General features: G+C 40.9%; 82 protein-coding genes (1 of these 82 only partly in view). 35 read left to right on the top strand and 47 right to left on the bottom strand.

What is annotated here, in order from left to right; all coding sequences use genetic code 11:
* Positions 1-54 precede the first annotated feature (54 nt).
* The gene (locus Q0779_RS08115; protein WP_298771443.1) at positions 55-1,083 is read right to left on the bottom strand and encodes a Gfo/Idh/MocA family oxidoreductase; all 1,029 of its coding nucleotides are present in this window, start codon (positions 1,081-1,083) and stop codon (positions 55-57) included.
* A gap of 151 nt (positions 1,084-1,234) precedes the next feature.
* Here Q0779_RS08115 and Q0779_RS08110 point away from each other — a divergent pair, with 151 nt between their 5' ends.
* The gene (locus Q0779_RS08110; protein WP_298771451.1) at positions 1,235-2,125 is read left to right on the top strand and encodes a radical SAM protein; all 891 of its coding nucleotides are present in this window, start codon (positions 1,235-1,237) and stop codon (positions 2,123-2,125) included.
* Between the two features lie 310 nt (positions 2,126-2,435).
* Entirely contained in the window at positions 2,436-3,194 is a 759-nt protein-coding gene (gene udp, locus Q0779_RS08105; RefSeq protein ID WP_298771440.1) for a uridine phosphorylase, read from the top strand.
* Positions 3,195-3,256: 62 nt separating this feature from the next.
* Here the strand turns inward: udp and Q0779_RS08100 are convergent, their stop codons facing one another.
* Positions 3,257-4,009, bottom strand: coding sequence for an ion channel protein Tsx (locus tag Q0779_RS08100; RefSeq protein WP_298771438.1), 753 nt, complete (start codon positions 4,007-4,009; stop codon positions 3,257-3,259).
* 355 nt (positions 4,010-4,364) lie between these two features.
* Between Q0779_RS08100 and Q0779_RS08095 the strand changes: the two genes are divergently transcribed.
* From Q0779_RS08095 to Q0779_RS08085, 3 genes are read left to right on the top strand one after another with little or no spacing between them, the layout of a single operon-like run.
* A complete protein-coding gene (locus tag Q0779_RS08095) occupies positions 4,365-4,844 on the top strand; it encodes an NfeD family protein (protein ID WP_298771435.1) in 480 nt (159 codons plus the stop codon).
* A 13-nt stretch (positions 4,845-4,857) separates the two neighbouring features.
* On the top strand, positions 4,858-5,790 hold the full coding sequence (locus Q0779_RS08090; RefSeq protein WP_298771433.1) for a slipin family protein: 933 nt from the start codon (positions 4,858-4,860) through the stop codon (positions 5,788-5,790).
* Positions 5,790-6,731 carry a stomatin-like protein gene (locus tag Q0779_RS08085; RefSeq protein ID WP_298771449.1) on the top strand — a complete coding sequence of 314 codons (942 nt, stop codon included), beginning with the start codon at positions 5,790-5,792 and terminating at the stop codon, positions 6,729-6,731. Before Q0779_RS08090 ends, Q0779_RS08085 begins: the two co-directional genes overlap by 1 nt.
* A 63-nt stretch (positions 6,732-6,794) precedes the next feature.
* Here the strand turns inward: Q0779_RS08085 and Q0779_RS08080 are convergent, their stop codons facing one another.
* The 3 genes from Q0779_RS08080 to Q0779_RS08070 form a co-directional block, all read right to left on the bottom strand.
* Entirely contained in the window at positions 6,795-9,254 is a 2,460-nt protein-coding gene (locus Q0779_RS08080) for a hypothetical protein (RefSeq protein ID WP_298771431.1), read from the bottom strand.
* A gap of 86 nt (positions 9,255-9,340) precedes the next feature.
* On the bottom strand, positions 9,341-10,579 hold the full coding sequence (locus Q0779_RS08075) for a hypothetical protein (protein ID WP_298771429.1): 1,239 nt from the start codon (positions 10,577-10,579) through the stop codon (positions 9,341-9,343).
* Positions 10,580-11,439: 860 nt separating this feature from the next.
* Positions 11,440-11,910: an SRPBCC family protein gene (locus Q0779_RS08070; protein ID WP_298771427.1), complete on the bottom strand. Its 471-nt coding sequence runs from the start codon at positions 11,908-11,910 to the stop codon at positions 11,440-11,442.
* Between the two features lie 166 nt (positions 11,911-12,076).
* Between Q0779_RS08070 and Q0779_RS08065 the strand changes: the two genes are divergently transcribed.
* The 4 genes from Q0779_RS08065 (at position 12,077) to Q0779_RS08050 (ending at position 15,189) form a co-directional block, all read left to right on the top strand.
* Positions 12,077-12,658, top strand: coding sequence for a TetR/AcrR family transcriptional regulator (locus tag Q0779_RS08065; RefSeq protein WP_298771425.1), 582 nt, complete (start codon positions 12,077-12,079; stop codon positions 12,656-12,658).
* Between the two features lie 75 nt (positions 12,659-12,733).
* The gene (locus Q0779_RS08060) at positions 12,734-14,002 is read left to right on the top strand and encodes an MFS transporter (RefSeq protein WP_298771423.1); all 1,269 of its coding nucleotides are present in this window, start codon (positions 12,734-12,736) and stop codon (positions 14,000-14,002) included.
* 288 nt (positions 14,003-14,290) lie between these two features.
* A complete protein-coding gene (locus tag Q0779_RS08055) occupies positions 14,291-14,806 on the top strand; it encodes a hypothetical protein (protein WP_298771421.1) in 516 nt (171 codons plus the stop codon).
* Between the two features lie 20 nt (positions 14,807-14,826).
* Positions 14,827-15,189: a hypothetical protein gene (locus Q0779_RS08050; RefSeq protein ID WP_298771417.1), complete on the top strand. Its 363-nt coding sequence runs from the start codon at positions 14,827-14,829 to the stop codon at positions 15,187-15,189.
* Between the two features lie 308 nt (positions 15,190-15,497).
* Here the strand turns inward: Q0779_RS08050 and Q0779_RS08045 are convergent, their stop codons facing one another.
* The 26 genes from Q0779_RS08045 to Q0779_RS07920 all read right to left on the bottom strand — a co-directional run bounded on the left by Q0779_RS08045 (position 15,498) and on the right by Q0779_RS07920 (position 43,089).
* A complete protein-coding gene (locus Q0779_RS08045; RefSeq protein ID WP_298771415.1) occupies positions 15,498-16,445 on the bottom strand; it encodes a hypothetical protein in 948 nt (315 codons plus the stop codon).
* 27 nt (positions 16,446-16,472) lie between these two features.
* Positions 16,473-17,222, bottom strand: a complete 750-nt coding sequence (locus Q0779_RS08040; protein ID WP_298771413.1) for a hypothetical protein — start codon at positions 17,220-17,222, stop codon at positions 16,473-16,475.
* A 15-nt stretch (positions 17,223-17,237) separates the two neighbouring features.
* Complete coding sequence (locus tag Q0779_RS08035) at positions 17,238-18,410, bottom strand: 3-oxoacyl-[acyl-carrier-protein] synthase III C-terminal domain-containing protein (protein WP_298771411.1); 1,173 nt, start codon at positions 18,408-18,410, stop codon at positions 17,238-17,240.
* Positions 18,411-18,927: 517 nt separating this feature from the next.
* Positions 18,928-20,241, bottom strand: coding sequence for a beta-ketoacyl-ACP synthase (locus Q0779_RS08030; protein WP_298771409.1), 1,314 nt, complete (start codon positions 20,239-20,241; stop codon positions 18,928-18,930).
* A gap of 1 nt (position 20,242) precedes the next feature.
* Positions 20,243-20,968 carry a 3-ketoacyl-ACP reductase FabG2 gene (locus Q0779_RS08025; RefSeq protein WP_298771407.1) on the bottom strand — a complete coding sequence of 242 codons (726 nt, stop codon included), beginning with the start codon at positions 20,966-20,968 and terminating at the stop codon, positions 20,243-20,245.
* Positions 20,965-21,474 carry a hotdog family protein gene (locus Q0779_RS08020; protein ID WP_298771405.1) on the bottom strand — a complete coding sequence of 170 codons (510 nt, stop codon included), beginning with the start codon at positions 21,472-21,474 and terminating at the stop codon, positions 20,965-20,967. The genes Q0779_RS08025 and Q0779_RS08020 overlap by 4 nt, the downstream gene beginning before the upstream one ends.
* Complete coding sequence (locus tag Q0779_RS08015; RefSeq protein ID WP_298771403.1) at positions 21,467-22,702, bottom strand: beta-ketoacyl-[acyl-carrier-protein] synthase family protein; 1,236 nt, start codon at positions 22,700-22,702, stop codon at positions 21,467-21,469. Before Q0779_RS08015 ends, Q0779_RS08020 begins: the two co-directional genes overlap by 8 nt.
* 78 nt (positions 22,703-22,780) lie before the next feature.
* Positions 22,781-23,491, bottom strand: a complete 711-nt coding sequence (locus Q0779_RS08010) for a DUF3261 domain-containing protein (protein ID WP_298771401.1) — start codon at positions 23,489-23,491, stop codon at positions 22,781-22,783.
* A gap of 45 nt (positions 23,492-23,536) precedes the next feature.
* The gene (locus Q0779_RS08005) at positions 23,537-24,850 is read right to left on the bottom strand and encodes an NAD(P)/FAD-dependent oxidoreductase (RefSeq protein ID WP_298771399.1); all 1,314 of its coding nucleotides are present in this window, start codon (positions 24,848-24,850) and stop codon (positions 23,537-23,539) included.
* Positions 24,850-27,261 (bottom strand): MMPL family transporter, encoded by a 2,412-nt coding sequence (locus Q0779_RS08000; RefSeq protein ID WP_298771397.1) that lies wholly within the window; start codon positions 27,259-27,261, stop codon positions 24,850-24,852. Before Q0779_RS08000 ends, Q0779_RS08005 begins: the two co-directional genes overlap by 1 nt.
* Before the next feature lie 2 nt (positions 27,262-27,263).
* Positions 27,264-27,965: an outer membrane lipoprotein carrier protein LolA gene (locus Q0779_RS07995; RefSeq protein WP_298771395.1), complete on the bottom strand. Its 702-nt coding sequence runs from the start codon at positions 27,963-27,965 to the stop codon at positions 27,264-27,266.
* A gap of 63 nt (positions 27,966-28,028) precedes the next feature.
* Positions 28,029-28,448 (bottom strand): thioesterase family protein, encoded by a 420-nt coding sequence (locus Q0779_RS07990; RefSeq protein WP_298771393.1) that lies wholly within the window; start codon positions 28,446-28,448, stop codon positions 28,029-28,031.
* A gap of 77 nt (positions 28,449-28,525) precedes the next feature.
* Positions 28,526-30,100: a histidine ammonia-lyase gene (hutH, locus tag Q0779_RS07985; RefSeq protein ID WP_298771391.1), complete on the bottom strand. Its 1,575-nt coding sequence runs from the start codon at positions 30,098-30,100 to the stop codon at positions 28,526-28,528.
* On the bottom strand, positions 30,097-31,845 hold the full coding sequence (locus Q0779_RS07980) for a glycosyltransferase (RefSeq protein WP_298771389.1): 1,749 nt from the start codon (positions 31,843-31,845) through the stop codon (positions 30,097-30,099). The genes hutH and Q0779_RS07980 overlap by 4 nt, the downstream gene beginning before the upstream one ends.
* A gap of 5 nt (positions 31,846-31,850) precedes the next feature.
* Positions 31,851-32,222: a thioester dehydrase gene (locus Q0779_RS07975; RefSeq protein ID WP_298771387.1), complete on the bottom strand. Its 372-nt coding sequence runs from the start codon at positions 32,220-32,222 to the stop codon at positions 31,851-31,853.
* Positions 32,215-33,579, bottom strand: coding sequence for an AMP-binding protein (locus Q0779_RS07970; RefSeq protein ID WP_298771385.1), 1,365 nt, complete (start codon positions 33,577-33,579; stop codon positions 32,215-32,217). The genes Q0779_RS07975 and Q0779_RS07970 overlap by 8 nt, the downstream gene beginning before the upstream one ends.
* The gene (locus Q0779_RS07965; RefSeq protein WP_298771384.1) at positions 33,576-34,124 is read right to left on the bottom strand and encodes a hypothetical protein; all 549 of its coding nucleotides are present in this window, start codon (positions 34,122-34,124) and stop codon (positions 33,576-33,578) included. Before Q0779_RS07965 ends, Q0779_RS07970 begins: the two co-directional genes overlap by 4 nt.
* Positions 34,124-34,372 carry an acyl carrier protein gene (locus tag Q0779_RS07960; protein ID WP_298771382.1) on the bottom strand — a complete coding sequence of 83 codons (249 nt, stop codon included), beginning with the start codon at positions 34,370-34,372 and terminating at the stop codon, positions 34,124-34,126. Before Q0779_RS07960 ends, Q0779_RS07965 begins: the two co-directional genes overlap by 1 nt.
* Before the next feature lie 14 nt (positions 34,373-34,386).
* Positions 34,387-34,635 carry a phosphopantetheine-binding protein gene (locus Q0779_RS07955; protein ID WP_298771380.1) on the bottom strand — a complete coding sequence of 83 codons (249 nt, stop codon included), beginning with the start codon at positions 34,633-34,635 and terminating at the stop codon, positions 34,387-34,389.
* Positions 34,622-35,446, bottom strand: coding sequence for a 1-acyl-sn-glycerol-3-phosphate acyltransferase (locus tag Q0779_RS07950; RefSeq protein ID WP_298771378.1), 825 nt, complete (start codon positions 35,444-35,446; stop codon positions 34,622-34,624). Before Q0779_RS07950 ends, Q0779_RS07955 begins: the two co-directional genes overlap by 14 nt.
* Complete coding sequence (locus Q0779_RS07945; protein ID WP_298771377.1) at positions 35,439-36,161, bottom strand: beta-ketoacyl synthase chain length factor; 723 nt, start codon at positions 36,159-36,161, stop codon at positions 35,439-35,441. The genes Q0779_RS07950 and Q0779_RS07945 overlap by 8 nt, the downstream gene beginning before the upstream one ends.
* Before the next feature lie 191 nt (positions 36,162-36,352).
* Complete coding sequence (locus Q0779_RS07940; protein ID WP_298771371.1) at positions 36,353-37,234, bottom strand: DUF3014 domain-containing protein; 882 nt, start codon at positions 37,232-37,234, stop codon at positions 36,353-36,355.
* 187 nt (positions 37,235-37,421) lie between these two features.
* A complete protein-coding gene (gene recG, locus Q0779_RS07935; protein ID WP_298771370.1) occupies positions 37,422-39,497 on the bottom strand; it encodes an ATP-dependent DNA helicase RecG in 2,076 nt (691 codons plus the stop codon).
* Positions 39,498-39,602: 105 nt separating this feature from the next.
* Positions 39,603-40,541 (bottom strand): calcium/sodium antiporter, encoded by a 939-nt coding sequence (locus tag Q0779_RS07930; protein WP_298771368.1) that lies wholly within the window; start codon positions 40,539-40,541, stop codon positions 39,603-39,605.
* Positions 40,542-40,737: 196 nt separating this feature from the next.
* Positions 40,738-42,381 carry an AMP-binding protein gene (locus Q0779_RS07925; protein WP_298771366.1) on the bottom strand — a complete coding sequence of 548 codons (1,644 nt, stop codon included), beginning with the start codon at positions 42,379-42,381 and terminating at the stop codon, positions 40,738-40,740.
* A gap of 114 nt (positions 42,382-42,495) precedes the next feature.
* Positions 42,496-43,089 (bottom strand): LysE family translocator, encoded by a 594-nt coding sequence (locus Q0779_RS07920; protein ID WP_298771364.1) that lies wholly within the window; start codon positions 43,087-43,089, stop codon positions 42,496-42,498.
* A gap of 101 nt (positions 43,090-43,190) precedes the next feature.
* Here Q0779_RS07920 and Q0779_RS07915 point away from each other — a divergent pair, with 101 nt between their 5' ends.
* Both Q0779_RS07915 and Q0779_RS07910 read left to right on the top strand, forming a co-directional pair.
* A complete protein-coding gene (locus tag Q0779_RS07915; RefSeq protein ID WP_298771362.1) occupies positions 43,191-43,643 on the top strand; it encodes an Lrp/AsnC family transcriptional regulator in 453 nt (150 codons plus the stop codon).
* Between the two features lie 174 nt (positions 43,644-43,817).
* A complete protein-coding gene (locus Q0779_RS07910; protein WP_298771360.1) occupies positions 43,818-44,222 on the top strand; it encodes a DUF4150 domain-containing protein in 405 nt (134 codons plus the stop codon).
* A gap of 56 nt (positions 44,223-44,278) precedes the next feature.
* Here Q0779_RS07910 and Q0779_RS07905 read toward each other — a convergent pair whose 3' ends face one another.
* Both Q0779_RS07905 and Q0779_RS07900 read right to left on the bottom strand, forming a co-directional pair.
* Positions 44,279-46,480, bottom strand: coding sequence for a multicopper oxidase domain-containing protein (locus tag Q0779_RS07905; RefSeq protein ID WP_298771358.1), 2,202 nt, complete (start codon positions 46,478-46,480; stop codon positions 44,279-44,281).
* Between the two features lie 423 nt (positions 46,481-46,903).
* Positions 46,904-47,758: a DUF4396 domain-containing protein gene (locus tag Q0779_RS07900; protein ID WP_298771356.1), complete on the bottom strand. Its 855-nt coding sequence runs from the start codon at positions 47,756-47,758 to the stop codon at positions 46,904-46,906.
* A gap of 322 nt (positions 47,759-48,080) precedes the next feature.
* On the opposite strand from Q0779_RS07900, the gene Q0779_RS07895 reads away from it, so the two are divergent.
* The 3 genes from Q0779_RS07895 to Q0779_RS07885 all read left to right on the top strand — a co-directional run bounded on the left by Q0779_RS07895 (position 48,081) and on the right by Q0779_RS07885 (position 51,970).
* Positions 48,081-49,643 (top strand): hypothetical protein, encoded by a 1,563-nt coding sequence (locus Q0779_RS07895; protein WP_298771355.1) that lies wholly within the window; start codon positions 48,081-48,083, stop codon positions 49,641-49,643.
* A 181-nt stretch (positions 49,644-49,824) separates the two neighbouring features.
* The gene (locus Q0779_RS07890; protein WP_298771353.1) at positions 49,825-51,459 is read left to right on the top strand and encodes a hypothetical protein; all 1,635 of its coding nucleotides are present in this window, start codon (positions 49,825-49,827) and stop codon (positions 51,457-51,459) included.
* Between the two features lie 91 nt (positions 51,460-51,550).
* A complete protein-coding gene (locus tag Q0779_RS07885) occupies positions 51,551-51,970 on the top strand; it encodes a secondary thiamine-phosphate synthase enzyme YjbQ (protein WP_298771351.1) in 420 nt (139 codons plus the stop codon).
* A gap of 6 nt (positions 51,971-51,976) precedes the next feature.
* On the opposite strand, the gene Q0779_RS07880 is transcribed toward Q0779_RS07885, so the two are convergent.
* From Q0779_RS07880 to Q0779_RS07865, 4 genes are read right to left on the bottom strand one after another with little or no spacing between them, the layout of a single operon-like run.
* On the bottom strand, positions 51,977-52,282 hold the full coding sequence (locus tag Q0779_RS07880; protein ID WP_298771349.1) for a metalloregulator ArsR/SmtB family transcription factor: 306 nt from the start codon (positions 52,280-52,282) through the stop codon (positions 51,977-51,979).
* On the bottom strand, positions 52,279-52,719 hold the full coding sequence (locus Q0779_RS07875) for a YeeE/YedE family protein (protein WP_298771347.1): 441 nt from the start codon (positions 52,717-52,719) through the stop codon (positions 52,279-52,281). The genes Q0779_RS07880 and Q0779_RS07875 overlap by 4 nt, the downstream gene beginning before the upstream one ends.
* A gap of 3 nt (positions 52,720-52,722) precedes the next feature.
* Positions 52,723-53,139 (bottom strand): YeeE/YedE thiosulfate transporter family protein, encoded by a 417-nt coding sequence (locus tag Q0779_RS07870; protein WP_298771346.1) that lies wholly within the window; start codon positions 53,137-53,139, stop codon positions 52,723-52,725.
* A gap of 2 nt (positions 53,140-53,141) precedes the next feature.
* A complete protein-coding gene (locus Q0779_RS07865; protein WP_298771344.1) occupies positions 53,142-54,008 on the bottom strand; it encodes an MBL fold metallo-hydrolase in 867 nt (288 codons plus the stop codon).
* A 175-nt stretch (positions 54,009-54,183) separates the two neighbouring features.
* On the opposite strand from Q0779_RS07865, the gene Q0779_RS07860 reads away from it, so the two are divergent.
* Genes Q0779_RS07860 through Q0779_RS07850 form a run of 3 tightly spaced genes read left to right on the top strand, consistent with a single transcriptional unit; the run spans position 54,184 to position 57,171 of the window.
* Positions 54,184-54,960, top strand: coding sequence for an alpha/beta hydrolase (locus Q0779_RS07860; RefSeq protein WP_298771342.1), 777 nt, complete (start codon positions 54,184-54,186; stop codon positions 54,958-54,960).
* A gap of 56 nt (positions 54,961-55,016) precedes the next feature.
* Entirely contained in the window at positions 55,017-56,129 is a 1,113-nt protein-coding gene (locus Q0779_RS07855) for a hypothetical protein (protein ID WP_298771340.1), read from the top strand.
* On the top strand, positions 56,122-57,171 hold the full coding sequence (locus tag Q0779_RS07850; RefSeq protein ID WP_298771338.1) for an FUSC family protein: 1,050 nt from the start codon (positions 56,122-56,124) through the stop codon (positions 57,169-57,171). Before Q0779_RS07855 ends, Q0779_RS07850 begins: the two co-directional genes overlap by 8 nt.
* Before the next feature lie 102 nt (positions 57,172-57,273).
* On the opposite strand, the gene uvrA is transcribed toward Q0779_RS07850, so the two are convergent.
* Positions 57,274-60,111 (bottom strand): excinuclease ABC subunit UvrA, encoded by a 2,838-nt coding sequence (uvrA, locus tag Q0779_RS07845; RefSeq protein WP_298771336.1) that lies wholly within the window; start codon positions 60,109-60,111, stop codon positions 57,274-57,276.
* Between the two features lie 380 nt (positions 60,112-60,491).
* On the opposite strand from uvrA, the gene Q0779_RS07840 reads away from it, so the two are divergent.
* From Q0779_RS07840 to Q0779_RS07830, 3 genes are all read left to right on the top strand, one after another.
* Complete coding sequence (locus Q0779_RS07840; protein WP_298771334.1) at positions 60,492-60,953, top strand: hemerythrin domain-containing protein; 462 nt, start codon at positions 60,492-60,494, stop codon at positions 60,951-60,953.
* Positions 60,954-61,275: 322 nt separating this feature from the next.
* Positions 61,276-63,642: a phosphoketolase family protein gene (locus Q0779_RS07835; protein WP_298771332.1), complete on the top strand. Its 2,367-nt coding sequence runs from the start codon at positions 61,276-61,278 to the stop codon at positions 63,640-63,642.
* 72 nt (positions 63,643-63,714) lie between these two features.
* Positions 63,715-64,179, top strand: a complete 465-nt coding sequence (locus Q0779_RS07830; protein WP_298771330.1) for a hemerythrin domain-containing protein — start codon at positions 63,715-63,717, stop codon at positions 64,177-64,179.
* A 36-nt stretch (positions 64,180-64,215) separates the two neighbouring features.
* On the opposite strand, the gene Q0779_RS07825 is transcribed toward Q0779_RS07830, so the two are convergent.
* Positions 64,216-64,566, bottom strand: a complete 351-nt coding sequence (locus Q0779_RS07825) for a hypothetical protein (protein ID WP_298771328.1) — start codon at positions 64,564-64,566, stop codon at positions 64,216-64,218.
* A gap of 263 nt (positions 64,567-64,829) precedes the next feature.
* On the opposite strand from Q0779_RS07825, the gene Q0779_RS07820 reads away from it, so the two are divergent.
* The gene (locus Q0779_RS07820; RefSeq protein ID WP_298771326.1) at positions 64,830-65,174 is read left to right on the top strand and encodes a hypothetical protein; all 345 of its coding nucleotides are present in this window, start codon (positions 64,830-64,832) and stop codon (positions 65,172-65,174) included.
* A gap of 90 nt (positions 65,175-65,264) precedes the next feature.
* Here the strand turns inward: Q0779_RS07820 and trmH are convergent, their stop codons facing one another.
* The 5 genes from trmH to gmk all read right to left on the bottom strand — a co-directional run bounded on the left by trmH (position 65,265) and on the right by gmk (position 69,546).
* Entirely contained in the window at positions 65,265-65,957 is a 693-nt protein-coding gene (gene trmH, locus Q0779_RS07815) for a tRNA (guanosine(18)-2'-O)-methyltransferase TrmH (protein WP_298771323.1), read from the bottom strand.
* A 95-nt stretch (positions 65,958-66,052) separates the two neighbouring features.
* Positions 66,053-66,436, bottom strand: coding sequence for a RidA family protein (locus tag Q0779_RS07810; protein ID WP_298771321.1), 384 nt, complete (start codon positions 66,434-66,436; stop codon positions 66,053-66,055).
* Positions 66,437-66,457: 21 nt separating this feature from the next.
* Complete coding sequence (spoT, locus tag Q0779_RS07805) at positions 66,458-68,563, bottom strand: bifunctional GTP diphosphokinase/guanosine-3',5'-bis pyrophosphate 3'-pyrophosphohydrolase (protein ID WP_298771319.1); 2,106 nt, start codon at positions 68,561-68,563, stop codon at positions 66,458-66,460.
* Between the two features lie 13 nt (positions 68,564-68,576).
* The gene (gene rpoZ / locus Q0779_RS07800) at positions 68,577-68,861 is read right to left on the bottom strand and encodes a DNA-directed RNA polymerase subunit omega (protein ID WP_248939912.1); all 285 of its coding nucleotides are present in this window, start codon (positions 68,859-68,861) and stop codon (positions 68,577-68,579) included.
* 61 nt (positions 68,862-68,922) lie between these two features.
* Complete coding sequence (gmk, locus tag Q0779_RS07795; protein ID WP_298771314.1) at positions 68,923-69,546, bottom strand: guanylate kinase; 624 nt, start codon at positions 69,544-69,546, stop codon at positions 68,923-68,925.
* A 623-nt stretch (positions 69,547-70,169) separates the two neighbouring features.
* Between gmk and Q0779_RS07790 the strand changes: the two genes are divergently transcribed.
* From Q0779_RS07790 to Q0779_RS07750, 9 genes are all read left to right on the top strand, one after another.
* A complete protein-coding gene (locus Q0779_RS07790) occupies positions 70,170-71,405 on the top strand; it encodes a hypothetical protein (protein WP_298771312.1) in 1,236 nt (411 codons plus the stop codon).
* Between the two features lie 9 nt (positions 71,406-71,414).
* Positions 71,415-72,527, top strand: a complete 1,113-nt coding sequence (locus Q0779_RS07785; RefSeq protein WP_298771310.1) for an aminoglycoside phosphotransferase family protein — start codon at positions 71,415-71,417, stop codon at positions 72,525-72,527.
* A gap of 41 nt (positions 72,528-72,568) precedes the next feature.
* A complete protein-coding gene (locus Q0779_RS07780) occupies positions 72,569-73,411 on the top strand; it encodes a methyltransferase domain-containing protein (protein ID WP_298771308.1) in 843 nt (280 codons plus the stop codon).
* Between the two features lie 21 nt (positions 73,412-73,432).
* Positions 73,433-73,756 carry a hypothetical protein gene (locus tag Q0779_RS07775; protein ID WP_298771306.1) on the top strand — a complete coding sequence of 108 codons (324 nt, stop codon included), beginning with the start codon at positions 73,433-73,435 and terminating at the stop codon, positions 73,754-73,756.
* Positions 73,757-73,945: 189 nt separating this feature from the next.
* A complete protein-coding gene (locus tag Q0779_RS07770; RefSeq protein WP_298771304.1) occupies positions 73,946-74,377 on the top strand; it encodes a CesT family type III secretion system chaperone in 432 nt (143 codons plus the stop codon).
* Positions 74,378-74,389: 12 nt separating this feature from the next.
* Positions 74,390-75,199, top strand: a complete 810-nt coding sequence (locus Q0779_RS07765) for a hypothetical protein (protein ID WP_298771302.1) — start codon at positions 74,390-74,392, stop codon at positions 75,197-75,199.
* Between the two features lie 243 nt (positions 75,200-75,442).
* Positions 75,443-75,910, top strand: a complete 468-nt coding sequence (locus Q0779_RS07760; RefSeq protein ID WP_298771300.1) for a hypothetical protein — start codon at positions 75,443-75,445, stop codon at positions 75,908-75,910.
* A 14-nt stretch (positions 75,911-75,924) separates the two neighbouring features.
* The gene (locus Q0779_RS07755; protein ID WP_298771297.1) at positions 75,925-76,320 is read left to right on the top strand and encodes a hypothetical protein; all 396 of its coding nucleotides are present in this window, start codon (positions 75,925-75,927) and stop codon (positions 76,318-76,320) included.
* A gap of 82 nt (positions 76,321-76,402) precedes the next feature.
* A complete protein-coding gene (locus tag Q0779_RS07750; RefSeq protein WP_298771295.1) occupies positions 76,403-76,957 on the top strand; it encodes a class I SAM-dependent methyltransferase in 555 nt (184 codons plus the stop codon).
* 25 nt (positions 76,958-76,982) lie between these two features.
* On the opposite strand, the gene Q0779_RS07745 is transcribed toward Q0779_RS07750, so the two are convergent.
* Entirely contained in the window at positions 76,983-77,594 is a 612-nt protein-coding gene (locus Q0779_RS07745; RefSeq protein WP_298771293.1) for a TetR/AcrR family transcriptional regulator, read from the bottom strand.
* Between the two features lie 257 nt (positions 77,595-77,851).
* Here Q0779_RS07745 and Q0779_RS07740 point away from each other — a divergent pair, with 257 nt between their 5' ends.
* The 3 genes from Q0779_RS07740 to Q0779_RS07730 all read left to right on the top strand — a co-directional run bounded on the left by Q0779_RS07740 (position 77,852) and on the right by Q0779_RS07730 (position 82,803).
* Complete coding sequence (locus Q0779_RS07740) at positions 77,852-79,099, top strand: efflux RND transporter periplasmic adaptor subunit (RefSeq protein WP_298771291.1); 1,248 nt, start codon at positions 77,852-77,854, stop codon at positions 79,097-79,099.
* Positions 79,100-79,112: 13 nt separating this feature from the next.
* Positions 79,113-82,271: an efflux RND transporter permease subunit gene (locus Q0779_RS07735; RefSeq protein WP_298771289.1), complete on the top strand. Its 3,159-nt coding sequence runs from the start codon at positions 79,113-79,115 to the stop codon at positions 82,269-82,271.
* Positions 82,272-82,485: 214 nt separating this feature from the next.
* Entirely contained in the window at positions 82,486-82,803 is a 318-nt protein-coding gene (locus Q0779_RS07730) for a hypothetical protein (RefSeq protein WP_298771287.1), read from the top strand.
* Between the two features lie 47 nt (positions 82,804-82,850).
* On the opposite strand, the gene Q0779_RS07725 is transcribed toward Q0779_RS07730, so the two are convergent.
* The gene (locus Q0779_RS07725; RefSeq protein ID WP_298771285.1) at positions 82,851-83,891 is read right to left on the bottom strand and encodes an HNH endonuclease signature motif containing protein; all 1,041 of its coding nucleotides are present in this window, start codon (positions 83,889-83,891) and stop codon (positions 82,851-82,853) included.
* A 291-nt stretch (positions 83,892-84,182) separates the two neighbouring features.
* Complete coding sequence (locus Q0779_RS07720) at positions 84,183-85,145, bottom strand: hypothetical protein (RefSeq protein WP_298771283.1); 963 nt, start codon at positions 85,143-85,145, stop codon at positions 84,183-84,185.
* 482 nt (positions 85,146-85,627) lie between these two features.
* Here Q0779_RS07720 and Q0779_RS07715 point away from each other — a divergent pair, with 482 nt between their 5' ends.
* Both Q0779_RS07715 and Q0779_RS07710 read left to right on the top strand, forming a co-directional pair.
* Entirely contained in the window at positions 85,628-85,933 is a 306-nt protein-coding gene (locus tag Q0779_RS07715; RefSeq protein ID WP_298771282.1) for a transcriptional regulator, read from the top strand.
* Positions 85,930-87,032, top strand: partial view of a type II toxin-antitoxin system HipA family toxin gene (locus tag Q0779_RS07710; protein ID WP_298771280.1) — the 5' portion only. 148 nt of this gene lie beyond the right edge of the window; 1,103 of the gene's 1,251 nt are visible here — the first part of the coding sequence; its start codon is at positions 85,930-85,932; its stop codon lies beyond the right edge, outside the window. The genes Q0779_RS07715 and Q0779_RS07710 overlap by 4 nt, the downstream gene beginning before the upstream one ends.

Raw genomic sequence — 87,032 nt, 5'->3', positions numbered from 1 at the left:
TTCAATAATGCGCCTTGAATTAAGCCTTTTTACGGGCTCTGAAAACATGCACTTTCAAGTGGTTTGGGTATATATCACTTTTTCCCAAATAGCATCAAGATAAGATTGAGTGGTTAATGCATCATGTTGGTATTTTTTCATGTCAGTCATATTATGGGTCTGTATGAGTGTTGAAAATCGTTCAATCATCAAGGTTTGAGCGGGTTTATCAGCATTGTTAATTTGGATATTTGAGTGTTCAGGAGTGGTAAAGGTCGCTTTGTGAATATACCGAGTATCGGTTTGTGATTGAAAAGGAAAACTATTACGCCAGTCGAAGGCAAAGTCATCCATAGAAAGGCTGCCGTCAAGCCCTATCAAATGAAAGTCCATAGCACCTGAGCGACAAGTAAAACCGGTATCGAATGAGGATGTTTCGCCACTGGTGAAACTCATAAAGCCTGATAATCGAATAATGGTATTTGTCGCTTTGTCCCGCTCAGTATGTACACATAGCTGAGCCATTTTTCCTTGAGGCTTGAGGTATTGTGTAATGGCTCGCATTGAATACCAAGTGAGATCGCCTAATGTGCCGGTTGGCTCTAATTGATGGTTAAAGCGAATATTATTTTTATCTGTATTGGGGAAGTAACAAGAAGTATATAGAGATTGAGGTTTTCCAACTAATTGATCTAGATGCTCATTGATATGAAGGGTTCTCGGGTGATGAACAAAGTGAGTGGCGTCCATAATCATCACTTGATATTTGTCCGCTTCCTTGAGCATTTTTTGTAAAGAAGCTGCATTGAGTAGGGGTTTATCAATTAAAATATGTTTGCCTGCTTGAATACCTTTGAGGGCAATGGCTTCTTTTGCGGTTGTTGGGGTAGCAATGTAAAGTACGTCGATAGTCTCATTGCATAATATCGGTGTAAGACCGACTACAGGAGTGACATTTGAAAATTGGTCTGCAAACTGTTGTGCTTTTTCTAAAGTACGGCTGGATACAGCCATGAGGTTAGCATTATCGGCAATACTTAGGGCTTTTGCTATGATGTTTGCAATGAACCCTGTTCCTATAATGGCAAAATGACATTGAAGCATTGCTTGCTCTGTATTTCAGTGAATGACTCCGTAAACTATAGATAATTTTTGATGCTTTTAATGGAATAATGAATGTGTTGAATTATATTGAACCTGTATTAAGTTTAAGCGCCTTTTCTGAGTGGCTGTTTTTAACGGTTTTAATGGAATAATGAATGTGTTGAATTATATTGAACCTGTATTTAGGCCGCCTTCTGAGTGGCAATCCCTTATCTTACAAGTGACCAATGGTTGTAGTTGGAATCAATGTCGTTTTTGCGATATGTATACTGCGCCGCAGAAAAAATTTCGTGCACAAAAAATAGATAATATTGAGCAAGATATTATCAAAGCGGCTAAAAGTGGTCATGAATTTCGCCGTATATTTTTAGCTGATGGTGATGCCATGACATTACCTTTTAAACGGTTAGAAGCTATTTGCTTATTGATTAAAAAGCATTTACCACAAGTCACGCGGATCAGCAGCTATTGTTTACCCCGTAACATCAATAATAAAACCATTGAAGAACTGACCCGCTTAAAGTCGTTGGGTTTATCACTCTTTTATGTGGGGTGCGAAAGTGGTGATGATGAGGTGCTAAGCTTGGTTGATAAAGGCGAGACTTTTGACAGTTCTTTAGCGGCGTTAAATAAGATGAAGGCGGCTGGTATGAAGTCTTCTGTGATGATTTTAAATGGGTTAGGTGGCGTAACCTTATCACAGCAGCATGCGATGGGTTCGGCAAAGTTAATGAATGCGGCCCAGCCTGATTATTTGTCGACATTGGTTGTCTCCTTTCCCCTTGGGCAAAAGCGTATGGATGATAGCTTTGAAGGAGGGTTTCAATTGCCTGATCAACAAGGGTTGTTTGAAGAGATGTTGACTCTAGTGGAGCACCTTGAATTGGAAAAAACCATTTTCCGCTCTGATCATGCATCAAACTATTTAGTCCTTAAAGGGGTGTTAGGCAAAGATAAGTCGACTTTTATTGGGCAAATTAATGCTGCTTTATCTCGACCTGAAACAATTGAACTACGCCAAGAGTGGCAACGTGGCTTATAGTGAAAGTGTGGTTTAATGTGTATTGGTTCTAACAAGGGCAGCTTTTCCATTAAATGAAGCTTTATTTAAAGGGGGTTTATTCATCATAAATAACCAAGCGCTTTTTCCGTTAAAAGGTGGCTTTACTTGTTGATTATTATTTAAAAGTAACCTGAAGCTATCTTTTTAACACACTAGTGTTGTTTGTTTATTACATTTACTTTTCATTTTTAGTCAAATAATGTGATATATTCGATGTTTTTTGCTTTGAAGCTGGATTAAAGTCAAGGCGATGATAGATTTTTAATCAAAATTGAAAGAGGGTTTCACAATGGCTGATGTATTTCATTTAGGCTTAACCAAAGAGATGCTGGATGGCGCGAGTTTAGCGATTGTGCCGGGCGATCCTGAAAGGGTTAAACGTATTGCCGAACTTATGGATAACGCCACATTTTTAGCAAGTCATCGAGAATATACCAGTTATCTTGCTTATATTGATGGTTTAGCTGTTGTTATTTGCTCAACGGGGATCGGCGGCCCTTCTACTTCTATTGCAGTTGAAGAACTGGCGCAATTAGGCGTGAATACTTTTTTACGCATCGGTACCACTGGAGCTATTCAGCCTCACGTTAACGTGGGCGATGTGATTGTTACGCAAGCATCCGTGCGCTTAGACGGTGCAAGCTTGCATTTTGCCCCCATGGAATACCCTGCGGTTGCAAATTTTGAGTGTACAACTGCCATGGTCGCCGCAACACGTGAAGCAGGTTTAGAACCTCATATTGGTATCACAGCGTCTTCAGATACCTTCTATCCAGGTCAAGAGCGTTATGATACGGTATCAGGTCGAGTAAGACGTCATTTTGTGGGATCGATGCAAGAGTGGCAAGAGTTAGGTGTGCTTAACTATGAAATGGAATCGGCGACTTTATTTACCATGTGTGCCTCTCAAGGTTGGCGTGCAGCTTGTGTGGCGGGTGTTATCGTTAACCGTACCCAGCAAGAAATTCCAGATGAAGCTGTGATGAAAAAGACAGAATCAAATGCCATTTCCATTGTTGTGGATGCTGCTAGAAAACTATTGAAATAACCTTTTTATTTAAAAGCACTGCTAATGAATGATTGGCAGTGCTTTTTAATGTCAGCTAGAAATTAAAAATGGTATTTAGCGATCACTGAATAGGTATTTTGATCTATACCATCAACGCCATATTTGTTTTTCCAATAATCGTATTCAATGCCGACTAAGAATTTATTTTTAGGCTGGCTGGCGAATAGCACTCGTCCTAAATCATATTTAAGTTGTGGATTAAAATGGAAATTCTCTTCATAGCCATCATTATCTGTTTGAAAAACCCAATCAATAAAGCCATCAAAAACAATCGCGGAGTCGCCGACAGGAAAATCCATTCTAAAAACGGGAGTGAGCTGCCAACCATCACTGTTATTGTCATTGTTTAATGCTTGTCTACGGTAACTATTTAGGCTGAAATAGGTAAAATAGGGCAGTTTGAAGTCCATGCCGATACCATAAAGAAAGCTGTCTACAGGCCCGTCACCTTCTTCAAGTGTTAAGGCAAGAGAAAAGTCGGTTATAGCACCGACACTGAAATCTTGTCCGAAAATTTTACTAGCGCTAAAACGAGGGGATATTTCTCCATAGTTGGTGCTATTGATGTTACTTGGTGCGCCAGTGAAATAGGTAAAGTCTTGAAAGGTAAACCAGTCGCCGTATTTCCATTCCCCTGCCGTCTCGATAGTGAGGGTGGCTTGTTCTTCTGATGTGGCAAGATCGTAGTTTTTTCCATAAAGGCCAGTGGCACTAATATCCCACCATTTAATTAAGTCATCGGCTGCCACCGTTGGTGAGGATAATAAGGCCAAATAAAGCCATTTATTTTTCATATCAAACCCTTTTTATAAGCAGTATGTTACTGCAGAACGTCATATCATGCCCATCGGTATTGATGGTAAATAATGGAAGTGGAATATAGGATGATGAGCGTTAGATTTCAAAGGCTTTGTTGTTTTTTTTATGTAAATTGAGACATTAATGATATGTTTATGTATTCAAAATGCTTACCTTTTTGATTTTGTGACTATTTATTTACAATATCGATTTTCGATTAAAGTCAGACTTGTACTGGGTTAAATGGAAGAGGCTGACATAAAAACGCATACTCTAATGACATAATATGTCGCAAATTATAGACTAAACTGATATAGTCAATAGTGTAATATTTATTCGGCGGGAGGGAGTATGTCGTTTTCAAATCCGATTGTTATCTGGGCGTGTATTGGTCTTATATTAATGTTGGCAGAGATCATTATTCCAGGCGGAATTGTTATTTTACTCGGTGCAGCTTGTTTGATTGTTGTAGGAGCATTAGCGCTAGGTGTTGTCGAAGGCCTAGTTCAAAGCATAACACTTTGGTTTATCGCATCTATGGTATTACTTTTAGGGTTTCGGCAAGTAACTCAAAGGCTTATCGGTGGATATTCACATGTTGACAATACCGATGAAGAACTTGATATTTATAATAAAGTGGCGATTGTGATCCAAACGATTGGCCCTGGGCAACAAGGCGGTAGAATAGCGTTTCAAGGATCACAGTGGTCAGCCTTAGGAGACGGCACAGAAATCGCGGTTGGAACAAAAGTTAGAATTATTTGCCGGGATAATATTGGGTTAGTTGTTGAACCCTTAATCGACTCCCAAGATAGTGAGTTATCAGATTAATAAGGGAAGCATTATGTTTATTTTCACGCTCGTTGTACTCGTTATTTTCTTTATTTTATATAAATTATTGTTAATTGTTCCTATGCGAGAAGTCAATGTGATTGAACGTCTAGGGAAGTTTAGAACCGTATTACAGCCCGGATTTCATTTTCTCATTCCTTTTTTTGATCGCGTGGCGTACAGGCACGAAATTCGCGAACAAGTATTGGATGTTCCCCCTCAAAGTTGCATTTCTAAAGATAATACCCAACTTGAAGTCGATGGCTTAGTGTATTTAAAAGTCATGGATGGCAAATTAGCCAGCTATGGGATTGAGAATTATCGGCGCGCGGCGGTGAATCTAGCACAAACCACCATGCGCTCCGAGATTGGTAAATTGACTCTGAGTCAAACGTTTTCCGAGCGAGACAGTTTAAATGAATCAATTGTGAGAGAAATTGATAAAGCCTCCGATCCATGGGGTATTAAGGTGTTACGTTATGAGATCCGAAACATCACCCCATCACGAAAAGTTATTCATACACTCGAAAAACAAATGGAAGCAGAAAGGCGCAAGCGGGCTGAAATTACCTTAGCCAATGCAGAAAAAGCAGCAATGATAAATGTGTCTGAAGGAGAGCGACAAGAAGCGATTAACTTATCTCAAGGCGAAAAGCAAAAACGGATAAATGAAGCAAAAGGCACGGCGCAAGAAATAGCGATCATTGCCAAAGCGAAATCTGAAGGTATGGCATTAGTTTCGGCGGCATTAGCGTTAGAAGGGGGCCATGATGCAATGAATATGCAACTAAAAGAGCAATTCATTGGTCAAGTAGGTGACATTCTTGAAAATGCAGATATATCGGTAGTACCAGCAGAAATGGCCAAACTGGAAGGTTTTTTTGAAGGAATGGAACAAGTGACTCATGGCGTAAAAGCCAATGCAATGAAAGGAGAGCGCTCATGATGATAGCCGGTTTTAATACAGATATTATTGTGATGGCCATTTGGGGCATCATTTTTATTGTTTTCCTGATTAAGTTATTCCAATCTATTCGTTTGGTGCCGACTAAGTCCGCTTATATTGTTGAACGTTTAGGCAAATATCATGCGACCTTAGATGCTGGATTTCATGCATTAGTGCCTTTTATTGATAAAGTGGCTTATATTCATGATTTAAAAGAAGAGACCATTGATGTACCACCCCAAGAGTGCTTTTCCAGTGATGAAGTCAATGTGGAGGTCGATGGAGTGATGTATATTTCTGTGGTGGATCCGGTCAAATCTAGCTACGGTGTTACCGATTATCGTTATGCGGCGATCCAGCTTGCGCAAACAACCACACGTTCTGTGATTGGTACCTTAGATTTGGATAGAACGTTTGAAGAAAGGGATGTGATCAGTGCGAAAGTGGTAGAAGTGCTCGATCAAGCTGGAGCAATGTGGGGGATCAGAGTGCACCGTTATGAAATTAAAAACATTTCGCCACCAGAAACGGTTAAAAATGCCATGGAAATGCAAGTGAATGCAGAGCGTGAACGTCGTGCATTATTGGCAAAAAGTGAAGGGGATAAACAAAGTAAAATTAATCGTTCTGAAGGGATTAAAACCGAGATCATTAATCACTCTGAAGGTGAAATGCAGCGCCGGATAAATGAAGCGGAAGGTAAAGCCGAAGAAATTATTACCATAGCGCGTGCAACAGCAGAATCCATTGAGCGGATCGCGACAGTGATCGCAGCTCCTGGCGGTAAGAATGTGGTAAGAATGCAGTTAGGATCGCAATATTTAAAACAATTTAAAGGGTTAAATGGCAGTACGAGTAGGGTTATTTTACCGGGTAATTTAATGGATTTTGAGCATTGGATGAACAGTGTTGGCTTGGAAGATTCTTCTAAAAAGAACTAGTTAAAAGCAATTTACCTGCTGCTAGTATTATGTTGCTGACAGCAGGTATGATGAGATCGCTTTTTAATTAAAGGCGTTCTTGAGTTGTTTGGTCACGTTATTGTTACCCGTTACGGATTTATCGTGGATAAATTCATTACGAATTTCTACCGAGAAACTGCCTCCAGCCTCCCATCTTGTTTTTGGCTGATAACCGAAAAGTTGCACAAAACTGGTAATAGAATCCGTAAATAATCCTCCCACTTTAATTCGATTAGAGAAGATTGCACCACCGCCAATGGAGGCTTTAGCGACAGGTGAGAACAACCAAGCATAATTGACTAATGCTAAGGCTTCACCGACTTGACTACCCGCGACACAGCCATCGATTTGCTCTCCATAGTAAGATCCCAGTAAGCCACCTGCACCGCAACCCACTGAGGCACCAATGACGCTCATGCCAAGACCGACATAAATATCGTCGGTATTTTGTATTGACCAGCTGGCACTGGGACCGGCATAACCAGTAATGAGGATATTGTTAAATGCACCTACACCATAAGGGATGATTTTAGGCACTTCATCGCCAAACATATTGAGGTAATTAAATGAATATAAAGTTTGATCGAAAGTGTATTTTGCCTTGTGTTTCATTTTTTTTGTGTCGTAGGTATTAAAGGTTATTTTTTTACCTGCAATGGTATCGGTGGTCGTGCCATTTTTGATCATTGGAAAGATGAGTGAATGTCCTCTAGCCAGTCCTATTTCGCCGTATAATGTGGCATTTTTTTCTGCATTTGAGTCACCATTTCCAGCACCGACATAGACTTCATCGGCCAAACGTATTTGTAGGAAACCCACGCTACTGACACATTTTTCGCTTTGGCAATTGGAGTAGTAAGTTTTGTCATCCATATAACGAGGGGGCGTATAACGGATTTCTAAAATAGCCGTTGAATCGGCTCCAACTTGCTTGCTTTTAAAGCCGACTTGCATTCTAAAACGCCAACGAAACTTCCAATCTTTTTTGTACATTTGAGTTTGTAAGTCAACCATACTGGGAAAGGTTTCATAATGTAGGTTGCCGCCATCATTGGCTAATGTGAGCGACGTAGATAGATCAGAATCTTGTGGATTAAGGTTTGGAATATCAGCCGTCAAATTATCACTATCGAGCAACACAGCATCAGCAAAGCGGGCTCCAGCTTCTCCTGTGACTTCACAGTTGACTAAAGGCTCATTGGTCATTTTACAGCGCATAAAATTTAAATAGTGGCCTAACTCTTCAGTGTAAACATAGGTTAATTGATCGATATCATCCTGCTCAAGATCCGGCATATTAAAGGAGGTTTGGTTAAGGACAATCATGCCATCATTTTCAGTGGAGAGGAAAACGGCATTACCGTCGTCAAGTTTGTCTGAACTTAAAAAATAGGGAATGCGTCTGTCGATTCCATCTCCTAACACATCAGGTTGAAATAGAGCCTGATTGAGCGCATTTAGCATGTCATCTTGCGCCATAGTCGAAGAGGCTGCATAAAACTTGATGCCAAAGGCATGTTGAACCAGAGCGAGGAAGTTTGCTTTTCTGGTGGCTATTTCTTCACTCGATAAAGAGGGGTCTTGGAAATTAAAGCGTTCAAAGAGCGAGTCGGCAGCGCTATTTGTGCAAATGAGAGGTAAGTCTACTGTACTACAGGCTGTTTCAGGCGCAGCATTATAGCTAATGTCATTAAAGGTATTGAAATCAGTATCTGCGCGCATTTCATCAATTGAGGAGAATTGGCCAAAAAAAGCCTGTTTATTGGCATCATTTTCATTGCTATTTGATTTTTTAAAGCCGATGTGTAATTTTCTAGCAAATTGAATGGCGTTTAAACCTGAGCGGGTATCGAGTAAACCTAGAAAAGCAAAAATATCATCATTATGTTTACCATTGAACATTTGTTTAGTATATCGAATAATTTTTCGAATGGATTTGATGCTATCAATTAAGGCTTGGATCATAGTGACTGCTTGAGTAAAGCACTGACCACTTTGAGCGACTGCGCCAAGTTCATCTCCGTTGGTTCCTGTTTTAACGGCTGTGGTCATGCATTGAGTAAATCCATCTATGATGTTATATGCCATGCCACCAAAGCTTTGGGCTGCTATGACGGTGAGAGAGCCTAAAGTTTGTGGGATTTTAAGGTTATACACATCATTACTAAATTGAGTGATTTTATTGCCCAAGCTTTTAATGGGAACATCGTTTGCTATGGAGACTATGCCATTTGTGAGCGTATTAACACTATTGCTCACACTGCCATTAACCGCTGTTTGTCCCATATCTTTGATGAAATTGAAAGAATCACTAATATAGGGGACTTGAGTTATGGTATTGAGTTTTAGATATTTTGTTATGGGATTATAGGTTTTTGGATTAGCAAAGCTTTTTAAATCTTTTATTAATTTATTGAAAAAACTGGCTTGAGAGTATATTGGAAATATAGCTAAACTCATTATGAGTAAGCTGGTGATTATTTTTTTATATATTACGGGCATGACTTACCCCTTGTCAGAAACAATGATTAAATGTTGAATACAAATTTTTATATATTGTTTTTAATTTAAAGTGGATCTTTTTATTGTTAAGGTTCAGATAAACATGCAGATATAGATTGGTTATTACTGTTTCCGTAATGACATAATGATGTGGTATTGAACGCTAATACAGAAACATTCATTTTATTTTTAATATTTGATAAGGCATCATCGATAAGTTGTTTGTCACTTGGAATTTTCTTATTTAAACAATAGCCATAGCTTTGCGACAAGCATTCTTTTTCTCCGGAATAAGGATTCGTACTGATGAGCCACCCTTCTCCTGTCTCTCCAGCGACACTTTGCCAATCCCTTGCTAAGTTGTTGAGTTGATTGCACCAGCTGCCTTGCGTATAACCATCACTACCCGATATTTCTGCAAAGGAGACATATCCTGCTGTGGGTGTAAATTCAGATGAAGTACCGCATTGCAACATGACTAGACTGCTAATATTTGCTTCTTCTTTCGAAATAGAATTTGGGAACTCACCTTCATTATCAGTGCTTTGTGCTGGAATACATTGATAACTGCCGTTGCTTGATTGTGCTAAGCAAGCGACTCTATTATCAACTAATGAGTATACGGCTGGGGAACCTATCACACCCGGATATTGCCAGTTATTAGGGATTTCGGCAATGGTGTCTAACCCTGAGATAGGAATGGCGCTAGACACATTAGTCAGTTCTTTAAACTTACCATTATTACGTCTGACTAATTTGGCGTAAATATCGATTTCAAGGTCGAGATTCGTTTCTGTGGTATTAAGTGTTTTACCTTTTAACAGCGTATTTCCTGCAGGAATGTTGAGTGTCATGACACCGTCATAACCCGTCCCTTTGGCATTATCGCGCCATGTATCGAGTTTATTCCATTGAAAAATCTTGATACCGTCAACTGCTACGGCACCAGAGTTATCTTTACTGACTTTGTCATGGCATAAGGACTTAAAATCATCATCACTGCCATAGGTGTTATTTGACCAGAGAATATTGTCTGCAGTTTCTGAATTTGAAGTGACTTCACTGTCATCATCACTTGTCCAGTCAACATTAGCGTAGTCATATCCCCAGTCAATATTTTTATAAATCAGTTTGACTTGATATAGCGCAATACAGACTTTTTGTTTACTACCTGTATTGTCTGAATTAATAAAAAAAGTGATGTTAATGCCTCCATTACCATCGGAAATAGCTTTATCTACACCTAATTCTATTGGAGTTGCATTTGCTTTTAATATAAAACCATAGAGAAAGAGTAGTATTATTATTTTGCTTTTTTTGTTCATTTTTTTATCTCCACTTATTATGTTTATTTTTAGCTTGCTCCTTTATGATGCAAATATGTTTTTAATCTTGGGTAATCTAGTTGTTCTCCCATTTGCATTATTCATATTTATTTACAATATAATTAATCTCTCGTTTATTGACTTTTAGTTCAAGTAATGAGCAATGAAACAGACTGTTCTGCTCTTTTATTTACAATAAATAAATCAAATGATTAATTTAATGAAACTTGGGTGGTTGATATTTGATCATAATTTACATTTGTAGTAATGATAGTATCTATTTGTATCTTGTATTTAGGAAGTGGTCATATAGGGAGTCGGTATTTAAATTATAATTAATCTAAAAGGCCCTATTCTGGATTGATGGTCAGATAGGGGATATTAAGGCATTGATTGGATGGCGTAACACAGTTGAATTTGTCTTAGACCTTAGTTGGCGGGTTGAATGATTGTTTTTTAGAATTTGATTATGAACACGTGATAATGGCGTAAAATGGACTATAAAAGTTATTTACGGGTTCTATTAAACATGAAGATGAATCACCGGTTAAGTGATAAAGTTATTGGAGTAGACTGAAATAACTACGGAAAATAACCGCAATGGGTGAGTAATAAAGGGGGGGAGTGGATTAAATAGGAGTGAGTTAAATAAAGATGTCTCGATGCTCTGTCTGAATGGTTTGAAATCGATGGGTGGCCGACTTAAGAGCGGCTCTATATTTGCTTCACTGAGATCTCAAACCAGTCTCCTAGCTGAGATCTGTCTTTAGTCCACTTCTTGTACTATGACCAGTGGTCGTCAAGGTTGTTGTACTCGTTATCACAGGTATAGAGCGATAAAGAGAGCAAGTAAATAGCAGTTAAGGCGCTTCAGAAAATGTTTTTAATTGCTTAAGAATGTCGCCAAATGATTTGCCTAATCCCAATTTCAGTAATGGTGATAGTAAGATAGCAATGGGCTTAATCTCAGGCGTTGAAATCCAAGTGACTTCGGCTGAAGATGAATTAATTGCTTTAACAGCTATTTTCACCGTATTTTTCTTAACTGGCAATAGTTTAGGTGCATTAAGCGGAGTAAGCTCAAAGGTATAGGATTTGTTTGCTTCATTATAATGAGTAATAACCTCTGATGCTTGAAATCCATTAGGTTTGTTAGTGAACTCACAAATACGTCCTTCAACAGGAGCGTCAGATGACGGTTGATCGGCTGAAATGGCATACGAATGACGAACGGGCCCCATCCATTGATAAACACTATCAAAGTCATGGGCTAAAATTTTCCAAACGTGATCAGCAGATTTGTTTATAACAATGTTTTTTGTAATGATCATGTCGTTATTTCCAATAATGTGACTAAGGTAAGAGGAAGTACATAACGATGGTATTTAAATATCATGTACCAATTGGTTTTCAATCTTGTACCAATTGGTTTATATTGTCAAGATGTACCAATCAGTTTAGTATGGCATGATATTATGTTGTATTTAAGGGGGAAGGATGAGTGGACGTAAGCAATTTGATGAAGATGTCATTCTGGATTGCGCAATGCGAAAGTTTTGGGAAAAGGGCTATACCGCTACTTCGTTAGCTGATTTAGAAGAGGCCACAGGGCTCAATAAGTCGAGTATTTATAATACATTTAAAAGTAAAGAAGGCTTGTATGCTCGTTGTATAGAACGTTTTCGCACAGAATATACCAGTGGCGCGTTAGGGAAACTCGACCACCCTAACTTTAAGATAGCCATGAGTGATTTTTTCGATGTATTACTGGCAGGTTATGACGATCCGTCTTGCCCTAGCGGCTGTATTGCCACCATGGGAGCATTGGAAATGGGGGACAAAGGTAACATTGTTTCTGAACTCATCCTCAATGGTCTTGAAGATATGCTGACTAAAATAGAACAACGTTGTTTAAAGGCGATTGATGACGGGCAACTCGATGCCAAATTTGATTGCAATGAACTAGCTGCAATGATTGTGGCAGTTTGTCGAGGGGTTGTGGTACTTAATATGGGAACCGGTAGTTCTAAAGCTGGTCGTAAAGCCTATGATTGCTTGTTATCGCTGATTACTGCTTAGCGAAAGCACAATAATGATAACCGACTATATTTGATGAATGGTGTCATTTTACATTGTTCAAAAAATGGTTATCTCATGCAAAAAAATAAGACGAGTGATGCACAAGCTCATAAAGTAGCTTTTCTTGCGGGCACTGGAGGGATGTTAGAGTTTTATGACTTTATTTTGTATATTTTATTTTCTGCGCAAATACAAGCGCAGTTTTTCGACTCAATAGAATCAGATTACTTAAAAGATATTGTTACGATAGCTGTATTTTCAGTGGCTTATATTGTTCGTCCCATCGGAGGTTTTCTCGTTGGGTGGATGGGCGATAATATTGGTCGTAAGAAGAGTTTTGCTTTTACGATTTTAGTCATGTCAGCCTGCATGTTGCTCATGGGGATTATGCCCAGCTATGCACAATGGGGAATAGTTGCACCCATTTTATTTATTATTCTCAGGATCATTCAAGGTTTGGCTTTAGGCGGAGAGTTGCCCGGTGCGATTGTTTTTGTTTATGAGTCTGTTGAGCGTAAAGGGATAGCGTTAGGTATTTTGTTCACTATGGTATTTGCAGGCTTTACCTTAGGGGATGTCATGAGTCTCTTTTTTCATTATGCTTTTGGAGATTTGGCTTGGAGAGCCGCTTTTATTAGTGGTTCATTTATTGCGTTGGTGGGGTTCTATATTCGAAGTCACCTGAGCGAGACAAAAATGTTTCTAGCGTTGGAAGAGAAGCAGAAATTTCCGCTTAAAACGATTCTTGAAAATCACAGTCGAGCCTTACTTGCGACAATACTCATTGTTGTGATTGTGGCGTTTGATGGTGTGATGGTGTCCTTATATTTACCTAAATATTTAACCACTCATCTCGGTATTGCTCACGAGTATGTGCGACATATTCTAGTGGGGGTATCGATTGTTGGCTTGGTGGTCATTTTTATTTCAGGCTTCCTTTCTGATTTTGTTGATTATATCAAATTATATAAAGCGGCTGCTTGGTTACTCATGTTCATGAGTTACCCGGCTTATTATTTACTTTCCAAGGGGGTTGAGCACAATGGCTATGTGTTAGCGGGGTTATTGATCGTGGTGGTGATCCCTGCCATTTCTACGGGTATTTTTATGCGCATTATTTGTGATGCCTTTTCGACTTCAGTGCGCTTCTCTGGCGTGGCCATGGCCTATAATTTGTCTTTTGCGTTAGTTGGGGGGATTGCGCCTTTATTATCAGAAGTGAGCATAAAATTAATGGGACCAGTATCGGGCGCCGCAGTGATTGGTGTCATCTGTGCGATTTTGACCTTAATCGGGATTTTTTTGTTGCACCCAAAGGCCTTACGTCCTCAAGTAGAGGAGTAATACCTTGCTTTAACGTTATTAAAAACAATGAACAAAAAAATTCCCGACACGATGAACAGTGATAACGAGCCTTTTCAGTGGTAGGTTTTTTATTATGAAAAGGCATCATGTAAAAGCCATCATAAACCTACCTATTTTTTCTTGTATTGCTTCATTTTTATCAGCGGTTTACTTTAGTAATTAACGATTTTACAACAATGGGTTGGGAGTGTATTCTAGCTGCATAAAATCAAGCAGTCTGGAAGATCATCCTGCTGCTGTTGAATAAGTTGTTAGATGAGTATTAATATGGACTTTAAAAAAAGCTTGCTAGATGCTCTTCAAGGTGAAGACGATTTAGGTGTGGTCGTTCGTTCACATATCGTCGTTGAGCTGTATCTCAATAGCTTAATTGAATTATCAATGATTAGTATTAAACATTTTAAAAAAATAAAACTTGATTACCATGATACGGTGAAACTAGCTGTCGCACTTGGTTTGAACCAAAGGTTTGAACAGCCACTTAATTCACTTGGCACTCTTAGAAACGATTTTGCACACAACTTACGATCTGAGATTTCTAAACAGGATGTAAATAACTTGTATAAATCACTAAGTCAAGATGACAAGAAGACATTGCAAGAGTCTCTAAATAAAACTCGAAATAAGTTGCCAGAGGATAATATACCTCCATTTAAAGACCTTGAGCCAAAAGATAAATATATTGCAAATGTAATTGAAATCTGTGCAGCACTAGAAACTATTTGTCGCTCAACACCTAACAATGTAAGCAAAAACGACGCGGGAAACCGAGCATATTCTTGAGACGTTAAATGGATAGCCACATGTATCACGTAATTGTAATGAAGCATATTGCAAAAAATGAAGACGAAGATAATTTTGAGGGTAAACAATTTTATTACCACTTATCTTTGCCATTTCCACCGTATGTAGGGCTAACTATTTCAACGTCAGGGTGGTTTTCAGGAACAATTGAATCTGTTGATTGGACTCAGAATGAACTTTCTGGGCAGAAATATTTTACTTGTCGCGTAACTGGAGAAAAGCCATTTTATAGTAATGGTGATTATTTTTCATATGAGGGTCTATGTGAAACTGCATTGCAAAGGTTCTGGAAACCCTATACGAGAGAGGCAATAGGTCTAATCAATAAGATCACCATAGTTGACAGAAATCTTCCTCAATAAGACATAGATAACTTCCCCAAATCCGCCCTTATTTACCATACTAACGAAAGCGAAACGCGGCTTTGGTACTCAGTTAACCTTCATGCTTTAAGCCTTAAAAACAACGCTTTTTTTGCGCGTTTTCTTGTCGTTTCGAGTTAATAAGCTGTCTCTTTTCGTGTAAGCGTTTAGGCGGGGCACTTTTTACCGCTTCCCCACTCTTTATTTTTCATCCATAGGGGCAGTTTGCCCCACTTATATGTGATCTGTCTCAGAGCATGATCTGTTTAAGGGACCTTGGTTGAGGGCTGAGGGTTGAGGGTTGATGTTCAATTTGGGTTGAGTTTGCTGAGATAAGCATGGGCATAATCATGGACCATCATGTGCCATCTTAAATCTCGGATCGGATCTGAGCTGTAGCCAAGCCAATTGGTAAATTTCATGGGGGTCCAGTGTTTAAATTGGTCGTCACCGGTGAGTTTCGCGAGTGATACCATGATGCTTTCATCAAATTGCAAGGAGGTGATTGCTCGTTCTATTTCTCTGTCAGTGAAAAACAGCGCCATAAAAATGCCCATAATATAGAGTGAGGTATCCATATCCAGATTGATCAGGCGTTTTCGGTGGGGCTCAACATCAATATTGTCAATGCTCAGCATAGAGAAATCGAGTTTATTCAGTGGCACTTGTTGGCTGACATTCGCGCTATGGGAGTGACCCAGATCCAATATTAAATTATAGAGATTGATATCATGTAATTTAATGGCATTCACACCGTTATGATTGCCCAGTTGATCAATTGTCGTTGGTTTCAAGTCGACTTCGTGAACATCATCGCCCTTGCTGTTTCTGGCTAGAAAATTTATCAGGTTCGCTTCGGTGTGAAAGTGCTGAAGAAAGTAATAGGCCGCTTCCGGTGATACCATGTGATTAATAAACCAGACGCCCAATTTATTCAGTAAATATTCGGATCCCAGAAAAGGCAATACTCGCTTAATGCACATGATGATGACAATCAGGATCTTTGACATAAAACGGATCAAGGGATACAGATAGCGTCGAGTCGGTCTTTGTAAGTCAATGTTTTGCCTGTGTTGGTTATCCGGTTCAATATTAATATGAGGGGCCAGAACAAAGGCGTCGAAATGATCCGGGTTTTGCCTGTTACGTGGACGCTTATTGTGTTGTTTGTTTGGCGTATCAGGATCAATCGTCACATGAGGCGGTAAAATAACCTCATCAAAATAGCTCGAATTCTGTCTATTATGCGCAGTCATAATGATGCTCCTTTTCTCTTTTTCGTGCTAGAAGTTATCTAACTCTTCTAATTGCAGTGCATAGAGACGAGCAACCACTTTGGCACATTTCACCATTTTGACGGCCACTTCTTCGGTGATAAAAGGTGAGGTTAATATTTTTAAGAGGTTTTCATAATGATCTTCATCTGCTTTGCCGTGGTAATACAAAAAACCAATGTCTTCAATGGGCATTGATAAAGCTTTGCTAATACTGTGTGCCCATAACCCAGCTTTTTTTGTGCCCATGCCTTCTATGATAAAGGTGGCACCAAAAGCGTGGACGGGATTGGTCTGAGAGGCTTGAGCAAAAATATAGGCGTGTAATGCTTCAGAGCCAATATTTTTTTCTGCTGTTTGAATTGTCGAAAGGGCCCCGCCGACTTTGACATAATCCTGCTCAAGCATAGTGAAGTCTTTATGTTCGGCTGCCGAATGCGCAATTAACGCATTACGTAATAAAGTATGACTATCGTCCATGCTACTGGCTGCGCGAGAAATCCAGCGGGACCCTTCTTTTACTTGTTGGCGCATATTGAGTAAATAGGATTGGTACTCTTGTAGTGATAGGTGTTGATTTTCAATTTTTTGGACAATATCTATGGTGTTAAGTTTTTCCTCAAAGTCGCACCAGACAGCCCCTAAGGCTAAGCCCAGCCATTCAAAAACGGGATTGCCAAGATTGGCCATGCGATCGCCAAGAGGCGATGTGGCATAAATGGTTTCAACGCTATAGGGGGTATTAATTTCGTGAAGCATGCTGTTATGTCCTTATTATTGAGGTGCGATTGCGGTAAGTTGGGCATAGCTGACTGAGAAGCGACCAGATTCAGGGATCATCAGGAGGATTTTTTCATTGGGCTGAAATAAACCTTGCCTCAATGCGTCATCCAGCATGATGTAAATACTGGCGGAACCTGTGTTTCCTTTGTGCTTGAGATTGGTAAACCATTTGTCTTTATCTATGCCAATACCGTGTTCTTGCATACTGTTGTAGAGTTTATCAATGAAGAAATAAGAGCTAATATGCGGCAAGTAATGATCGATAGCTTCGTTATTCAACATGCCTCGTTGTTTAAGCGTCTTTGCTGCGTCAACAGTAATGGGGACTATGTTATCGGCAAGTAGCCTCACATCTTGACGAAGGAGTAATTTCCCCTTGGCTTCGGCCGCCGCAATGCTCTCTTCCCAAAGCCAAGAATGATTGACCTGCATATTTGTCGTTTGATCTGTTCCAAGGTACATACAGGTATCAAGCTCGTTGGCATAGGAGAAGGTTTCCATCCAATCTAGGCGTAGAGACAGATTGATTTTAGAAGGGGTATTTTCCATGATGACAGCACCAGCCCCGTCGGACAGCATCCAACGTAGAAAGTCGGCGTTAAAATATTGAAAGCCCTCTTCAGCGTCTTTTCTGGTTGGGGCTAGCTGACTTTCCTGAGCAAAGCGACTGCCGCGCATAAAGCTGGAAGGGCGCTCAGAAGCCACTGAAACCACTTTTTGATGTTGGCCAATTCTTATTGTGTTACTGGCCGCTTTCATGGCTGCTGCACCAGCGCCACATATTCCTGCACAACTTAAAATATCCAGTGGATTGCCCCCCAGTCTACCTTGGATCATACTGGCAAATCCGGGTGCCAATATGTCAGGCATAGTGGTTCCTGCAGCAATCATTTGTAGCTCTTCTTTTTGATCTTGCCCCCTTTTTAGCGCTGCGATAATCGCATTAACCGCAAGCTCTTCATTTAAGTGGGTGGGTTGACCTTGATGATTAAGTGCGTAGTGACGATGCTCAATGCCATTTGAGCGTAAAATACTGTCTTTATACTGGCTAGGCTGATCATTGACTAAGCCGAGTATGTCTTCCATTTGTTCGTTATTAATCGCAGGACCAGGTAAATAGGATCCCGTTGATGTGATGTATACATTATTGAGCTTGTAAGGCATATGAGTCATCTCCTAATTCAGCGTTCTTAAATAGCAAAGTTGGGTGCGTTGAATGATATGAGTTAGGAGGCTTTGTTTTTAGAAAACAAGGTGTCACATTGGAGACGTAGCTATGATTTGATTGATTAATACTCGAGTGCATATTGAAATAATCCGTTAAATACAGGGTCCTTTTACCTTATTCTTTTAATCGTTACTTAAGTAAAAGAATAAATGTTAACCTACACCTTAGTTAATATTTATTCACCTTTAACGGTATTTTTTTGTTTATAATTAGAGCGAGATCATGCTTTTTCATAAAGCATGATCTTGCTCTAAAAAGTGATTAACTTTCTTTATTATTGATAGAATTCAATATGTAAATAAAAGGCTGCATAGCAAAAAAAATCAAAGATCGCTTTTTTTGCTATTTTGTAATGGTTTGTATTTTCTCTTTTTATTTAAATTAAACAGCACTGCATATGACTTTTTACTCTGTTTTATTGCATGTTTAGTGTTTTCTTGTCATTGATGTTTATTAATCGTGCCATTTTTTGAAAATCAGCGACGTATTAATGCCGCCAAAGGCAAAATTGTTACTCATGACATAGTCGGTGTCGATAAAGCGAATATCATCTTTAATGTAATCTAAATCGCCGCAAGCGGGATCAATCTGGGTTAAGTTAAGCGTAGGTGCAAACCAGCCTTCATTCATCATTTCAATACTCAGCCAAGATTCCAAAGCACCACAAGCACCTAATGTATGACCGGTATAACTTTTCAGTGATGAAATGGCTTGTGTTTCTCCAAAAACAGCTTGTGTCGCCTGAGTCTCGGCAATATCGCCTCGCTCTGTGGCAGTGCCATGAGCGTTGACGTATCCAATGGCATTGGGAGTGAGTTGAGCATCTTTTATGGCTAAGCGTATGGCCGTTTCCATGGTATCACTATTGGGTTGAGTGACATGCTGCCCGTCTGAGTTAGTGCCAAAGCCCACCAGTTCAGCATAAATTTTCGCGCCGCGATTCTGAGCGTGTTCCAGTTCTTCTAAAATGAGCGTACAAGCCCCTTCACCTATGACTAAACCATCACGATGCTGATCAAAAGGACTGGGTGTGGTGTTAGGCGCATCATTTTTTGTGCTGGTGGCAAAAAGGGTGTCAAAGACAACCGCTTCGGTTGGACACAATTCTTCTGCACCACCGGCAAGCATCAGGGTTTGTTGGCCATATTTTATGGCTTCATAGGCATAACCAATGCCTTGGCTCCCCGAGGTACAGGCGCTACTTGTGGTATGAATACGGCCTTTAAGGCCAAAGTAAACGCCTAAATTAACGGCTGTGGTATGCGCCATCATGCGAATGTAGCTAGTGGCGGTGACACCCGACATATCACCGGTATCAAGCATTTTGCTGAAGCCGAGTAAGGGATCGGTACTGCCTGTTGATGAGCCATAGGCAACGCCCATTTGTCCTGATGTAATGACGGGATCGTCCAATAGGTTTGCATCAATTAACGCCAGTTCACTGGCTCTCGTGGCCATGAGTGATACTCGACCCATAGAGCGAATTTTTTTACGCGAGTAGTGCTTTGGCACTTCAAAGTCAGTGACAGGGCCAGCTAAACGGGTATGTAGGCCATCAAATTTATCCCATTCATCCATTTTAACAATGCAATTTTGTTTCTTTTTTAAGTTCGTGGCGATGGTATTCCAGTTCTGTCCTAATGACGATATCCCTGCCATGCCAGTGATCACAACGCGACGATGGGGTGAAGGTGTCACTGGGCTGAGCGTTTGAGGGGAGCTGAGCGTGTCATGTGCTTCTCTGCCTGATTCTGTATGTGTGTCCATATTAAATCATACCTCCATTAACAGAAATGACTTGTCTAGTAATGTAGGCGGCATCATCGGACAGTAAAAATTGTGCTAAGCCCGCAATTTCTGATGGTTTTCCCATGCGCCTCATTGGAACAATTTCTTTAACTAAATCATCGGAGAAATCGCTCACCATATCGGTTTCAATCAGGCCGGGGGCAATGCAATTCACGGTGATTTTTCGTTTAGCGAGTTCTAAAGACAAGGCTTTAGTTGCACCTATGATCCCCGCTTTTGAGGCACTGTAGTTTACTTGTCCTCGATTACCAGCAATGCCTGAGACTGATGCTAGTGTGATAATACGACCGCCTTTTCGTGTTTGGATCATAGGCATAGTACAAGGATGGATCACATTATAAAAACCATCTAGATTAGTGTGGATCACACTGTCCCATTCACTTTCAGTCATAGCTGGAAAAGCCGTGTCACGTGCAATTCCCGCATTAAGAATAACGCCGTAGTAAGCGCCATGAGAGCTTATATCGGCTTCAATGGCTTGTTTTGCTGCATCGCGATCACTGATGTCAAATTGTAAACAAGTGACTTGAGCCCCTAAAGTTTCAAGTTCCGTGGTCGTGGCATTAGCGGCCTGATGATTGCTATGAAAATGTAGAGCGATATCATAGCCTTGAGTTGCTAATTTCAGTGCGATGGCTTTGCCTATTCCTCGGCTTGATCCTGTGATTAATACGCGTTGCTTCATTTTGCGGTTTCCTGACTATCTTGTGCATTATTTGGAGAGTGATCTGGGGTGGCATCTTGTGGATCTTGAGGTTGAAACACGTTGATATTCGCCTCGGCAATAATGTTATCTTTGTCGATAATTTTGCATTCAAATACCGCTAGCCCAGTGTCTTCCTGATAAAGCCGTGCAACGTGAGTTTGGTAGCTTTTCCCTAATCGGTAGAGTGGGGTATGCAGTTGTAACTTTCGGCTGCCTAATAAAAAACCAATACGAATAATATCATCACGTTCCTTGGCTTCAATGCCCGCTAGCGCTGCTATAGTTTGGGCCATATACTCAATGCCAACATAATTGGGCACCCCCGCTATTGAGGCATCAAAATAAGGACTTTGAGGGGTGATGGTAATTTCTGATACAAGCATATCAGTTTGATATTCGATGACCTTATCAATAAAAATCATTGGGGCATCATGAGGAAGATAATCGGTAACATCATGGCGTTGAATCGTATTCAAGTTAATCATGGTTTGCATTCTCCTCACGAGCATTGTCCTCACGGCTAAAAATTAAGCTTGCATTGCTGCCACCAAACGCAAAAGAATTGCTCATGATATAGCGAAGATTTTTTGGGGTGGGCGCACGTTGATCTACAAAAGGAAGAGAAGGGTTGTTCATATCCACTTGCTCATCCCATAATTGAGGGGGTAATCTACCTTGTGTATTTTCATCGGATAATAACAAATAACAAAATGCCGCCTCGATTGCCCCTGCTGCCCCTAATGTATGGCCTGTTAAAGGCTTAGTCGAGCTTACTTGGGGAAGTTCTGGCTGAAACACTGCCATGATAGCACGACTTTCCATAGCATCGTTTTTTTGAGTGGCGGTGCCATGTAAATTCACATAATCGATTTGATTCGCTTGAATATTGGCATCTTCAATAGCCGCTTGCATAGCGAGAATGGCTCCTCTTCCTTCAGGGTGAGGCGCTGAAATATGGTGTGCATCACTTGACTCACCGACACCTGCTAATTGTATTTTATCCCTCGATGAATGAATGAATGGTTTTTTTTCAAGGGTAAAAAGCGCCGCGCCTTCGCCGATATTGATGCCTTGTCTGTTGGCACTAAAAGGTTGACAAGGCAGATCTGAAATAGATTCTAGAGCATCAAATCCATTTAAGGTTAATTGGCAAAGGCTGTCAGAGCCACCCACGATGACCATGTCACAAAGATCGGCTATTAACAGGCGTCTTGCACTCGCAAAGACTTTAGCACTTGAGGAGCAAGCCGTTGAAATGGTGTAGCACGGCCCCGTTAACGCTAAATACGCTTGCAAGAATTGACTGGTATTGCCTAATTCTTGTAATGCATAGTCATAATTTTCTGGAAAGGCATTTTTTTCTTGGTAAAATTTGAGTGCTTGTTCGCCATTGTCAATCCCTGAGGTGCTGGTGCCCAACACGACGCCTATCCGGTGTTGGCCATATTGTTTTTTAGCAAGGTGAACGGCTGATTCTATTTGTTTTGCAGCACACAATAATATTTGATTATTTCGTGAATGATAATCTGATAGATGCATTGGAATGGTCGGTAAAATAGTCGTGACTTTTCCGACCATAGCGCTTCTGTCAAAGAGCAAGTCTTCTTGTGGTTTGAGTCCACTTTTGCCATCAAGTAAATGCGCTAATACTGTTTTTTTTGTTTGGCCTAAAGGGGTGCACAATCCCAGTTGCGTTATTGCTATCTTTGTCATAGTCGTCTTCATGCTGACAATAGGTCAGCTTATCGATAAGATCACTGCCAGATATGCCTAAATTACCTAGCAATGTGTTTATGTTATTGGCGTGAGCGTTAATGTGAATTCAGCCGTTGGTATACTCAATGTAACACTTGCATTCCAAGGAGAAAGTTGACTGTACTGGATCAGTAATATTGGCACTTCAGTCGCTCCTGCCTGAGTATTATATAACGCTTTACACAGTACTGCATCACATTGCATTTCCTTATTGCAATCAGTTGATTTATCTTGTGAAAAGGGTTTGTTACTCGTGCAAAATCGAGTGGCTTTATTGACTGTTCTTAATTGGGCATTTTGCAAGTAGTGATCCACCTCTGATTGGGGCCAATAAATAAGCTGCAGCATGGCCATTAAATATTCAGCCCTAAATTGTTTACCTAAGAGTATGCTTTGTTCACTGTGAAGAGTGTGACCATCGTAATTTAAGGTGAACAAAGCTTGTCCTAATGGTGCCACACCGACTAATGTGAGATTGTTTGGACTCATATCCATTTGTCCCATTAACTCATGTTGCTGTGTGCCAACTTGAATAGTGATTTTTTGGGTCATACTGTGAGTTTGGTTGAGCAAAGGGGCTAAACAATAGCGGCTATCTTGAGGCAAAGAGACACAGGTTTGCCGTGTGAATGACTGGCTACAAGCGGATAATAGCAGTAAACCTGAAAGGATCACGCATATTCGTATGGCGTTAAACGAAGAAAGCCATTTTGGGCTTTGAATCTTCATTTCCTCTAGTTGTCCCATAGCGACCCCATAATAGTAAGATGTTAAAAACATTGGATCCGTTAATCAGTTGCTGAGTGGCTCTAACGTACAAGCTGTCGTTTTTTGTGCTGAAAATGAGTAAGGGGTGATAGGCGGGCAGAGTTCCACGAGTGTATTAAGCCGTCTATCTGGCTGATTGACGTAGGGATTACTTGTATCCCAAGCATACCCAGCAAGAATAGAGCAAATCATGCTCTTGATTTTAGGGTTACTTTCTTGATGAAAAATCACTTGTTGAAAACGAGTATCGTACCATGCTTGTACATAAGTACGGAACGTATCGACCCCTTGCATGAGGGGCGCGCTGTAGTCCAGATCCCAGTCAACGGTATCGCCATTAAGTTGTTTAATGAGTGATTTGACGGCTAGGGATGCTGATTGCATTGCAATAGTGACCCCAGATGAAAAGACAGGATCGAGAAATTCTCCTGCATTACCTAATAAGGCAAATTTGTTCGTTGCTAATGTTGTGACATTGGCGGAATACCCTTTTAACTCACGACACTCATTGATGATGCTAGCATTGGTTAATAACCTGTCCAAGCTCGGCTCTTGGGCGATCATAGATTGTAGTCGTGTTTTTAAATCATGACCTTGGGTCATGAGCTTTTCAGGCTCTCCTACGACGCCAACTGAGCAGTGGCCATTGGAGAAAGGGATCAGCCAATACCAAATACTCGGATCATGTGGATTAACACTGATTAAAATCTTATTGCGGTCAAAGTGAGCATCGTGAATGTTATCTTTAATATGGGTAAAAATAGCGCTGCGTGTGGGTAAATTTGAGGGTTGTTCTAGCGCTAATAGTTTAGGTAACACACGACCAAAACCACTGGCGTCTAAAATGTATTTGGCACTGACTTTATAGGATCCATTATTTTCATCATGGACTTGTAAACAAGGGGCGGCAGTTAAATCAATGTGTTCGACTGTTTGGCCAAAGCGAATATCAACGCCTTGCTTTTGTGCGGTATCGGCTAATAATTTATCAAATTTTGCCCGTTCAACTTGAAATGTGGTACCGGGACCTGGCGTGTATTTATCGTTAAAGTCAAACCTGGTGTAATGTTCACCATACTGAAAAGCAGCACCATTTTTAAATTGAAATCCTGCATTGTTAACGGCATCTAGCATGTTGGCTTCCTCAATAATTTGCATACAGCAAGGTAATAGGCTTTCGCCAATGGAAAACCGAGGAAAGAATTGTTTCTCTAAGACTAAGACTTTTTTGCCTTGTTGATGTAATAAGCTGGCAGCAATGCAGCCAGAGGGGCCTGCGCCGATAATAATGACATCTAAGTCTGCGGGTATAGATTGAGAGGAGAATGCTAACGACATTAAGATTTACTCTGTGTGACAATATGTATGAAAGGTGATAGTAAAAAAGTGCAGCCAATACCTAATAAGAGCGTTAGGCCAAATGCATGAATAGCGGGAGTATCACTAAAAGCGAGTAATCCAAAGGCTAATAATGTGGAACAAGCGGATAAGAATACTGCCATCATGACCCCCGTACTATCTTTTTTTGCTTCGGCAAAAAATAAGCTGTAATCGACACCAATACCAAAGACAAGGATCAGCGCTAAAGCATGAAATAGCGTTAATGCACTGCCGAATATGCCTAAAATGGCGAGAGTGAAAAGCGTCGCGACTGCGGGTACAGCAACTATGATGAGGGCGAGTTTGAAATGAAAACGTATGGAAAAAATACCCGCAGCAAGCAGTAAAGCAATGACTAATAAACCTAAGGTGAGCTGCCTGTATTGGCCCATGATGTGTGAGATATCGGCGACTTTATCGACCAGTTTGACAGCGCCATTATGCTGAGTAAGGGGGAGAAGCAATTGATTCAAAGCGGGTAAATTATGAATGCCGCCTAAGAGTACAATGGCACCATATTTATCAGTGCTATTTGAGCTGTCAGTGACTGCATTGGGATTTAACCACAAAGGCGCGAAGGCCTTTCCAGCTGGGCTTGTTAAAAAATCATCGGGTTCTATGTATTGGTGCTCAGCAGAATCATAAGCCGATTGCAGCTTAGGTGCTAGTGTTTCATCTAAACCTATCATATTTAATGTTTTTGTGAGTGACTGCCCATAAATTTTGGCTTGAAGTTGGTAGTTTCTATTTTGTTTTTGATGGCTTGGTAAATAAGCACTGAGACTGAAAGCATTTCCCAGATAGCCTAATGATATTGCTTGCTGAAGGTAAGGGGAGAGCTTTTCAAGTTGCTGGAGTAGTGCCTGCTCTGTGTCACCTCGAACTAATAGAAACTGATTATCTGTGCCGCCACTGAGTATGCTTCGCACTTGATTTTCTTCTTGAGTGATATGCTCAGGGCTTTGTTGCAGCTGGCGAATATCATCATTACTCTTTAGTTGTAATAGTCCTAAGCCACAGAAAATAACCATTAGGCTGGCGAGTAACTTTATTTGCTTCGCTGAGATCACTTGGCAGATTTGAGTCAATCGAGTTTGGTATTGGTTAGCGATCTGCAAGGGGGTGCGTGATTCAGGTAAGGGAGATTGTGCTAATAATGGGTATGCTAAAATTAATGTGATATAAGCACCTATCAAACCAGAAGCGCAAAATATAGCCACCTGTTGCATGCCCGGAAAGGGGGCAAAGCCCATACTGAGGTAGGCGAGCACACTGGTGATAAGCGCGAGACTAATGGCGGGAAAGATGTGTTCGATAATGTGTGAAGTTGATAACTTAGGGCGTTGCAATCGTTCGCAATAAAAATGAAAGCTGTAATCAATGGCAATACCAATGAGACTGGTACCAAAGACCAAAGTGAGTAAATGAATTTGATGAAACACAAGTAGTGTGCCCACCAAGGCAAATAAAAAGCCTGTTGATAGTGTTAACAAGGCGATAGTGAGAGGCATAATAGAACGAAAAGCCAGTAGCACGAGTCCAATGACGCCAATGAGTGAAATGAGTCCAATGGTTGAGACTTCTTTTTTAGCATTACTGGTCGCCGCAGCGGCATGAAAGACCGCGCCCGCTTTGATGATTTTAATGTTTTTGTATTTTTGGCTGGTGGCTGAGAAGGCATTTTTCAAGCTCGTGAGTTGAGCTTGTTGTGCATTGGGACTAAAAGCGCTACCTAAGCCTTTTGCCATGACAATGGCGGCCACACCATTAGCTTGTTTATGGAGTAAGATGCCTTGTCGAACCTGTAATTGATTTTTGGGCGCCATGGCCATGATGTTACTGGGGTAGAGCAATAGCGGATCTTGGCTTAATAACTCACTGTTTGCAAAACCAAAAGCACTATATAGCTGCTGCTGAACCTTTGTTATCATTGCAGGTAATTGGGCTTCTGATAAGGCTTGGGTTTGTTTGTGGGTAAGAAGATGAAAACGATAGGGGAAATAATATCGGCTCAATGCTTCCCCTTGATTGAGATCGGCACTTTGAATGTCATCAAAAGTCTGCGGTTTGCTTGTTTTTAATTGCTGCATAAAGGTGTTAGCGGCAGCAATTGCTTGGGTTTCATTGCTAGCAATGAGGGCAATATAAACGCGGTTGGCTAATTGATTTTCAACTCGAGATAATGCGTGGCTCGTGAGGGGATCTTCCTTGACTTTAGGCAGCATGGCTAAAATATTCGTTTGTATTTTAGCGCCATTCTGCCAGACATTTACCCCAGTTAAACTGACGGTAATAATGATCAATAGCCAACATAAAAAGCCTATGCTTGGTTTGATACTGCTTATCTTATGGGCAATATATTTCATCATAGCTAATTAGTTTGTTTACTTTTTTTTGTGTCAGGATTGAAGGCATTGAGCTCAGCCATGGTGAGGGGGCGATTTTGAATATGACTGAAGACTATTTTGCTGCTATCACCATTAGGGCTAAATAAAACTAATTGGTTAATACTTGTTTGCCCTTCGATGATCATTTTTGGCAATATCTTAGCGACAAGGGGATCTTTTGGAATGAGGCCTAATTGCCATTGTTTTTTTGCTTGTAAAAATGAAATGGAGAAGTCTTGTTCCAGTTGCTTGATATCGCCAGTTAACATGGCGTTTAATAAGCTAGGCATTATATTTTCCAATGCCGAAGCAGCGGGAATATTTCCGGCATCTTGAATTTGAATGTGGCCCTGGCTATTAACTTGAATAAGCTGCTTATCTTTTAAAATAAGGCTGGATTTAAAGGGACGTAATTGTTGCCATACAAGCCCTCTATGTTGATCAAAGAGAAAATGCCCATGGCTGACGAGTGGCTTTTTCAACACCTTAAGCTGACGGTATTGGGTAAAATCGCCACTGGCAGAGGAGCCAAAATGTAATTGGGAGCTCAATGCCTTTAGGGTTGATTCGGTGGCTGGGTGTGAGAACAAAGTATCATCATAGGCACTAGTATTCGCGAATAAGAGTGAAGGAAAAAAACTCAGTATTAAAAAATAGCATACTCGAATAAAAGTAAGACTTTTCATTTTGATAACCACGTAATAAGAGGCAAAGGTTTAATCCGCTAATTCACTGAATACACAGTACGCTTAAGGGATTAATCGTTTTATTTTATGTTGGAAAACGTCAGGTGTCACGAAACACAGTTCTTGTGTGTTCATATCAACAGCGGCTTGAATAGTATACCCCTTAGTGATCCGCTTTCCGGTATTGGCGTCAATGACCTTATAGTTAATCTTGATACGGTTCTCCCATTCAACCAATGCGGCAATGACTTTTATTTTTTGGTCAAATGTGCTCGATTGCACGTATTTTATTTGTGTATCAATAATGGGCCAGCTATAGCCTGAATGCAGCATTTCACGATAGCCGTAGTCAATTTTATCGAGTAATGCACAGCGAGCAATTTCAAAATAGCGCAAATAATTTCCGTGCCAAGTGATCCCCATGGAATCAACGTCATGAAAGGGAATGACTTGTTCAATTTCTGCGGTGAGTATGGGTTCCATTGTTATTCCTAACTTTGATACAGTGATTGCGCCATTGAAAAAGATCCAATCACTGTGTTTGTATCATGATAAGCGTTTTATTGAGCCAGTGAATGACACACTTCCCATTCACCACGTTGAATTTTTTCGACTGTTTGCCTAAGCGTTTGCTCTAAGGGGCGATCTTCTGTTAGCAAGCTGAAATCATGTTGAATTTGAGTCAAAGTTTTTGCCACTGAGGGTGTAAAAGAAAGTGTGTCGATCTCTTGATTTCTAATGCGTAAATTAATGCCTTGTGACATGGCCAATAGTGCCGCAGCTGCCACCTGCTCTGTGAGTTGCAAGACACGTAAACAATCTCGAGCAGCAATGGTGCCCATACTGACTTTATCTTGGTTATGACACTCTGTGGAGCGAGAAAAAACGCTGGCTGGCATGGTTTGCTTTAAGGCTTCGGCTGTCCATGCTGATACACCAATTTGTACAGCTTTAAACCCATGGTTAATGACACTACGTGGGCCTGTTGAGCCCGATAAATTTGCGGGTAAGCCATTATTAAATTTAGGGTCCATGACTAATGCCATTTGTCTATCGATAAGATCGGCAACATTGGCTACCGCATTTTTTAATGCATCCATTGCAAAAGCGATATGCCCACCGTAGAAATGTCCCCCATGAAGCACATGTTCACCTTCAGCATCAATGATGGGGTTATCATTGGCACTGTTTAGTTCCGTTTCGATAAACTGACGCATAAAGGGCAAGGCATCTTGTAAAACACCAATGACATGGGGAGCACAGCGGATGGAGTACCTGTCTTGCAAGCGATCGGAATTACGGGGGTGTTCATGATGATTGAGATCTTCACGGATCCAAGCTGCAATTTGATTTTGTCCTGGGTGGGGTTTGGCAGCAAATAGGATCTCATCAAAATGATTGGAGTTACCTTTCAAGGTTAAAGAGGCCATGGCGGTAATTCGACTGGATAACTTGGCCATATACTGTGCTCTATCAAAGGCCAAGCATGCGAGCGCAGTCATGACAGCGGTGCCATTCATTAAGGCCAAACCTTCTTTAGGGCGAAGGGTTAAAGGAATGATATCCAGTTTGGCATAGACCTCAGCAGTAGACTGTTTGACACCTTGATAAATGACCTCTCTTTCACCGACCAATACCGCGGCTAAATAAGACAGCGGCGTGAGGTCGCCACTGGCGCCCACAGACCCTTCTTCTGGAATGACCGGAATGATGTTGAGATTAAGCAGTAGTTCAATGCGCTTCAATAATGCATAACTGACGCCTGATTTTCCATATGCCAGAGAACTTAACCGACAAGCCATAACGGCTCTTGCTTGCATTTCTGAAAGGGTTTTACCTAAACCACACCCATGAAAGCGGGTTAAGTGAAGGGGCAGTTCATCGACTAAATCTAAACCGACTTTGACAGTACAAGAGTCGCCATATCCTGTTGTAACACCATAGATGACGCCTTCTTCACTGAGTAAGTTATCAATAAAGTCTGCACCTTGCTGTATATAGGCTTGGTACTCATGACTATTGTTGAGCTCAATTTTAGCGCCTTTAGCAATGGCGACAACATCTTCAAGAGATAGGTTTTTGCGACCAAAACGAATAATGGTTTGAGTCTCGTTTGTGTGTGTGGCTTGTGTCATTTACTGCTGGTCCTATTCTCATTAACTTGACTCTTGCTGGATGAGCGACGTTGAGTCTGATTATCGTTACGCCAAAAATCATAAAAGTTAAACCATTGCAGCGGCTGTCGCTTTGCATGGTTTTCTAAAAGTTGACTATATTCATTGACTGCTTGCTGTAGCCTGACAGTTCTCTCTTTTCTTGGTCCTTTTAATTTTGTGTTAAAAGGCGTGATATGCACGTGATATCGATCATGTTCTTTTAAACAGAACATAGTGTATATAGGGCAATCGAGCAGCCCTGCTAACACAAAAGGCCCAGAAGGAAAAGGGGCTTGTTTTTGCATAAACGGGGTGTAAATCACTCGCCCCTCACTGCCTAGAGACGTTCTATCCCCTGCAATGACCACTAACTCACCAGCTTCAATTTTTTCTTGTAATAAAATAGAAGTGCTAGGGCCAAGCTCGGTTACTTGAATAAGATTCAGAGCACTACTTGGATTTAACTGCTTTAGGATATTATTGAAGTTTTCAGCATGCTGTGTCATTACCATCACATTAACTTTTGCATTACGATGGGTGACCGATATGGCGCGGCATAATTCTAAGTTACCTAAATGAGACACTAATAATACTGCGCCTTGTCCTTGTGCCATATGGGTTGCCAGTACATCACTCTCTGGAAAGTCAATTTTTTCGGGGGGAATGCGATCGCACCAAGCATCCAAACGGTCGAGGGCAGCATGGCCGAAACTAAAGAAATGTTGTAGGCTTTCTAACCAACCAGGTGTAGAGGGCAGTTTGCTATTGTCAGGATAGGCAAGTTTGACTTGTTGTAAAAAGTCTATTGAAGCCTGTCTTGCCGTTTTTCCTGTGATAAAAAAATATAAAATCACTGGGTACATAATCGCGCGGCAAAGCCAATGTCCCCCATAACGGTAGCAGAGCGCTAACAGCTTTATGCCCCAGTAGCTGCCTCGTTCTCCCACAGAAGACCAATGTTTTGAGTTGGATTTTTTGATTTTATTTGCGTTAATGGGGGTTGTTTTGTGTAATCGAGATGGTAAGCGTTTTAGCATACCAAAAAAAAGGCGAGTGTGCAGAGCTGAAATACGCACATTGTCTCTAAAGGCTTGAAAGTGACTACTGCCTTCTTCAGGGTAAATGACTCGCGTTGGAATATGTTTTACTTCAATTCCTTGCCAATGAAGCTTGACTAAGATCTCAATATCAAAGTCCATTCGCTCGCCCAACGATTGGCTTAAAAATAAAGATTCAGTTGCTTGTAATGGATAAACACGAAAACCGCACATTGCATCTTTTATATTCAGGCTTAAGGTTTCTACCCAAACCCAAAAGTGGGTGAGATAGCGTCCATATAAACGGCCTTTTGGAATGGAGTCATCATACTGGGGCTGCCCAGATATTACAGCATGTGGAGCCTGTTGAGCGGTATCAATAAAAGTGGGGATATCGTTTAAGTCATGTTGACCATCGGCATCAATCTGTAATGCATGAGTAAATCCGTCTTCATAAGCTGCTCTAAGCCCTGTGATGACAGCTGCGCCTTTCCCTCTATTGTATGGGTGATGTAATAAATGGACCCAGTGATATTGTTTGGCAAGTTGTTGTAATAGATAGCGTGTTTCATCATTGCTTCCATCATCAACAAGATAGCAATCACGCTTAAAAACAGCAAGGTTGGCTAAGGTTTCACTGATGGCGGCTGTATGATTATAGTTGGGGATCACAAATGCTAACTGCATGCATATTAACTCGCTGTAAGAGGGTCTTGGGTTGATATGATAATGCGCCCAGATGAGAAGCGTGTTTGCTGATCGCTATAAACAAAACTGAGTTTGTGCTTTTTGGCATCGAGGGTGATATTTAAGTCAACTTCTACGCCCGGCAATATAAAATGCTGAAATTTTAGCACTTCTAATGTCGTTGCATATGTTGGGTAATGAAAATGTTCACAGCCTAATCGAATAGCCCAGTCAAGTTGAGTGACGCCAGGTAAAATGGGTTGATTATTAAAATGGCCATTAAAATAGGGGGATTTTTCATCGATGTGCAGGCGCCATGTTGCAAAGGTATCATTGAGACTATGGCTTATAATGTGAGGCAATTGAGATTTAATCATGAGTAAATAATGCCAATAGTTGAGATTGCACTTGCTTACCTTGCGTATTAACGGGCATTTTTTCTGGATAGCGCCAACGTTTTGGTAAAATGACTCTTTCAAATTGTGTTAATAGGTAAGATTTAAAAATATTGTTGAGGCTGAGTTTTCCCTTTGCTTTTAGGTACTTTTTACCTGACTCGGATAATTCTATTACGGCAGCTAATTGTGTTTTTGGCTGCTCAATAACTAATAGCCTTGCTAAGTTTATCATAGGATGGGTATGCAGCAGGGTTTCCATTTCAACCAGTGAAAGTCGCTTTTCTTCAATTTTTACAATACGATCGAGTCGCCCTTGAAGAATAAACTCATTATTTTCAATGATTTTTATTTTATCGTTACATTTCATCCAATTGTCATGTTCAATATAAGGAGACTTAAGCCATAGTGCACCGTCATTTTCATCTTGTTTGATGTGAATGGGGGTAAAAGTTTTCCATGTTTGTTGTTCTTTATATTGACGACGGTAAGCGATACCACCCGTTTCTGTACTGCCAAAGATTTCTATTGGTAACGTTGAATAACACTGCTTAATACCTTGAGCTGCCTCATAGCTTAACGGGCCACCAGAACTGAATACTAAGCTGGGGGCACGCATTTGGGGCTGATAGTCTAAAGACGCGGGTAAGCGAGATAAGTGTGCTGGACTGCTAATTAAACATAGCTGAGAAAATAAATGACTGTAATAGCTCAATGTTTCAGGGTATTCAATCAGGTCACTTAAAAAAGGTCTACGGCTAGCCAGTGGCCAAAGAATCTTAAATAATAAACCATAAATATGTTGATGGGAGACGGTTGAAATAATGCTGCATTGCGGTAGATGTTGAGCAAAAGTGGATTCTAGGGTGGATACTTCAAAGTCAAGTTGAGCTAAGGTTTTCTTTACGGCTTTTGGTTGTCCGCTACTGCCCGAAGTAAACAGAGTGAAGCTGCCCCAGTTTGCCGATTTTGGCCAAGGAAATCTTGGTGCATCAGTCACTTTTTCCAATAGTATAAAGGTTTTTTGGGGGGCTAATGCTTTATCAGATAATATGGCATCAAATTGGTTATTTAACGCCAACAAGTTGGCAGGTTGTATGCTTGAAGGAAGAATAATCTCTTTTCCTGCAATTAATGCTGCGCATAATCCAATCGCAAATAATTCACTGTTATCGCAAGATAACAGCCACTTTTCATGCTGGCTTTCAATCAGTTGTTGATGGAAGAAGGCGACTTGATGGCTAAAACATTCTCCTGTAAGAATATTATGATGATTAAAACTAATGAGTTGTTGCTCAATGGGGCCTAATGTCAACCAAGAAGTCAGAATATTTATCATCGTTTTTTCAACCAAAGTGTGCGGTATAACCATTCACCAGTAAAAAGAGTGCCCATCAACAAATAAGAAATAAGACCGTTATAAAGGGTCCAAGTAGAAAGACTTGAAAATTGGGCTGTATAGAAAGCTATGGCACCATTAACAATGAAAAAAATGCACCAGATTAACGTGACTTTATTAAGATAAGGTACAGCACTTTCAGGTAAATCTGGTTCTTTCAATCTTGCTAACCGTTCAATGATGCTTGGCCCCCATCTCAAAGAATGCGCAAATAATAACAGCATGCAAGTACTGATAACGACAGGGTAATACAGTAACCAGTCATTGACTTTTGCAATATAGCTGCTCATCGTTAACACAATGCCCGCTAATATGGGGAGCATTAACGATTTGAGCTTTTGTTTATTAATAAAGAGTCTTAATAATAACAAGCTACAAAGTAGCAACGCAATGCTGCCTTGGGGTAAATAATTTAGCCCCAAATAAACGGCGATTGGGTAACATAGCACCACAATTGTGGTGGCTATTTGTAAAAAAAATGTCATTAACTGGCAACGAGTGCTTCAATAGCATCAACAACATCTTCAACGGTGCGAACCGCCTTAAATGTATCTGGGTGGATCTTTTTCCCAGTGATCTGCTGTAATTTGATGACAAGATCCACCGCATCAATACTGTCTAGATCTAACTCATCGTATAGTGATGCACTTAATGTGATATCATTTTCGTTAATTTCAAATTCTTCTACTAAAATCTTAGTCAAAGTTTCAAGTATTTGCTCACGGTTTTTCATGTTACTTCCAGTACTTATTGCGCCTCAATGAATTTGGCAAGGTTGCTGACACTATAAAAGTGTTGTTTGGTTTCGTCTGAATTAGCATCGATTTTGATATCAAATTGTTTTTTTATGGCTAATCCGAGCTCTAGTGCATCGATAGAGTCTAATCCTAATCCGTCACCAAATAGGGGAGCGTCAGAATCAATATCGTCAATGCTCACGTCTTCTAAGTCGAGGCTTTCGATTATCAATTTCTTTATTTCATTATGTAATTTCATGAGTTATATCTAATTGTTGTTTATAATAATGTTCTAAATCTCGAGTCATTTGCCGCGCTTTTTTTGCATTTAAACTCGTATCCACACTGCCGGTAGAGATGTATTCATTGTAAGAGCGGGGATCGCCTATTTCGACTCGCATCCCAATCGTGCGTGCGGGAATATGATACCACGGTTGTTGCTTACTGAGACCAGTTGCATTAGTACGTAATACTATTGGGATCAATTCTGTATGAGTGCGGAGGGTAATATTGGCCGCACCTCTTGCAAATTGGTTTATTGTTTCACCGATTTGTGTACGGGTGCCCTCAGGGAAAATAATCAGATTAGTGCCTGTTTCCAATTCAGATTTGCAATCCTTAAGTAATAAATCTGCGCCTCTATTAGGGATATAGCCAGCACTTGAAACGACCCCGCGTAGGAAGACATTTCGCCATAAGGCTTGTTTGACAATGCACCCCGCATTGGGGATTAAGCTTATCATCACCACCACATCGACCAGCGTTGGGTGGTTTGCTATGATGATTTTGCCTTTCATGTTGCGCAATAAATAGGCATTTTCGGTGCTGACTTTAATAACGCCTGCGGCGGTAAGCATCGCGACCATGCCTTTGAACATGATATGAACGGCTTTTCTTACACGCTTAATTTTTTGAGCGTGAGAGCCTGGCCAAAATTTAAGTAAAGGGAGCAAGGTTAAGGAGCTGAATAGTCCACCCAAGCCGAATACGATATAACAGGCGACTCCGCCGATCCACCTTGGAATATAGGCAAGTCCAGTGAGCTTAGGAGCGGGGGTAAAATTAGTCAAAATTCAGGCTCCAGAATTGATTGTTAATGCGGCCTGAAAGTGATTTTTTACAGGCTAAAGCCTGAAGTATTTCACCGTAATGCAATGTCTTCGCTGTGCCTTGTGTGCAATTAATATCAATTGAAAGCTTAGGTAAAGCTAAATTGACTGATTGCTTTGTGAGTACAAATGCCATGGCGATGGGCCATTCAGGTTGAGTATTAAAGATTTGAAAAATCGATGGTACGGGTTCATCACCATAAACCAGTAATAGGGGATCAGGCTTTTCATCTAGCTGGCCATAGGCTTCAATGAATGCTTGTGGGAATGAGTCTGTACCTGCGGCAATAGCCGTAGAAGCGCTAAGATTTTCCGTTAATATATTGAAAATGCCACTGGCAGTGTTATGTACAGATTGGCTGAAACTGGTTGGAGAAAGCGGTTGTGAATCTGTAATATCATTAAGCAATGACATAGTGCGATTGATTTCACCATGTTGCGATGAGAATATGCTGCGGCATTGAGCTGGAGGATCGGCTTGAAAGGCCGCTGCCAACATAATTTTTGTTAATGGGCTGAGTCGTCTACGTTGAATAGCGGGAATTTGCAGCAGTTTTGGCGGTTGTGCTGAATTGGGCAACGCGGTTGTGGGCGCTTGCCAGTGTTGCCAATCCAAGGCTTCTTGATACAAGGGAGACCACGCTCCCCAAGAAATAATGTCAAATGTTAACCGCATCGGTGCTCTGTGCCTGTTTTACTCAATTTTCTACATCGACTGAACTTACTAATAACTGTCGAAGATAGAAAATTCGAATTGATGCTAGTCGATGTTAGCTATTTATTATTTTTATCGACAAGTATGGTAGCACATATCCCCATAGCGGGGATATTGTTATTGGTTAATAATAATAATATTTAATGTTAATTTTAATCTGGCTGCTTTAATTGCGTTTCGAGACGACGTAAAGCGGCTTTGACTTTTCTAGCGTTATCAGGTCCCATACGAATAAGAAGTTTTTGTGGGCCTGCTAATGCTTCTAGCTTAGGGTCGACAAATTTATAATTAACACTGACTCCATTGACTTCTATAGGGGTATTAATGATTGGGGTTGCAAGCATGAGATCGATAGCCTTTAACATACGGTTGTCAAAGTGCGTGTCATTATAGCCAAGTTCGGCTAAAGCTTCGTTAAACAATGGGCTCATTTGTTTGTAAGTGATAAGCAGTTGTTTCTCATTGAGTCCACTTAGAAAGTCGGCATAAATATCATATCTATGATAGCTATCAGGGTTGATATAGGTTTTGTTACTAACGTCTGATACGGTAAATTTTTCGGTGGGTCCTTTTATGGGACTCGCATTACGAGCCAATTCACCTTCTGAAAGGTTATCAACAAAAACCACAAACTGACGCACTAAATTTTTATCATTTAATATGGGTTGAATAGCCATACCATCGGCAATGTCGACGGCTTTCTTGTAGGCAAATTTATCGCTATCATTTAACGGCGGAAGCGTCTCAGGTTCTTCAGAGGCTTGTGGTTCAACCTTTGTGGTTGGCTCTTCACTGTTCATTATTGTCGTGGATGTTTCAGGCACTTTTGCCACCGTGTCTAAAGGCTCATCCGGTGTTGAAACAGCTTGGCTCATAGTATCATCAGGCATACTTTCAACATTATCTTCTTGTTGGTTGAAATAGAAATATGCCCCTCCAGCGATGAGGATAATGATGATAACAAACATAATGATTGGGTTAGAGCCAGAGGTTTTTCTCTTTTGAGTGGCCCTATCTTCTTGGTTGGCTTTCATTTACATTCCTCTGCTACTCGGGTGAATATTTTCCGATACGTTCATGGTCAAATTAACAGGTAATCCTTGCTAAAGTCATCTTAATTAAAGATGTTTAATTTTTGAACTTTTATCATTTCAAGTCCACTTAGCAAATGAATCCGGTTAAACGATTTTACAGTGTAGATCTTAGTTGGTTAACCCTTAATCAGGCTTGTACAAATTGTTCTCTTTCGCCAAGCCACCTTGTAATGATATTATCAACATTATCGGGTGATTGATCCATTACATGTTGGGCTAATTTTTGAATATGTGGAATGAGTGCCTGATCTCTCATGAGATCAGCGATTTTCATATCAGCAATGCCAGTCTGTTTTGTGCCTAATACTTCGCCTGGACCTCTAATTTCGAGATCTTGCTGTGCTATCACAAAACCGTCATTACTTCGCCTTAATACACCTAATCGTTTGGTTGCAGTGTGAGATAATGGGGGCTTGTAAAGCAATACACAGTGGCTTGCGATAGCACCACGGCCGACTCGGCCTCGTAATTGATGTAACTGAGCAAGGCCTAATCGCTCTGGGTTTTCAATGATCATCAAACTGGCATTAGGCACATCAACACCGACTTCAATGACGGTTGTGGCGACTAATAAATTAAGGTGACCTTGTTTAAAATCGTCCATAATTTGTTGTTTTTCAATCGATTTCATGCGTCCATGGATCAGACCAATTTTGAGATCCGGTAAAGCCAGTTTAAGTTCTTCGGCAGTATCTTCAGCAGCTTGACATTCCAATACTTCAGATTCTTCAATGAGTGTACACACCCAGTACGCTTGCCGTTTGTCATGGAGTGCAGCTTGTTTCACTCGATTAATGACCTCGTTTCGGCGTTGCTCTGCAATGGCTACTGTGGTCACAGGTGTTCGGCCTGGGGGTAATTCATCAATAATCGAGGTATCTAAATCAGCATAAGCCGTCATGGCGAGCGTACGAGGAATGGGGGTGGCTGTCATGATTAATTGATGAGGATGAAAGCCTTGGCTTATCCCTTTCTCTCTTAGTCCCAAGCGTTGATGAACACCAAATCGATGTTGTTCATCAATAATAATAAGTGCAAGTTTATTAAAGGTGACTTGTTCTTGAAAAATAGCATGGGTGCCAATAATCATATTGGCTTCACCTGAAGCAATATCCGCTAAAGATTGGGCTCTTGCTTTGCCTTTTAATTTTCCAGCTAACCAACCGACTGTTAGGCCAAGAGGCGTAAACCAAGCACTAAAGTTGGCAGCGTGCTGCTCGGCGAGTAACTCTGTGGGAGCCATCATTGCCACTTGATAGCCGCTCTCAATGGCTTGCAAGGCGGCGAGTGCGGCCACTAAGGTTTTACCTGAACCGACATCTCCTTGCACTAAACGCATCATAGGGTGTGCTTTGAGTAGATCTTGCTTTATGTCATTAACAACCCTTTGCTGTGCACCCGTTGGGCTAAAAGACAAAGAAGCTAAAAAAGGACGGGTCAGTTGTTGGGTTGGAGGCATTGTAACAGCGCTGTCTTTATTGGCGCTTTGTCGTAGGCGTAGCATACTGAGATTATGGGCTAACAATTCTTCTTGTATCAGTCTTTGTTGCGCCGGATGGGTGCCTTGCTCTAGTTCATGGATTGAAACATCATTATTGGGTCGATGTAAAATGTGTATTGCTTGCTCTAAACTTAAATTGTTAGGTCTAAGGTGTGCAGGTAGTAATTCCGGTAAGGCCCCTTTACTGAGTAAGTTAAGGGCTTGCTCCGTGAGTTTGAATAAGCTGTTTTGTTTGAGTCCTTCAGTGGTCGGATAAACAGGGGTTAAGACTTGACTTTGTGGCAGAGATTGACCGTCTAGCAGCACCTTATAGTCGGGGTGAACCATTTCGACTTGATGTTTTCCTCGTCGAATTTCACCGTATGCCCGTAGGGTCATGCCTGCTGTGAGACTACTGCGCTGTGAGGCGGAAAAATTAAAAAAACGCAGTAATAATTGGCTGGTTTCATCTTGAACAAGGCAAGTGAGCATGCGTTTTCGACCATGAATAACTTGGCTTGAAATGATAGTGGCTTCGATTGTGCCATAAGTGCCAGGGTATAAACTCCCGATGGGGTAAATTTGGGTACGATCTTCATAACGCAGCGGGAGGTGAAATAACAGATCTTGTACCGTTTTAATATTGAGTTTGTCTAGACGTTGTGCCATTTTTGTGGCAACGCCTTTCAGATCTGTAATTGGGGTAAGATCTAATTTTTGCAAACTGTGCGTTTCCAACCACTGTAAATTTATACATATACTATCAGATAAATTGTCGTTGGCAATCTTAGATCGTTTTAAGCCTATAAAATATAGGTTTAAGTTTATTTATACCTGACTGACTAAATAGCTGACATAACATAAGTAACCGATTAATAGTAAAATACCTTCTCGCCGGCCAATACGATATCCCGTCCATGCAAACGGTAAAGTCATGACTGCTAGCATTAACATCACGCTAAAATCAATGGTTTTCATGCCTTCAGCACTGATGGGATGAATGATGGCTGTCACCCCTAAAATACCCAGAATATTAAAGATATTGGAACCAACAACATTACCAATGGCGATGTCGCTATGGCCTCTTCTGGCGGCCACAACAGATGTCACTAATTCTGGCATACTGGTGCCAATGGCGACGATGGTAAGACCGATAACAATTTCACTTATGCCGAATTGCTTAGCTAACGTAATGGCACCGTCAACAAAAAGAATGCCACCCCCCACCAACATAGCGATACCAATGCAAACGAAAAAAAGGGATAACAAAACATGTTGAGGTCGTTGATTGATAAGTTCGTTATTGTCACACAATGCGTTTTCTTTGCGAGAACTGATATAGCTGTATCCAAGGTAAATACTTAAGAGTGAAGCTAATAAAGTCCCATCCCATAGGCTGAGCTCTCCATCATGCAATAACCACCAAAATAGCATGGAAGCCATGATCATCAGAGGGATATCTCGTTTGACCATCTGTGATTCCACTCTAATAGGCTTTATAAGAGCGGTGATGGCGAGGATAAGGCCAATATTGGCAATGTTAGAGCCAATGACATTCCCCAGTGCTAAACCACTATTACCTGCGAGTGCAGCTTTTAAGCTCACAGCTAATTCAGGGGCACTGGTGCCAAAGGCGACAATGGTTAAACCAATGATTAAAGGAGCGACACCTAAGCGTAATGCTATTGCGCTGGCTCCTCTTACGAGTGCTTCAGCACCTAAGGTTAAAATAAGAAAGCCTGCAAGTAGAGAAAGAGTGATCAGCATTGGTATTGAATTTAAAGTGATTATTGAACAGCAAGAATAAAGGCTTAAACGGACATAGCAATGGGTTTAATGATATTGGCTGGATATTTTACCTTCCTCATGAATGCTAGTTAAGTTAAGATCATGATTAGATGAAATAAAAAACACGCTGTCTCGCGTGTTTTTTATTGTTAGCTAAATATTACTAATTGTAATATTAAAGCTCATTTTCCCAACGTATTTGACCGCCTCGCAAATCTTCGAGGCGATCAATATAACGGGCTTCCAATATATGGCGTTTAATTTTGAGTGTGGGTGTTAAGATGTCATTTTCCACACTCCACACTGCATCTGTGATAATAATCGCATCGACTTTCTCATGAGATTCTAAATGAATGTTGACGTTATCTAATGTTTCTTTTAACGAAGTGCGCACTTCTTCTCGGTGTTGTAAATTAGCCCCTTCAGACAGTTGGACTAAGGCTATAGGGTGAGGTAAGCCTGAGCCTACGACACAAATTTGTTCCACATGAAGATCTTTAGCGAGTTTGGTTTCAATAGGGACCGGTGCGACATATTTGCCTTTTGACGTTTTAAAGTTATCTTTCACTCGACCCGTAATAAAGACGTAGCCTTCATCATCTATGGTGCACAAGTCTCCGGTGAGATAGTAACCATCATCGGTAAAACTAGCTTGGGTTAATTCGTCATTTTTATAATAGCCTTGCATGAGTCCAGGGCTTTTAACGAGAAGCTCTCCTATTTCACTTTGTTTAATATCGCAACCTTCAACAGGTTTACCGACACTGCCAATTTTAGCGGGATTAAAGGGAATATGGACCAAGGAGAAGACGCTGTTTTCGGTCATTCCCCATCCTTCACAGATATCAATGTCAATATTGTGATACCAAGTGATGAGTGAAGGAGGGATTGGGGCTGAGCCTGAGGCAAAAATTTTACATTGACTGAAGCCTAAACCTGCTTTAATTTTATTTTTGATTAGGGTGCGGATCAGGGGGATTTTTAAGAGTAAATTGAGTTTACTTGCGCCGATTTTATCGATGATATTTTTTTGGAATAGGCTCCATAATCGGGGCACAGAAAAGAATAAGGTTGGAGCCGCTCTTTTAACATCGTCAACAAAGGTATCCAGATTTTCAACAAAGGCGACGCTAACACCAGAGTAAATTGAGCCACCTTCAATAACGACTCGCTCGGTAATATGAGCTAATGGAAGGTAAGACATGATCCTATCATCAGGACTGAGTTTGACTTTTTTGATTGCCGCTTCGGCTGTCCATGAATAGCTAGAAAAATGGTGGATAACACCTTTAGGTTTGCCCGTCGATCCAGAGGTATACACGATACTCATTATGGCATCAAGTGATGGAAGTGGAATATCAGTTAAAGGTTGACTTAACGATAATAATTGATCCCATTGATACTGTGCTGGCATGGTTTCATAAGGCATCGCCAGTCTGAGCATATCCCCACTGATCCCCTTTTCTTGCTCTGGCCAATTATCGAGTTTACCAACAATAATGGCTTTAGTGTCACTGTGTTCTAATGTATAGCGTATTGTATCTGCATTGGCAGTGGGGTAAATAGGAACACTAATATAGCCTGCATACATTAGTGTGAGATCGGTGATAAACCATTCTGCACAGTTTTTTGATAAAATGGCGACTTTGTCACCAGGGATTAGGCCTAGGTGACGTAATCCTCCAGCGAGTTGTTGTACTTGGCGATAAACATCTTTCCAAGTAAATTCTTTATATTGACCGTTTATGGGTTGCTTTAAGTAGACTTGATCCCCTTGGGTAGCGACCCAGTGTTCGAGCATTTCTATAGGACTTTTCATCAGCACTCAACTCCGTTTGCTATTTTTGTTTGCTTGTTTTTTATCCTTAAACCAGTATGGACACTTTTGTTATTTAAGACAAATAGTTTTGCTGGAGACTGATTTTTGTAGGTATCATTCAAAAAGTAACGGATAAATAGAGATAATGAGTAACCCAGCCATGAGAATATTAAAAGCACGTAATCGTTTGGGATTGGATAATATTTGGCGAGATTGTTGTCCTAATATTGTCCAAAAGCTCACAGAAGGCAAATTCACGAGTGCAAAAATAATGGCGCAGAGAAAAATAGCTTGAATGCTATGTGAAGGAGTATAAGCACTCATTGCCGTGAGTGCCATTGTCCAGGCCTTAGGGTTAACCCATTGAAAGCTAGCAGCTTGCATAAATGAGAGCGGCTGACTCTGGTGCTGAGTCTCCTTGCTAGATGATGTTGTGGCTATTTTATAGGCTAAAAAGATCAAATAAACAATGCTAACCGTTTTTAATATTGAATAACTCACTGGATACAAATCAAAAATTTGTATGAGTCCTATGCCGACTAAAAACACCATAAAACTGAAACCTAGCCCAATACCTAGCATATGAGGGATCGTGCGTTGAAAGCCAAAGTTAGCCCCTGAAGATGCTAGCATGATGTTGTTCGGCCCAGGTGTAATTGTTGAAACGAAGGCAAAAGTAATGAGTGCACTGATAAGGTGGTAATCCATATGATCTCTTTTTTACAGCTCTTAATGATATTGCAATTATAATTTTTAATTAGAGGTGTTATCTTGCTTTATGGTCTTATTAATGGGTAGTTGTGCAACTTATGGCTAATTTTGATCGTATTAACACAAGAATATTGCAAGAGCTTAAATCAGATGGACGAGTGAGCAATACTGAACTGGCAGATAGAGTAGGGTTGTCACCGTCGGCTTGTTTGAGGCGCGTACAGGAACTTGAGCGCTTAGGGGTGATTACGGGCTATAAAGCAGTATTGGATCAATCGGCTTTAGGTATTGGGTGCATTGCTTATATTGCGGTTGGGTTAAGCGACCATAGTAAAGCGGCTCAACAAGCGTTTGAAGTCGCGATTACGCGATCCGTTGAGGTGAGGGAATGTCATAATATTACTGGTTCATATGAATATTTATTGCGAGTTGAAACACAAGATTTAGCGGCTTATAAGGTGTTTCATACGGAAACCTTAGGAACCTTACCGCAAGTGAATGAAATAACGACTTATGTGGTAATGGGATCACCAAAAGATGAGCGGGCTTGAGGTAAGCGACATTTCATCTCTTATATTTTCGCTTCTTTTCATTTCTTGAAATCCTGATGAGTTCACGAGTGATAAGGTTCATTCGTGGCTTTGGAATGAATCAATATTGGCAGCAAGTTTGCCTATGTTCGCGAAATGCTACAGAGATTTTTCTTGTTAATCTGTGAGGTGGTTATGTACGCGAATACAACACTTGGTGGGACGAATTATGCTTACCCTGATACTTGTTATACCTTAGTGGGGACAGTGACCTCGGCGATTCCGTATCCTAATGTATCAGAAGGGACCATGTGCGATCCATCAACAGCGGTCACCACAGTGTTAATTGATGGTGGCCCTTCAATAACGCAAACATCCAGTATTACCTTAAGTACTGGAGACAGCACTGGGGCATTGGGCGGCGTGGCATCAGGTCAGATGATGGGGCCGACGAGTTTTACGTTGGGAAGCACAGCTGTTATGGTTGGAGGCATGCCTGTGCAGAGATTAACGAGTACGACCGCACAAAATGGCACGTCTCCTAACTGTGTCGGTGTAACACTTGTGCCTTCACAATATAAAGTGATGGTATTAACCTAAGAGAATGTGATTCGGTATAACCGTGATAATGCGTTTATACCGAACAAGAAAAGCGCTTAAAACCGAACAGAAATACCCGCGCCACCGTAATAATCAGAGTCATAATTAACCGTAAAACTGACTCGACGAGTCAACCAATAGTTTAACCCGACTCCCCAACTAGTATATGCATAGGAATCATATTCAAACTCGGTAGTTAAGCTAAGTCGGTCTGTAATTTGGAAAGGTTTGCTGAGCTGAGTGCGTAGATTGCCCCTATGATCGACCCAATTTAAGCTATCAATGTCAAAAGGCAGTAAATAATAAAAACCGAGCACTCCTCTATTTCGATGAGGATCCATGTCTGTATCGGTATTAAATCCAGCATACAAAGAAAAGAAGCGATTAAAATAACGATAGTAACCTAAGCTGACATCATATTGATCATTCCAATTGTATTGCCAATTAAGGGCCACATTATTGCGTGAATTGCTCGTCATTAGGACCCCTTCGGTCATTTGGCTAAAAAAGCCTGCATCTGTCCATGTATACCAAGGGTCTTCATAGGCCTTTTCTCGCTGTGCCATCACTTCTGGAGCCACTTCAGTCCCTTCATAATGTACGATACGTTCCATACCTGACACCATGTGGTAGAGATTATGGCAGTGGAAAAACCAGTCTTTTTCCTCATTGGCGGCAAACTCAATAACCGTAGTTTGCATGGGAGCCACATCAACAGTATGTTTGAGAGTGGAATATTCGCCTTGCTCAGTGACGACGCGGAAAAAATGTCCGTGAAGATGCAATGGATGGCGCATCATGGTTTTATTGGTCATGATAAAGCGAACATTTTCACCTTTTTTGATCGCTATGAGGGCATCTTCTGCTAAGGTTTTACCGTTGAATGTCCACAGGTAGCGATCCATATCACCGGTTAAATTCAGTGTTATTTCTCTCCAAGGACGGTTTTTGTTCAGTGTTGTTTTATTGGGTGAGCGCAACTTCCCATAAGGCGCACCAGGCCGTTTATCGATTGTGCCTCCTGTAAATTCATTTTTTATCATGCCATTCATGCTTTCCATGTTTTTCTTTGGTACCTCTGTTTTCATCGAGGGCATTTTGCTTGCCGGCATACCTGTATCTGTTGCAGAAGGAGAGCCCATTTTAGGCATTTTTTCTGCTGCGCTGTCCTCTTTGGGCATGCTTTTCATTGCGATCATTGCATTGGTCATATCAACACTAAGCTGATAAATATCAGGCTGTGGAATATCGGTGGCAGGATGTTGTTGGCTATGTAAATCGCCTATCCAAGTGGAAGTATAACCCGTACCATCGAAAGACGTTGCTCGAAATTCATATTGCCCGTTTTGCGGTACTTTGACCAAAAAGTCATAGCTTTCTGCTGTCGCAATTAATAATCGTTCAAGGTTTGTTGGCGTAATATCGAGGCCATCAGCAGCAATAACTTTCAGTGGACCTCCTGCATAGTTTAAATAAAAGTAAGATGATGTACTGGTGTTGGTGACTCTTAAACGTATGAGTTCTCCGGGGTTACCTGTGACTTGCCAATGGGGGCTACCATTGGTCATAAAGGTGTCATAACCGACATCAGATAGATCTGCATCGAGGACGTTATAGAAATTTCTTTTAATTAAATTACCGAAGCTGTTACTTTTGATTGCACCCGTTATTGTCTGGACTTGGTTTTTTTTCAACGCAAAATAAGGACTATTTCGTTTTAAGCTTCGCAGATTATGGCTGGGGATTTCATCATTCCAATCGCCTATGCTTAATACAACATCTCTTGGCGCATTTGCTTTTAATTCTTTGGGGTGGATAACGATAGTACCTTTGAGGCCGTATTGTTCTTGTAAACCAAAATGGGAATGATACCAATAAGTTCCTGTCTGAATAAGAGGAAAGCGATAGATTTCAGTTTTTCCGGGTAATACAGGTAAGGTGGTGACGTAGGGAACCCCATCAACAGCATTTGGAACCAGTAAGCCGTGCCAATGAATGGTGGCAGGGACGGGTAAAGTATTGGTGACTTTCATGACAGCGATATCACCTTCGGTAAATGTTAACGTTGGACCAGGCATTTGACCGTTGATAGTGATTGCATTAATGTTTTTTCCTGTCACATTGACAGGCCCTTTTGCGATCGTTAAATGGTAATGTACTTCTTCTGCTCGTGCTTCGGTCAAAGATAAAAACATGAAAGAAACAAGCAATGATAAAATAAATAATATATGCCAATGCGGGCTTAACTTTTGTGTCATGATCCATTCCTTGAAGCGATGTTGATATCTTGTAGATTGAGTATGGGCTTATACCCGTGATACTTGAAGATGCATGTTTTCAGAGCCTGTAAAAGTGCCTAATTCAAGGCGTATTATTGCAAGAATGCTTATTGCCTTTTAAGGTGATACAACTTCGATGTAGGTGATTTTACAGACTCCCAACGGGCTGGCCTCTTTATATGTAAAAGCAAGGCCTTTTATACTGCGTTATCGAACATCAGCTTAGAATGACTAAGCACGCTGTTCAAAGCCTTGCCTAAAAGGCTTTTCATTCCAGCTGAATCCTGCATCTTCAAGTATCACGGGTATAGATCCGTTACGACAAGTTTTTTAAGCATAAGAATAGAATTTACTTTTTGCGAATATTAATGATCCAGTGATATTTCAGACGTCATTATTTTATTAAAACTTGATTGGAATAACAAAAGAAGTCAGCCAAATCACGATGATTAATAACGCATAACTTAGGACTGCTAATGAAATTTGATGGTTCAGCGATAATGCTTTGTTTTTCATTTTGTGGGTGTGATGAGTGTTTTGCTCATGCTGCTCATGTTGCTCATGTTGCTCATGCTGCTCATGCTGCTCATGCTGCTCATGCTGCTCATGCTGCTCATGCTGCTCATGCTGCTCATGTTGCTCATGTTTTTGATGTTGTACTTCATGGCTCATTTTACTTTGGTGTTGATTGTGAGCATTGTTAGTGTCTTGCGTGCGAGACATCATGCCATGTTTAATGCCTTTTTTAACCATCCAAGCATTGACGGGGTAAGCGACAATCGCCGCGATGATAGTGGCTAAACTCATTCTTCCCCAGAAAAAGAGAGTATATGGATCGGTACTGATAGGAAAAAGGTGTGCAAGAATAAACATTGTGGGCAGCATGCCACACATGACAAAATTCATTGAAATCGTTTCGGCAAAAAGCGTATTCTTGACTGCTTCTTTGTAAGAATTAAACATAGAGCGCATGAATAAGGCTTGAAAAATGAATAGGCCAAATAAATAAGCGGCGATGTACTCAATGATCATTTCAAGTCCATTGGAAATGGAAAATAGCGTTAAGAAAATGGCCATAATAATGATTGCAGTAGCGTCGCCAGCGACACAATGGATCATCGAGCCCAACGCTTGCTTCCAATGCACATTAATAAATTCATCATGACTTCCTTTAAACGGCTGACGGCAAGAAAGAAAATAAAAAAATAGTCCTAATGGGCCTGTATATAAGATAATAAGCGCCCAAGCTAAAGTCATAATCCTCATTGATGGTGTGTTAGTTAGCTGATCCCAAATAACATATACCATTGAAAGTAAAGTTAAAAAAAACCATAGCACTAATGCCCCATATAACATATTCATTTTCCCTATTTTTCTTTTTGAATTTAATCGCTGTTTAAGCATAGAAGATTGATGGCTGATCATTAAACTAAATGCTGTTTAAGTCTGATGGTGGGAATACGACTTTAGGGTAGATAAGTATTTTTTACGATAATTTCAGTCAATTCTGGAAGCTATTTAATGGATATTTCATTAAGTTTCCAATAAATGTATTCAAATGCAAACCTAAGGCAGTCAAATGGAAGGTATTCAGCTAGGAGCTGGCAGCAAGAGTCATAGTACCTGGAATAAAAATTTTATCAGTGCAGAAGAGGTTTCTCATGTTAATAATGTTCGTCTAGGCGAAAAGCTATGGGATTGGTTATGTGATGCCGTTTGTGGAACTCATAGAGCTGAGGCCAAGGAGTATATTCGACAACTTGATGCACTTGAAAACAAACCGCCTTCTGAAACTAGCAGTGAAAAAAGAGCGCTTTTCTTCAAGCTATCTAACTTAACCTCAAATGACTATATTAATATTGACCGCTCAAATGGAGAATTGAAATATCAAATAGGATATTTTAAAGGTAATGTTGAAGATCATCAGCTACTCAAGACTTGGACTCGCCCTGAACTTAATAGTAATGAATTATCAGCGCAAGAATCTAAAGCGAAAGGGTTAAAAGACAGGTTAGTCAAAGCGTTTGATGTACAGATACAAAGCCAAGGCAAACCTACTCTTAGGCTTGTGCCTGTTTATATGGCTCATCGTTATGCGTCTAGTGAGTTATCCCCACCTTTACATGCCTATATTATGGCGGGAGAGCCGGGCTCGAAAAATGCGCTGCTTTTTGGCGAAAAAAATGACATGACTCGCTCGAAGGTGGAGCTAAATGATGCTTTTCTCGCTGAGTTATCAAAAGCGAAATATGTCACAAGAAATGACAAGAATGAGAAAGTGAAATTGTCTTTTGAGCCCGAATTGATCCAGGCCGTTGAACGTTTAAAAAATCAAGGGCGAAATTTCGCATTTTTAGATGGGTTTGTGGATGCCATTAAGAGAGAGCTGAATAAATTCGATGCAGAAATGAAACTGACAGAGTCTCATCGCATTGGTTTAGGTTATCTTGCGGCAAAATGTAACGGTCAACAGGGCTTTTACAATATGGATCCACGCAAAGGTTTTACCCATAACGAGGATATGCGTTACTTCGAGCAGCAAAAAGGTCCAGTTAAACAACAGCCTGTTAAATTGACGACATTACAAGAAGTCACTCGAGAACAACGGGTTTATCAGGATTATCTCAATGAAAAACTGGGACTCAATGGGGTGGAACAAACGAAGGCAAGTATACGTGTTGAAGATGGTACTGAAGTGTTACCTGAGTCAGAAAAGAAGAAATTGAAAGATCGCACTATGGTGGCTTATACGGCTTTACCTACTAATAGCCCGTTTGAGTCGAATTGTAATCGAACTGCGGCAACCTATTTTCAAGCGGCAATCAATAGAGATAAAGGTTTGCCGATAGATGTCTATCAAGAAGTTAAATCAGGTACTCGATGGGCATTAGGTGGCAATACACGAAGACATATCCATAATCCATTGCAAAGCCAAAGAGTGACCAAGGATAGCATTGGCGAGCAGGAGTTTTTTGAAATTCAGCAGCGTCATCCACATGCGACAGTTTTAGATGAGCATTCGATGGATTTGGGTAAGAAAGAAGCGAAAGATCTTAAATTACAAAATAGTCAAGATACTGGCTATAGCCGATTAAGAGCGGTAGTAAATTCATTATCGAATTTTTTTACTAGTCAGTTTTAAAATAATGAGAGTTAGATGGTATTAAAAATTGAGGTGATGCTTGAGTTCTTAATTAGGATTACTTTCTTTAAATTTACAAAGAGAATGTTATTTTACGACAGTTTGCTTTGTTTTTAGGAAGAAATTATAAACTTAATCGATTAAGTTTTGGTTTCTTTTAATTTAGGCATAGGGCAGGAAAATGGCGGGTATTCAGCTAGGGGGAGGAGAGGTAACCCATAATACTTGGGATAAAAATTACATTAGCGCAGCAGAAATTTCTCATATAAATAATATGACGAAGACTGAGAAAATCTGGGATTGGTTGTGTGATACTGTTTGTGGTACCCACAGAGCTGAAGCGAAAGAGTATATTAGACAACTGGATGTGTTGAGTAACGATAATACGCCTGATATGGTTGGATTGAAGAAAGAGCTGTTTACTAAATTAACAGCTTTAACATCGAATGATTATACTCAGATTAATAGATCTAATGGTCAAATTGAGTACCAAATAGGTTACTTTAAAGGCCATCCAGATAATCATGAAGTTGTCAGTAGTTGGAGCCGACCAGCTCTTGATGAGTATCAATGTGCAACTCAAAAACAACACGCTGAGTTCTTAAAAAAAAGATTAGTTCAGTCTTTTAATGAGCAGATAAAAGGGCTTGTACAAGTCGAGCCATCTATTAGTCAACATGGAATAGAGAAAGCTCAATGTGATAGTGAATTGAATGCTGCTCGTCGTTTAGTTGAACCTGTGCCCGTTTATATTGCGCATAGTCATTGTTTTGGTAAATTGCTACCACCATTACATGCTTATATTATGACGGGGGAACCGGGTACTCAACATGCGAGACTTTATGGTGAGAGAAATGATTTAACTCGTTCTAAAGTCGAGCTTAACGATACCTTCATGAGTGAGCTGTCAAAAGCAAAATATGTGACGAAAAGCAGCGATGGAACGAAAATAAAAGTGCCTTTTGAGGCACCGATCCTTAAAGCCATTTCTGCATTAAAAGGCGAAAGTTTTGCTTTTCTTGATGGGTTTGTTGAGGCTATTAAAACAGAGCTGAAAAAGACGGATAATGAAGATTTATTGACCGAATCTCATCGCAGAGGTTTAGGGTATGTTGCCGTTAAATGTAATGAGCAGCCAGGTTTCTATAATACGGACTCACGTAAAGGCCGTGATTATAATGAAGATATACATAATTTTGAGCATCGAAAAGGCTCGGTGAAACAGCAAGCTGTTAAATTGACAACGCTGCAGGAAGTCACTCGCGAGCAGCGAATTTATCAGGATTATTTAGATGAAAAGTTAGGGCTTAATGGGTTAGAGCAAACGAAAGCCAGTATTCTGACAAAAGCTGGTCAAACAGTGTTATCTGAAGTCGAGAAAAAAGACTTAAAAGCACAGACTATGGTCGCTTACTCTGTGTTACCGTCTGATAATGCCATGGAGGCGAATTGTAATCGTATGGCTGGAACATATCTTGAAGCGGCGATTAATAGAGAGAAAGGTTTACCGATAGATGTATATCAAGAAGTCCAATCGGGTACAAAATGGGCTTTAGGAGTAAATACCCGTAGCCATATTCATAACCCATTGCAAAGCCAAAAAGTGACGATGAGCAGTGTTGGCGAGCAGGAGTTTCTTGAAATTCAGCAGCGTCATCCTCATGTCATAGTTCAAGATGAGCATTCGATGGTTTTGGGGAAGAAGCAAGCGGAGGATCTGGAGTCGCAAAATAGTCAAGATACTGGCTATCAAAAAGTACGCTCATGGGTAGATACTTTATCGAATGTTAGGTCTCTTTTCAGTAGTAAAAGTTAATCGTATAATCAATTTTAAAAAAGCTGCTAATGTAGCTTTTTTATTAAATGCTGTGGTGACGGTATGGGTTACGATTGAAGGAAGGTTGAAAATGTGGATCCAAAAAGAAATTAGCGTTCAAGCACAAAAGAGGGGTTTTCATCTCATTACAGACGAGATTGTGCAGCAAGTGCCAGAAATTAAAAAGCTTAATGTCGGTATGTTACACCTTTTTATTAAACACACTTCCGCATCAATTGGTCTTAATGAAAATGCCGACCCTAGTGTTCGTCACGATTTAGAGCAACACTTTAATGTGTTGGCGCCAGAAAATGCACCTTATTATGAGCATACTTTTGAGGGGCCAGATGACATGCCTGCTCACATCAAATCAATATTGATTGGTTCGAGTCAAAGTATTCCTGTGACAAATGGCGCATTGAACATGGGCATATGGCAAGGTATTTACCTGTGTGAGCATAGAGAAAATGCATCGTCCAGAACCCTAGTTATTACGTTAAACGGCGAGTAATACTTGTTACTCGCAGAATATTTCATGAAGTAAATCTATAATCTTAATGATATTTTTATCACTTAATTGATAGTATATTGTTTGTGCATCACGTCGTGTTTCAACATATTTTTCTCTGCGAAGCCAAGCTAAGTGTTGAGATAATGTTGATTGAGCGATAGGGATCTTTTGATTGAGCGCTGAAACCGATAACTCACTTTCTTGAAGCAAACAAAGGATCATCAGCCGATATTTACTGCTTAATGCCTTCATGAGCACTTCGGCTTGAGAGGCATTTTTTTCTAGTTCTTCGATTGAGAAGGTGGAAGTCATTTATATGTATATCTGAATTTTGATAATAGCATCTTAGCATATTTGGGAATATGCATTCCAATGAGCATCATGACTATAAAAACCAATATTTTAGGTGACCCCCCTGTGATGTTAACGAGTGCAGGTCCTGGACAGATCCCAGATATTCCCCATCCAATACCAAAAACGGATGCACCCAGTATTAGAGGGAGATCGATAGTAACTTTTTTTGGTAGATGAAAGGCTTGAGTGAATTTAGGTTTGGTTTTATGCTTGATGATGAGATGATAAATGGGCACAAAAACAACCAGTGCTGAGAACATGACAAATGCTAAGCTAGGATCCCAATTTCCGGTGACATCTAAAAAATGAAGCACTTTGTTGGGATCCACCATTTGTGAAATGATGAGCCCTAATCCAAATAAAATGCCACAAAGCAATGCAATTAATATGATCATAAATTAACTCACAAATTTTAATAGAAAGACAGTGAACATCGCTGTTAGCATAAAAATGCTGGTGGCAATAATAGAGCGAATTGATAAGCGACCAATACCACATATACCATGACCACTGGTGCAGCCCGAACCGAGTTTTGTACCTAGACCGACCAATAGGCCACCTATCGACATGGCTTCCCAACTCAGGTCAATTTGTGTGGGTAAATGAAATCCCAACATGGCGGAAAAGAATGGGCTGACAATGAGGCCTAGAATAAAGCTAACTTGCCAATATTCTTTCGATAAATGCACTTTTGTAAGGCCATATAAAATACCGGATATACCGGCTATTTTACCGTTAAAAAACAGTAGAAAAAGGGCGGATGTCGCTAATATAAGCCCTCCAACAATTGAGCTAAATAAAGTGAGTTGTTCCATTATTACCTCTTTGAAATACATATGTTAAAAGGGGGAGTTGAAAAAATATTATTATCAACAGGCCATAAGCCAGAAAGAATATTAAAAGGGAGGGCGGGATATAACAGTTTCGGCGGTATTAAGCTGGCATCTCTTGTTTCTCGCAACGGTATAAAATAATCTTTTAAGGTGTTATGGCGAATATGTATGTTGGTCATCTTACTTTCTTGTACACTCGTTTGATAATGTAATGGGCGACCATTGGGTTGATAATCGTGGCACATCCATAGTTTGGTTTGATCCGGAAGAGAATACAGACGCTGTACGCTAGTGAATAACGTACTAGCACAACCACCATAAAAATCACAACGGGCTGAGCCACTGTCTGGCATAAAGAGTGTATCGCCTATAAAAGCATTGTTTTCGATTAAGTAGGTCATACTATCGGGCGTATGTCCTGGTGTGCTTAGTGCGGTGATTGTTGTCTGACCGATAGTGAGCTGTTCGTTATCATGAAGCAGTCGATCAAATTGGTGTGCTTGTTCAAATGAAGTTTTGTAGGGAGGTAATTGGTGATTGAATTTTTTTTGCGTGTCGATGATTCCTTGACCAATAATGACTTCCCCACCTAACTGGCTTTTTATATATTGAGCAGCGGTTAAGTGGTCGGCATGTATATGGGTTTCAGCTATCCACTTTACAGATAGATGATGTTGCCGTATGTAATCAATTTGCTGATCGACAAAGTGAGTTTGTGTTGTTTTGGATGATAAATCAAAATCTAAAGCACTATCTATTACAATAGCCTCAAGTGATTGTTTATCATGGACTATATAGCTTATAGTATGAGAGTTATGATGATAGAATTCCTGAATGATAATGGATGGCATGATAGTAATCCTTTATTTAATATCGTTTAATCGTACATTAACGATATACGATTTGCAATATTTCTATTTATCTTTCTCATGTCTTTGAAGTGGAAAATGATGACTTTTCGCTAGTGATCAGCCGTTAACAAATATAGGATGTTAGATTTGAAATCTACTTTATGGAAAAATGCTAATGTCGACAGGAATAGAAGTTTCAGGTAGTGGCCCAGTAGTTATTTTATTGCACAGCTCCTTGAGTTCAAAAGAGCAATGGAAACCCCTAATTAAACAGCTTTCGCCACGCTTTACTTGTGTGAATGTTGACTTACAAGGTTATGGTAGTATCGCCAATGAAGGGATCCTTTCACCTTATTCGTTGAAATGTGAAGTAGAACGGATCCAACAATTTTTACAGCAGAAGGCATTATCGGGTCCGTATTATCTTGTTGGGCATTCTTTTGGTGGTGCGGTAGCGCTTCGTTTTGCTGATGCATTTAAGCAGCAAGTAAAAGCCTTGTGCATTTTTGAGCCTGTGGCTTTTCATTTATTAGATGGTAATGCCCCACAGCGCCAGAAAGTCTCTGAGTTAGCAGTGAACATGGATAATATTACCGATTATGAGGGCGCAGCCTTATTTACCAACTATTGGAATGGTGAGGGGTATTTTTCTGCTCTACCTAAGCCAATTCAACAAGGATTAGCTGCAATGATGCCTAAGGTCGCTCTAGATTTTGAAGCTATTATTAATGAACCTAAGACGGTACAAGAGTATGCTAATAGCATTTCTGCCAATGTATTATTAATGACAGGTGAGCAAAGTCGCAGTTCAGCTAAAGCTGTGGTAGCAGTCATTGAAGACAATTTACGTCATGTCACTAAGATTGAAATTAATGGAGGACATATGGCGCCATTAATGCAATCAAGTTTGGTGAACCCGCTAATCATGGACTATTTGTGCTCGCATATTTAATGAGGATTGACTATTCAGTCTATTAAGAAGTCAATAATAAAGAATGAGAGGGGATTTTGATTAATCTATTGAGGCAAAATAGAATACAAGTGCTGACATTTTGGTTGTCTCAAAGACAAAATGCCTTTATTCAATCCATCAAAACAGTAGTGATTATCGTCTGTGCCTGGTTTGTTCTCGGTGAATATGACCAAAACGCTCAATTACTGGGAACATTTGTGGCAGGCTTTTTATCGATACTGAGGGTGGGTCGAGACAAGAAACAGCAATTTTTAACCATTATTTGTTCGGCGCTGGCCATGATTGTCAGCAGTGGTTTAGCACTGCAATTTTATCAAGCCCCTTGGTTGAGTAATGGCGTATTTATCGTCTTAGTTTTTGTGGCGTTTTACCTTAGGCGCTTTGGAGGCCGGTTTTTTATACCTCCTTTATTTGTGCTCATGTTGTATATTATCGTATTGCTTTTACCGCATCCTCCTATATTGAATCTTTGGCAAGGCATTGTTTTAGCTGTGTGTATCGTGCTTTTTTTCACTTTTATGATTTGGCCAATTGACGATCGTAAACAGCTAAATACCAATATGCAGTTGCTATTTAAATTGTCTACTGAAGTAATAGATGCTTTTATTGCTATGCCATGTGAAAGCCTTGTTGAGGGCAAGAAGTGTCAACAGGAAGCAGATGATTTTTGTAGAGTCAAAAAGAGGGCAGCGCAAGCCTTTGAAGCCGAACATCAAAGGTTCATCAAAGTGGTTTTGCAACTCAGAAAAGAGAATGCGAACTTAGTGAATGAGTGCTTATTTTTAGATAAGGACCCATTATTAGAGCAATTTTATGATTTTCACTATCGTATGACGAAGACATTGAGTATGTTGTTTGAGAGCTGTCATCAATTGATAGAAGCTGATGGTTTAAATAAGCAAATACAAATAGATACCATTAGGGTAGCCAATGCCTTATTGCTGGTTTTAACCTTATCAAGAATCAGTCGCATGCGAGTGAGCTTAGTGCATATGCAGCAATTTAAACGTGAATATGAATATTTTAGCCGCTATCCTTTTGAGATAGATTTAAGTCAACCTGAGTCCATTCATATTTTTAATTTTTCTTTGAGTATGAAAAGACTGATTGAAAATTTTGAATTGTGGGAGACGCGGCTTGATGAATAATGCCACTCGCCAAGCTTTTCAAGCGTCTATCGCTGTTATGGTAACCTTGTTGATTGTTCATGGTTTTTCATTGGAGCGGGGCATTTGGGCGACGCTAACAGCCATTTTATTAGTGTCTAGTACCTTTGGTGAAAGTATTAAAAAGGCCAAAGAACGAGTGAGTATGACCTTGATTGGCGGAACGCTGGGTACAGGGATTGTTTTGTACCTTGTTCCCTTGTTTCCAACAGAAGCGGCATTGCTGTTAACCAGTTTCTTATTAATTAGCATATTTGCTATCGTGTATTTTTTACCGCGATCTTATGCTTGGGCCAGTTTTTTTATTACCATTTTTGTTGTTTTTCTTTTCTCTTTATTAAATGGGTGGAGTTTATCATTATTTGCAGCTAGAGCTTATGATACCTTAATTGGCGCTATGGTGGCGGTATTGGTGTCAGGTGTCATCTTTCCTAATCGCAGCTACGTGGATGTGCAAGCGCATTATCTGACGATGATAAACCAGCTTGATGGTTTTATTGATGATATTTTTTATGCACTACACTCTTCTGATCCACAATACATGTGCCAATTGATGGGCTGGCATCAAAAATTATACCCAAGTTGGGAGGCATTGAAACATAAGCAGTCTTTTTCTGAATTTGAAGTCACCTTTTCTAGAACTAAGCGTCAACAGCTGCAAAATTATCAATTTGGATTTGATTTGTTGTTTCATTACCTGACGAATATTTTGACTTTATTGGAAAAAGAGCCGAGTCCTTTATGTGCTGAGTTTGAAGAGGAATTGTCACAATTTCAAGCAGTGATAAAAGAAAACTCACAATGCTTATCGACCCTCATGGTGGGTGAAGTGCCGAAAAGTGTGGATTGTGAGCCACATTCTTTAGACGCGATTCTATTGCAAATACATCAAAAAATAGCCCTGCATTATAAAGACCAAGCTATGCCTAACTACGCTGAAATTGAGCATTTTTACAGTTTGATTTACTACTTACGTAAAGTGAATCAGTTATTAGTCGATTTGACTAACGCCTCTCCCCGTTAAGGTTTATACCCAAACCACTTGAAGATGCAGGATTCAGTTGGAATTAATAGTATTCAAGATAAAGCTGACGGTTTAGCCATTGCAGCTAAACCGTCAGAGTACTTAGGTTAGTAAGGGTTTTAAAAAGCGAGCTGTGTGTGATGTGGGGTGCTCAGCAACCTCTTCGGGAGTACCATAAGCTAAAATGGTACCGCCGCCATCCCCCCCTTCAGGGCCGAGATCAATAATCCAGTCTGCGGTTTTAATCACATCCAAATTATGTTCGATCACTACAATAGTATTCCCGTGGGATTTCAAGCGATGCAATACATCAAGGAGCATTTGAATATCGGCAAAGTGAAGACCTGTGGTGGGTTCATCGAGAATGTATAAGGTTTTTCCTGTGTCACGTTTTGAGAGTTCCTTAGCCAACTTAACCCTTTGTGCTTCGCCTCCAGATAAGGTGGTCGCACTTTGTCCTAGGCGAATGTAAGACAAGCCGACATCCATTAAGGTTTGCAATTTGCGGGCGACAGCAGGAATGGCATCAAAGAAGGGGCGAGCCTCTTCAACGGTCATTTGTAAGACTTCGTGAATATTTTTACCTTTAAATTTAACGTCTAAGGTTTCACGATTGTAACGTTTGCCTTTACAGGTATCACAAGGTACATACACATCGGGTAAAAAGTGCATCTCTACTTTTATGAGGCCATCGCCTTGGCAAGCTTCACAGCGGCCACCTTTGACGTTAAAAGAAAAACGACCGGGTTGATACCCTCGCGTTCTCGATTCTTGAGTAGCGGCAAAAATTTCACGGATGGGCGTGAATATACCAGTGTAAGTCGCAGGGTTGGATCGCGGGGTTCGTCCTATGGGGCTTTGATCTATGTCTACCACTTTATCGCAGTGATCCATCCCCGTAATGCTTTTATAAGGTGAAGGTTCATCAACGGTGGCACCATTTAATTGAATATGGGCAATTTTGTAAAAAGTGTCATTGATTAAGGTAGATTTTCCTGAGCCAGAGACACCCGTGATACAGGTAAATAAGCCCACTGGAATGGTCAAATCAACATTTTTAAGGTTGTTTCCTGTGGCGCCATTGAGTTCAATTAGCTTTTCTGGATTATAGGTGACTCTTTCTGAGTCGATGTGAATGGTTTTCGTGCCGGACAAATATTGCCCTGTAATCGATTCTTTTGAGGCAAGAATATCGTTTAGTGTCCCTTCACTGATGACTTCACCACCATGAACGCCAGCGCCAGGACCGATATCAATCACATGATCCGCCATGCGAATGGCATCCTCGTCATGTTCTACAACAATCACTGTGTTGCCGAGATCGCGAAGATGCAATAAGGTTTTCAATAATCGTTCATTATCCCGTTGATGAAGGCCAATAGAAGGTTCATCTAATACATACATGACCCCAACAAGACCTGCACCAATCTGACTTGCAAGGCGGATTCGTTGTGCTTCTCCACCTGACAAGGTTTCTGCAGAGCGGGATAAACTTAAATAATTTAATCCCACATTGACTAAGAAGCCTAAGCGATCACGGATCTCTTTTAAAATCTTATCGGCAATTTGGGCGCGTTGGCCTTCCAGTGATAATTGCTCAAAGTAATTCATAGCTTCACCAATGGACCATTGATTAAGCTTAGGTAAATTTAAATCTTCAATGAATACATTGCGCGCTTCTTCACGCAGGCGTGAGCCATCACAGGTTTGGCAGGCTTGAGTATTGATGAATTTGTTGAGCTCATCGCGAACAGAGTTTGATTCTGTTTCGCGATAACGCCTATCCATATTGTTTAAAATCCCTTCAAAGGGATGATTGCGTACGACAACGTCGCCTCTGTCATTAATATACTTAAAGGCGATGCTTTGTTTACCTGAGCCGTAGAGGATAATTTTTTGAATGGATTTTTCGAGCTGCTCAAAGGGTTTTTCAATATCAAATTCATAATGCTCGGCCAATGAAGTGAGCATTTGAAAATAATAGAAATTACGTCTATCCCAGCCTCGAATTGCACCGCCAGCTAAAGATAATTCACTGTTGGTGATGACGCGTTCGGGATCAAAAAATTGTTGCACACCTAAGCCATCACAGGTTTGACAGGCGCCAGCGGGATTATTAAAAGAAAAAACCCGAGGCTCTAGCTCAGCCATAGAGTAGCCGCATGTTGGACAAGCAAAGTTGGCAGAAAACACTTGTTCTTCACTGGGCGTGTTATTGTCATTGCTATCCATACTGGCCACAATGGCCAAACCGCCGGATAACTCTAGCGTGGTTTCAACCGATTCTGCGAGTCGCTGCCCAATGTCATCACGGACTTTAAAGCGATCAACCACCACTTCAATGGTATGTTTGATATGTAAGTCAAGGGTTGGCGGATCGGACAAATCACATACTTCACCATCAATACGTGCTCGAATGTAGCCTTGCGCTGCTAGGCTGTCGAGTAATTTGACATGCTCACCCTTACGATTATTCACCACTGGGGCTAAGAGCATTTGTCTGCTACCCTCAGGTAACATCAATATCTTATCAACAATTTGACTCACGGTTTGTGCGGCGAGCGGTAAGCCATGGCTAGGACAGCGAGGCTCTCCGACACGGGCAAATAACAAGCGTAAATAATCATAAATTTCGGTAATCGTTCCAACGGTCGAACGAGGGTTGTGAGACGTTGATTTCTGCTCAATAGAAATAGCCGGACTTAATCCTTCGATATGATCCACATCAGGCTTTTCCATGAGGCTTAAAAATTGGCGGGCATAGGCCGACAGCGATTCGACATATCGCCTTTGTCCTTCGGCGTAGAGGGTATCAAATGCCAGAGACGATTTACCTGAACCAGATAGCCCTGTAATGACGATGAGTTTGTCTCTTGGTATGGTCAGGTTAATATTTTTGAGATTGTGAGTCCGCGCTCCACGTACTTCAATATTGTCCATCTATCTCTCTGGCTCCGCCGTAAAAAAGAGACTGATTATGCCACAGTCATGGAGCTGTGCAAAACGCTAACCTTGGCTATATTCTCAAATCCATTTTATCTACTATTTTCGATTGACTTTAGGCTTGTGATTTATGTTGGCGTTAATCTCTTTGGAATAGGGTATAAGCATAGCAAGCCTAAAAAGGATGGCAAGACGAGTAACCACTGAAGAGTTCTTTGAATCACTGTTTGATAATGGCTGTTTTTCGTCTGGTGTTACAACGATGGCTTAAGGTAATTTTTTAGACTAACAGTGATGTGACGCACAGAACTTCATTTCATTATCGATTAAAGTTTATTCATTAATGTGTTTGGCGATAGCGAGTTAAGGGAGGGAATATGCATCCATTATTACAAGAGCTTTATGATTATCATCATGATGCATCAAAGGTAATTGATGAACTGTCAGGTTTACTGACTCAAGTGAAATATAAACGCTCATCACTGGCTGATGTCAAACCCGTGTTTCAATTATTATCTCTTTTACATTCTGATGCTGAGCGGCGACACCATCTAAATGAAGAATTGATCCGTCAGCAATTGGTGGCAACCGAGCTTCCTTTACACCCTAGAATACAGGATTTAGAAAATGATCATCACGGTTTTGATCGTATTGCCGATCATCTTAAGTTGTTGGTGGATTCTGAACTAAGTCATAAAGAAATGGCTGCAATAATCGATGATTATATTAGAAAATATTATGATCATATTGATGGTGAAGAGAATATTTTTTTTCCGATGGCAGATAAATATTTAACGTCGAATGATTGGGAAACGATCCGTGCTCAATGGAAAGAATAATGTTTATTGCATAATGTGAATGGTTAGCAATGGCATTCAGTTTTTTGCCGATAGGTGTTAAAGGCGGATTGAAATATGAGCCTCTTTCGTCTTTTGTTGTCTTTCTTAAGGCATTGTTTTTATGTGTTTTAATATCAAATCTATTTTGCATCTTTGTACTATACTCTTATTCTGTTGAACTCTTTTCGTAAACTCTGATATAGCGCACATTCTCTATCATTAAAGAGCCATATAGTGTTTATGAGAAAGCTCAATTTTTTGTGCTTTACGGCATCAATGGGTTGGGTGAGCGGTTCTTTTTCATGATTTTGTGAGGGATGTTATGAGCGAAGTTCAAGAGATTATTGCGCTAAAAAAATATGTGCGAGTCACCAATTTTTTAGCGACGTCGCAAATCTATTTAAAGCAAAATGTATTATACAAACGTCCACTGATCCATGCTGATATTAAACCTAGGTTGTTAGGTCATTGGGGGACCTGCCCTGGGATCAATTTTGTTTATGCCAATATTAATCGTTTAATTGTTAAATCTAAACAGAATTTTATTTATTTGGTGGGGCCTGGTCATGGCTTTCCTGCCATTCAAGCCAATTTATTCCTTGAAGGCTCCTTGAGCCATTTTTACCCTGAAAGAATCCCTTATAACGAAAAAGGGGTTGAGGATATATGTAAAAAATTCTCAGCTGCTTATGGTTACCCCTCACATGCCAATCCTGAAGCACCAGGTCAAATTCTAGAAGGGGGAGAGCTTGGCTATTCTTTGTCGGTGGCTTGGGGGGCGGTATTAGACAATCCAGAATTAATTGCAGCAGTATTAATTGGTGATGGAGAGTCCGAAACGGGGCCGCTTGCCGCATCTTGGTATGCCAATCGACTGGTATCACCCAAAACTAATGGTGCTGTTTTACCGATTGTGCACATTAATGGTTATAAAATATCGGGCCCCACACGCATGGGGCGTATGAGTCATGAAGAGCTCACTTATGAGTTCAAAGGCTTGGGTTATCACCCTATTATTGTCGATGATGAATTAGCAGAGGATGTCTTTGTGCAAATGGCACAAGCCATGGATATGGCTTATGCCATGATAAAAGATATTCAAACACGAGTAAGAGGTGGTGAAGATATCGTCAAACCTAAATGGCCAGTCATTTTAATGCGTACTGCAAAAGGTTGGACAGGAGTAGAGAGTTATGAAGGAGAGAAATTAGCTGGAAACTGCCAATCACATCAAGTGATTGTCGGTCAATGTGCAACAGATAAAGGGCACTTAGCGGCGTTAGACAAATGGTTAGCCAGTTATGAGATAGATGAATTATATGAAATTAATGAGCAAGGTGAGCTTATATTTGATGAGGACATTCGTTCTTTACTGCCTTCTAATACGTTGACATGTGGTCAGCAGCGATTGAGTTACGGGGGAGAAATTGTCAGGGCGTTAGCTAAGCCTCAATTAGAGACATTGGCATATGGTCCTGAAACGCCTCGAGGACAGCGCGGCCGATCGATGAATAAAATGGGGCAGTGGATGCGAGAAGCGTTTAAGCTCAATCGTAATCAGTCTAATTTGAGAATATTCAGTCCTGATGAAACCTATTCTAATCAACTACAAGCTGTGTTTGAAGAAACCAACAGGGCATGGCAATGGCCAATAGAAGACTGGGATAAAGATATGTCCCGTGAAGGGCGGGTCATTGAGCTGCTTTCTGAAAATTTACTTTTTGGTATGCTACACGGTTATACGGTGACGGGACGACATGCTATTTTTCCGACCTATGAGTCTTTTTCTCAAGTCGTCTCGTCGATGGCCGATCAATATTGCAAGTATGTTTATGCCAGTAAGGGGGTGTCGTTTAGAAAACCCATTCCAGCCTGCAATGTTGTGCTTTCTTCGTTATTAGAGCGGCAAGATCATAATGGTTATTCTCATCAAAACCCATCCTTCCTCGGAGCGATGTTAGAAAAACACCCTAAAATCATTTCAGCTTACCTACCTGCAGATGGCAACAGTACATTAGTGTACACAGAGCGAGCATTTGAAGGGCGAGATAAACTGAATATTCTTGTGGCGGGAAAAAAGGACTTACCGCAATGGCTAACCTTAGCCGAAGCACGAAAACAAGCTGAAAATGGCGTCATGGTCTGGGATTTTGCTTCTGATAACCATCCTGATATTGTCCTTGCTGCTTGCGGTGATTACGTGACTCAAGAGTCTATGGCGGCATTAGTGCTCATTCGAGAATTATTGCCTCGTGTGAAAATTCGGTTTGTGTCTGTCACAGAGTTGACCAGCAGCGGATTGGGCAGTATTGAATTTCAAGAGAAACCTTGGTTGATGGATGAGGTGTTCACTCAAGATAAAGGGGTGGTTTTTAATTATCATGGCTACCCCAATACCATTAAAAAATTGATTTTTGATTACAGCGGCAGTAAACGATTTAGAATTAAAGGCTATGAAGAGGAAGGCTCAACCACCACTCCTTTTGATATGGGGGTTAGGAATGCGACGTCTCGATATCATTTAGTTATCGACATGGCTTATAAATTGTTTCAGCAGGCAGTGATAGATGAAATGCAGCATATTGAGATCACGACCAATATGTTACAAGCCTTAGTCGATCATCGAAATTATATTAAAGAGAATGGTGTCGATCCTGAAGGGATCGCAAATTGGGTATGGCATAGGTAAGTCCTCATCTATAATTAAAGGATGAAGGCATAAGCACCTGTGCTGATGCCTAGATCCGCTTCAGGAGGAAATATGCATCCTTTGCTTAAAGAGCTTTACGCCTATCATCAAGACACATCAGTAACAATCGATGAAGTGGAAAGACTATTGGTTAAGTTGAAGGCAAATGATTCACCGCTTAAAGACAATGACGATTTGTTCCATTTTTTGACTGTGTTGCATAGTCAAAAAGAAAGGGTTCATCACCAAAATGAAGAGGTTATTCGAAAGCGATTGGTGGATAATCATGTTTCATTACACCCTAGTATTTTAGCGCTTGAGCATGCCCATAAACATTTCTATGAAATCGCCGATAGCTTAAAGATATTAGTGGATTCGGAATTGAGCCGACAGGAGGTCATTGCGATCATCGAAGATTATTTACGGCAATATTTTGATCATATCGATACTGAAGAAAACACATTTTTTCCCGTTGCCAATAAATTGTTGACCGATAAAGACTGGGAAGTGATTGCCAGTCAGTGGCAATATGCATAAACATGTGAGGGCGCACTGACTGGCATTAACGTTAGGCTATTGCTGAGGCTTACCTTTGGGCATCGGCATATTTTTCTTCATGACTTCATCCATTTTCTCCTGCGTTATAGCAGGATTGGCATTTTGTAAGCATGTTAGCATCGCTGCTTTATCGGGTTTATCTCCAGGCGATGCGGGCTTGCCCTCTTTCATACACATGAGTAATTGATCCGATGTGACATCCAATTCTAAACTCATTTTTGCAAGCGGAGGTTTTGGCGGCATTGGGCCATCCATTTCAGCCGCAATGGCATGATTGAAAAAGATAAAGCTAATGATAAACGCCATAATGAGAAACGCACTCATAAATAAACTGCTAATAACAAGGGTAGATGAGCGATGAGACATAATACATTCCTTTAGTATGAATAATCTTGTATTAAGCATATGCCAATTTTCAAATATCGCACTTTTTATCTAGCCAAAAGTATTGGTATGGCTTAAGGTTATTTTTGGATAATGAATAATTTTAATTAATTTTCAATTCGTTAATTACTTTTTCAGTATAGAATTTTAGTATAGAATACCAAGACTTAGTGCATGTGCATTAGGTTGTCATTAGTGAGTAGTATGACGGGTATATAAAACGGATTGATTGAATGATGATAAAAATGAAAACAGCCATATTGACGATGAGTATGGCATTGAGCGTGTTATTTAGCGCTGCAAGTTTTGCAGCTTTTCATTGCGTTGTCTCTTTAGAACGTATATTGGTTTATAAAGATGGCAAAGTGAATGTGTGGCATTCGGGCAGGGGAGATTATACCGATATTTGCAATTTAAAAACGGAAAAAAATGGTGTATCCATCGCTACTTGTGCCATGTGGACCAGCATGCTGCAATCCATTAAAAAAGACAAAGGACAAGCCATTTTTTATTATGAAGGCGAGGGAAGCTGTGCCACCTTACCGATTTATGCTGCCAGCCCCACACCTGTCTATATCGGAGTACTTTAGGGTATAATATGCAAGAGTGACATAGTCCCAATAAATCATTGATTATGTCACTTTAAGTTCACTGGTCTTTTGATTCATCATGGAAAAAACCTAGCTCTCAGCACTTGGCGCTCGCATGGCTTGCCACCACTCATCGCTGGCGACAATTTGCCCTTTATCGTCTATGGCGGGATAAGGCAGGTTTTTACGTTTGCAGGCTTTGGCGTAAATGGGGTGGCCTTGTTCAAAGAGTTTTATCTGACAATATTCGTCATCGAGTTTACATTCGCCATACATGCCTGCTGCTTGGCGTTGACGCTGGGCCTCATACATGACAAGCGCTGCAGCAACGGAGACATTTAAGGATTGCACCATGCCTTGCATGGGAATGATAATGTGCTGATCGGCGCTGGCAATGCCCTCTTCGCTCACGCCATCACGCTCGTTCCCTAATAGCACCACCGTTGGGCGAGTATAATCAATTTCTCGAAAATCTTTTGCTGTTTCAGAGAAGTTAGTGGCTAAAATTTGCATGTCTTTTGCGCGAAAAGTACTGACGGCCTCACTCATATGGTGATGTTTCACTGTGTTGACCCACTGCTGGCTGCCCGATGCGGTATTACCAGATACGCGCATTTCAATGTCAGGCCAAACTGCATGAATTTCATGAATACCAACGGCATCAGCCGTACGAATAACCGCAGCAATGTTATTACACTTATGCACTTTATCGAGGCAAAGGGTGAGATCGGGCTGGCGATTATTGAGCATGGTATTAATGCGGGTGAAACGTTCTGGGCTCATGATGATATTTCTTATTTTTATTATCGTGGAGTGAAAGCCGATAGCAAAAGAGCGCCTTAGCGCCCTTGTTTTATGGTACTTGAAGAGGACGGAGATTAAAGCTCCATGATCCCATCCATTTCAACCAATGAATCTTTTGGCAGTTGCTTCACACCAATGGCGGCGCGAGCAGGGAAGGGCTGTTTAAAATATTGCCCCATGATTTCGTTAACAGTTGCAAAATGACTTAAGTCAGTTAAAAAGATATTGAGTTTGACAATATCGCTCAGTTGACCACCAGCGGCTTGGCATACCGCGGTTAAGTTTTCAAAAACCTGTACCACTTGCGGAGCAAACTCCTCGCTGACCATTTGCATGGTGTCAGGAACCAAGGGGATCTGTCCTGATAAATACACAGTACTGCCCACTTTGACAGCTTGAGAATACGTGCCAATTGCTTGAGGGGCTTTATCAGTTGCGATAATGATTTTTTCTGCCATGACGTTCTCTCTAAAGGTTGACTATCGATTTCGTGACGTGCGCAAGACTTCAGGTAGCACCCGAATTCGGCGCATTACATTCGCTAAATGAATACGATCTTTGACTGAAACACGCAAATTAATTAAAAACACTCGGCCATCACGTTCTTCAGTGCTGAGGTTATGAATGTTCGACCCTTCTGCGGCCACAATGGAGGTGATTTTGGCTAATGCCCCTTGATGATTCACAATTTCAATACGCAGATTAGCTTGGTATTCTTCACCATCCCCTGTATCCCATTCAACGGCAATATACTTATTAGGCTCATCTTGATAACCACGGATATTAGCGCAACTCTCCATATGAATGACGAGTCCTTTACCTGGACTCACATGCGCAATAACAGCATCACCTGGAATAGGGCGGCAGCAGTTGGCGAAGGTGACAAGCATGCCTTCAGCGCCGCGAATAGACATAGTATGGGTGTCTTTATCTTTCGCGTCTTCAATATGGGCGCCAATGAGACGCTGGGCTATCACGATACTCATGGCATTGCCTAAACCAATATCGGCAAGCAAGTCCTCTAAAGACTCATGCTTGGTATCGGTGAGTACTTGCTCAATCTGCTCTTGTGGAATGCAATCTAGGCTGTGCTCTCCCAATGCATGATTCAGCAAACGCTTCCCTAAAACTACGGCGTCATCGGCTTTGAGATTTTTCAATAAATGACGAATTTTAGCGCGTGCTTTTCCTGTGACTACAAAATTAAGCCAAGCGGCATTGGGTCTGACCCCTTTTGCAGTAATGATCTCGACAGTTTGCCCTGAAATAAGTGGCTGGCTTAACGGATAAGCCTGACGGTTGACGCGTGCACCGACACAGGTATTGCCCACATCGGTATGCACTTCATAGGCAAAGTCGACGGCAGTCGCCCCAACGGGGAGTTCTAAAATTCGGCCTTCGGGGGTGAAGACATAAATTTCTTCAGGGAAGAGCTCTGTTTTGACATTTTCAACAAATTCAAAGGAGGTGCTGGCACTTTGTTGTAGCTCTAATAAGCTTTGCATCCACTTACGCGCACGCAGCTGAGTGGTTGTGCCTTGCTCCTGCGAGCCACCTTTTTTATAAAGCCAATGTGCAGCGACACCTTTATCGGCCATTTGATCCATGTCTTCGGTGCGAATTTGTATTTCGACAGGCACACCTAAAGGACCAAAAAGCGAGGTGTGTAATGATTGATAGCCGTTCGCTTTGGGAATGGCAATATAATCTTTAAAGCGACCTGGACGGGGTTTATATAAGCCATGCATGGCGCCCATGACGCGATAGCAAGTATCGATGGAGTCTACAATGATACGAAAAGCATAAATATCCATTACTTCTTGGAATTGTAGCTCTTTGTTTTTCATTTTATTGTAGATGGAGTAGAGGTTTTTCTCGCGACCTTTGACCTTACCGATAAGCTCAGTGTCTTCTAAGCGAGTGGCGATGGCACCTTCAATGCTGGCAATGAGTTCGTTTCGATTGCCCCTTGCTGCTTTGACGACCTCTTTTAATACGCGATGGCGCATCGGATAATAGGCTTGAAAGCCTAAATCTTCCAATTCGGTCTTAATATTGTGTATACCGAGACGATTGGCGATGGGGGCGTAAATTTCTAAGGTTTCACGGGCGATGCGGCGACGCTTATCAGGACGCAATGCCCCTAACGTGCGCATATTGTGGGTTCTATCGGCGAGCTTAATGAGAATGACACGAATATCTTGCGTCATGGCCATCATCATTTTGCGAAAGTTTTCGGCTTGGGCTTCTTTTTTATCGCGAAATTTAAGCTTATCGAGTTTAGAGACCCCTTCGACTAATTCGGCAACGGCATCGCCAAATAACGCTGCCAGCTCTTCGCGAGTAACAGGGGTATCTTCAATGGTATCATGCAGCAAAGCAGCCATCAGCGTCTCATGATCGAGACGCATTTCGGCCAGTATGCGGGCGACCGCAACCGGATGGGTGATATAAGGTTCGCCACTGGTGCGCATCTGACCTTCATGGGCAGCATGTGCTACCTTGTAGGCCTTGATGAGTAATTCTAGCTGCTCTTGCTCTAAATAAGCGGAAGCAGACTCCCTAAGACCTTCAAACAGATACAAGTGGCACTACTCCCTATAGGATATGGCTACGACCTTCAGCAATTGCAGCCACAGCAGCAATTTCAGCCGCTTCACGTTCACGAACGGTTTGGCGTTCAGCAGCATCTAAAGTATCTGCTGTGACTAGACCTAATTCGATTTCACGTAAAGCAATAACAGTTGGCTTATCGTTCTCTTCATCAACCATAGGGTCTTTACCCTGAACGGCGATTTGGCGAGCACGACGCGCTGCAACTAGGATCATGTCAAAACGGTTGCCGATTTGTTCTACGGCGTCTTCTACAGTTACGCGAGCCATGTAATGAAACTCCAATGTGTTATCGATCGAAAAAATGACGCAGAATTGTACACTATGCTAGCTACTCTGCCAACAGATCTTTAAGCATACCATTATGTGCATGAATTTGGCTAGTCGCAGTCAGTCTTTGGCTGTGAATAATGGCCAATAAATCCTGTTGTGCAGTAATAAAATTGTCATTGATAATGACATAATCATATTCATTGTAATGTGACATTTCCGATACGGCTTGAGCCATGCGACTGTTAATGACCTCAGCACTATCTTGCCCACGCCCAGTTAAGCGACGTTCGAGTTCGCTTTTTGATGGTGGCAAGATGAATACACCAATAGCCTCAGGCATGATTTTCTTCACTTGTTGTGCGCCTTGCCAGTCAATATCTAAAAATACATCAATGCCTTGATTTAATGTGTTTTCTATTGTAATCCTAGATGTCCCATAAAAGTTGCCAAAGACCTCTGCCCATTCAAAAAAAGCCCCTTCTTTTATGAGCGACTTAAAGTCATCTGGGGTCACAAAATGATAGTGTGTACCATCGACTTCACCTTGCCTAGGTTGGCGTGTAGTGTGAGAGACAGAGACCTGCATATCGGTTGGCTGATTTTCCAGTAGCGCTGAGATAAGCGATGATTTACCTGCGCCACTGGGGGCTGAGACAATAAATAAATTTCCGCGAGCGGTCATTGAGAATACCTGATAGTGAAAACATGAAGGTGATTCGAGCAGTATAATATGGGTGAGAGTTTGAATGCTATAGCCACTGCTTTTATGGCACTGTTTTTTTGCTGTTACAACAAAAAACAGTTTGAATCATAATTGTCGCTAACTTGTTATCGAGTGTGCTTTAAATCGCTTGATGAAGAAAGAGGGGCAGAACAACATGAATTTCTGGAGAAAAAGAGTCATGACACCTGACTTTTAGGGCTTTATTCGCTAGGCTATTTCCGCCGGAAGTACTGTGTTCATTTATTTCCGCATAACGGAAGTTGTGCTTCCGTAGCTATACCCGTGATACTTGAAGATGAAGGATTCAGTTGGAATAAAAAGCCTTTTAGGCAAGGCTTTGAACAGTGAGCCTAGTGATTCTAAGTCAATGTTTAGTAACGTAGTATAAAAGGCTTTTAAACCAACCTATTGGGAGTGTGTAGAAGTGCCTACTTCTGCGCTCATGACTTTAAAAGGCAGTAAGCATTTCTGCAATCAAGCGCTTTGAATTAGGCACTTTTACGCACTCTGAAAACAGGCATCTTGAAGTATCACGGGTATAATAATAAATAAACCTAATTTTAGAGTGAGTAAAGAACATTATGCAGTTTATCTCTCTTTGGTGTGTGAAAGGTTACGATAATGGTTTAAGAAGTGCAGTGATTACAGGGGGAATTTACTGCCTTATTTTATTATTGAGTTTGCTGTTGGGACCAACAACGTGGTTGTTTTTTTTCGGAGCATTGTTGACGCCTTTTTTATTACTAACCCATAGGCGTCGTTTACGTGATAGTGATTATCCTGGGCACTGGATTTGGCTACCTTTGTTACCCTTTATTGGGGTTATAGCAACACTTGTCAGTAGTGATAATGCTATTTTATTGCTGATTTTTATCAGCTTGGCAGTTTGTATGCTGCTATATTTTTCAAGCTTAAAGTCGAATAGAAAGCGTGTGTATACTCAAGGGTATGCTGGAAGAGGTATTCAAATAAACAGAGGAAATACAGAGTTGAGTCAACATCATAAAAGTAAAAAGCGCGTTGAACCGACACTGTCATTACAGAGCAATGATCTGAGTGAAGCTCAAGACAGTCAAAGAGATTTTGCTATGTTGTCGAGTGAGTCTGAAACTCAAGCTGGTGCTATCTTACAAGAAAATATTCAGGCTTCTACACAGGAAGAGTCCGAATCGGTTTCATCTATCAATGATAGCGCGACAGAGGAAGATTTATACAATGATTCAAATCAAGCACCTCGCTTTAAATTTAATGTGTTTTCCTTTTTTAAAAATGATGACTCAAATGGATTAAAGTCGCAATTAGAGTGGCTGAAAGAGCGTATTAAAAGATGCGATAGGAAAGTCATGATCTGTGGTTCTAGTTTATTGGTGTTTGCTATGGTGCTAGTGTCGTGGTGGGGTTTTAACGGCGATGAGGCGAGCGGTTTGCCACAAGCCGCATCATTGCCTAAGCCTATCATTGAGCGTCATGAAGCTAAATTACCCGATGGTTTTAGCTTAGTCTTTGAAAATGACATTTTGATTATGCGCTGGTTAGGGGAAGTCCAAGATCCACAAACACTGTGGTCATTAGCGCAAGCTAAAGGGGATAAGAGCTGTGCAGAACTCACCTTTAACAATGGGGATAAGTACCGACCATTGACTGTGTCGATTAAGCAAGACACTGCTATTGAAGCGCGCTTCTCTCCATTAGATAATGCCGCGATTATTACCGATATTGCTAAACGTGGCAGTGTCAGTTTGTGTGGTTATAAGTTTAGCTTAAAGGGCAGTTTAGCCATATTGGGGAAAAATCCAATCTTTGGGGATTATTTATAGAGATATAACATGAATATCAGGTTAACAGATTTTATTAAGCAACATGTGTTGTCTCATTTTGGCCTTCAGTGGCTTGAATTGGGCGACACATTAACGCTTTCACCATTAGGTAATGGTCATATTAATGCAACATTTCTAGTCAAGTGGCCTCAAGGTGCCATGGTACTGCAAAAGATCAATACTCATGTGTTTACTTGCCCTAAAAGTGTCATGGATAATCTCCATTTGGTATACCAAAGCTTAGTGACTAAAGCGCAAGTACAGTCAAATAGCCATACACAATACCAATTAAGTGTGGCTCGCCCATTGCTCACTCAATCACAGCAATTGATGTTAGATTTGGGCGAAAAAGGGGTTTGGCGAGCCTTGGAGTACATTGAGAGTAGTCACTGTATTGAAGAAGTAGAGACACCTGAGCAGGCCGAAATAGCGGCGCGGGCATTTGCTCATTTTAGTCGTCACCTTATGATGATTAATCCTGAAAAAATGCAAGAGGTGATCCCTGATTTTCATCATTTAGCCATGCGTTTAGCACAGTTAAACGCAAGAGTGAAATCGGATCCCCATAATAGGTTACAAGCTTGCCAGCATTGGGTTGATTTTATCAATAGCCAAACCGATCTTATTAAAGAGGTCCATCAAACGCTACCGACTTTGCCTAAGCGAATTTGTCACAATGATACAAAAATCAATAACCTTTTGTTTAATAAACAGGATATGACGGCTCTGGCGGTTATCGATCTTGATACCTGTATGTCGGGTTATTTATTATATGATTTCGGTGATATGGTTCGCACTTTTTGCTCCACCGTTGAAGAGGACTCTACCGAGCTTAATCAGCTGAAAGTCAGTGAACCTATTTTTGCCGCACTCTGTCAGGGGTATTTGTCTGAGTTAGGTGAAGTTATCACTGCCGCAGAAAAGCAAAGCTTATGGTTGGGGGCGAGGTTGATGTGCTTCATGCTGGGAGTGCGTTTTTTGGCGGATTATTTAGTGGGCGATCACTATTTTACTATTCAAAGTGCTGAACATAATTTACAAAGGGCGGCTAATCAATTAACACTTTATAAAAATTTACTGACACAAGAAGCCCATTTTATTCGCTATTTGTCCGCGGCATAAGCCAAGGGATTGATCTTGCCACTTTCATGGGAGTAGCATGGATGAAATCTCAACGAGGTGTGGAAAGTGGTATGAATAACTTTAATGCCAGTAGCGAAAATTATCAGTCAAATGCCATTGCTCAGCGGCGTGCTTTCGATAAAACATTTTCTTTATTAAAACAAAGGGTTAAATCAAATTCCTCTATATTGGATCTTGGTTGCGGTCCAGGTACTTTTACCCGTCAACTTGCCGATATGACGCATGCTGAGGTCATTGGAGTGGATATTTCTGCTCAGATGATTGAAAAAGCATCGAAAACCCATCAAAAAGCTAACTTGTTTTTTAAGCAACAAGATATAGAGAGATTGGATACCCATCATAAAAAAGATGTCATCTTTGCTAATTCATCCCTTTATTACATTAAAAATCGCGTCAGCTGCTACGAAAAAATTGCGGCAACGTTAACGGCTAAGGGCGTTTTTATTGCGCAATTGGCCTACGGCCCCGACTTCACTACGTGTTTTGCCAAGGCATTGAATAAATTGCTATTGTGTCATAGTGAGATACGGCAAGCTATGAGGCAGTATCGAGCCGATATTTTCTTTTATAGTGATGAAACACAATGGACAAGAGAGCTGTTACTTGCAGGATTGAAAGTGGTGCTTATGGAGTCAGAAGATCAAATACTCTTGTTGGATGTGGATGAAACCATGACACAATATGAGTCCAATGTGTTTTTAAGTGTTTTAAATCCGCTAAATTATGCGGATCCTAGCCTGATCACTGCAGATTTTTGTCAGCGTTTTAGGATGTTAATGCGTGCAGAATTTGAGAAAATGGCTAATGGGGAAGGGCTGCTAAGTGTCGTTTACCCCAGAATGTATCTTGTCGCAGAAAAATAGTTTACATTGGAAAATAAAAAAGTGAAAAAAACCTCCTTGTTACCCTTCCGCTTAATATTAACTATGGTCTCTCTATTGTTGTTTGCTCTCACAGGATGTGCATCCGACCCTCATGAGTCAGATGCGCCCAAGCTCGGCTCCGGTGCCAGTTTTATGCAAATTGCGTGTGTAGACTTCACTGATATGGATAAAGCGCAAATTGAGGCCGATCTAAAGAAGTACCAAGGCTGGAACAAAATTTATGAAGTCGACGATGTCACCTTAAATGATGCTATCCCTAAAGATGCTCATTTAAAAAATCTTCCTAGTCATGGCATGGTCTGCTTTGAAAAGCCGGATGAGTAGGTGGTCGCTTTAATGGAGTAAGTAACTATTTTTTTTGCCTGCTTTATATTTAAAGAATAGATACAAAGTTATACATTTTGATGATGTATTTTTGATAGTTTGAAGTAAATTTGATAGATATTACCCGCCAATTCGATCATATTGTGAGCAATTAAAACAATTGAAGTTATTTCAGAATTAAGGTTTTCTATGTTGGATTATCGAGATGTTTGGTTAAATAGCTTTGCTAGAAGGGTAGGTATGACTGGTTTACGTTTTGATGATAAAGGTATTTGTCAGTTATCACTTGATCAGGAGCTTATTTTAACTTTATCGAAATCTACATATGAGCATCATCTTGTGATTTTTGGTCAACTACCCGTGGCGAATTTATCAAATGATGTGATGAAAAAGCTCTTAATAGAAAATAGAAATAGCGCTAATCAATTAGCGCCAGTGGTTTCTTTATCTGAGTCAGCCGATGCCATTGAAGTTAATTTGCTTATGAGCGAAGAAGATCTTAATTGTGGCAAGGAAGGTGTTAATTTAGTTATTCATTGTTTAGAGTATTGGCGTTCAGTTGTTTTTGACACAGATGTTCCGGTTGTTTCTTCAAATGTAACGTCTTTTAATTTTATTTGAGGTAAAATATTAATGACAATTTCTATTGATAATTTGCAAGCAATACATCAACAAAATTTGAATGAAGTTATTCTTGATGGTGTACTTAAAGTGGGCGATAGAAATTATGAAGTTAAACAAATTAATAATACGATTAGTGTTACTCGTTCTGGCCTAGAAGAAACATCAACATTAGGGCGAATGGCTAATGCAGTGTATGATTTTTTTGCTCGAATGCTAACTTCAGGTGAGAGTGCAATTACGACAAGGGCTTGTCAGCTAACCAATTCGCTGCAGGAAATGAATAATATTAATCAATCGGTTGATGCTGTTTTAACCGAAGTAAATTTTGCTAATAGTGTTTTAAAAAATGGCCATTCAAGAGAAAATCATATTGAAACCTGTATTGAGACAATGGGTGAAGATTCTAAAGATCAAGGGCAAATCAGACAGTTATTGAATGACCCAAATTATAGTAGTGCGTTGTTTTCGAGTATTACTGAATGTCCTAATGACGGTTCCAGATTTATAGCACATTTTGGTGACAATGAAATTGTGCTCAGTAATCGTGCTGGTGGTACTGGAGAATATAGAGGAGTTCTCTTGAGAGAACAGTTGGAAAATACCGAATATGACTCTTTGACTGAGCTGATTTCTCAGAATTACTTGACAGAAAATGATTCAATGTTGATTTATTCAGCTACGGGTATAAAAAATAAACTGAAAGCAGTAACAAGTGAATTTCCACACTTAAGACAGCAGGTTATTGATAAATTACAAGATGAAATGATTGGTAATATTAATTTTGGTACTTTTTGCAGCGATGCTAAGTCGTTAGATTAATTATCTTAACTATCTTACATTTTATAGTATAAAAAGCTTAGAAATAATATCTTTCTGAGCTTTTTTGGTTTTAGATAGATTTAAATTAGCAGTGGGTTTTGGACTAAAGTCGAGTGTGTTTTTCGAAAGTTTATGATTAATCTGATAGCCAAATATCGGTCGTTTTTGCAACAATTCCTCACTAAGAGACGAGAGTGTTGGATTTTGGACTGATTTTGAAAGGGTAAACAAACAGGTTAACGCATGATTGATTTTAGAGACAAATGGCTTAAAGGGCTTAAAATTAGCGGCACAGATCAATTTTTTACTTTTGATGAGAAGGGCATTTGTCAGTTAGCGGTCAATGATGACATGCTTGTTACGCTATTTAAGCCTGAAGCGGGTTACCAAGTCACGATTTTTGGCCAGTTTCATGTGGGGGAACTGTCCCCATCTATGCAACAAAGTATGCTGATCGCCAATAGAAATAACGCGATTAATGCGGCGCCGATTGTCTCGCTTTCTGAAAATGCTGATGCGGTAGAAGTACACTTGGTACTTAATCAGCAAGAACTTAGGTTAAAGCCCAGTGTTAGCCTTGAAAAAGTGATCGACGGACTGAAATATTGGCGAGAGCAAATTCGTAATGAAGTAGGAACGCCACAGCGTTTGCAGTCTAATCAAGTTAATAACAAGCCACAATCCACATCGAATCATATCCATTTTATTTAAGAGAGAATAGTATTATGTCTGGTATTACACCTGATTTAGGTTTGAACTCATCGGTTTCAGTTTCAAATTTTTATACCGAATTAAAAATGGAAGCTAATGAAACGATAATTAAAGGGATTTTAGACAGTATTGGTAAAGACAGTGTTCACCTTGAACAATTAAAGAAAGCGGAAAGTGCGGAAATCACCCAAAAAAGTCAGCAGTACTCATCTGCTATACGAGGGTTACAGTCAGAAACTTATAAATTTTTTACCACGCCAGATGTTGCAACAGAGAGTGCCTTTAAGCCTAATTCGACTCAACTTCAAGGACGCAATGAAAGTGATGAGTTGCGTGCGAGAATGCAAAATCTAGAGGGCATGAGAAGACAAGGTGAAGTAACAAGCATACAAGGTGATGATCGCGTGTAATGACGCAGTCTGATTAGGTATATTTGCCGCTTTAATGATATTTTAGTGATATGTTGTTTCGATTGATGGAAGAAAAAATCACTTGAATCTATTTGAAGTGGTGTGCTTAATATTCACCTTAGTCATAGGGATGAGTATTATTATCTCGACACTAAAGGTTGGGATTTCACCTATGCCGAGTAGCGCTAAGGTGCGCCGAGCCATGCTCGAGCAGCTTAGTGTCGATAATGATACCCAAGCCATTGCGGATTTAGGCTCAGGATGGGGCCATGTGAGTATTGCCATTGCTAAAGCTTATCCGAATGTAAAAGTGACAGGTTTTGAGCTGTCTTTCTTTCCTTGGTTGGTGTCTGTGATGTGGGCAAAACTGGCAGGGTTGAGTAATATCACTTTCAAACGAGAGAATTTTTTAACGGTTGATTTGTTACCTTTTCAGATTTATTGCTGTTACTTATTTCCAAAGGGCATGCAGCATCTTGCAAGCAAGCTTAAGCAACAAAGATACACCCAGCCAATGCAGGCTTCATCTCATCGCCAATTAATCAGTAATACCTTTGCTCTGCCTGATCATCGGCCTATACGTACCACAAAAGTAACGGATCTGTATCGCACTAAGGTGTATACCTATCATTTGTAGCGATATAGCGCTATGGATATCACCGCTAGGGCTTAGCAAATGCCTTTAACACCACTTGTGCTACTCGATCTAATTCTTCTTTCGTCGCGCCATTAGTGACTTGAATAGCCATGCCTTGTAAGACTGTGATTAAATATTTAGCCAGCACGCAAGGGTTGGTATCTTCTGTTAAATCGCCTTCTTGGTGTGCACGCACGAATCGTTGGTACAACTTTTCTTCATTTTCACGACGTCTTTGAATAAGGGCTTCTTTAACACTTGCTCCTGACTCACTACAGGTTAAGGCACTTTGCACGATAATACAGCCTTGGGGGTGCTCTGTGTTTGTTAAGCTCATCGCAGCCCCTTTGAGCATGAATAAGGCAACATCATAGGCGGTTTTTTGCTCTAGAGCGGGTAAAAAATACCCACAAGGACGCTGCTCGTAAAGATCAATGGCTTTTAAAAATAACTGTTCTTTATTACCAAAGGCGGAGTATAAGCTGGGCTTGTTAATGCCCATTGCTTGGGTTAAATCCGCCAGTGAAGCCCCTTCATAACCTTTACGCCAAAAAACATCCAATGCTTTTTCTAACGCTTGCTCTAGATCAAAGGCGCGAGGACGACCTATTGACTGACCATTGCACGTTGGAGACATATTGTTTTCCTCTTTCTAGGACACATTCATTGACGTTTTAAATGATGCGCTATTGCATACTATTTCGACGGCTTGTCTATTCGCTTTTAGCCATTCTGGCTATTTTATCACATAAATAAAATATTTTCATACCAATCAGTACAAAAAATGTTGACAGAGATTAAAAAATCGTTATATTTACCGATCGGTACATAAACATATTATTCACCCTTGAATAATCTCAGTTCAAGGTGAGCAAATAAATTAGGGGCATTGCCATGAGTAAACAATACACTATGAGACTTTTTATTTTAAGCAGCATTACGGCCTTAGTGTTAACAGCTTGTGGAGGTTCTGAAGTGAACGCTCCTGCCTCTGCAGCAATGCCCGCACCGACAGTAGATGTGGCCGATGTGGTGTCGCAGCGAATAACGGAATGGGATCAATTTACGGGCCGTTTGCAAGCGCCACAGACGGTACAGCTGATGCCAAGAGTGTCAGGTTATATTCAAAAGGTGAACTTTAAAGAAGGGGCGCTCGTCAATGAAGGAGAGTTATTGTTTCAAATTGATGCAGCGCCTTTTAAAACGGAAGTCTCACGCCTACAGGCGCAATTAAAGAGCGCTACAGCGGCGAAAAAATTAGCCGATAGCGAATATGCTAGGGCTGAAAAATTATATCGTAAACAAGCAGTATCTGAAGAGACCTTAGAAGCACGTTTGGCCACTAAACATCAAGCGGCAGCCAGTGTGAATTCGCAGCAAGCGGCGCTCACTCGTGCTCAGTTAGATCTTGCGTATACGCAAATTAAAGCGCCGATCACAGGCAGAGTGTCTTATGCACAAGTGACTGCGGGCAACTATGTCACAGCGGGGCAAACAGAGCTGACTCGACTCGTGTCCACAGAGAAAATGTATGCTTATTTTGATGTGGATGAGCAAAGCTACCTTGGCTATACCCAATTAATGAACAAGGCTCGATTAAAGGGTGAACAAACCCAAGGCAGTCAAGTGTATATGGCGCTCGCGAATGATAAAGACTACCGTCACTTAGGCCATATTGATTTTGTGGACAATGCCATCAATCCACGCACAGGGACCATACGTCTTCGAGCAACCTTCGATAATGACGATCAAAGTTTATTACCTGGCTTATTTGCTCGAATTAAGCTTATGAGTGGTGATGCTTATCAAGGTATTTTAATTGATGAAAAAGCCATTGGCACAGACTTGAATAATAAATTTGTATTGGTCGTCAATAATGAACAAAAACTGGAATACCGCCCTGTGGTACTCGGCGAGAAAATCAATGGGCTACGTATTGTTAGCAGTGGCTTAACAGCCAATGACAAGATAGTCGTAAATGGACTGCAGCGAGTTAGACCAAGCATGCAAGTAACAGAAAATAAAGTAGAAATGGCAACAAAAGCGCAACTGACTCAATTGCAGCGTGAGCAACAACTCTTTGATGCAAATAGCGACGATGCCCTAACAGTTAATACTGCCTCACAACCAAATCGCGGATAAAAGGAGCGGTTGTATGTTTTCGCAATTTTTTATTAAAAGGCCGATATTTGCGGCCGTGATCTCAATGATTTTTGTGATCACAGGCATGATTGCTGTTTGGCAATTACCCATTACAGAATACCCAGAAGTGGTTCCGCCAACGGTGGTAGTGACAGCGAATTATCCTGGTGCTAACCCTAAAGTCATTGCCGATACGGTGGCATCGCCCCTTGAGCAAGAGATTAATGGCGTAGAAGACATGTTGTATATGTCTTCTCAAGCCACCTCTGATGGTCGTATGACGCTGACGATTACTTTTGCCATTGGCACCGATGTCGATAGAGCACAAACACAAGTGCAAAGTCGGGTGGATAGGGCAAAACCGAGATTGCCACAAGAAGTGCAGCGCTTAGGGATCATTACCGAAAAGTCCTCACCGGATTTAACCATGGTGGTGCATTTAACCTCTCCCGATGACCGTTATGACATGTTGTATTTGTCAAATTATGCCGCGCTTAATGTCAAAGATGAGTTAGCCCGCATTGAAGGTGTGGGGGCGGTGCGCTTATTTGGCGCTGGAGAATACAGTTTACGGATCTGGCTTGATCCGAATAAAGTGTCTGCATTGGGAATGTCTCCAACACAAATTATTGCTGCCGTTCGTGAGCAAAATCAGCAAGCGGCTGCGGGAAGCCTAGGTTCCCAGCCCAGTGGTGATGCAGATTTTCAATTATTGATCAACGTGAAAGGCCGTTTAACCACAGTTGAAGAATTTGAAGATATTATCATTCAAGTGGGCCAGCAAGGCGAAGTCACGCGTTTAAAAGATGTGGCAAGAGTGGAGCTGGGCGCCTCAAGTTATTCATTACGTTCATTACTCGATAATAAAGATGCGGTGGCTATCCCTATTTTCCAGGCGTCAGGGTCCAATGCGATTCAAATTTCTGATGATGTGCGAAGCCGAATGGCAGAGCTGTCTGAGCATTTTCCTGAAGGATTAAGTTACTCGATTGTTTACGATCCAACCGTTTTTGTTCGAGATTCCATCAAGGCTGTAGTCAAGACCTTATTAGAAGCCGTATTGTTAGTGGTGCTTGTGGTTGTGTTGTTTCTACAAACATGGCGCGCTTCCATTATTCCCTTAGTGGCGGTACCGGTATCGCTCATTGGTACTTTTACTTTCATGTACCTTATGGGATTCTCTCTTAATGCATTGTCATTATTTGGTCTCGTACTCGCCATTGGTATTGTCGTGGATGATGCCATTGTGGTGGTGGAAAACGTTGAACGCAATATTGCCGAAGGATTAGCCCCCATTGCAGCGACACAAAAAGCAATGAGGGAGGTGACTGGACCGATTGTCGCAACCACCTTAGTGTTAGCGGCTGTGTTTATTCCTACCGCATTCATGTCAGGACTGACGGGGCAGTTTTATAAGCAGTTTGCATTAACCATTACCATTTCGACATTTATTTCAGCGATTAACTCATTAACCTTGAGTCCAGCATTATCGGCTTTACTCCTAAAAGGCCGTAATGAGAAAAAAGATGTATTAACACGGGGCATGGACAAAGTGTTTGGCACTTGGTTATTTACCCCTTTTAATCGCTTTTTCAATCGTGCGTCTAACGGTTATGTTTGGTTGGTGAAAAAAGTCATTCGTTTAGGGGTGATTTTTGGTGTGCTGTATATTGCGCTGGTTGGCGTTGCTGGATTACAGTTTAATTCGACGCCAACAGGTTATGTACCAGGACAAGACAAGCAATATTTGATTGCCTTTGCCCAGCTTCCTGATGCAGCATCCCTTGATAGAACGGAAGCCGTGATTAAAGAAATGTCACGCATTGCCATGGCGCATCCAGGTGTGGATCATTCTGTCGCGTTTCCAGGGTTGAGTATCAATGGTTTCACCAATAGCCCCAATAGCGGTATTGTGTTTACGCCATTAAAAGATTTTGCCGATCGTACGGATCCGAGCCTATCTGCCAATGCCATTGCCGCCGATTTAAATCGTCAATTTGCGGGTATTCAAGATGCTTTCATTGCGATTTTTCCGCCACCACCTGTTCAAGGGTTAGGCACCATTGGCGGCTTTAGATTACAAATTGAAGACAGAGCGAATCTGGGCTACGAAGAGCTGTACAAAGTCACTATGCAAGTGATGCAAAAAGCCTGGGCAACACCCGAATTGACGGGAGTTTTCTCGAGTTATCAAGTGAATGTCCCTCAGCTTGACTTGGATGTGGATCGCACCAAAGCGAAGCAACAAGGGGTGTCACTCAATGAAGTTTTCCAAACCTTGCAAGCTTATATGGGGTCGACTTATGTCAATGATTTTAATCAGTTTGGTCGAACCTATCAGGTCAATATTCAGGCCGATGAAGCCTTTAGGCAAAGTCCTGAGCAAATCAGTCAGTTAAAAGTGCCTAACAACCAAGGAGATATGGTGCCTCTTGGCTCATTTGTGACCGTGAGTAATATTGCTGGGCCCGATCGTGTGATGCATTACAACGGCTTTACCACAGCAGAGTTAAATGGTGGGCCCGCACCGGGTTACAGTTCAGGTCAGGCGCAAGCTGCCATTGAGAAAATTTTAGCAGAAACATTGCCTAATGGTATGACATATGAATGGACTGAGTTGACATACCAGCAAATTTTGGCTGGCAATACAGGTTTAATTGTCTTCCCGTTGGTGATCTTACTGGTCTTTATGGTGCTTGCGGCACAGTATGAAAGTTTGTCTTTACCTTTAGCCATTATTTTGATCATTCCTATGACCTTGTTATCGGCGATGAGTGGTGTCTTGCTTTATGGTGGTGATAATAATATTTTCACTCAGATTGGCTTGATTGTATTGGTGGGGCTCGCGACTAAAAATGCTATATTAATTGTTGAATTTGCAAAAGAAAGGCAAGATGAAGGCGCATCACCCATGGAAGCCATTTTAGATGCGGCACGTTTACGATTACGTCCTATCTTAATGACATCCATTGCGTTTATCATGGGGGTTGTCCCTATGGTATTTTCAACTGGCGCGGGTGCTGAAATGCGTCAAGCTATCGGTGTCGCAGTGTTTGCCGGTATGATTGGTGTGACCGTGTTTGGACTCTTGCTGACGCCATTGTTTTATTTCTTTTTAGCCAGAAGAGGCGAGCAAAAAGAACACAAAAAACACAAAGCAATCGAACAGTAGTGGAGCCGTGAGTACCAATATGACCTTGTTTTAACCGTCATGTTGGATTCATGTTTTGCTAACTGATTTAAAAAAGCGCCTTTTATAGGCGCTTTTTTATCCTTTCACTTTCAGCTTTGTGACCTTTTTATTGTTCAACTATTCTTATGAGTAATCATTATGCGTCATTATTGTTTAATGATGCTCAATGAAACTGATAACAAAGGAGTGCATTATGTATGTACCAGATATTGATGCCGTAAAAGAAAAAATGGCACAACTCGCGTCAGCAGGTGTATTAGCGCAATGGGAGTTACCTTATGAGAATTTATTAACGCGATTATCGGCGGCCATTTTTTTTGCTGAAGTATCAGATGAGAGTCAGTTAGAGGCGTTATCTGCGGATTTTTCAGACTATGAGTATTTTTTGGTGCAAGTGAATAGTAAAAAAGAGGATGCGCACACTCTGTCACGAATGCGTTATCGAATCACTTTTAGTCAAGAAGAGATCGACAGCTATCGAGAAAAATGTGCGGCTGAGAGTGGGGAGTGAATAACAGGACTCACTCCTCGTTTTTATGGGGGGTATCAGAACAGATCCTATTCATGGTAAAACGTATTTGTTTCAATAAACTTTTGATTATGTTCTTGAATGTAGCGCTTAAAACGTTCTAGTGAGTCAAAGTCTAAATGTGCGGTGCTGAGCTGAGTGTCCTTTTCAATGCCTAATCCTTTGAGTTGCATGGGATCGATGCAGGAAGAGACGTCGAGAATGTAACGGCCATTTTTGGGCGTAAAAGTGGCTAAATGATTACTGAATAATTGGCTAACATGGGCACACAACATAAGGCCATTGGCACCATCGAGCTTTTCTTCTTCATTGCACAGCTCCCACGACTTAATGTGGGTGGCTGTGAGCATACAAGCAATATCCACTAAGGTCACGGCGCAGCGTTCTGATTGCCATAAATCAATCACGTTGCGTCTAAAAATGCCTTGCCCTATTCTGTTATTCACCGCTTCTATTTTTTCGTTCACTGTGTGCGGCGCTTCTAAAATATGGGTTAAATCGAAAGACAAATCGTCTTCGAGCAAGTGTTCTTCTTTGAAATCAGGGTCGACTAAATCCATGAGGACATAGCGGTGATTAGCATAATGATGACTAATATCTTTAGGCTCTTTAAACCAAATTAAATCTTTGGGTTTAAATTTGATATTAAACATGGATAGCGCGGGCGCTTCAGTTAATGAAGTGGGATCGATATCCAGTTCATTCAACTGCGCTTTCATTTCGTCTAACCAGCCTTCTTTTTGATAGGTATCCAGTGTCGCCTGAGCGTCTTTTTCGGTGAGACATAAGGCTCTTTTGATATGACCGACGCACAGCTTGCGGTTGTCTTTTAGCGTGTATAGCCAGATGTTCCATTTATTGCCTTGGAGCCGATTATTATGGGTATCGATAGCGGGTAAAAAAGCATATTTGAAACCGTCAATTTGGTGACTTTGCTCACCTAACCATTCTTCAAAACTGTAACCTTGGCTGTATTCAAGATTTTCTTTATCTGAACTTTTCCCTTCTTTTCCCGAAGGGGATGCCCAATGATGGCTATTCCAGCAAATGCGTGTGATTTTGTTATCCATATAAGCTTATCCTTCTCGCTGTTTATTCATACCCATGAGTATTGGCACTTTTCAATAAACGGGTATTGCTCTCCTCATACTGCTGCTTTTATAAGCTAAAGGCAAAGCCTAATTGATAATGACGCAAGGTGCGAGTGAATTTTGACTTTTTTTATACACCCAAGTGTGTCGATAAGGTTTTTTGGCTATATTTTGCTTATCGATGAATGGACGTGATGCTGAAGGATGGCGATGGATTGGTGTAGAAAGTGCAATCAAGCTAACCTTGATTGCACTTATTGAGCATGGGGCTTATTTTGCAGAAGCGGTTTCAGTTGCCGTTTCAGCTTTAGTTTCAGAGCATTGATACGTATGCAGTGACACTTCGCCTAATTGACGATTGTTTACTGATTGACATTTCTCTGTAGCAGAAGAGAATTGCTCAATGTAGCTGTCAAATGCGGCTTTATTATCATTAGATGTAAAGGCAAACATTTGGCCTGCAATTTCTTCTTTTTTCACTGGAATGGTATTCTTGTCTGCATCGCTGGCCGAGATCACATTGAAGGTTTCTTTTTTCGGGTCGATGGCGACTTGTGCCGAGCCCGTAGATTCATGGTTTGCATTTTCGAACTGAATGTTCATATGCAAGCCAATACCATCATAAATGTCATAGGGTAATTTAAAGCTAATCAAGGCTTTTGACAGCGTGCTGAAAAGGTAGGTCGTGTAGTTGTCACCAAAATATTCATGATAAGCCTTGTTACGTAAATAAGAGGCTTGCATGAAGTCATACACATTAACCTGTTGTGTAAAGCTACCGTAGTAAAGGTATTGATAATCAAAATTAAATGAAGGCTTGGTTGTCAGCATGTGGGCATGAAAATGTGATTTGGTGCCATCAGTCGCTTCTGGGGTCACAACCACAGATTCAGGCATTAATGCAACCAGTGCTTTACGGGCTTCAATGATAGCATTGATATTGTCAGACTCTTCTGCCGTCAAATCGACAGTCATGAGTTCATTAACGGTTTTACCGTATTTATTGGTGACTTGATTCACTTGGAATTTGCTAGCCTGTTCATTTTGGTAATCGACAACCGCAATGACTTCATCCTTGTGTGTTCTTAAGTGGTGTTGTGTTACTGCTTCCATTTGAGTCGGCGAGCATCCATTGCAAGTCAGTAGGGTTGTTTCTGTTGCAGCAGAAACGTTAACAGCGCTGAACAATCCAGTTGCCAATAAAGACAGTGTCAGTGGTTTAATAATTTGCATGGGTAGCCTTTCTAATATTTACTTTTCGTAAAGAGTTTCATGACATTAGGTCACATCGATATAATAGTTATGAGTCGTCTTTTCGCGCAATGAGGCTTAAGTCGAACATTTTTTAATAATCTGTAGCGTAAAAGTTAACTTCAAGAAGGTTGATGATAATGATTATCATTGGTGGTGAGCAATTAGCATTAGGTCGACTAACCTTAAGTCGCAATGAGCAATGGGTTAAGCCTATGGCGGCCGAATCGAGAGCAGATAAGTGAGAGCAGATAAGTGAGAGGAGGCAAGTGAGAAACGAACGGAGAAATGAAGGGAGAAGGAATCGAAAATCAAAAGTAGGACTCTATTCCCATTAATGGCCTAAAAATGGGATTATAGTCCCGTTTTTATTTTAAATACTTAGGTTGAATTTATATTTTTAAAGGACTATATTCCTATTAATAGATTTAAAATGGGATTATAGTCCGTTTATAGGTGAATTCATGGCAAAGAGAGACTTGCATAAAGTATTGTTTCCTAAGCAGCGCAAGGTATTGAGTACTTTTGGTGAAGATTTGCTGTTGGCGATGAAACGTCGTGGTTTCACAAAAAAAATGATCTGTGAACGTACAGGCTTTGATAATAAAACGGTCAATAAGGCATTTGCAGGGGATCCAGGCGTCGCTATTGGTACTTACCTGAAAATAATGGCTGTATTGGGAATGGAAGATAATTTTTCCGAGTTAGCCGCCCTCGATGAAGTCGGTATCAAGCTGCAAAATATTAAACTCTTGGATGGTGGTAAATGAGCCGCAGTGTCGTTGAGGTTTATGCTTCTTGGGACCCCATAGCGATCCCCTTATTGCTTGGAAAATTAACTTACAGTGATTCTAGCCGTGGTGGGGTATTTAGTTTTGCGTATGACAATACATTTTTAAAATCGGCATATCGCTTACAGATAGATCCACTACTTACCCTTCATAGTGGTGAATTGTACAACGATGCTGCCGATAAAAACTTCCGCGCTTTTTTGGACTCTTCACCGGATCGCTGGGGGCGAATTCTCATGCAGCGCCGAGCTGCGATTGAGCACCGCAAAGGTTTACGAAGCAGTGGTCGCTTAAGTGAGTTGGACTATTTATTGGGCGTACATGACTCGTACCGAATGGGGGGGATCCGATTCAAGCGATCCCACTCACAGGATTTTCTTGATAACAATGACGAATTTTCAGCGCCTCCCATGGCGTCATTAAGAGAGCTCGAACACGCTGCTATTCAAATTGAAAAAGATGAAAATATTGAGAGTGATGAGTACTATCGCTGGCTCAATATGCTTATTTCCCCCGGCTCTTCGTTGGGCGGGGCAAGGCCTAAAGCGTGCGTCACCGATGAACATAACCAACTTTGGATAGCTAAATTCCCTAATCAAAATGATACTGTTGATGTCGGAATCTGGGAAATGCTGTGTTACGAGTTGGCATTGGCCGCAGGGATTGAGATGTTTTCAAGTGAAATACGCAAATTTTCATCGCAGCATCATACCTTTATCACTAAACGTTTTGATCGTGTTGGCTGCAAACGACTTCATTTTTCATCGGCGATGACGCAACTTCAATACTATGATGGTGAGCCTTCCGAAGGCGCCAGTTATCTTGAAATCGCGGAGTTCCTGACTAACCAAGGTGCACAAACCAAGATGGATTTAGCTCAGCTATGGCGTCGAATCGTGTTTAATATTGCGATATCCAATACCGACGATCATCTCCGTAATCATGGTTTTCTATTAACGAGTCAAGGATGGAAGTTATCGCCAGCTTACGATTTAAACCCCATTGTCGGCAAACAAGGGTTACACCTAAACATTACCGATACCGCCAATGCCCTAGATTATGGTTTAGCATTTGAGGT

This window comes from uncultured Shewanella sp., assembly GCF_947491715.1.
Lineage (GTDB): Bacteria > Pseudomonadota > Gammaproteobacteria > Enterobacterales > Shewanellaceae > Shewanella.
This window is presented reverse-complemented; position numbering and strand designations above follow the sequence as displayed.

Bases quoted from the DNA above. Each gene is read 5' to 3' on its own strand.
- Q0779_RS07925 (WP_298771366.1), bottom strand. From the start codon at position 42,381: ATGAAAAGTCCTATAGAAATGCTCGAACACTGGGTCGCTACCCAAGGG.
- Q0779_RS07820 (WP_298771326.1), top strand. From the start codon at position 64,830: ATGAAAACAGCCATATTGACGATGAGTATGGCATTGAGCGTGTTATTT.
- uvrA (WP_298771336.1), bottom strand. From the start codon at position 60,111: ATGGACAATATTGAAGTACGTGGAGCGCGGACTCACAATCTCAAAAAT.
- Q0779_RS08045 (WP_298771415.1), bottom strand. From the start codon at position 16,445: ATGACTGCGCATAATAGACAGAATTCGAGCTATTTTGATGAGGTTATT.
- Q0779_RS08040 (WP_298771413.1), bottom strand. From the start codon at position 17,222: ATGCTTCACGAAATTAATACCCCCTATAGCGTTGAAACCATTTATGCC.
- Q0779_RS07995 (WP_298771395.1), bottom strand. From the start codon at position 27,965: ATGAAAAGTCTTACTTTTATTCGAGTATGCTATTTTTTAATACTGAGT.
- Q0779_RS07975 (WP_298771387.1), bottom strand. From the start codon at position 32,222: ATGATTAAATCTCAATTGCCTCACATTATAAGCCATAGTCTCAATGAT.
- Q0779_RS07880 (WP_298771349.1), bottom strand. From the start codon at position 52,282: ATGACTTCCACCTTCTCAATCGAAGAACTAGAAAAAAATGCCTCTCAA.
- Q0779_RS07825 (WP_298771328.1), bottom strand. From the start codon at position 64,566: ATGTCTCATCGCTCATCTACCCTTGTTATTAGCAGTTTATTTATGAGT.
- Q0779_RS07780 (WP_298771308.1), top strand. From the start codon at position 72,569: ATGAAATCTCAACGAGGTGTGGAAAGTGGTATGAATAACTTTAATGCC.
- Q0779_RS07920 (WP_298771364.1), bottom strand. From the start codon at position 43,089: ATGGATTACCACCTTATCAGTGCACTCATTACTTTTGCCTTCGTTTCA.
- Q0779_RS07850 (WP_298771338.1), top strand. From the start codon at position 56,122: ATGAATAATGCCACTCGCCAAGCTTTTCAAGCGTCTATCGCTGTTATG.
- hutH (WP_298771391.1), bottom strand. From the start codon at position 30,100: ATGACACAAGCCACACACACAAACGAGACTCAAACCATTATTCGTTTT.
- Q0779_RS07955 (WP_298771380.1), bottom strand. From the start codon at position 34,635: ATGAAATTACATAATGAAATAAAGAAATTGATAATCGAAAGCCTCGAC.
- Q0779_RS07940 (WP_298771371.1), bottom strand. From the start codon at position 37,234: ATGAAAGCCAACCAAGAAGATAGGGCCACTCAAAAGAGAAAAACCTCT.
- Q0779_RS07765 (WP_298771302.1), top strand. From the start codon at position 74,390: ATGACAATTTCTATTGATAATTTGCAAGCAATACATCAACAAAATTTG.
- Q0779_RS07895 (WP_298771355.1), top strand. From the start codon at position 48,081: ATGGAAGGTATTCAGCTAGGAGCTGGCAGCAAGAGTCATAGTACCTGG.
- Q0779_RS08090 (WP_298771433.1), top strand. From the start codon at position 4,858: ATGTTTATTTTCACGCTCGTTGTACTCGTTATTTTCTTTATTTTATAT.
- Q0779_RS08085 (WP_298771449.1), top strand. From the start codon at position 5,790: ATGATAGCCGGTTTTAATACAGATATTATTGTGATGGCCATTTGGGGC.
- Q0779_RS07770 (WP_298771304.1), top strand. From the start codon at position 73,946: ATGTTGGATTATCGAGATGTTTGGTTAAATAGCTTTGCTAGAAGGGTA.
- Q0779_RS07865 (WP_298771344.1), bottom strand. From the start codon at position 54,008: ATGCCATCCATTATCATTCAGGAATTCTATCATCATAACTCTCATACT.
- Q0779_RS07980 (WP_298771389.1), bottom strand. From the start codon at position 31,845: ATGCAGTTAGCATTTGTGATCCCCAACTATAATCATACAGCCGCCATC.
- Q0779_RS08020 (WP_298771405.1), bottom strand. From the start codon at position 21,474: ATGATTAACTTGAATACGATTCAACGCCATGATGTTACCGATTATCTT.
- Q0779_RS07890 (WP_298771353.1), top strand. From the start codon at position 49,825: ATGGCGGGTATTCAGCTAGGGGGAGGAGAGGTAACCCATAATACTTGG.
- Q0779_RS07885 (WP_298771351.1), top strand. From the start codon at position 51,551: ATGTGGATCCAAAAAGAAATTAGCGTTCAAGCACAAAAGAGGGGTTTT.
- Q0779_RS08065 (WP_298771425.1), top strand. From the start codon at position 12,077: ATGAGTGGACGTAAGCAATTTGATGAAGATGTCATTCTGGATTGCGCA.
- Q0779_RS07945 (WP_298771377.1), bottom strand. From the start codon at position 36,161: ATGCGGTTAACATTTGACATTATTTCTTGGGGAGCGTGGTCTCCCTTG.
- Q0779_RS07830 (WP_298771330.1), top strand. From the start codon at position 63,715: ATGCATCCTTTGCTTAAAGAGCTTTACGCCTATCATCAAGACACATCA.
- Q0779_RS08110 (WP_298771451.1), top strand. From the start codon at position 1,235: ATGAATGTGTTGAATTATATTGAACCTGTATTTAGGCCGCCTTCTGAG.
- Q0779_RS07910 (WP_298771360.1), top strand. From the start codon at position 43,818: ATGTACGCGAATACAACACTTGGTGGGACGAATTATGCTTACCCTGAT.
- Q0779_RS07740 (WP_298771291.1), top strand. From the start codon at position 77,852: ATGAGTAAACAATACACTATGAGACTTTTTATTTTAAGCAGCATTACG.
- Q0779_RS07720 (WP_298771283.1), bottom strand. From the start codon at position 85,145: ATGCAAATTATTAAACCACTGACACTGTCTTTATTGGCAACTGGATTG.
- Q0779_RS08070 (WP_298771427.1), bottom strand. From the start codon at position 11,910: ATGATCATTACAAAAAACATTGTTATAAACAAATCTGCTGATCACGTT.
- Q0779_RS07905 (WP_298771358.1), bottom strand. From the start codon at position 46,480: ATGACACAAAAGTTAAGCCCGCATTGGCATATATTATTTATTTTATCA.
- Q0779_RS08080 (WP_298771431.1), bottom strand. From the start codon at position 9,254: ATGCCCGTAATATATAAAAAAATAATCACCAGCTTACTCATAATGAGT.
- Q0779_RS07875 (WP_298771347.1), bottom strand. From the start codon at position 52,719: ATGATCATATTAATTGCATTGCTTTGTGGCATTTTATTTGGATTAGGG.
- Q0779_RS08015 (WP_298771403.1), bottom strand. From the start codon at position 22,702: ATGACAAAGATAGCAATAACGCAACTGGGATTGTGCACCCCTTTAGGC.
- Q0779_RS08035 (WP_298771411.1), bottom strand. From the start codon at position 18,410: ATGCCTTACAAGCTCAATAATGTATACATCACATCAACGGGATCCTAT.
- Q0779_RS08095 (WP_298771435.1), top strand. From the start codon at position 4,365: ATGTCGTTTTCAAATCCGATTGTTATCTGGGCGTGTATTGGTCTTATA.
- Q0779_RS08000 (WP_298771397.1), bottom strand. From the start codon at position 27,261: ATGATGAAATATATTGCCCATAAGATAAGCAGTATCAAACCAAGCATA.
- Q0779_RS07810 (WP_298771321.1), bottom strand. From the start codon at position 66,436: ATGGCAGAAAAAATCATTATCGCAACTGATAAAGCCCCTCAAGCAATT.
- Q0779_RS08100 (WP_298771438.1), bottom strand. From the start codon at position 4,009: ATGAAAAATAAATGGCTTTATTTGGCCTTATTATCCTCACCAACGGTG.
- Q0779_RS08115 (WP_298771443.1), bottom strand. From the start codon at position 1,083: ATGCTTCAATGTCATTTTGCCATTATAGGAACAGGGTTCATTGCAAAC.
- Q0779_RS07915 (WP_298771362.1), top strand. From the start codon at position 43,191: ATGGCTAATTTTGATCGTATTAACACAAGAATATTGCAAGAGCTTAAA.
- Q0779_RS08060 (WP_298771423.1), top strand. From the start codon at position 12,734: ATGCAAAAAAATAAGACGAGTGATGCACAAGCTCATAAAGTAGCTTTT.
- Q0779_RS07755 (WP_298771297.1), top strand. From the start codon at position 75,925: ATGTCTGGTATTACACCTGATTTAGGTTTGAACTCATCGGTTTCAGTT.
- Q0779_RS07900 (WP_298771356.1), bottom strand. From the start codon at position 47,758: ATGACTTTAGCTTGGGCGCTTATTATCTTATATACAGGCCCATTAGGA.
- trmH (WP_298771323.1), bottom strand. From the start codon at position 65,957: ATGAGCCCAGAACGTTTCACCCGCATTAATACCATGCTCAATAATCGC.
- gmk (WP_298771314.1), bottom strand. From the start codon at position 69,546: ATGACCGCTCGCGGAAATTTATTTATTGTCTCAGCCCCCAGTGGCGCA.
- Q0779_RS07965 (WP_298771384.1), bottom strand. From the start codon at position 34,124: ATGACATTTTTTTTACAAATAGCCACCACAATTGTGGTGCTATGTTAC.
- Q0779_RS08050 (WP_298771417.1), top strand. From the start codon at position 14,827: ATGTATCACGTAATTGTAATGAAGCATATTGCAAAAAATGAAGACGAA.
- Q0779_RS07785 (WP_298771310.1), top strand. From the start codon at position 71,415: ATGAATATCAGGTTAACAGATTTTATTAAGCAACATGTGTTGTCTCAT.
- udp (WP_298771440.1), top strand. From the start codon at position 2,436: ATGGCTGATGTATTTCATTTAGGCTTAACCAAAGAGATGCTGGATGGC.
- Q0779_RS07970 (WP_298771385.1), bottom strand. From the start codon at position 33,579: ATGATAAATATTCTGACTTCTTGGTTGACATTAGGCCCCATTGAGCAA.
- Q0779_RS07960 (WP_298771382.1), bottom strand. From the start codon at position 34,372: ATGAAAAACCGTGAGCAAATACTTGAAACTTTGACTAAGATTTTAGTA.
- Q0779_RS08075 (WP_298771429.1), bottom strand. From the start codon at position 10,579: ATGAACAAAAAAAGCAAAATAATAATACTACTCTTTCTCTATGGTTTT.
- Q0779_RS07735 (WP_298771289.1), top strand. From the start codon at position 79,113: ATGTTTTCGCAATTTTTTATTAAAAGGCCGATATTTGCGGCCGTGATC.
- Q0779_RS07860 (WP_298771342.1), top strand. From the start codon at position 54,184: ATGTCGACAGGAATAGAAGTTTCAGGTAGTGGCCCAGTAGTTATTTTA.
- Q0779_RS08055 (WP_298771421.1), top strand. From the start codon at position 14,291: ATGGACTTTAAAAAAAGCTTGCTAGATGCTCTTCAAGGTGAAGACGAT.
- Q0779_RS08010 (WP_298771401.1), bottom strand. From the start codon at position 23,491: ATGGGACAACTAGAGGAAATGAAGATTCAAAGCCCAAAATGGCTTTCT.
- Q0779_RS07790 (WP_298771312.1), top strand. From the start codon at position 70,170: ATGCAGTTTATCTCTCTTTGGTGTGTGAAAGGTTACGATAATGGTTTA.
- Q0779_RS07760 (WP_298771300.1), top strand. From the start codon at position 75,443: ATGATTGATTTTAGAGACAAATGGCTTAAAGGGCTTAAAATTAGCGGC.
- Q0779_RS07730 (WP_298771287.1), top strand. From the start codon at position 82,486: ATGTATGTACCAGATATTGATGCCGTAAAAGAAAAAATGGCACAACTC.
- Q0779_RS08005 (WP_298771399.1), bottom strand. From the start codon at position 24,850: ATGTCGTTAGCATTCTCCTCTCAATCTATACCCGCAGACTTAGATGTC.
- Q0779_RS07870 (WP_298771346.1), bottom strand. From the start codon at position 53,139: ATGGAACAACTCACTTTATTTAGCTCAATTGTTGGAGGGCTTATATTA.
- Q0779_RS07835 (WP_298771332.1), top strand. From the start codon at position 61,276: ATGAGCGAAGTTCAAGAGATTATTGCGCTAAAAAAATATGTGCGAGTC.
- rpoZ (WP_248939912.1), bottom strand. From the start codon at position 68,861: ATGGCTCGCGTAACTGTAGAAGACGCCGTAGAACAAATCGGCAACCGT.
- Q0779_RS08030 (WP_298771409.1), bottom strand. From the start codon at position 20,241: ATGGACACACATACAGAATCAGGCAGAGAAGCACATGACACGCTCAGC.
- Q0779_RS07715 (WP_298771282.1), top strand. From the start codon at position 85,628: ATGGCAAAGAGAGACTTGCATAAAGTATTGTTTCCTAAGCAGCGCAAG.
- Q0779_RS07745 (WP_298771293.1), bottom strand. From the start codon at position 77,594: ATGTCTCCAACGTGCAATGGTCAGTCAATAGGTCGTCCTCGCGCCTTT.
- Q0779_RS07840 (WP_298771334.1), top strand. From the start codon at position 60,492: ATGCATCCATTATTACAAGAGCTTTATGATTATCATCATGATGCATCA.
- Q0779_RS07725 (WP_298771285.1), bottom strand. From the start codon at position 83,891: ATGGATAACAAAATCACACGCATTTGCTGGAATAGCCATCATTGGGCA.
- Q0779_RS07990 (WP_298771393.1), bottom strand. From the start codon at position 28,448: ATGGAACCCATACTCACCGCAGAAATTGAACAAGTCATTCCCTTTCAT.
- Q0779_RS08025 (WP_298771407.1), bottom strand. From the start codon at position 20,968: ATGAAGCAACGCGTATTAATCACAGGATCAAGCCGAGGAATAGGCAAA.
- Q0779_RS07930 (WP_298771368.1), bottom strand. From the start codon at position 40,541: ATGCTGATCACTCTTTCTCTACTTGCAGGCTTTCTTATTTTAACCTTA.